The sequence below is a fragment of the Photobacterium alginatilyticum genome (assembly GCF_009910675.1).
In the GTDB taxonomy this organism is placed as follows: Bacteria; Pseudomonadota; Gammaproteobacteria; order Enterobacterales; family Vibrionaceae; genus Photobacterium; species Photobacterium alginatilyticum.
In genome coordinates this window covers 115344-205406 of record NZ_RSEJ01000008.1, presented here as the reverse complement: position 1 = coordinate 205406, position 90063 = coordinate 115344, and the positions used below count along the sequence as shown (strand labels likewise).

The window sequence follows — 90063 nt, the reverse complement described above, 5'->3', positions numbered from 1 at the left end:
GTGTATTATCGTTCGTCAGGCTCGGAAAAGAAGTCTTTCGACGGCTAGAATATCACATTACAGATTCAACATTACGTTGGGCACAACAAGAGTTAATTATGATGGCGAGGAGCAGTTATCATGCATAAATTTTGTGGGGATCCTCCAGTACTTGGATAAAGAGTAAGATTAAATGTTATGAGGCTATATTTTCAGTAAATAAGTTACTATGTTATTTTTCTTGACAAGGTGTAGTTATCTTATTGAGTGAATGAATGTCATTCGCTCAATAAGATAACTAATTCAGAACTATCCTGAGTTTTTGTCATTAAGGCATCTAATCTTTGCAAATTTCCTTGTTGCCATTTTGCTTTCCCTTCTTTATCACAAGTGATAACTTTAGATGTGAAAATGTTATTGGCATCCTCACATGATATTTGCATGTCAAACTTTATTTTCTTACTACAGTCATTAGCTTTGAAGATATAATCATTAGCATGTAACACTTCTGCACTACCTTGAATTGGCTCTCCATCAATATGAGTGTTAGATATAACTGAGTACTTATGACCAATGTACTCTGGGCAAACTCTTGCGTTTCCTTTTTTAACATTTCCAGGAACAGTTACAATTATAGATATGGAATCGCGTAACTCACTCCAAGGTCCAACTTTTTTTGATGGGAAATTATACATTTCTTTTGATTCATTTGTCTTATCATCAGCTTTTGATTCATCGAAAGCTGACGGTAAACTTTCAACTGTCTCTGCTATGTTGCTGATTTCAATCATTTTATCTTTCTGTTCTTCTAAAACAACAATCCTGTTGTATAAGTCAGTGTTTTCATTGAATAAATCACTTACTCTACCTTTTACTGTTAAGTAGTTATCGAATAAATCATTAGTGTCTTGTATTTCTTCATTATCAATTCCTTTAGCTTCGGCCAAAGCTGAGAATGTTAGGTTTGGATTTAATACTGGAAAAAGCAAGCCATAAAAAAACAAACAGCAGAGTATTAGTATTACAGCTCCTTCTATAGATATGACATTAAAAATATTTGCTTTATTATCAGAAGCTGATAGATCTCTTCTAAAATTCTCATTTAGTATTAGAGCGGTAATAAGTGCTGTTAAAAAAAGCGCACAAATTACAGATATTATAAAAGACCAATATACAGTGATAGTCATAGTTGATACCACAATTTAAGAGTGTAACAAGTAGGTTAGTAGGTATTACTTTACTATAGTGTATTATAATTTAGACTTCTCTTGGTTTGTTTTATTTTCTTTATATGTCAGGGTTCTATTTATGCCTTAAGTAGATAGCAGTACTTTAACTTTTATTCTGTAAGTAGCCGAGTTTATACCAATAAGGGTTGAGAGGTAGGTTTTTGTTATTACGTGTTTTTATTGTTTAGTCTTGTATCTTTTCATTGGCAGAGGAGGCTTGGGGCCAGTCCCAAGTGAAACACTCCTTTCCTAGGTCATTGAACTAGCTTATCAAACGTAACTAATTTTTCAAATCTGAAAACTTTTTCGGTTTATTAGCAACCTCTAATTTAAATGCTGGGGTGTTATATCTTAGATGGTGCTTAAATAACAAGGAGCTAGTTATGTCGACACCAACAGGTAATACCTTCAATAATAAATATCAAGCGGACTATGCCAAGCAATGCCATAAGTTTTGCTTAAGAGGGGTTATCGACCATGATTTGGCTGATTTCTTTGAAGTGAGCCGAGATACCATTCACAACTGGTCAAATAAATATCCTGAGTTTGTATTGGCTCGCGCTTAGTATAACAAAGCAATCAAGGTGACCCGTTACACCCGGCAGTTTGAGTATTAAGCTTGGTGATCCTTGCAGATTCACCGGGTGGTACCTTAATACTGGCATTTTTAATAATTAACTAATGTCTTCAGCCCCAATAGGGCAACAAATCTAATATGTTTCTGTCCCACTTCGTGCCAGCGTAATCATGTGATTACGAGGGAACCTACACGTTGGCTAATATCAGGCGTCAACTCTTTCACCACGCTCTCACTGTTTTTACTACTCTCTTTGTATACTCCGTATTCCAAAGAATGATGACTGCTACAACCAAGTTGAGACCGCTGGCACGGTATCGCTAATTCTCAAAACTCCTGTCATGCATCCCGAGCTTTACACTGGTAAAAATCACCCCCTCCACATTAATGACCGAAAAATAGTTTACAACTCCGCATTTTGCTTGTACTTTGATTTTGTTGCCGTTACAAAACACCAGAGTTTATTATGCTATTAAATACAGCCAAACTATTTGCTGCTTCCCTGAAAGTACCTGGTCAGGCTGTATTGCGTGCAACCAACATTATTATCGCCATTATTCTGGTTATTATTAACTAGGCTGGCGGCTACCTTCCGTCAGCCTGGCTGACGGAGGAACGATTACCTTTCTTTTTTTCAGCTTTCCTGACGGTCCTAATTACAAACAATACAGGACATGTCCCTTGAAAAAACACGACTTACTTGCCATAGGCTTTATGACCTTCGCCCTTTTTCTCGGTGCAGGAAATTTGATCTTCCCTCCATCACTCGGACTTGAAGCAGGTACCAACCTATTTCCTGCAATGGGTGGATTTCTGATTACTGCGGTAGGCCTGCCAGCCTTTACGCTTGTCGTCCTTGGGCGTATCAGCACGACCCAAAATTTAACCCAGCCGCTACCAAGCTGGCTGGCACGTACCTTCTGGGTAGCTCTGTTTACTGCCATCGGCCCGGCATTTGGTATGCCCCGTGCCGTCACCGTGGCTTACGAAATGGGACTCAAGCCATTTCTCGACAGTGATCAACTCTTGCTGTTTTCAGTCGTATTTTGTGGCCTGACTCTTGCGCTGGCTTTCCGTCCCGGCCGACTGGTGGACTACATTGGCAAGGTAATGACACCTTTGCTGATCCTTATGCTACTGTCGCTGGCGCTTGCTGCCATTATCTCGCCACTGGGATTACCACAAGCCCCGTCGGCAGATTATCAGCAAAATGCCGTCACCCATGGGTTGATCCAGGGCTACATGACAATGGATGCCATTGCTGCGGTAGGTTTCGGTTGGGTTATCATCCAGGCTATCAACGGCAAAGGTGTCACCGAGCCGAAAGCCGTGGCAAACACCGCTTTCAAAGTGGCGGTGATCTATGCGGTGCTGATGGCGGGTTGTTACCTGGCTATGGGTTATGTCGGTGCTACATCAACAACCGTGGCTGCCAATGCGACCAATGGCGGTGAAATCCTGACACGGTATGTTGCCGGAGAGTTTGGCATCTACGGCCAATGGTTGCTGGCGGCTATTATTGTCATGGCCTGCCTGACTACCACTGTCGGCCTGACTAATGCGTGCGCAGAATATTACAAACAAACTTTTAACGCACCGTTTTCGCTGACAGCCAGCATTGTCGTAGTACTTACTTGTATCATTGCCAACTTTGGTCTTGAACAAATCCTGGCGGTCAGCCTTCCCGCGATCCTAGTTATCTGCCCTGTCGCAATTGCATTGGTGTTAGCCGCTTTTGTCCTGCCATCTAAAAAAGTCAGTGCATGGGTATACAATACCAGCTTGCTGACAGCCTTAATTTTAGGCGGGCTTGATGCTTTGAATATCCTGGGGCAGATCCCGGAAAGCCTTGGCACAACACTAGTACGCATGCTGCCATTATATAGCGCCCATGCCAGCTGGCTGCTGCCTTGCCTTTTGATATTAACCTTGAACCGCCTGCAGGTTATAAGCAAAACAGTTATGACTAAGGCGACCGAATAAAAGTCACAGGGGGTAATGACCATTTTGGCTGTTATCCCCCAACTACGCTCACCAATAAACTTCACTGCTGTAACTATTATGCCGTATTTTCTGCGGTATCTTCGCTGACAGGACTAACACCAGTTTATAGGCTGGACATTAAGCATTTATTCTCACGCGAAAATGCCCAGATTTGAGTTTCGATGCTTATTCATACTGATGTGCATCCTTGATGCACCAGTGGTTAGTTGTTAAAAGGATCTTACATGCTATAGCTAGCGAGCGAGGTTGCGAATTGGGGATACATGATCATCGAACGGAACATGTCGCCGTAGAAATGTTTTACCTTCGACGAACTCGGGAGTGCTGATCCGGTCCATCCTAAAGTGACGAAAATCCTGACGTTTCGGATCCCAAGCGACCAAATACCAGAGTGGCGGCAAGATCAGCATTGCTTGTGGCTCAACATATCGGTTGGTGACTGTTCCTTTGGCGTCACAATATTGAAAGCGCAGATGAAGTTGCTGCAGAAAAGCTGTCTCGAAAACGGGCAGTAGCGCGGAGTCCATTTCTCCGATATTGGTTATGTCCACTTTTGGTGCGAGCTTCCCGACATACAAACAATCCAGCAGGCGGCGCAGATCGTGCAACTTGTCTGATGGCAGCGCTTTTTCGATTTTGGCAAGCCCATCGTCAGCGAGTCCTGAGAAGGGCATGCCTCCGGCTGCACGTATCGATGTAACGCTGATGACAAGTGCAAAGACCTCGGCGACTGAGAGTCTCACTGTGGTTTGAATGGAACGCGGATCAAGTTGCAGGCCACCCCCTCGTCCGGGCTCTGAATGAATCACAAAACCTTCATCACGCAATGCGTTGAGGTCGCGTAACACTGTACGCCTGGAGGCTCCCACCTCCTGCGCTAATTCAGCGACTGTCGAAGTCCCGTTGCGGCGCAGGCTTCGCACGATGGCATCTTGACGTAGGCGAATATTCATTTTGTAAAGCTACCATTCAATGGTGTCAGTATTTGTCACTATTAAGATATATAAATTATCTCTCGACGTCAGCAAAGTGATTTAGACGGTGTAATACGCATCGTCAATCCCTGAGCCTGTACAACCGCAATTTATATAGGAGAGATAAAATGTATGATCCCGCCGATTTTCCTGAATCCACTCTGGTTTCCGTCAACGGGGAGACACTCGAAGTCTTCGAAGCGGGGCGGTCAAATGTGGGTAACCCTATCGTGCTCTGCCATGGCTGGCCAGAACATGCCTTCTCTTGGCGTTATCAGATCCCCGCTCTCGTCGAGGCGGGCTACCATGTCATCGTCCCAAATCAGCGTGGTTATGGTAATTCGTCACGCCCGTTGCAGGTTACTCAATATGACATTACTCATTTAACGGGAGATCTTGTTGCTCTTCTCGATCACTATGGATACCACAACGCCACCTTTATCGGACATGATTGGGGAGCGATGGTCGTTTGGGGATTGGCTTTATTGCATCCAGACCGTGTCAACAACGTGATAAGCCTGAGCTTACCTTACCAGGAACGAGGAGAAACGCCCTGGGTCGAATTGATGGAACACATACTTGGCGGCGACAACTACTTTGTCCATTTTAACCGACAACCCGGTGTTGCCGATGCGGTGCTGGAACAGAATACGCCCCAATTCCTCCGTAATCTGTATAGGAAAAATATGCCCCACAAAGAGCCGGAACAAGGCATGGTGATGATCAACCTTGCACGATGTGAAGAGCCAACCGGTGAGCCCTTGATGAGTGACCAAGAGCTGGTTGTGTTTGTCTCTGCGTTCGAATCATCAGGGTTTACTGGCAGCATAAATTGGTATAGGAACCTTGATCGAAACTGGCACTTGTTAGCGGACGTGAATCCAATCATCCAGCAACCGACTCTTATGATCTATGGCGACCGAGATGTCATCCCTAAGTCTGAAAGGCTGACAGAATACGTGCCTAATGTGGAAGTGCGCAATCTGGATTGTGGCCATTGGATCCAGCAAGAAAAGCCGGAAGAAACCAACCAAGCCATTATTAAATGGTTGCAACAGCAAATCAAATGATAATAGTTATCATTTACATTGTTAGTGTGTAGGAGTAGAATCTTTTCCGAGTTCAGAAAACTATCGTCGACTGGAGAAAACACGGATGAGACTTAAGCTTGGCACTCTAGCCAAACCAGCAGTTGTATTTTTATCGTTAGTGTCACTGGGGTTCGGTACGGCAGCGACTGCTGCCGAGAAATTTAAAGTCGTGACTACATTTACCATTATTGCGGACATGGCTCAGAATGTAGCCGGTGATGCTGCTGTCGTGAAATCCATTACCAAACCTGATGCCGAAATCCACAATTATCAGGCAACGCCTGGAGATATTCGCCGGGCTCAGGGCGCAGACCTTATTCTTTACAATGGCTTGAACCTGGAATTATGGTTTAAGAAATTCTTCAAAAATCTTCATGATGTGCCAAGCGTGATCGTGACCGAAGGCGTAAAACCAATGAGTATCGCGCAAGGTCCTTATAGCGGTAAGCCAAATCCACATGCCTGGATGTCACCGAGTGATGCATTGGTCTATGTCGAGAATATTCGCGCGGCGCTTGTTAAGTACGACAGTGCGAATGCCGAAACGTATAACAAGAACGCTAAGGCATATAAACAACAGATCAGGGATATGGTTCAGCCTATTCGCGATAAAGTTGCTCAGATCCCAGAGGACAAACGCTGGCTTGTAACGAGTGAAGGCGCATTCAGCTACTTGGCACGTGATTTTGGCCTTAAAGAGCTATACCTATGGCCAATCAATGCGGACTCTCAAGGTACGCCACAGCAAGTGAAGCGGCTGATTGATAAGGTCCGGGCTAATCAGATCCCTGCGGTATTTAGTGAAAGTACGGTGTCAGCTAAACCTGCGCAACAGGTCGCTCGTGAGACTGGTGCGAAATATGCCGGTGTTCTCTATGTCGATTCACTCAGCAGCCAAGATGGGCCTGTGCCGACTTTCCTCGACTTGCTGAGAGTGACTTCAAACACAATTGCAGAGGGTCTGGAGCAGTAATGGCAGGAATCAAAGTATCAGACATTAGCGTAACGTATCGCAACGGTCATACCGCACTTTACAACGCAAGTTTTGTACTGCCAAAAGGGTCGATTACGGCCCTTGTCGGGGTTAACGGTAGCGGTAAGTCAACACTATTTAAATCCATCATGGGGTTTGTGCCCGTCAGTCAAGGATCGGTCGAAATTCTTGATATGCCAGCGAAAAAAGCCCTCAAGCAAAACGTTGTGGCCTATGTGCCTCAGAGTGAGGAGATTGACTGGAACTTTCCTGTCCTTGTTGAAGATGTCGTCATGATGGGGCGTTACGGCCATATGGGATTGCTCCGAATTCCGAAAAAAACGGATCATGACATGGTGACCGCGGCATTAGAGCGAGTGAACATGACGGCCTTTCGAAAGCGTCAGATTGGCGAGCTTTCTGGTGGCCAGAAAAAGCGAGTTTTTCTTGCCCGGGCATTGGCGCAGGAGAGCGAAGTGATTTTGCTTGATGAACCTTTTACTGGTGTCGATGTGCAAACGGAAGAGCAGATCATGGCGCTTCTTCGTGATTTACGTGATGAAGGCAAAGTGATGCTCGTATCCACCCATAATTTGGGAAGTGTTCCTGACTTTTGTGACCGTACGGTATTGATTAACAGAACGGTGCTGGCGCAAGGCATGACAAGTGAGGTCTTTACGCCGGAAAACCTTGAACTCGCGTTTGGCGGTGTGCTTCGTCACTTTATCCTTGGTGGTAAAGAACTGCACGAAGATAACGATGAACGTAAGTTAACTGTACTGTCGGACCACGAACGCCCGGTTGTGATGTATGGTGAGCAGCAAGCTGTGCCTGTATCACGCCCAGAGAAGTAAGGAGTTCATTCAGATGGAATATTTGCTTGAACCATTTCACTACGGATACATGGTTAATGCCATGTGGGTGAGCGCTCTCATTGGGGGAGTGTGCGGCTTTCTGTCTACATATTTAATGCTTAAAGGCTGGTCTTTAATTGGTGATGCGCTGTCACACTCAATCGTCCCCGGTGTCGCGGGTGCATACATGCTTGGTTTACCTTTTGCCTTTGGTGCGTTTCTCTCAGGTGGCTTGGCTGCAGCCGGTATGCTTTTTCTCAGCCAACGAAGCAAGTTACGAGAAGATGCGATCATCGGTCTGATCTTTACGTCATTTTTCGGGCTTGGCCTGTTTTTGGTGTCGTTGTTTCCAGCGGCGGTAAACATTCAGACGATTGTTCTCGGAAATGTGCTCGCTATTACACCAACCGACACTTTTCAGTTAGTGATTATCGGTGGTCTTTCACTGGCGGTATTGCTGGTGAAGTGGAAAGATCTGATGGTGGTTTTTTTTGATGAAAACCATGCCCAAAGTATTGGGTTAAACCCGACAAGGCTTAAAGTACTTTTCTTTACGCTTCTGAGTGCATGCACGGTCGCTGCACTGCAAACCGTAGGTGCATTTTTGGTTATCGCTATGGTCGTAATCCCTGGCGCAACCGCTTATTTAATGACGGACCGCTTCTCTCGGGTGATTATCTATGCGGTGATTATTGGTGCTGGCAGCTCATTTTTTGGTGCTTATATTAGTTACTACATTGATGGTGCAACTGGCGGGATCATTGTGCTATTGCAAACCGCTTGTTTCCTAGCTGCTTTTGTCTTTGCGCCTAAACATGGTCAAATTGCCATCAAACGTAAAAGTAATCAGCGGATGACAAGAAAGGAACCTGATTCGGCATCTTCTGTTTCTATGATGAACAAGGAGCACAACAATGCTTGATACACTCCTTATGCCGTTTACGTTCACTTTCATGCAGCAGGCGTTTCTTATCGTACTGCTGGTGGCAATTCCGACAGCACTGCTTTCTTGTTTTTTAGTGTTGAAAGGCTGGTCCTTGATGGGAGATGCAATTGCTCACTCCATTTTGCCCGGTGTCGTCATTGCGTATATTTTTGCTATCCCTTATACCCTTGGTGCGTTTGCCGCAGGTATGTTCTGTGCGCTATCTACAGGATACCTGAAAGAGAATAGTCGAATTAAAGAAGATACGATCATGGGCGTCGTGTTTTCGGCAATGTTTGCATTGGGCCTCGTTCTCATGACAAAAGTGGAAGTAGGTGTTCACTTAGACCATATTCTTTTTGGTGATGCACTAGGTGTAGATTGGGCTGATATTATTGAAGCTGCTATTGTCGCACTAATGGTAGTGCTTTTTGCTGTATTTAAAGGTAAAGATTTACTGGTATTTGTGTTTGATCACCAACATGCGCAAGCGATCGGGCTTCCGGTTAAATTCCTCCATTATGGGCTTTTATCGCTATTGTCACTTGCGATTGTTGCGGCACTAAAAGCGGTAGGGATGATCCTGGTAATTGCGATGTTGATTGCTCCGGGAGCGACAGCGTTTCTGTTGACACGTCGTTTCCATAACATGGTGATACTCGCACTGCTGATGTCACTGTCGAGTGCTTTTCTCGGTGTTTACGCTAGCTTTTTCATTGATAGTGCACCGGCACCCACAATCATTTTGATCATGACGCTGAAATTTATTCTGGTGTTTTGTTACACGAGCTATAAGAACCGAAAAGTTGAATTACAAGCTCGTGATACCGTGAAGCAGTTTTAGTCTTCAATGCTCTACGCTTCTTATACTTGTTGGCCCGCAAGCGCGGCGTCAATCACAGCATATACATCTTCCTTGCAGCGGCAGGCGCGGATCTTATCCAGATCAACGCCGGTGTCGCTGCTTTCATCTTCCAATACCCGGGTGACCTCCATCAGGCCTTCCATATGTTGATCGGAAGAGCTGCCGGCCAGGGTCACCAATACGTCTACTGGCTCTGCTTCGCCTTCAAAGTAGATAGGCTCTTTTAAAGTTACCAGGGCAAAGGCGGTACGGTTTACCCCGTCTTCTGGCCGGGCATGGGGCATGGCGAGGTGGGGGGCAATAACGATGTAGGCCCCCAAGTTTTCCACGCTTCGAATAATAGTGTCGTGATAGCGTGGTTCGATGGCGCCGGAGGCAACTAAAGTATCTGTGCCTAGCTTGATGGCCTGTTGCCAGTTTGCGGCATCGGCCTGAAGCCTGATTGAGTTATTCTCAATGAGGGATTGCTTAAAGTTAACTTTTTCGCTGCAATGGCTATCAAGCTGTGTATTGGTGAAGTGCTTGTCTATCAGCTCAAGCAGCTCGCCGCCAAAAGAGGTTGGATCCAGCATGTTCCTAACTCCCAGGATACATTTCCCGTCACCGACCTCCATCTCTCCGGCCAGATGATTTGAGGAAACGATAATGTCAGTGCCGGTAAGTTTCGATCTGTAGTCAGAGACGGCGCATGAATCCATGGTATGAGGGATGTTTTGGCTTTCCAGGAAACTGCCGATTTTCATCTTCATTATCATTGATGAACCCTGGCCGTTACCGCACACAGCAAGGATACGAACTGCGTGGCTTTCCGCAGGAGCGTTTGACTGAATGTTATTATTGGCGAGTTGTTCGTTACTGCCCGTGGCATAAGTGTTCATCATGCCTCCCTTCTCCGCATCTTCTTCGGCGCGAAGCTTCTTTGATGCGAAGAACATATAAACGCCTGCCAATGCCAGCAGGACAAAGAAGAATAGGGAAGAGGATGACAGCCCCTGCATAATTGGCGGGAACACCAGTGCCCAGTCGGCCATTCCCATCCAGCCGTTCAGTTCCGTGTTGTGCTGGCTGAAAAGGTGAATGGCCCAGGCAGAGCCGAGGACTTCGATAATCCCCATCACAAAGCAAATCTTCATGACCGCTTTCCAGCCGCCAAAGTGATTGGCAAACACGCCGATGGTAGCGTTCGAGAAGAACATCGGGATAAAGCCCGGAATGATCATGATAGGGGCATCGAAGGTTAGCATCGCAAGTACTGCCGTAAACTGGCCGATGGCTCCCCACATGAAACCAAAGACCATGGCGTTAGGTGAAAAGGCATAGATAGCAGCACAGTCAATGGCCAGGACGGCATTGGGGATCACACGTTCGGAGATCCCCTTGAAGGCCTCGGATAGCTCGGCGACAAACATACGCACACCCATGACGATTATCTGAATGGCCACGGCGAATTTCATGCCGGTTTCAAAAATATAAATGGTCCAGTGGGTACTCCCTGCCATCACTTGTAGCCTGTCGAAGCCGAAAGAGAGCAGGATAATGCTGAAGAACAGCGTCATCACAATTGCGGTGGCGGCAATACTGTCGTGGAAGATGTGAAGCCACTGGGGCAGCTTGATTTTGTCGACGCTGTCGTTCTTGTCTCCCAGTTTTGGGGCGACTTTGATGGCTATCCAGGAGGCGACTTGCTGCTGGTGGCCAATCGAGAAGCCTGCTCCGCCGGTTACCTCCTGGGTAGGTTTGAACATGATGTTGGTGGAGATCCCCCAGTACAGCGCGATCAGTACAGCTGAGTAGATAATCGTCTCCCACATTGAAGCGCCGAGCACGAAGTAAAATACCGCAACCAGACCGGTTTGTTGGAACATGATGTGGCCTGTCAGCATGATGGTACGAATGCCTGTGATACGGCGGAAGACGACGAGCAGGATATTAATTGCCAATGCCAGCAGGACGGCATAGCCAACCCAGGAGTAGTTTTCTCCCATGGTTTCCATGGTGGCCATCATGGTGGTGTAGGGGTCAATGACCGAGCCAGTCAGGTTATGGTACTCGGACATTTTCTCGATCACCGGTTTAAACCCGGCGACCAGCGTACCGGCACCCACTTGTACCAACATGAAGCCGACAATGGTTTTGATTGTGCCCTGGACAATGGTGGTTCTATCGCGCTTTAGCAGGAAGTATCCAAGGCATGTGACCAGCCCGAGCAGGAGCGGTGCCTTGGTCATAACTTGGCTATAAAAGATGTAGAAGATGTCGTACAGGGTGTCCATTATGATGCTCCGCAACTCGAGGCAAACGATAAACTGCGGCTTTTGGGCAACGATATCGTTTGGGTAGCACAATAGCAATCACATATAATCACAAGAAGGTAACATGTGATTTTTTGTGGAAACGATCTCGCTTGTGCTTTGATGTTGGTGATCGCGATCACTTAACTGATAATTTTGTGAATAATACCGTTAAATGCTGAATGATTGTTCATTACGAATATGACAGGAAAAAGGCTGGCCTGGCTCGAAGCAAGGAATGCCTAATAGGTAATAAGTTTATATTCCATTATGTGCGCTTGTGGTTTGTCATTTGCAATCATCCTGATATCGTTGTAGTCATTGTTAATCATGATGGTGATTGTTATAGTCTCGTTCTGTAATTAGTGGTCATTTGATAAGCAGAAAATGAAGAGGTATTCACGGTGATGGACTTGGCAAAATATCAGGGGTTAATTTTTGATCTCGATGGCACGCTGGTGGATACGATGCCAGCCAACTTGGAGGCCTGGCGGCGCACCAGCGAGCATTATTGCTTTCCGTTTGATGCGGGTTGGTTGTATCAGCTCAGTGGCCAGCCAAGTGTCAAAATGGCCAGTGCCATGATTGAGCGCTACGGGCTAAGCCATCGTCCTGAGGATATTGCCAGTACCAAGTTGGAAACCTATTTAGCTCTTGATGATCATGGTGAGGTTATACCGTGTACTTACGATCTTTTGGTTAAATATCGAGATACCAAGAAGACGGCCATTGGTACCGGCGGCCAGCGCACTAATGCAATTAGCATCCTTGAGAGCAAAGACCTGTTGCCGTTGATTGATGTGGTTGTTACATCCAGTGACGTAACAAACTATAAGCCAGCACCGGATACGTTCTTATTGGCAGCTGAAAAACTGGGGCTGGCTCCGGAGCAGTGCGTCGTATTTGAAGATACTTTGCTGGGAATAGAAGCTGCGCGTAACGCTGGCATGGATTGTATACTGGTCAAAGATGGTCAACTTTATGTTGTTGATGACCATGTTGTTGATAGCCATGTCGTTGATAACAATGACAGTGCCACTTAACCTGCCTATATAGACATCAGGTGCCAAAGCAATGTATGGCACAGCTCTTTGATGTGATTTTGTTGAAGAGACCACTTGTTATCACCCAATGTTATTGTCAGCTCGGAATAAGTACTGAGTGCATCAAATGCCGCTGCCTCGATATTTTGGCCATTTGCCACCGCATCATTGATAGCTATTTCGATTTCATGGCTGGTTAATAGCTGAATGCTGAGATCAAATCGCTGGGCTTGCCTGAGTCCATTATTTACCGCTGTTTGATCCCTGAGCTGTTCCAGCTGGTACTGAACGGAATCGCGGGCTCGGTAAAACCGGATCATTTCTGTTTCGAATTTCTCTCGTTCAATACGATAACGCGGTATCAACAGGTGTTGCTCGTGGTATGCCGTCGTTTGGTTATAGGTATTCTCGTTTAACGTCGTGATCCCAGCTAGCATGACAGCCTCTTGCTTACTAAAAAAGGCCTGTCGAAACAGGCCAAGAGATAGGAGTGTGTTTTACTCAGTGTTTCTCGGGGGGCTCTTTTGTATTACCAGTATTTGTTTATTTCGGCGCGTAGTGCTTCTGCGGTTTGTTTGCCGGTATCATTGGCCAATGCCCGGCCGGCAATAAAGGTCTTGGCTTTGATCCCTTCGAACAGGTGAATGTCTTGCGGTACGATGCCGCCAGTGATGGAGACTTCCAGCCCCAGTTCCGAAAGAACGCGCATGCGGTTAATATCCTCGTCCGTCCAGCTTACCCCGGCAAGTTCGGCATCGCGCGAACGGTGGTAAATGGCCTGCTTGATGCCGAGATCAACCCATGCCTGGGCATCATCCAGGGTCCAGTTACCGTATAGCTCGATTTGGATTTCACCGCCTAGTTCATCGGCAATCTTTTTACATGCTTCAATGGTGGCAATATGTGCAGCGGCAGAAACGGTAAGCCAGTCAGCCCCGGCTTCAAATGCCATGCGTGCCAGAATAGCGCCGCCATCGGTGGTTTTCATATCGCAGACAATAATATGCTCGGGGTGATTGGCGCGAAGAGTACGCACAGCCTTCATGCCTTCGGCAAAGGCTAGAATAGTACCGACTTCAATAACATCAACGAAACTTTCTACGTTATTAGCAACCGAAACAGCAGTATCAAGATCGGTAGAATCAAGTGCAATCTGGATTAATGGTTTAGTCATGATTATTTCTCTCAAGAATTTTACAATAATTAACGTTATTTAATTGGTAGCTGAGGCTTTATTTATAACAATTTAAAAGGATGAAAAGATTAACGGCTACTTTTGCCCATAATATGCATTCTTGCCGTGCTTACGGTTGTAATGCTTATCCGAAAGCTCTTGCTGTACTTTTATGCCGCAATTTAAAGAGCGTGTTGCAAGTGCCATTGCTGCTACTTCTTCCAGTACTACTGCGTTATGGACGGCATCGTGGGCATTTTTACCCCAGGAGAAAGGCGCGTGGCCTGAAATAATGGCGCTGGGAACGGCATTCGGATCAATATCCCGGCGACCAAACTCTTCAATAATCACCAGTCCGGTATTTTTTTCGTATTTTGTGTCTATCTCAGCCGGGGTGAGCTGGCGGGTGCAGGGAATATCGCCGTAGAAATAATCAGCATGCGTGGTACCCAGCGCAGGAATATCCAGTCCGGCCTGTGCCCATACTGTCGCATTTCTTGAGTGAGTATGAACAATACCGCCGATAGAGCCGAATGCTTTGTAAAGCTCAATATGGGTCGCGGTATCACTGGATGGATTTAATGTCCCTTCGATAACGTTGCCGTCTAAATCGACAATGACAATATCGTCCGCCTTCATGACATCGTATTCTACCCCTGAAGGTTTAATGGCAATGATGCCCTTATCGCGATCTATTTCAGATACGTTTCCCCAGGTGAAGGTGACTAAATCATATTTCGGCAGCAATAAATTTGCTTCCAGTACTTTTTCTTTCAGTGCTTGGTACATAGTAACTCTCTTATTGGGAGGGGAGCCCAATCAGGCCTCAACAAGTGCTGCATCAATGACCGCGTAGACATCTTCCTGGCTGCGGCAGGCGCGGAGTTTGTCTAGATCGACACCGGTTTCACTGTCGTCATCTTCCAGCACCTGGGTGACTTCCATCAGGCCTTCCATATGTTGGTCCGAGGAACTGCCCGCCAGAGTGACCATGACATCCACCGGCTCCTCTTCGCCGTCAAAAAATACCGGCTCTTTCAGGGTTACCAGTGCAAAGGCTGTGCGGTTAACACCGTCTTCAGGGCGGGCGTGGGGCATGGCAAAATTAGGGGCAATAACAATGTAGGCACCGAGTTTTTCTACGCTGCGGATAATCGCATCGTGATAGCTTTGCTCAACTGCGCCGGATGCTATCAGCATATCGGTGCCCAGCTTGATGGCTTCACGCCAGTTAGCGGCATCTGCCTGCAGGTTGATAGAGTTGTTTTCGATAAGTGATTGTTTAAAGTTCATTGCTCGACTCCCTTTCCTGCCAGCCTGTCGGCTGGCAGGATTATCTTTCTAGTGATCAGTTGTTGTTAGCTAGCGAAGTTTTTGTTGATAAGGCCCAGTAGCTCGTCACCGAAGGAGTTCGGGTTCAGCATGTTCTGCACCCCGAGGACAAACTTGCCTTCTCCTGCATCCATCTCGCCTGCCAGGTGTTTTGACGACACGATAATGTCGGTATTGGCCAGTTTCGACTTGTAGTCCGAGACTGCACATGAATCCATTACGTGCGGGATCCCTTTCTTCTCCAGGTACTTACCAATTTTCATTTTCATCATCATGGATGAGCCCTGACCGTTACCGCACACGGCAAGGATACGAATGGCGCGACCTTCAGAACTTGCGATAGCCTGGTCGGCAATTTCAGCGATTTGTTCATTGCTTGAGTCTGTTGCCACGGTTGTTGCTTCTGCCGCTTCGGCATCCTCTTCGGCACGTAGGGCTTTAGAGGCGAAGAACATGTAGACGCCAGCCAGTGCGAGCAGGACAAAGAAGAACATCGAAGATGAAGACAGACCTTGCATGATTGGTGGGAATACCAGTGCCCAGTCAGCCATACCCATCCAGCCGTTGAATTCAGTGCCGTACTGGCTAAAGAGGTGAATTGCCCAGGCAGAGCCAACAACCTCGATAATCCCCATCACGAAACAGATCTTCATGACCGCTTTCCAGCCGCCGAAATGGTTGGCGAATACACCGATAGTGGCGTTCGAGAAGAACATCGGGATAAAGCCCGGGATGATCATGATTGGCGCGTCGAAGGCCAGCATGGCAAGCACGGCTGCAAATTGGCCGATAGCACCCCACATGAAACCAAATACCATCGCGTTCGGAGAGAAGGCGTAGATGGCAGCACAGTCAATGGCTAACACCGCATTAGGAATAACACGCTCGGAGATCCCCTTGAATGCTTCAGACAGCTCGGCAACAAACATGCGTACACCGGCAACAATGACCTGAATGGCTACGGCGAATTTAAGACCGGTTTCAAGAATGTAGATGCTCCAGTGAGTCTTGCCCGCCATGGCTTGGAGATTATCCAGGCCAAACGACAATAGGATGATGCCGAAAAATAGCGTCATTACGATGGCGGTGGCGGCAATGCTGTCATGGAAGATATGAAGCCATTTCGGTAGCTCGATATGGTCAACGCTGTCTTCTTTATCGCCAAGCTTGGGCGCAACTTTGGTGGCTATCCAGGATGCGATCTGCTGCTGGTGGCCGATAGAGAAGCCGGCACCACCGGTGACTTCCTCTGTTGGCTTGAACATGATGTTGGACGAGATGCCCCAGTAGAGTGCCATCAGTATTGCAGAGTAGATGATGGTTTCCCACATGGATGCACCAAGTACAAAGTAGAACACCGCAACCAGACCAGCCTGCTGGAACATGATATGGCCGGTCAGCATGATGGTACGAATACCGGTAAAGCGGCGGAATACCACGAGCAGGATATTGATGCCCAACGCCATGAGTACGGCGTAACCGACCCAGGAGTAATTCTCTCCCATGGTTTCCATGGTCGCCATCATGGTGGTGTAGGGGTCAATGACCGAGCCGGTGAGATTGTGGTATTCGGAAAGTTTTTCGATAACCGGTTTAAAGCCTTTTACCAGGGTACCGGCGCCGACCTGTACCAGCATAAAGCCGACAATCGTTTTGATTGTGCCTTTAATAATGGTGGTGTTGTCACGTTTTAAAAGGAAGTAGCCGATGCATGTTACTAGCCCCAGGAGTAGCGGCGCTTTGGTCATGACCTGGCTGTAAAAGATATAGAAAATGTCGTATAGGGTTTCCATTATGATGCTCCATCGCTTCATGTAAATGGGGTGATTGGCTCAATGCCGTTTCTTATTCTCTGATCTATCTACCTGTTCTCTGTTCGCATAATCACCATAGCAATCATAAATAATCACAAAAAGACCATTTGTGATTTTATGTGAGAGTGATCTCGTGTCTGTTGCTTCGCTTTTGATCGAAATCAATTTTGGCTAATCTGTCTGTTTCCCTACGCCACATTGTTACTTAAACCCCTCTAAGCCCTTTAAAACTGAGGGTTGTGGCTAAGTGCTTGTTATGTATAGAGATGCTTTCGGAGGATAATATCGTCTGTCCATCACTCAATTTGAAATCAGATCCTAATCACAAAATGCTCATTATAATCATTGATAATCATTTTTGTGATTGTTATAGTCGTGGTGTGTCATGAGTTGTCACAGGGTGAGTTAAATATATGACTGAGTCACAGCGCCACAATGCGTTACTGGATCTTCTTAATCAGAAAGGTTCGATCACTGTTTCGAGCCTGATTACAAAGTTCGGTGTTTCTCCTGCGACAGCTAGAAGAGATATCAATAAGTTAGATGAGAAGGGAAAGCTAAAGAAAGTACGCAATGGTGCTCAGGTGGTGGATCACCAGCGTACCTATTGGTCGCCAATGAATATTCACCAAACACTCAATCATGATGAGAAAGTCCGTATATCACAATATGCGGCAAATATGTGCTCACCTGGTGACAGTATCGTGATTAATTGTGGTTCTACAGCCTTCTTGCTGGGCAAAGAAATTTGCGGTCGCGATATTCAGGTGATCACTAATTACTTCCCGCTGATGCGATACCTCATCGGACAGGACCATGATGGCGTGGTGATTGTCGGCGGGCAGTACCACAAAACACGCAGTTTAATTCTCGCGCCCCATCAGGAGATGACATCGTTTTACGCCGGGCACTATATGTTCACCAGCGGCAAGGGCCTGACGGCGGAAGGACTTTATAAGATGGATATGCTCTCGGCGATGGCCGAGCACAAAATGCTTAATCAGGTCAGCAGGCTGGTTGCCTTGGTCGATAGCTCGAAAGTGGGCCAGAGAGCGGGATTGCTGTTTGCGTCTTCCGAGCAGTTAGATGTAGTGATAACAGGTAAAGCGGCAGATCCCGATGTGGTGAAACAACTTCAACAGCAAGGCATCGACGTTGTCTTGGTGTAACAATTCCAGTCGAAAGGTGACTTCTGACGACAACACTTTTTGGTTGATAACATCCCCCAACGAAAGGTTACTGTAATGAGCAAAGTAAATGAAATTACCCGTGAATCGTGGATTTTAAATACATTCCCTGAGTGGGGAACTTGGTTAAACGAAGAAATTGAAAAAACCGAAGTTCAGCCTGGTACGTTTTCTATGTGGTGGCTGGGGTGTACCGGTGTCTGGCTGAAAACAGAAGGCAACACCAATATCTCAATGGATTTCTGGTGTGGTACCGGCAAAAAAACGCAGCAGAATGCATTGATGAAAAACCAGCACCAGATGATGCGTATGGGTGGTGTTCGTGAGCTGCAGCCAAACCTGCGTACGGCCATTTTCCCAATGGACCCGTTTGCGATTAAAGAAATCGATGCGGTGTTGGCATCTCATGACCATGCCGACCATATCGACGTCAACGTGGCAGCGGCGGTACTGCAAAACTGCGGTGACCACGTTAAATTTATCGGCCCGCAGGCGTGTGTTGATTTATGGACTGGCTGGGGCGTTCCTGAAGAGCGCTGTATCGTTGCGAAAGTGGGTGATGAAATCCAGGTGGGTGATGCACTGATCAAGGTGCTTGACTCATTCGACCGGACAGCGCTGGTTACACTGCCTGAAGGAACGTCGTCTTATGACAAGGGCATCCTGGATGGTATGGACGATCGCGCCGTCAACTACCTTATCGAAACAACGGGCGGTTCGCTCTATCACTCTGGTGACTCTCACTATTCCAACTACTATGCCAAGCACGGTAACGATCACAAGATTGATGTTGCGCTGCTTTCCTACGGTGAGAACCCACGCGGCGTTACGGACAAGATGACGGCTTCTGACATCCTTCGTGCCGGTGAATCACTGAACTGCGAAGTGGTTGTTCCTTTCCACCATGATATCTGGGCAAACTTCCAAAACGATCCGCGCGAAATTGAAGTGCTGTGGAATATGAAGAAAGAGCGCCTGCAATACGGTTTTGCTCCTTTCTTCTGGCAGGTCGGCGGTAAATACACTTACCCAACAGACAAGGGCCGTATGCACTACCAGCACTTCCGTGGTTTCCGCGATATCTACACTGACGAGCCTGAGCTGCCGTATAAAGCATTCCTATAAAAGCGCTTAGATAAAGCTCTCAGGTAAAAGTACTGGGCTATCTTCCTGTTTTCGGTTCGCGTCGTATGTTGGAAGGTAGCCCTTCTTTTAACCCCGGGCTTGAACCCGTCTTCAATGACAAGTGTGGAATTTTAAGTATTTAAACAAGGTGAACGCTGTGAAATATAAATTGTTGGCGCTTGATCTGGATGGTACGACGCTTACGTCAAATCATGAAATTTTACCGCAGGTGAAGCAGGAAATTCAGCGCGTAAAAGATGACGTTGTCGTTTTGCTGGTGACAGGAAGACACCATACAGCCGCCAGGCCATACCACCATGAGCTAGGCCTCGATACGCCGATTATCAGCTGTAACGGTACTTATATTTACGACTTCAGCAGTGACACGGTCGTTAAAGAAAATGCTTTGCCAAAAGAGAAAGCCAAGCAGTTTCTTCAGCTGGCCCATCAGCACCAGCTAAACATGGTGATGTATGTGACAGATGCCATGACCTTTTCCTCTCAAAAGCCGATTGAATATATGAAGGCGCTGGAGGCATGGGCCGAGGATTTTCCTGCTGCCATCAAGCCGGAGATCCGCCGCATTGCGTCTTTTGAGCAGGAACTGGCACTGAATGACTACATTTGGAAGTTTGTTGTAGAAGGGGATATCGAGCAGATCGAGTCATTTACCCGGCTGCCATTTATACAGGATGAATTTTCCGGAGAGAAGTCGTGGTCTAACCGTATCGACTTTGCCAACAAAGGCAATACCAAAGGGGCCCGGTTGGCTGAATATATTCAAACCTTGGGCATAACGCCGTCTGAAGTGATTGCCATCGGTGACAATCACAATGATATATCCATGATTGAGCTGGCAGGCCTTGGAGTGGCGATGGCCAATGCCGACGACGCCGTTAAACGTGCAGCTGATATATCTACCCCGGAGGGGAACGACGGGAAAGGTATTGCCGACATTATCTCAACGTACTTTCGCGCGTGAGCAATATAAATAGATAGGGGGAAACATGCATAACTTTGATAAAGAGCTCCGTCTCGGATTATATGAAAAGGCCATGCCCAATGACTTGTCATGGGAAGAGAAGCTAGTCAGTGCCAAAGAGTTGGGTTTTGACTTCGTTGAGATTTCGGTTGATGAATCAGAGGAGCGCCGTGCTCGTCTTGATTGGAGTGATGATGAGATCTATGCCTTGCGTCACTTATGCGAAAAGTACGGAATGCCATTGCATTCGATGTGTTTAAGTGCCCACCGTAAATTCCCGTTTGGTTCTGAAGACGAAACCACGCGCAAAGAAGCTTATGTGATTATGGAAAAGGCAATTAACCTTGCCTATAAGCTAGGGGTGAGGTGTATCCAGTTGGCGGGTTACGATGTCTACTATGAGCCGCAAAACGATATTACCCATCAGCGTTTTGTCGAGGGAATGAAGGCGTCGGCCAAGATGGCAGAGCGAGCCGGGGTGATGCTTGGGGTCGAAATCATGGATACGCCATACCTCAATGCCCTCAGTAAATTCGAGGTATTGAAACGAGAGATCCCGTCGACCTATTTTATGGCTTATCCCGATGTCGGCAATATTACCGGCTGGAATTATGATACCTGTACGGAGCTGAAGCTTAGTCGTGATCACATTGTTCAGATCCACCTCAAAGATACCCTCAAGGTGTCGGAAACCAGCAAGGGGCAGTTCAGGGATTTGGTGATTGGTGAAGGGGAAGTGGATTTTAGTGCCATATTCAAAACCCTGGCACAAATTGACTATACCGCCCCTTTGGTGATTGAGATGTGGGCGCAGGATGAAAACTGGATGGAGAATATCAAGCTTGCCAAGACACGGTTGGTCGGCCTGGCCAACCAGGCTGGTTTTAATCTTGTTTAATCACCTGTCTAACCCCCGCTCTTCTCAATAAATGCCTAAGTGGCCAGTCACAGCAGACAAATCCCTGATTGAGGGAGTTTGTCTGCCTTGTGAGTCTTAAAATCATCCAATAATTCTTGTTATCTCTTTTCATCTCAATTTTACGATTATAAAATCAGGGAATAATCATTTTTAATCATTAGAAGAAATTGAGGTGTGGTATGACTGAAGCCCAAAGACATAACGCCATCCTCGAATTGTTGCACCATAAGCGGCATGTGACGGTTGCCAACCTTATTGAAGAGTTTGATATCTCGCCGGCAACTGCACGTCGTGATATCAACAAGCTGAACGATTCTGGGAAATTGCGAAAAGTGCGTAACGGTGCAGAAGCTGTCGCGCAGGAGAGAACCTATTGGTCTCCGTTTAATATTCATCATGCGTCAAACCTTGATGAGAAGGTGAGAATTGCCCAGGCTGCGGCTGCTTTGTGCCAACCCGGCGAAAGTGTGGTCATCAACTGTGGTTCCACGGCGTTCCTGCTAGGGCAGGAGATCTGCGGCCAGGATATCCAGGTGATCACCAACTACTTCCCGCTTGCCAATTACCTGATAGAGGAAGAGCACGACGGGGTGGTGATCATTGGTGGTCAGTACAACAAAACCCAGTCAATTACTTTAGCCCCGCAAGATGAAGTATCGTCGCTGTATGCCGGACACTGGATGTTTACCAGCGGCAAGGGGATCACGGCAGACGGCTTGTATAAAATGGATATGCTGACAGCGATGGCAGAGCAGAAAATGCTAGATCATGTCGGTAAGCTGGCGGTCCTTGCCGACAGCAGCAAAGTTGGTCAGCGAGCAGGTATGTTGTTCTGTAATGCCGATCGCATTGATGTGTTGGTAACAGGCCAGGATGCCAATCCTGAGGTTGTGGCCAAGCTAAGAGAGAAAGGCATTGAGGTGATCCTCGTTTAGCCATTAATGCATGGAGATCTTAATCGATTTTATACCCAAACTACCTCAAGATGCAGAATTCAGAGTGAGTCCAGCGAGCTCAGTTCAAGGAAAATGACGGTAGGAATGGCTATTCCCTTTCAACGTTATTTGACACAGAAATGGGTTCGCTGGCTCACTCCCAAAGGGCGAGTTCCAGTTCTGTTAAGTAAATAGGGGCTTCTATGCGTTGTTACCGATTATTAATTTAGAGCCACTAGATTTTCTAATCGGTGCCTAGCCTACAAGCCAAGTAATTCTCGCTGAAACGAGCATCTTGAGGTAGTTTGGGTATATTCAGTGTCGGTTAGATCTCTTGCTTATTGTCTTAAAGTCTTGCCTCGCGCGATATCCAGTCGATAAAGAGCTCAATCTTTTGTGTGTGATTATTTGGAAGCGTGGCGATGTAATATCGCTGGGCACAGGGGATTTCTTTATTGGAAAATGGGGTAATTAATTCACCGGATTCAATTCTTTTCTTTACCAGACTATGCCTGCCCATGGCCACACCAGCATTATTAATCGCCGCAACCACGGCAAGATCGGAACGGTCAAAACCAATGCTCGGGATTTGATCTATGGATTCAATATTATACTTCCTTGCCCAAGACTCCCACTCGTCAACATTTGAATCATAGTCCCAGGCTTGATTGTCATGCAATAAAGTACACTGTCGCAGGTTATGTTCTTTTCCAATTAAATCGTGTTGTGTTGCATAATACGGTGTACAGACCGGAACGATGGTTTCTGACATTATTTCCTGATGCCAAAGTTTCTTTGGTGTTTTATCGTCATAATAAATGGCAATATCAATGCCGTAACCATAAAAGTTGATATTTTCATTGCCGGATAAGATTTTTAATTCAATTGCAGGATACAGCTGTTTAAATTTATAGATCCGAGGAACCAGCCAGCACTGGGCAAAAGAGGGGCGTGAATAGATGGTCAGCGTACCTGACACCTCGCCACTTTGTACTTCAAGTATTTCCTGGTTCAGGGCGTTTAGCGATTGTTTCAGGGTGAGGTAGATCCGCTCTCCTTCGGTGGTTAAGCTGATTTTTCGATGGGATCGCTTAAACAGCTGGATGCCAAGCTCTTCTTCGAGTCCGTTAATGCGGTGAGATATTGCGCTCGGCGTCATCGAAAGCTCTTGAGCCGCCATGGAAAATGAGCAGTGTCTGGCTGCGACCTCAAAAGTATGAAGCTTTGAAAGCTGAAAACTATTGAGTTTTTGGTTGCGTGAGTGAATATGCTCTTTGGTGTACATGCCGAATCCTCAAGCAAGAAAATATACCTGCTAATATTTCTCTCAATTATACCCTCGCTATTTTAATCAGTGTGATGTCAGTTAGGGTAAATATCTGAATATTGAATCTGATCACTGGTTTGTTTCAATCTGGCTCACAAGGGGATGAGGTTTGATCGTTTGTCAGCAATTTTCCCGTTTTGTTTAATAAAACGAGATTAAACAGCAGACACAAGGTCAAATTATGGAATCGCAACTTTGGGTTATAGCGACGCTTATAACCAGTATCGTAATGATCGTTTTCTCGATCGTTAAATTTAAACTCCACCCGTTTTTAGCACTGCTTTTTGCCAGCTTTTATGTTGGTACGTCAATGGGAATGGGGCCGATTGAAATGGTTACCGCCATTGAAAATGGTATTGGCGGAACGTTAGGTTTTCTGGCTACTGTTATTGGTCTTGGTACCATACTGGGAAAAATGATGGAGGTATCGGGAGCGGCTGAGCGAATAGGCTTAACGCTTCAAAAATGCCGCTGGTTATCACCTGAAGTCATTATGGTGCTTATTGGCCTGGTGTGCGGTATCACTCTTTTCGTCGAAGTGGGTGTCGTACTTCTGATCCCGCTGGCTTTCTCTATTGCCAAAAAAACCAATACCTCTTTGCTTAATCTTGCCATACCACTGTGTACTGCGTTGATGGCGGTGCATTGTATTGTTCCGCCTCATCCAGCCGCGCTATATGTTACCAATGAGCTGGGAGCGGACATCGGTTCGGTTATCTTTTATGGTTTGTTAATTGGTTTGACAGCATCACTTATCGGCGGGCCATTATTTTTAAAGCTGATGGGCTCAAGCTTGCCATTTAAGAAAGTCCCGGAAGAATTTTCCTCGCTGGAAGTCAGAAATGAAAGCGAGCTCCCATCACTCGGCGCTACCTTATTTACCGTGATGCTCCCTATTTTTCTCATGCTGATGAAGACAGCGGCGGAACTGAACATGGAGCACGGCACCACCCTTTACACCACGCTCGAGTTCCTGGGTAATCCGATAACCGCCATGTTTATTGCGGCTTTTGTTGCCTACTACATGCTGGGTATTAGGCAAAACATGGGCATGTCAGCACTGCTGGAGAAAACAGAAGGTGCCTTTTCCTCTATTGCCAATATTTTACTGATTATTGGTGCTGGTGGTGCATTTAACGGTGTACTGAAAGGGAGCGGATTGGCGGATGTACTGGCGCAGATCTTGTCAAATCTCGACATGCATCCGATTCTTCTCGCCTGGCTGGTGGCGATCATTCTTCATGCCGCTGTAGGCTCTGCGACGGTTGCCATGATGGGGGCGACAGCCATTGTTGCACCTATGCTTTCGATGTATCCGGATATTAGCCCTGAGATCATTACTCTGGCCATCGGCTCTGGTGCGATTGGCTGTACTATCGTAACAGATTCATTATTCTGGTTGGTTAAGCAGTACTGCGGGGCATCGATAACAGAAATCTTCAAATACTATACAACGGCGACATTCATCGCTTCTTTTGTCGCCCTGGGTGGCACTTTCCTACTGTCATACATCATTTAATTTAAGGTAGAAAAATGAACGCATTGAACATTGAAAAGCTGGTTAGTGAATTCCCTCTGGTGAAAAAGCTGATTGCGCTGGAAGAAGTCTGCTGGTTTAACCCAAACATCACCACCTTGGCAGAAGGGCTGCCGCATGTCGGGCTTGATACAACCAATATCAAAGATGCCAGTGAGCGTCTGGCAAGGTTTGCTCCTTACCTGATGAAAGCCTTCCCGGAAACGGCACCATCGAAGGGCATTATCGAATCGGAAGTGGTCGCGATCCCGGCGATGAAAAAAGTCCTCGAGCAGCAGTATGACACCCAAATCACCGGCCAGTTATTGTTAAAAAAAGACAGCCACCTGCCTATATCGGGATCGATTAAAGCGCGTGGCGGGATTTATGAAGTACTAACTCACGCTGAAAAGCTGGCTCTTGAGGCTGGCCTGCTGTCCGAATCTGATGATTACAGCAAGTTGTTCACCGATGAATTCAGAGACTTTTTCAAGCAGTACAGCATTGCCGTCGGCTCTACCGGTAATCTGGGTATGTCTATCGGCATTATGAGTGCAAAATTGGGCTTCTCGGTTTCGGTCCATATGTCAGCAGATGCGCGCGAGTGGAAAAAGAACAAGCTGCGCGCTCATGGTGTGACAGTGGTTGAGTACGAGGAAGATTATGGGGTTGCGGTAGAGCAGGGGCGTAAAGAGGCAGAAAATGATCCGTCTTGCTTCTTTATCGATGATGAAAACTCACAAACCCTGTTCCTGGGTTACTCTGTTGCCGGCGAGCGGGTAAAGAAGCAGTTTGATGATATGGGGATCACTGTTGATGAGCAGCACCCGCTGTTTGTCTATCTGCCGTGTGGTGTGGGTGGTGGCCCTGGCGGCGTGGCGTTCGGTCTGAAAATGGCCTTTGGTGATAATGTCCACTGTATCTTTGCCGAGCCAACCCATTCCCCTTGCATGCTGCTGGGTGTTCATACTGGTCTTCATGATCAAATTGCGGTGCAGGATATCGGTATCGATAACATTACGGCTGCTGATGGCCTAGCCGTTGGCCGTGCTTCTGGTTTTGTGGGTAGGGCGATGGAAAGGCTACTTGATGGCTACTACACCGTTACCGATGAAAGGATGTACCATCATTTGGGAGAGCTAAGCAAACATGAAGACATTCAGCTTGAGCCTTCTGCATTGGCTGGGTTGCTCGGTCCTGTCTGGGTCTCAGGTAATAAGGAATACCGCGAACGTGTTCAGCTTGATGATCACAAAATGAAAAATGCGACGCATCTGGTCTGGGCGACGGGAGGCGGTATGGTACCGGAAGAAGAGATGGCATCATATATTGCCAAATCAGGGAGTTAATTCTTTATTGCTAAGGCATAGTTTCGGCTATGCCTTTTTCTTGTCTGATCTGCCGCACAGCCAGTAAAAATGGAGTGTGTAGCCTGGTTGGCTCTCTCGAATCGGTGCTTTATTTTTGCACTTAATTGTCAAAATTTTGACCTCCGTCACTCTATTCGATCTAAATCTTGATAAAACGCATAGCCCTTAGCGACCAACGTGCATAATGTCTCGGGTGTCCCGTATTCGTTTAAGTAAAAGGTTACAAATATGTCTGATGTACCAGCGTCTGTTACAAAGGTTGCCGAAGTCGTTCAGCCGGTTGCCGAGTCTTCAGGTTCAATTTGGGGGTATGTAGCAGGTGGTGCTGTCTTACTCGTTTTGGCGGGCTTCTTTGGTTACAGAAAGCTTAATACGCCTGCATTCATCATTAAGCAGGTAAGAAAGAGAAACCTGAAAGAGATCCAGAAGCAGGGTATCGAGAGCTCAGAGTTTATTGTTGATTTGGACAAGCTACTTGATTCAGTACTTGAGTACGCTAACGAAAACAACAAGAAAGGCAGCGATGTTGTGAAGATCATTAGCCCGCTTAACGATGCTGATCGTATCAAGACGCCTCGCGACATGTATCAGGCAATGATTTATATCTGTAATTCAATCAATGACTCATCTCTGGCTCGTGAATTGAAGAATAAGTCCAAGCAGGTTAAGGGCAGTTCAGCTCTGATGACCGGCTTGTTGAAGCGCGCGGGAATCTAATACTCCAACTGTTTCAAAGAAGGCTGCGTTAACTGATAACGCAGCTTTTTTTTGCTTATGAATTCTAAACATATTGGCTGCATCAGTTAATTTTCCTGCTTCTTCCCCTGAGAAAACGTGACGGTAGCTGGTCCATGGGGATCACCTCGATAATTTGCTCCGTGCCGGACAGGCTTCCTGTTACCGGAGACCAATATTTTCCCTCGCTTGTTTGTATCGCCTGGTGGATGAACCCATCCCGCTTGGCATTATGCAGGCACATGGAAATGGGGCCGTCTCGTGTCATGGTATTGAATACGCAGCAGGCTACTCTTTCCTGATCAAGCTGGCTGGCATCCATAAAGTTATGGACGATAAATGAAAGGGTGGTGGCTTTTCCTCTGCTGGCAATTAATGTGTTTTTGAGTTGCCATAATCTTTTTGCCCCCCACGCTGTGAGCCTGAGGGCGATGGCTGGGTGTTTTAGCAACCAAAACCCGAAGCGATAGACTGACTGTATTGGTTGGTTGCGTTGCCAGTTGACCGTTTTGCTAGCGCGCAGCACTTGGCCAAAAAGCCGGTTGTCATCGTAAAAGTTATGGGCTTGATTATTAATGACCAAAGCCAGGGCATAGCGATTGCAGTTGGGGTGGCCTGCCTGCACGGCATCGAAGTTAAGAACTGTGCCGCCTCCTTGGTTGATACGCTCTACAGTGTTTTCCAGGGTGATATCATCTGAACGCGTTGTCAGTGTGCCTCTGCCGGTATCAGCCTGAAGCTGAAAAGAGACGGTGCGCAGCTGTGTGGCGTGGTCACAGAAGAAGCGGACAAGCTCAGGAAGCTCGTGATAATTGCTTTTGTGCAGCGTGGTATTGAACATCACACTTAGAGGCAGGCCTTTTACTTTGTCCAGATAGGCCTGGCGAATAACATTGAGTTCCAGCTCGGTGCTGTATCCCTTGCGTTGCTGGGTGGTATCGACATGGAAGGCGACATCAGTTAAACCAACCCGACATAGTTTTTCAAGCAGCGATCGGCTTGCCCGAATGCCGTTGGTCATCAAAGTCGCACGCATGCCCAGTTTGCGGATTATGGTAATGATGGCACATAACTCGTCGGGTTTTCTGAGTGTCGGCTCGCCTCCGGTTACCTGTATATCGGTATTCTTCCCGTAGTAGCGATACACTTGCTCAATTCGCCGCAGGACTTCATCGAGCGGCAGATCATGAATCGATTCTGAGTGCTCCGACAGATAACAGAGGGTGCAATCCAGATTACACCGCTGAGTGATTTCCACCGCTACACAGGCTATCGGCCAGCGACTTCCCATTTGCTGATTAATATGCCACAGGCCATACCTTTTCATTGTTTCTTGTGCGGCTTTCAATGGGTCGGCTAACCAGGAAATAGGCTTCTGCTGCTCAATCTGATCTTTGCTAAACAAGGGCATTTGGTATCCTTTAACTGGAAATAGGCTGCTTATTTTCCTTTTCCCATGAAACGCCTAGGGATATTTCTGTTATATGGACCTTGTTTTAATGTTTATCTTTCAGTTTAAGTTTTTTGCTTAACAATAGAGCTAATAATCTATTTTTTGTGGTCTCGCTCATTATATGAGCCTTGTTTTATTGCATATCGTCAGTTAATGAAATAATGTCTGCGCATTTGTTTTGGTGATGCTAGGTGTAATTATGAAAAGAAAAATATTAGCTATAACAATTGCTTCTGTACTAGGTCTTGTTGGCTGCGGTGGTGGAAGTGGTGGTGATGACAAGAAAGTAATCCCGCAACCGACGGGTACAGATTTTTCAGGAACCGTGAACAAAGGTATTATTAGCAACGGCAAGGTTGAAGTCTGCGATACTTTTGATGCCCAAGGCTGTAATGCTCAGGGTAATTACTATTATGAAACAACCACAAACTCGAGTGGTAAATACAGCATCTCAGATGCTCCGCTAGACAAACCAATACTGGTAGCGGTATCGAAAAAAAATACTTCAACAACGATGAAATGTGACGTAGCAACCTGTACCGATGCATCGGGTGCTCAAGTCAACTTTGGACAGACTTTTGTTGTTAAGGATGGATGGCAGCTCAAAACCATTCTTCCTGCGGCAAACTCGGCGACTTCTGTTGTCAATGTTACCTCTTTAACGGATATTGCGGCCAAGCAGGCACTGGAAGATGCAGGTTCTTCACCTGTAACGACACAAATTGCAAATCGTGCTAAAGACACTGTTGAAGACATTTTTGGTTTGGAAGGTTCTATTACTGAGCTTGGTTCGGTGGATCTGACGGATCCTGCTCAAACTCAAGGTGCTGCCCCGGAAGATATTAATGCCGCGTTGTATTCTGCTGCGGTAATGAGTAGTGCGATTGATACTGATAAGCTGCTTACTAACAAAGGGGATGTATACGAGGTTTCTACTTCTCTACTAGATGTAATTGCCGATGCTGAACAGTTAGTCGACAATGGTAGTGGTGAGCCATTAGTAAAAGTGTCTGAAGTTAGCAAGAAAGAGTTAGCAGATCATAAAGCAGAGCAGACAACGGGCGATAGTGGGTTTAAGGATATTGATGGTGATGGCGAGCTGGATCCTATTGAAGTGACTCCTCAGCCACCTGCGCAGGGTGTGGTACAGGCAGCTAAGTCATTTATTAATGATGTTCGTACAACGTATTTATCTGTTCAGGATAATGGCGATCTGAAGAAAGGCTTGACAGATTTTGGCAACGAGCTGGATGTTATTGCGCCATTGATTGAAGAAAAAGATGTTGAGTTGGCGCTAACAAATGTTCAAACGGCTGTCGAAGCTATCACTGATGCTTATGAAGCACAAAAAGCTGCACCTGAAAATACAACTTATAATTATCGCGGCTTCACGGTTGCAGTTGATGGTACGACCTATTCGGCGCAGCGCGATAATACAGCTGAAAATGTTGAATCAACCAAAGTAGTTGCCGTTATCAGCAAGGTGTCAATTTCAGAAGGTGACCAAACAACTGCTGAGATTGATCTGGGTATAACATCAATTGATTCTTCAGTTGATAATGTTCAATTAATAGCTACCAATAGCAGCGCTAAGGTTGTTGGTTTCTCTGGTGAAGCAACAGTTCTGTCGGTAGAGTCAGTAGCACTCAACTTACCAAATACGCAGTTGGCATTTGTAGATGCGAAAACCAAGAAGTCAGCAAACTTTACTGGTCATATCCATTTTGATGTAAAAGGTTTAGCTGCTGCAGAAGTTCAAAATAACTTAGAGGCTGATCAGCAGACTGAAGCAAAGTCAGGTTCGTTTATGCTGGCAAACATTCGGTTTGGTGGTGATTTAGCGACTGGCGGTGACTCTGTTGGAGTTTATGTAAATCTAGTCGCTGATAATAGCCTAGGATATATCTATGCGGAAGAGTCTAAAATTTTCAATGTCTGTTCTTCAGGTTCAGTTTTAGGCTGGAACTGCAATAATGTTGATACAACGAGAACCCCTGAAACTCAAGATAAGTTTGTTAAGACTTATTTGACTGCCCAGGTTAGCACTAATGTACAGAATGCACTAAATAATGCCATCGCAGCTTCTGTTAAGCTGGAAGTTAATCGCTCGCAGTATAATGTTGCGCAGGCAAAAGCGACCGTTGAATACAATGGTGTTGATACTATCATCGAAGCGCCTGTAGGTTTGTATGATAATGTCGTTAACTCCGCAATTATTGTACGTAATACAACAGGTGCGGTAGCAACGGTGAGCGAATACGAAGAAAATGTTGCTGGTGAAATAAGTATCAATGGTAAGAAGGTTGCGTCAATTGAAGAGATAAAAAATGGCCTAGTACTGGTTCGTTATCTCGATGGCTCCTTTGAGTCGTTGTTTTAATTAAGTTGCTCTAATTCTAGGGAGGCATCTAGCCTCCCTTTCTTATATTTAAAGTTTGATTTGTACTTATCATGTTAATGTCTGCGGCGGCTGCGTCACTAAGCCTAATTCCATTTTATTCTGCAAGTTCTCAAGGGCTAGATGTCTATACATCGATTAACGCGATAGCCTATGCTGAAAATAACTCTGCTTATCATCTGATTAAAGGAACAGAAACGACCTACAACCGGAGTGAGAGTGCCTTTACCTTTAATGAGTTCGTGATAGGGACAAGATATAAGAATATCTCTTTCTCGTTGATTTCCCGCTATGAGTGGTTTTTGGGGTTCACCAAAGACACGATGGAGCTTTACGGCACAACGGTAAATGGCACACTGATAGAGCCCGATAAGCGATATGACTTGGATCTTAAAACCAATCACATCAAAACCGATGGCTTCAGGATTGCTTATCACTATGATGGCTTTGAAGGTATCAATCTGTATGGCGCTGCATCATATCTAAAAGCCAGGGAGTTAATGGTCGGGGAGACAAGTGGCTGGGCTTCATTGACCGGAGATTGTGGTGACGGATTTGAGTGTTATTCTGGCAACTTAGATCTCTCATACACGTATACAGAAGATAAACTGTTTGATCGGCAAACCAATGCGCCCGAAAGCCTCTATGGTTATAGTTTTGACTTAGGATTGGATTGGCAGCTCACTGACAGTGTGTTTACTTCGCTTTATGTGCAGGATGTTTATAGTGAAGTACTGTGGGATCAATCACCATTTACTGATGCCCAAGCAACGACGGCAACGAGTGTCATCGAAGATGGGAAGATAAAAATCGAACCTGTGATCACAGGCTATGAGGGTAATAGGGATTTTAAGCAAAAGTTACCTGTGAAATACAATGCCTTGTTGGGTTATAGTCGCCAAGCGCACACCGGCTATATTCAGGGCTTCCAGTCGTACGATACCTTGTTAGTCAACTTGGGGTACCAGTACCGAGCAGGACAATCTCAGTACCTATTTAAATACTACCCCTTAGATCAGGCTTTTGGGGTTGCATATAAGAGTTCTATTTTTGACCTTGCCCTAACGAGTGACTCGTTCGATTATCAAAAGACATCAATTCTTGAAATCAGGTTGGGCTTCTCTATTCCATTGTATCGATAATAGTTTGGTAATCTGATTCGGAACATCAATGAGGACACGCTCTTAGAAACTCAGTCTTTGAAATAACAGGAGTGATGTTCTCATTTTCGACCTTGCGTAGATTTGCGTAATTATCGGGGGTGGCCTAGTTTTGGTTGCATAATACGATGATGTGAGTTGTATCATGTATGCCAATAAAATCAGATGGCTGCTGCTTGTTATTGCTTTTCTCCTTGGTTATACGACCTCTGCTTATGCCGTGAACTGGCGCATGACGCTTGGCGGGCATGATTTTATTGTTGAGCAGGCTGACTCACACACTTTCGGAGTCGGAATCGGTGTATTGGCCTCCCATGCAACGAGCTCCAACATCCTGCTGAGCGGGCGTATTAATACCTACTTTGATATCGATAATGACGAACTGGACCCTGATCATATCCCTATTTGGTTCCAGTCGGACTTCCTTGTCAGCGGGAAGCTGGCCAACTTATCGGAGCAGCTTGCTATGGATTGGTTTGTCGGCCTTTATGACAGGCGGAATACGGTCAGCTCTATCGAGAAGCAGCATAAGCTGATGCCAGGTATTGATGTGGGCTTGAATGCTAAAGCCTACGAGATTGGTGTCAAAGCCTCGGCAGGATATTATTTCCTCGAGATTGATGATGATGTACCGAGGACTCGTGGTTATGAGCGGGGTGGATTACGCAATGAAACATCCGCTGGTTCATTGCAGCTGTATGCCGGTGTGGGTCTAGGCTCAAGTGTGGACTTGCACGTTTTTGCCCAACAATGGCATGACGGTGATGACTGGCTGGAAAATAAACTTGTCGTGACCTTTGCCTATGATGCTAATCATTGGCTGAAAGGGGGCTGGTTTGGAGATGGTCAGCTGGTGCTTGATATTGAGCATACTGAATACAACCTGGCCCCCTATGATAACAGGCTGGCAGATGACCCTGACTATTTGCCTATTTTACCCTGGGATAACGATACTTTTGTCCGCGTGTTCATTGATTTTCCATTGAGCTGGTGAAGGTGGGTTCATTGTTCTGACGCATAAGCTACACCTTCAAATCTTTCATTAAGCTTTCTAGTACATCGGCCTGTTGGTAGAGGCGGTGTATCTCTTCGGTAGACTGAGTCACCATGTCAGCAACCTGTCGAGATTGTTTTCTAACTTGCTCTACATCCGAGGCAATGCTGTCAGCAACAGCCCCTTGTTCTTCAGCGGCTGCAGCGATTTCTATACTTCGACCAGAAATAGACTGATTTTTGGCTGAGATCTGGTCAATATCCTGATTAACCGAGCTCATCATTTTTTCACTGGATTCAGCATTGCTTACCGTATGCTGCATTACCTTCATCAAACGTTGGCTGTTGCTTTGCAGTGCTTCAATCATTTGCTGAATTTCGACTGTAGCATTCTGGGTGCGGCTGGCCAGAGTGCGAACTTCATCTGCAACCACTGCAAAACCTCGGCCTTGTTCACCGGCTCGGGCTGCTTCAATGGCGGCGTTAAGAGCCAGTAAGTTAGTTTGTTCTGAGATAGCACTAATCGTGGTCACTACATCATCGATTTGGGCTGCGTTACTGTCTAACTCCATAACGGCCTTTGAAGCTGAATTGATCTCGGTGCCTAGCTGATTAATGGCAGTGAGAGTGGTTATGACTTGTGTTTGGCCTTGGGTTGTTAGCTGAGCTGCTTCGCTAGTTTGACTGGATGTGTCATGGGCGTGACTGGCTACTTCGCGAACTGAGCTAGCCATTTGTTCTGTGGCGCTGGCTAGAGAATCGATGCGCTCTTGCTGTTGTAAGGTTAAGGCTTCGTTGTCATTACTGCGCTGGCGAAGCTCTGAGCTGATTTGTTGGATCAACGCAATGGCTTCCTGAGTTGCAATAACCAGTTTGTGTTCACGCTCAGACACGCGGTCGACTGTTCTGGCAATAAGGTTAAAGTCATTTCGTGCCGGAGCATGGTTAATTCGGTAAGAAAGATCACCGTCAGCCAGACGTGTTACCGCATCATAGATATTGTAAAGGGCACCGCCCATAAAGGTCATGATGTAATAGAGGCACATAACGATAAAAAGGCATGCAGCAACAATAATAGCTGAGTGGCCAATTGTGAGGGCAGAAAGTAGATTGGGTTGTTCGGTGATCGTTAGCTGATAGCCAGAATTTGCCACTTGAGCGGTATGCTTGCCGCTAGAGCCAACCTGAATGTTGCTGTCTGCCAGGACACGAATTACGTCACTTTGCTCTAAATTGGTCTGAGAGATAAGGGTCGCGACGGTTTCCAATTCTTGTCTTAATATCTGGTTTTGTTGCTTTTCTGCCGCATCAATCAGAGTTGTGCTGACAATAATAATAGCAATTAGCGGGGCAAAAAAGAGGATTAAAAAATTCTCTCTGATTGTCACATTGATTAGGTGTTTATCTATCCAGCGGAATGCAATTTCTTTCATCATTATGTCCTGGTGGCAGCGAGGAACGCAGCTTGTAAAACTGGTCGCTATTATGAGTGAAACAGAATTCCAATAATGTTGAAGGAGATGATCTGGGTCACGTTGGGGGAGAATGAATGACTAGAATCATCGTTGCTGAAGATTGTTCTTTTGCTGTAAGCGGGGGTTAGGGTTAGGTGACTCCATCCAGAAGGCCTACAGTGCAGATAGGCAGTTCACTAGATATGCCGACAAAGCATGTTCAATGGTAATATTGTGATCGCGATCTATATTCCTTGAAAATATTGTTAGGCTCGTCAATAAATTACCTGTTGTATATCACAACAAATTTCTTCAACTGTTACCATAACGTTTTAGGCTTATTACATGGTATCACGATGAGAGAAGTTGAATTCAGGACCGTTGATCGTCTGTTTATCAAAATGTCTATCAATGACAAGTTTTGGGTATTGTTTTTGGCAATAGCCGCAGTTGTTGTTGGTGTATCAGGCAGTCAGTATTATTCTGCATTATCTCGTATCGAAGCAGCCTCTGTTCAGCGCGTTGAGGCGCAGGTCGAAGCGTCGGTCAATACGTTGCAGGTAGCAGGGCTTACTCGTCAAGAACAAGAACAGGCGCTATTGAAGCAAAATATTAAGCTGGTTTCTTCTTCAGCCGGAACCTCACGTGACAACGATGTGATTACTGCATCTGCACCTGTGCAGGGCGGCGGTTACGCCGTATTGACCCAACCTGCCGGCGCTGCTGAAACCGAAGCCAAAGGGCAGGCGTTCTCCCACTTTCTTTATTCTCTATTGACGCTGGCACCGATTGCACTGATTTGTTATTGGCTGGCCACTTTCCTCGGCGGCGCATTGTGGGTTATGCACCAGGCAACACGCCGGATTGCTGAAGGTGATTTGACTTCTCGTTTGGGCTTCCATGTTGGCCGGGATGAGTTCGGTATCATTGGTTTCGAGCTTGACCGTACGATGGATACCCTCAGTGAGCTGGTTGAAACCGTAAAAGGTAGCTCGGCTACTTTGCACAATACGGCCGCGACATTTGGCCAGGAAGCGCAGAACTCTGAGCAACAGATCAACCAGCAGTATGCATCGGTCGACTCTGTCGCAACCGCGATGGAAGAGATGACAGCATCCGCTAAAGATATCGCTAATATCGCCGTGCAAACAACGGATCAATTTGATGCTGATACCGCGAAGCTGCAGCAGAGCAATGAAAAAGTGCAGAATGCTATTGTGGTTGTGACCAAGCTCTCTGAGCAGACCGATGCAGCATCGGCGACTGTCAGCAGCCTGAATGAAAAGGCGACGGAGATCAACGAGGTGATCACGACGATCAATGCTATTTCTGAGCAGACAAATTTGCTGGCACTGAATGCGGCGATTGAAGCGGCAAGGGCCGGTGAGCAAGGCCGCGGGTTTGCTGTTGTAGCTGACGAAGTACGTACGCTGGCAGGACGCACCCAGCAGGCAACGGTCGAGATCCAGTCGATGATCGACAAGCTTCAGGCTGAAACCAACGGTATTTCGCAGATTACCTCAGAGACTCTGGAGCAAGCCTACCAGAGCCGCGAGATGATCACTGAAATTGGTGCGGATGTGAATTACATTGCCGAGTCATCCAAGACGGTCATGGACATGAGTGCCCAGATTGCAACAGCTGCCGAGCAGCAGACGGCGGTAGCCAATGATATCGCCTCTGAGCTGCATGACATTCGTAACCAATCGAGTGTGATCCGCTCTGCGACCGAACAGTCTGTTGCCAGCGTGCAGGAGCTGTCTGATGCGTCTCAGTCGTTGGGCCGAATTCTGGAAAAATATCGCACAGCCAATTAAGCCTACTGTTTCAGAAATTGCATAATAAAAATGCCAGCCGATTTAAACCGGCTGGCATTTTTGTTTGTATCGATAAATACCCCCTAGAATGAATAGCTTTTTTAAATCAGTGATATACCAAATTGTTACATAAATTGTAGGTGAATATGCATGGTTAGTATGAACTGAGTCACTGCAGGAGTGCGGGTTGCTTGCTAGTCTGAATAGGTGACCTGCAATTTTTCGTCTGGTTACAACGCGTTAATACATGATGTATTTACAGAGGGGACGGCTTATGAATATTCAGTTGACAATAACCATTGCGGGTCAGGATCACCCTCAATTAATTAATCAACTTGCGGCTAAAACCCATGAGCTGGGAGGAAAGTGGTTGGTGAGTAAAATCAACCGCTTGGATAACCAGATAGTTGGTCTTATCAAGGTCGACATTCCTGCAGAAACGGCAGCAATGCTTAAAGAGGCATTTAATCGCCTGACTGATCTGAATGTACGTATTATTGAAGCGCCTCAGGCTGCGCCAAAGGGTAGTGTTGAGTCGTTGAAACTAAAAGTAGAGTCTAGTGATCGGCCGGGGATCGTCAATGACATTACCAATATCCTGGATGATATAGGGATCGAGATCGTCAAAATTGAAAACTATCGGATCGGTGTCGCGGATCTTGGTCAGGCCCTGTTCATTGCCGAGTTGATGGTAGAGGTACCAAGCGAGGTCAATGTCGACCAGTTGCTTGAGGCCGTTCAGCAAGTTGAAGAAGATATGCGGGTAAGTGTGGTTGAGTGAGGAGCCCTATAGCGCCTGTTCCATATCCAAACCTAAACTATGCTTAGTTCTATACACTGTCTAGCTCTAAAATAGCTTGATAAAAAAGGCTCACCGACGGTGAGCCTTTTGTTGGTGTTTGCTTTTTTGCCGTGGGAATGTAAATAGACTACTTATTTACACAAACTAGTAGCGCTGGCTGCCGTCCGGCAGGTGGCGCATAATGCTCATTACCCACATGTACTGTTCTGGCTGTTTTCTGATCATCTCTTCCAGTACTTTGTTCATGTAGCAGGCATCCTCGTATTCATTTCCGGACGGGAAATCAGTGAGTGGGGCCTGGATATTGATCTCATAGCGGCCGGTTTCCATGTTAAAGGACGGAAATACAGGCAGAACCGCGGCATTGGCCAGTTTAGCCAGCTTGCCGACACCCTTGACTGTGGCCTTTTCGTTACCAAAGAACGGGGCAAAGACACTTTGCTGCGCACCGTGATCTTCATCCGGCAGGTAATAAGCCAGATATCCTTCCTTGATAGATTTCAGGTAGGGTTTGATGCCCTGGCTGCGGGTGTAGATGCGGCCGCCGAACTGCATACGCTGCAGGTTCATCAGCCAGTCGGCGATTGGGTTTTTCTGCGGACGGATCATCGCGACCATCGGCATTTCTTTGGCAGCAAAATAGAGCGCGGTGAAATCAATGGCCCAGTTGTGCGGTACCAGCATAATAATATTTTTATTCTGCTGTCGAAGCTCGTGAAGGTAGTGCTCACCGTTCACATCATGGCTGTTGATAACGAATTTACGGCCTTTGATAAATGGTTGGGCAAATCCCAGCAAGACTGTCCCGGCAGTCGCGTATGAGCGCTCAAGCAGCGCCAGTTGCTGTTGCTCGGTCATTTCAGGGAAACACAGCTGGATATTGATAAGTGCCCGTCGCTTGGCGCTGTTGTTCTTAGAGACAAAGTACTTGGCAAGACGGGTTGCCATAGTGGCTCGTAAACGGTGCGGAAGCAGAGACAGCAAAAGAGCAAAAGGTAGCCCCAGCCAGGTTAGCCAGTGCCTGGGATGGAGAAATGAAGAATTAAAAACAGGGTTGTACTCGCTGTACATTTTGTTGCTCATGCTGATAAATCCAAAGGTGCCTTGTTGATTTTTGGGTCTTGAACGGGGAGCAATTTGTCAAGATTGAGTTCGGAATTGTAAGTCTTATCGTGCCGGAATCAAGTATTACGCTTGGCAATCGCTGTTTCTTTGCGAAATGGAGCCGCTCGAGCGGCATAGTGCTTTTAAATATATAGCCTGAGATAAGGTAGCTTGGGTATACATTCGCCCCTGTCACAATGTTGCAGCTTTGATGTCAGTCAGCTAGTGTCTCGGGATATTGATGACGGTATAGTCTTTATGTAAATCTTATCTATAACCTATACGGACTCGTAAATGAAAACTCTCTTTGCGCATCGTGGTATGTCTTCTCTGGCCCCTGAAAACACCCTTGCTGCTTTTGCGTTGTGCCGACAGCATGGAATTCAATGGATTGAATGCGATGTTGATATCCTGGCTGACGGGACTGTTGTTGTCTCCCACGACGATACGCTGGATCGCTGTACCGACCAAAGCGGTAACCTGGCTGAACTTACCAAGGCGGATTTGGGCGATATTGATGCCGGAAGCTGGTTTCATGATGATTTCATTGGCGAGCCGCTCCCGACCTTTGAACAGCTGATAACCCTGGTTAACCAGCATGAGTTGAATATCAATGTTGAGATCAAGTCATGTTCGGCTGGCTGGGCGATGACCGATAAGCTGATTGCTAATGTGATCACAGCGTTGGTGCAGTTGGATACCGGACGTGAGTTGATAGTTTCCAGCTTTAATCATCTTGCTTTGGCAGAGTTTAAGCGCCGTCGACCGCAGACTTCGGTTGCCTGTTTGTTTGAAGCCGCAAGTCTTGGTGATGACTGGGAGTCTGTGATGCAGGCGTGCGGGGCGGATTATATTCATCCGGAAGATCAGAGCCTGACTCAGGCGATGGTAGCCCGGTTTAAGTCTTCAGGTTACAAGATTAATGTGTATACCGTGAACGATTTGGCCCGTGCCAACCAGCTATTTAACTGGGGCGTCGATGGGGTATTTACTGATATCGCCCACCGTTTTCCGTCAAAGTATAAGCTGCGCGGGAAATGAGACTTTCCGCGCAGGTTAGGACTTAAAACTCCTGGTTTATCTTGATCAGATATTTCAATAGGTTGCTTCGCTCATCTTCATCAAGACCAGCCGTGATATCTTGTGTTAACGCGAGGTGCAGGTCGTCATGTTCGTGATACATGGCCGCTCCTTTCTCCGTTAGCTCCACAAGAATAGAGCGCCGATCCGATTCATGCGGTCGGCGTTGGAGCAGTTCACTTTTGACCATTTTATCGACTTGAACAGTTAGGGTGCCGGTGGTGACACCGATCTTGTCCGCCAGCTCTTTCATGCGCATGGCGCCATGGACCCCGAGAATTTCCACGATGTGAACCTGAGGCAGGGTAAAGCCCTTGTCGCGAACGACAGACTGCTCCCAGGACGAGAGTTTTTCGTAGAATTCAATAATTGTATGGTTTAACTGTTCAATCTCTTTCATTAAATATCCGTGGTCAGTGCAAGTCCTGACACCTGTTTACTTCAATGGTCAGGTGGTTGAGTTTATCGAAATTTGCCAGCAATTGCTTGTAATCCTGTGCCGGTTTCGGTGTGTGGGTAACCAATGAGATCATCGCGGCATAATGATTGGCGCTGACTTTCCAGATATGAATATCACTGACTTTGTTATCAGCATCAGCTTCCAGAGTGTCGATAATTTGCTGCTGGTATGTCTCATCGATATTACTGTCGAGCAAGATAGGACTGGTCTGCTTCATTAGACCCCATGCCCAGCGGGTAATGATCACAGCACCAACAACTCCCATGATGGCATCAAGCCAGTGCAGGCCGTAATACTTGCCAAATAGCAGAGCGACAATGGCCAGTACCGAGGTGAGTGCATCGGCAAGTACGTGGAAGTAGGCGGCTTTGAGGTTGTGATCGTGATGATGGTGGTCATGACTGTGGTTATGGTCGTGACTATGACCGTGATCATGATGATGGTGATCATCTTTGAGCAGAAACGCACTGGCGATATTGACACTAAGGCCAATAACGGCCACCAATATAGCCTCGTTGAACTGAATGGTTTCAGGTGAGAACAACCGCTGGACAGATTCAACCATCATCAGCAATGCAACCAACCCCAGGGCAATAGCACTGGTAAAACCGCCCAGTACACTGACTTTCCCGGTTCCGAACGAAAAGTCCCGGTTATCTGAATGTTTGCGTGCATAGCGGTAGGCAAAGATGGTGATCATAAAAGCGGCAGCATGTGTACCCATATGCCAGCCGTCGGCGAGTAGTGCCATTGAACCATACAAGCTGCCAGCTGTAATTTCAGCCACCATAGTAAAAATGGTCAGCCACAAAACCCATACGGTGCGTTTCTCTCCTTTGGGGTTAATAGATACAAAGTTATGCGAATGTTGCCATTGGCTCAGAGTTTGGGAATGCACAATGCTGCCTCGTGTGAGATTGTTTGATGTTGTTATAGTTTGGTTTTCAAACTATATTTTCATCATATAGTTTGAAGATCAAGATAAATTTCGCAATGTATCTTTAATGGCGGGTACACCGAGAGATTATTCGGAGCTTAAATAAGCAAGCATTCGGCTATGATGTGAACAAGGGAGCAATGGTTGCTGCTCCCTTTTTTCAGTTTTTCTTTTTAGATAGCAGGACTTGTATATCCGGCTTTTAGCGTAGGATCGTATTCATTTTCATACCAGCTTCGGCATGGCCAGGAATATTGCAGGAAAACTCAACAAAGTTCTGCCCCATGAAATGCCAGCCAAGCTCAGCGGTTTCACCGGCCTGCAAGGTGACTGTCGTGCCGTCCGAATGCTGCATATCAGGCATGGAGCGCATCATTGCCCGGTGTTTGTCTTGCTCGTCAATGCTACCAATTGAGAACTCATGAGGAATTTGGCCGGTATTAGTGACCACGAAGCGCACGATATCGCCTTGTTTAATATTGAGTGCTGGCGAGAACTGCATTTTCATATCATCGCTAAGGCTTACCTTGACTGTTTGTGTTGCTTGCTCGGTTGGTGCGGGCATACCAACAGCGGAGGCCATCTTACCATGGTGCTCCATGTTGCCGTGGTTCATGTTGCTGTGGTCCATAGTGTTATGGTCCATCTGACTGTGATCCATTCCTTCATGCTGGCCGGCGGCAAAGGTTGTCGCAGCGGCAAACAGTAACCCTATTGGTAGTAGTTGATAGTTCTTCATTTATCATTCCTTTCAATTATTCTTCTTCACAAAAGTACGTTTATTGTTTTAGCTGGTGGCTGGCTTCTTTCCAGAGCTTGAACACCGCGGGCAGAACAACCAAGGTCAGCAGCAGGGCAGACGCCATACCGCCAATCATCGGGGCGGCAATGCGCTGCATGACTTCAGAACCGGTACCCGAGCCGTACATAATCGGGATCAGACCGATGATCACTGTTGCTACCGTCATCATGACTGGGCGAACACGCAGCCCGGCGCCTTCCTTGATCGCTTCAGTGAGATCGGCTTTGGTCAGGGGGGTCTGCTGATGCTTGCGCTCAAGCTGTCTGAATGTCCACGCCTGGTTGAGGTACACCAGCATGATCACTCCGATCTCTACCGCAACCCCGGCCAAGGCAATGAAACCGACACCGACGGCAATCGAGAAGTTATAGCCGAGTATTTCCATTAGCCAGAGGCCGCCAACCATAGCAAGGGGCAGGGTGCCCATGATCATCAGTACTTCTCCGGCGCGTCGGAAGCTCATGTAGAGCAGCATCATGATGATGGCGATAGTGGCAGGCACAACGACGCTCAATCTGGCCTTTGCGCGCTCCATATATTCATACTGACCGGACCAAGTGAGCGAATAGCCTGCTGGCAAGCTCAACTCCCGGGCGACCTTTTGCTGGGCATCCTGGACATAGGAGCCGAGATCCCGGCCGTCAATATCGATGAATACCCAGCCGTTAGGACGGGCATTTTCGGTTTTGATCATCGGCGGGCCGTCCTCAAAACGGACATCAGCAACATCGGCCAGCGCAATACGTGCCCCGTTCGGTGTGACCAGCGGCAGGTTTTGCAGTTTGACCAGCGAGTCGCGGTAGCTTTGCGGGTAGCGAACATTAATCGGATAGCGCTCCAGGCTTTCAACCGACTCACCGACGTTCATTCCCCCGATGGCGGTGCTGATCACCTGCTGGATATCCTTGATACTCAAGCCGTAGCGAGCTGCTTCACGGCGTTTAATATCCATGGTGATATAACGTCCGCCGGCAACTCGTTCGGCGTAGACAGAGGCTGTACCTTCCACACCTTCCAATATCGTTTCGAGCTGGGTACCGATGGCTTCTATCTGCTTGAGCTCAGGGCCGGCAATCTTGACGCCGATAGGTGTTTTTATCCCTGTTGCCAGCATATCGATGCGGGTTTTGATCGGCATTACCCAGGCGTTGGTCAGGCCCGGGAACTGGATGAGCTGGTCCAGCTCCCGGCGAAGGCTGTCGTTTGTCACTCCTACTCGCCACTCATCCTTCGGTTTAAACTGAATGATGGTTTCGATCATGGTCAGCGGGGCGGGATCGGTAGCAGTATTGGCCCGGCCAATTTTTCCCCAGACCGTTTTGACCTCCGGAATGGTTTTGATCAGCTTGTCGGTTTGTTGCAACAGCTCACGGGCTTTACCGATGGAAATGCCCGGATAGGTTGTCGGCATATACATCAGATCACCTTCGTCCAGCGGCGGAATGAACTCACTGCCCATTTTTTGTATCGGGTAATAGGCAGAGGCCATTAATGCGATAGCCATGACGATAATGGTTTTCGGGAATCGCATACTGAGGTTAAGTAACGGACGATACAGGCCGATAACAGCCCGGTTTACCGGGTTTTTATGTTCAGGTAGTACCTTGCCGCGGATAAAGTAGCCCATCAGCACAGGAACCAGGGTGATGGCCAGTCCCGCCGACGCTGCCATGGCATACGTTTTGGTGAAGGCCAACGGCGAGAACATTTTGCCTTCCTGGCCTTCGAGGGCAAAGACAGGCACAAAACTCAAGGTGATAATGATCAGCGAGAAAAACAACGGGGTGCCGACTTCTTCTGCTGCTTTTCCGATCACTTGCCAGCGGTTTTTATCCGTCAGTGGGGTACGTTCGAGATGCTTGTGGACGTTTTCGATCATCACAATAGCACCGTCGACCATGGCACCGATGGCGATGGCAATGCCTCCGAGCGACATGATATTGGCGTTGATGCCCTGCCAGTGCATCACGATAAAGGCACTAAGAATACCTATCGGCAGGCTGATCATGACCACCAGTGACGAGCGGAAGTGGAATAGGAAGAGGGCACAGACCAGTGCAACCACGATAAATTCTTCCAGCAGCTTCTCGTACAGGTTATCTACGGCACGGTCAATCAGGCTCGAGCGATCATAGGTCGGCACTATTTCTACGCCTTCTGGCAGGCTACGCTGGAGCTCCGCCAGTTTGGCTTTGACGTTCTCAATGACTTCCCTGGCGTTTTCGCCAAATCGCATCACGATCACGCCGCCAACCGCTTCTCCCTTGCCGTTAAGCTCTGAGATCCCGCGGCGCATTTGCGGACCAAGGTTAATATCGGCGATATCACCCAGTAGCAGCGGTGTCCCTTTGGCGGTGACTTTGAGCGGCAGATTTTTCAGGTCTTTGATATCGGAGACATAGCCTGTTGCCCGAACCATATGCTCGGCCTCGGCCACTTCGACAACTGATGCGCCGGCTTCCTGGTTTCCAGCCTGAATCGCCATGTTAATTTGCTGCAAGGTCAGGTCATAGGCGCGCAGTTTGGCAGGGTCAATTTGTACCTGATACTGCTTGACCATACCGCCGACGGTGGCGATCTCCGAGACCCCATCAACGGTTTGTAGTTCGTACTTCAGGAACCAGTCCTGCAGGCTGGTTAGCTCACTGAGATCGTGCTGTCCTGTTGTGTCGGTGAGAACATAGCTGAAGATCCAGCCCACCCCGGTTGCATCCGGCCCCAGGGTTGGCTTGGCGCTCGGTGGCAGATTTGGTGCCACCTGACTGAGATATTCCAGTACCCGCGAGCGCGCCCAGTACATGTCTGTCTCATCATTGAAAATGATGTAGACATAGGAGTCTCCGAAGAAAGAATAGCCCCGGACCGTTTCAGCGCCCGGTACCGCCAGCATGGCCGTTGTCAGGGGATAGGTCACCTGATCTTCGACGACCTGGGGAGCCTGTCCCGGATAGCTGGTCTTGATAATAACCTGGACATCAGACAAGTCCGGAATGGCGTCAATTGGGGTTTTTTTGACGCTATACAGACCAGCGGCAACCAGAAAGACTGTGGCTATGAGGACCAGAAAGCGGTTTGCAATCGACCAGCGGATTATCGCTCCAATCATTGTGCACCTGCCTTAGTGCCTAGTTCCAGTTTGCTATGATCCATTTCGCCGTGGTTCATCTGGCTGTGGTCCATGGTGCTATGATCTGCGTTGTCTCCATTCATTGTGCCGTGATCCATTTGGCTGTGATCCATAGTGCTATGATCAACGTTATTGTTGGACTGGGCAGGAATAACCCGGCTGACGACAAATTGACCATCACTGCTTTTCTCAAGGATGAAGTCGACCGACTGGCCATTTTTTAATTGGCCCAGGTTGCTGCTATCGCCGACAGTGAAGTCCATTGTCATCGCAGGCCAGCTCCATTGCTCGATAGGAGCATGTTCGATGGTTAGCATCTTGTGGCTAGCCATGACGTTGCGGATCACACCAGTAGCGTTGACGGTTCTCTGGCTGGTTTCTGCTGGCTCTGTGCCTGCAATCCGGCTGAGATCGGCACTCTGGCTCGATTCGGAATCCAGCATAAAGTGCGCCGAGGTCACAACGCTGTCCTGAGCTGTCAGTCCTTCAAGCACTTCGACCATACCGCCAGCGACACGGCCGGTTTCTATCCGGGCAGAGCGGTATTTACCCTCTCCGAGAGCCAGTACTACACGGGTCATATTGCCTGTGCGGATCACGGCCTGATCCGGTACTGCAACAACAGTGTCGTTGCTACGAGGTACCATGGTCAGGCTCGCAAACATATTGGGCTTGAGCTCGCCAGCTGGGTTGGGGAACTTGAGTCGAACCCGCAGGGTACGGGTTTTTGGATCCAGGATGGGATAGACATAGTCTACCTCTCCCTGCCACTGTTTGCCCGGCAGGGCATCAATGCGCATGTCGGCATAGGTACCGGACTGGATCCAGTGAGCCTGGCGCTCGAAGATTTCCGCATCGACCCAGACATTATCGAGTGAGCCGCCGCTGATTACGGTCTGCTGGGGGGATAGATAGGCACCATTACGGACGTTTAATGTGGCTATTACTCCATCTGCCGGGGCTTTGATGGCAATGTTTCTTTTGGCTTTTCCACGGCGTAATACGTCATTGATCTGGCTGTTATCGACACCGAGCGAAGCGAGGCGCTCTTTGGCTCCTTTTACCAGAATGGCTTTGCCAATCCGTTTGGCATTGAGCAGCTCTTCCTGGGCGCGGACCAGATCCGGGGAGTAGACCTCAAACAGGACATCGCCTTTTTTTACTTTCTCGCCAATCGCATCCACATTAAGCTTTTGGATCCAGCCGCTGATCCGGCTGTTGATCTGCCATAACTGGCTTTCGTCGAAGGAGACATAACCTACCGTATCAATTTCCGGTTCAAGGTTTTGTACGCTAACTTTTGTCGTTTTGACCCCAAGGCTGTTTTCTACGGCCGGAGAGATGGACACTGTGCCGGCCTGCTCCTTGCCTCCTGCTTGATCTTCTTCATACACAGGGATCAAATCCATCCCCATCGGTGATTTTCCGGGTTTGTCCCGCTTGTAGTTAGGATCCATAGGCGCCACCCAATACAAGGGCTCGTTGCTGCCGTTATTGGTACTAGCTTGCTCTCCAACCAACTGCGTTTCGGTGGCGATGTAATAGCCCAGGGCGCTGCCGACTGCGAGTGCCAGTACGGCAATTGTGAGTGATTTCTTCATTCTTGTTCCTAAAATTTATTTAGTATGTAGGCAAGGTTGCTATTGGCCAGTTGTAGGTCGGCATTGAGCCGCGCCTGTTCCAGTTCAATCGTCAGCTCATCACTGGCAGCCCGGATATACTCATCGAGCTGATTGGTGTTGTTCTGGTAGCCTCGTTCGATGGCACGGGTTTTCTCTTTGGCCTGACGCAACAGCGAGCCTTGGTAGCGGGCTAAACGCTGCTCGATATTGTTGCGGTCTATAAGTAATGCCGCGACTTTGGCGTTCATTTGCTGCAGCATTAAATCGCGCTGTGATTTGGCCGCACCAAGCTGGTGCTGGGCGGAAGACAGTTTTTTATCTTGTCGCTTGTCGGTAAAGAGCGGTAAGTCCAGGGTCAGAAAGGCACTGACCAGATCGGAAGCTGGCTGGCCGTTCATGCCATTTGCCTGTCGGTATCCGTACATGACTTCTACCCCGAACTGTGGCAGGTAAGCCTCGTTGGCAATATCGACGCCGGTTTTGGCGCTCTCGATTAATTGATCAACCATGCGTACTGATGGGTGGACAGCCAGTACCTGATAGTTATCTGATGGCGCCGTTGCGAGGTAGGTATTTAAGCTAGCCCATTGTGGATAGCTGTCGGCGGTTACTGTTGATGCCTGCTGACCTAGCCATTCAGAAAGCTGGGCGCGAAGGCGCTGCTGCATTTGTTCGTTGGCCTGGAGCTTTTCATCCATACGGCTGATTTGTAGTTGTGCCTGGATAATGTCCTGAGCCTGGTTGGCACCGACCCCATAGTTGGTCCCGAGAAAGTGCTCCAGCTCGGTAAACAGGGAGCGGTTCTGGCGCAGAAGCTGATGGGCCTGCTGAAGATAGGCCAGCTCTATCCATTGGGTTGTGATGGCATTTTTAATATCCAGCTCACGCACACCCATTTTCTCGCGCAGACCTTCAGCCTGCTGCGTACTTTGCTGTTGCTTTAGTGCCAGGGTGTCTCCGCGGCCAAACTGCTGCATGAGTCCGACAGATACATTGGTCATCGGGTCGTCGTCGAAGCCAAAGGTGTCAACGGGTAACCCGCCGACACCGACTTTGAGTTTGGGATCCATCCACTGGCCGGAGGCGATCCCCATATCAGTCATTGCATCGGCCTGATACTGGAGTTGCTGTTTGCCGGGATCGTGTGTGATAGCCCAGTCAATGAGGTTATTTAGCTCCGGGTTTGCAATTAAAGAGGGGGCCCATGACGCCAATAGCGCCACGCCCAATACTTGGGGCAGTATGCGTTTGTGCATAAATACATCCACTAATAAGAAGTCTTATTTGATTTTCGAGCTGATCGGCTGCCATTGGTGATATAACACCTAATATGGGGCTGAAAGCTGCGAGTTAGATTTGCGGTAGGTATTTATACGATGGGTGGACGGAGCAGGGTTTCTGTCCGCGAGACTGGGTAGGCGGATGTCAGTTGTGGAATAAGGTGACTGCTAGTTAAGCCGGAAAAAGTCTCACCGCCTATTGGCAGGTAACTGCTGTAAGGCTGGCAATGGCTCATATCGCAGTCAGAGCATGATGAAGCAGTGGAATCAGGGGTAGAACAACACTCGGGCTGCGATTCTGAAAGCGAGTGGAGTGTCTGATGACAGTCACTACCGACATTATGAGCACTGGTTTTAGTTGGCTGCAGGTGAGATATCAGAGATACTGAAGTTGATGCCTCCATGTTCATATGATGAGCAGACATACCCAATACCGGCTTGGTGATCAGGCTGATCATCAATACCAGAACTAAGGCTAGCAAATTGTATGTGCTAATACGGTATGTCATTAAAATCATAATAACTTTATTGAAGTCTCGTTGAAAACTTTAAACCCTTCCCTAGGGGGAAGGTCAAGGTTCATTGTTGTTTGGGTATTAATTATAGACATAAAGAAAAACGCCCCGTCGTGAGAAGGGGCGTTTTTAATTAGAAAGGCTAAGACGATGTAGGCTTAGCTTGCTTCATTGGTTGTGGTAGTGGTTTCCGTAGTGTCGGCTTCAGTGGTAACCGTTGCACTTTTCACTGGTGTTGCATTTTCAGCTGTTGCCTGCTTGGTTGCAAGAAGCTGGGCTGATAGCTTGGCTACTTCTTTTTCAAGCTGAGCGGTACGGGCTTTCTCATCGATTAGCTCGCTGCGGACTTTCTGCTGGGCAAGCATTGTTTTCTGCTCGTCACGCAGGTTATCTCTGATGTACTGGACAAGGTTTTTACCTTGTTTGCTGATCGCCTGGTCACGCATGTCTTCAGCACCAAGCGCAAGGGTGATTTCAAGCAAAATTTTCTCGTAGCTCAATACATGGCGCTCGTAGTCTTTCTCCGGCATTGCTTTTAGTTTCTTCACTACGGTGGCAATTTGCTGAGCATGGTTAAGTGAGAACATAGCTTCATCGGCTTTGTCGATGATTTTCGCTGTCGAGCGCGGCTCTGCGGCAATGAAAGCTTCGGCAGCTGTTACCGCGGCGGCGGCACGGGCCAGTGTTTCAGGTGCATGCATGCCTACTTTTGCGGTTTTCAGGCGTTTCAGCTCTTTTTGCGCATCAGACAAGTAGATGCGAGTGACTGTTTTGACTTCCAGCGCGCGCTGCTTTCGTACTAGCTCTGGCTGAGCATTGATGGCCTTGTCGGTATCTTCGTTGGCCATATAGTCAACAAGCTTTTTCAGATTCTGCTCAAGCTGTTTGGCTGTTTTGGGATAGTATTTCGCAGCATTGATGGTTGCCAGCTGCTCTCGGTAACCAAAGGCATCTTCTAATACAATCAACACTTCGCCACGAATGGATTCAGCCTTGTTGATGTGCGCGTTGAACTTGGCGATGCCCTCTTCAGTAGCCTGAAGGTTGGTTTTTGAGCTAAAGAAGCCGCTACTGCTGTTTGCTTCGGATGGGTCAAGCTCAAATTCGGCATAATATTCCTTGGCCTCGGCCAGCGCTATTTTCGCATCTCGGACTTGAATTGAAGCAAACCAATCCAGATCCGCCTGATAAGAAGACTCAAGTGTTTTTTCCGCCAAATCAATTGACTGCTTAACTGCATCAATTTGTATTGCCGTTTGAGACTGGTTGGTGTCCAAAGGGAGGCTAGCCGTTGAATCTGAGTCGGATGCACAGCCTGACAGTGCAATTGCTGCGGCAAGTGCTGCCACTTTAAATTCCCTCTTCATGAGATACTCCTTGGCGGTGAATTTAAAAACAAAAAGTAGGTAGAGTTTTAATAATAATATAAGCAGCCAGTATTCTAGATATATTTATGCGTAAATTAAATCGCATACCTCTAATATATGGTTATATTTTTATTAAAATCAAAATTGGTTATTTAATTGACGGATTTACAATTAAAGTGTCATTTTCATGACGGTCTGGTGTGGCGAGAGTAAGCAGCCTGAGGGCAGGCTGCAGCTGGAATCGCAGGCTATTTTGTCGTCAGACAAATAGTAAAGGTGTGAGTGTTAGAGGCTATTGGTCTTTATTTATCTTTGTTTTGAGATCTTGAGCCACAATTTCTAACGCCGATAATGCAACCTCAGGCGGTATTTCATTAGTTTCAAGTAAGTAAATAAGATCAACAGCCAGTTTAATATCTGCTGGAGCTTCTTCGAGTGATGACGGTGAATTATCGTTTGTCATTATTACTTTCTCTCTTAATTTAGAGCTTATACGATTATTTACTATTCGGTTATCGCTTTGGTGTGAATTGAGCAAAGCTAATTCAGCAATATTACCCTGAATGATAGACTTTTTCTTGCGGCATGAACTAATTGGGCGTGCAGTTCGACCAGTTGCTGATGATCTTGCCGGTATCCGCCACCGACGACTGCGGCAATAGGTATGTCGGCTTGCTGGCAACGGTTGAGTACCAGAAGATCACGGCGGTAGATGCCATCAAGGCAGACATCAAAATAGCCCAGTTCATCATGCTGGTGGATATCGACACCGGCATCATAAATGATGAAATCAGGTTGGTGCTGGGCCAGAGCCAGATTCAGGATAGATTCGAAAGTCTCCAGGTATTCGGTGGTTGCCGTGTGTTTGGGCAACGCCAGGTCGATATCGGAAGCAGGCTTACGCGCCGGGAAATTTTTGTCGCAGTGAACGGAAAACGTAATGATGTTGTCATCGTCGCGGAGCAGGGTGGCCGTACCGTCACCCTGATGAACATCACAGTCGATAATCATCACTTTGTCGATATTATCGAGGGTAAGGGCGTGTCTGGCCGCCAATGCCAGGTCGTTGACCAGACAAAAACCACTGCCAAAATCATGATGCGCATGGTGATAGCCACCACTGAGGTGGATACCGATCCCATATTGACTGGCCAGATCGACGGTTAATTTGGTGCCGGCGGTAGACGTTAATGTCCGATTGACCAGCTGCTGGCTCCATGGGAAACCAATACGGCGCATTTTAGCCGCGGGCAGGGCATTGCTAAACAATGCTTCAATATAAGCGGGGTGATGGAGCGCTTTCAGTTCATCGACACCAATCACTTCTGGCTGGCAGAACAGGATCTCGTTGTCTTGATCGAGTTTCATTTCGTCAATCAGATACTGATACAGGCGGCGGTACTTCGAGATGGGGTAACGGTGGCCGTCCGGCAGCTCAAGCTCTGAATAGATAGGGTGATAGACCAGGGGCAGCATCTGTTATCCTTTCCGTTCCCGATGGCTGATATCTTTTTCAATTTTGGCAAGGGCCGTCCGGCAGCGTGTCAGTCTTCCTTCGAGCGCTAACACTTCTTTTTGCAGTTTTTGCTGTTCCGTCATCGTTGTACACCGGCTTAGCAGCATTTCCTTGTCTCTTTGCATCGCTGCAAGCCGCCGCTCCCAATCTTGGTGCTGGGCTAAATCCTGATACATTTCATGAATAGGGCGTCGCCAACCCCGGTTGCGCTTGGGTTCGTTTTTACGCACTTGCACTGTGGCGAGTTCACGCTGGATAGCCTGAATTTGAGCGACGACTTTTTCACAGATGTGCTGGGTCCGTGATGCCAGTAATTTACCGGTTTTCCGCTCGTTTCTCAGTGCGGTAATTTCACTGCGCACTTCTGTTACACAAGGAGTCAGTAGTTTACTGCGACAGAAAAAAAGCTGTTCATCAAATAAAGGGCGTTGTGCCTCCCCCCGCTTACGATCAATTTGCGCAGCGTCTTGTGCCAGTTGTTCCAGTATATCTTCTAACCGTTTAAGATCAGGCATAATTCCTTCCTGTTCTAGAACCAGGCTTGCCAGGCAAGCTTGACAGCCAGCACAATAACAACGGTGACGAACACCGGACGGATAAATTTGGCTCCAAACCGGATAGCTGAATGTGCGCCGATATAGGCCCCTAGCATTAAGCATACGCCCATTGTCAGGCCGAGCGCGAAATTAATATGACCAAGAATGGCAAAGGTGACCAGCGAGGTTAGATTGCTGGTGAAGTTCATCGCCTTGGACAGTCCGGATGCCATTAGGATATCGAGCCGATAGAGCGCCATGTTGGAGACGGTCCAGAAGGCTCCGGTTCCCGGCCCGGCCACGCCATCATAAAAGCCAAGTGTGGTGCCCTGGATCCATTGTTTCCTGGTCAGCTTCTTACATGGCGTAGGAAGGTGATGAGAATTCCCCTTCGGGTGCGGGTGCCAGATGGTGTAGACCGCGACGGTCAGAATGATCAGCGGCAGAACTTTTTCCAGCCAGGCAGTGCTGATGAGATCCACAACCAGAGTACCGCTGATTGCGCCGATTAGGGTTGCGACAAACGACATCCGCCAAAAAGCCGGCGAGAATAACTGCTTTTTATAATACGTCCAGGCTGCGGTTGATGAAGCAAAGGTCGCAGCCAGTTTATTGGTTCCAAGTGCGATATGCGGGGGCAGGCCGATTGAGAGCAGAGCGGGAACAGTCAGCATTCCTCCTCCTCCGGCGACGGCATCAATAAACCCGGCAGCTAACGCTACAAGACCAAGTATGATGAGCATACTTGGTTCAATCATTTCTATCATTAATCGTTATTCTTGGTTTAAGTATTATTTAGGCGTATTCAATGACACGTTTAAAAGGCGGTAATGAATCAAGTAGTGCCTTACCGTAGCGACGGCTGATCACCCGGCGGTCGAGCAGCACGACTCTACCAGAATCCTCTTCTTTGCGCAGTAGGCGTCCTGCTGATTGGATCAGTTTTTTACTGGCTTCCGGTACCGAGATTTGCAGGAAGGGATTGCCACCCCGGCTTTCAATATACTCGGCATGAGCCTCTTCTACCGGTGAAGTCGGAACTGCAAAGGGGATTTTGGTAATAATCAAATTGGTAAGTAAACCTCCAGGTAAATCAAGCCCTTCAGAAAAACTGCCGGTACCGAAAAGAATGCTGGCTTTACCTTTTTGACAGTTTTCTTTATGTTTTTTTAGAGTGAGATTTCTTGATTCTTCACCTTGTATCAACAGCTCCCACTTGTTTTTCTTCATCAGTGGCCGTAATGCTTCCGCAACCTTGTTCATCTGCCAATATGAAGAAAACAGCACCAGGCTGGCCTTTTCGCCTTCGAGATATTCCGGCAGGGTTTTGATCAAGAGATCGGTGAACTTGTCGGCCTGCGGTTCAAGCGACATGGCCGGGATGACCAGACGGGCATTGTTCTGATAGTCAAACGGTGAAGCCAGTGCCAGAAAGCGTGTGCTCTCTTTCTCAAAGATACCTGCCTGGCGACAGAAGTAGTCAAATTGGTTCAATGCCCTGAGGGTGGCTGATACTAAAATGGAACCGGCTGCACGGCTCCAGAGCAGCTGATCCAGCCGGTAGCCGACCTCGAGCGGGGAAACTTCAATGATATAGTCTCCCTCGCGATCGGGGTTTTTCTCTATCCAGCGGGCTAACGGGGCACCCTTGTCCTTGTTGGGTTGGGCCATCAGGGACCAGACTTTCTCCAGGTTTTCCAGCCGCTGTAAGTAAAATCCGGACTCGGCAAGTGCCTGCTCTCCCAGCCTGGGAAGTATCTCGTTGTCCTTGGTTCGCTCGGCGATAAGGTCATGGATTTTTCCAAGTGACTGTAATGCCTTCTTGCTGGCTTCTTTGCAGCTTTTCGCCTCCTCGACTAGCCAACTGGGAAGTTCACCGTGTTCAAATCGATAAATACCGTCCTGGTTAAACTGGCTCGGGTCGATATTGGCTGCAATTTGTCTCAGTGTCGGTATCAGATAGCTGATGGTTTCATTGAGGTTGGTTTGGAAACGCCCTGATTTCTTATAATCCGCCAGCTCAGCCAGTTTGCCTACAGATTGATTGAGTTTCTCCAGCCAGGTGGCCGCACCTTTGAGGCTGGCTGCTGCCGAGGAGAAGTCTCTGGCCACCTGGGGCAGGTGATGGGCTTCATCAATGACATAAATGGTTTGCTCGGGCTCTGGCAGGATAATACCGCCGCCAAGCTCGATATCGGCCATCAGCAAGGCATGGTTGGCCACAATGACATCGGCTTTTTCAAGGTGTTCGCGAGCCTTGGCAAATGGGCAACTACGGTGCTTGGGGAGCCCAGCATGGCAACTATGCTTGTCAGCGACGATTTGTTGCCAGACGCGATCAGGAACAGCTGTTGGCCAGCTGTCACGGTCACCGTCCCATTTCCGCGTTTCAACAGCTTTCAGCATCCGCTTCAAAAGTTCTAAATCTGACTTTTTAGGTTTTTCTTCCCATAGCGCAACCTGTTGATCAGTATCGGTAATACAGCACGCTTCTAGCTTATGGGTGCAGCAGTAACGTTGCCTGCCCTTGGCCAGGATAAAACTGAACTCTTTAGGAAAAATTTGATTAAACAGTGGCAGATCTTTGTTGATGAGCTGTTCCTGAAGCGCCACCGTTGCGGTTGAGATCAGTATTTTCTTGTTATTGAACAGAGCAAAAGGGATACCGCCCAACAGATATGACAGAGATTTACCGATCCCTGTACCGGCTTCTGCTACCAGCATACGGTGTTTGGGGTGGTATTCGCCTGCCAGTGTTTTGGCTATTTCAGCAACCAGATAATTCTGTGCGCGTCTGGGGATAAAGTTATCTAACTGGGCACCCAGGTTCTCATAGCATTGTTTGATATCACTTTTTATCTGGCTGTGTAACATAACTGAAACTTAATAAGGACAGGGGTTGGCATTATAGCACGAACCTCTAAATGTGAGCGGTAACGTGTTCTGAACAATTTTATAAAAAAAGTGGGATCTTAGTCACGAAATAAGATTGAACCTAAACTGAACGGCTTAGCTAGTTGTTTATAAACAAGGGATTAACCACTGAACCGGACTCTGCTTGGTGTTTTATCCTGTGTTGTGTGATTTTTTTGCTGTTTTTAGGTTTTTTGTGTTGTTTTTTGTTTGGAGTGAAAAAATGGCAAGACCGTGTTGCGGTGCATATTGGTGATGAATAAACAGCCAGTGGTGGTTGTAACTACCTGATTTTTAATTGTTTTGAGTTTTTTTGATGTTCTTTTTAGATGATTTGACACAGGGATAAATGTTCTGTCAGGATGAGCCCACAAGTTACTTACCTTCGGTTTTTATCTTTCTTTATGTTATGAGGGGATTAGAAGCCGGAGGATTATAAAGAAAAGGAATTCTGGAAACAGGAATTCCAGTCTAAATAAGAAAAGGCAGTGGATATCATGAAAAAGACACTTCTAGCACTAGCAGTACTAGCAGCTGGTTCTGCGCAAGCAGGCGTAAACCTATATGACTCTGAAGGCGTACTTGTTGACGTTGCTGGCGCAGCTGAAGTTCAGTACTTCCAGGGTTATTCAGCGAACAGTGATGCGGCATTCCGTCTAGATGATGGCGATCTAGCGTTCAGCACTACCGTTCCTGTATCAAATAACTTGAATGCAGTTGCAGCTATGGCGTTCAAATTTGAAGATGCTGGCCAATCAGAAGCTGGCGTTAAAAATGACGAGCTTTGGGTTGGTTTCCAAGGTGACTTTGGTACATTTACTTTTGGTCGTCAGTACCTAATTGCGGATGATTCTGGCATTGGTAAAGACATCGAACTAGGCGGTGACGGTATCGATTTTGTTCAGGCTCAGGGTGACCAGACCATCAAGTATGTGTTTGATAACGGTCAGTTCTATGCAGGCGTTTCTGCTCTACTAAAAGAAACTAACCCTAAAGGCAACGCTGACGAAACAAAAATCATCGATGGTCGTCTAGGTGCACGCTTCGGTGACTTGGACGCACGTGTATATCTATACTCTGGTGATGACGTAAGTTCTGACAAGTTTGACATCTTTAAAAATGCTAAAGGTGAAAAACAACCAGTTGACATCGATGGTGCTCAGCTAGAAGCTGAATACATCATGGGTGCATATGCGTTTGCTGCATCTTTCGGCCAGGTTGATTACGAGCTAGCTGCAGATACAAGCAAAAAAGTTGAAGCTGATACAGCGGCACTAGCTGGTTCTTACACTATGGACAAGACTACATTTGCTCTTGGCTACACATACTGGAGCCCTGAAAGTTCAGCTATGACTGTTGAAGACGCTAACGTTTTCTACGGCAACGTAACTCAGCAACTACACAGCAACGTAAAAGTATACGGCGAAATCGGTTACTCAGACGTAGACGATGCTGAGTTCGGTTACGTAGCTGGTATGGAAGTTTCTTTCTAAGATTGATTATTTCTTAGAGTTCTTCTTGAAAAAGCCGCCTTTAATGGGCGGCTTTTTGCTATCTTATCGCTATCGAGAAACTTGGTATAAATTCAAGGGTTGAAATGAAGAAATTAGTTGGATTAACGCTAGTGTTGCTTTCTGGTGGGTTGCAGGCTGCAACAGTGTCGAGCAGTAAAAATGTCGAATTACTTGTTGTCGATGGCAAAAAAGTGCAGTCATCTATTTGGTCATCTACGGAATCGGTCGAACTTCAGCCAGGCAGGCACCAGATTGTGGTTCGTTTTGATGGTGAGCTGAAAAACGGCTCCAAAAAGACAATGTATACAACTCGTCCATACTTGTTTGAGATGGATGTGCCAGATGATGATGTGACGATCACCTTACCTCGTTTGACGACGCTTTCGCAGGCGAAAGCGCATTTTAACCGTGGCGTACAGTGGCAGCTTGAGTCAAGTGACGGCTCAACATCTTTATTGCCATATGTTGAGTTAGAGGGGAAAGGCTTCGGGGCATTTAAGGACATGGAAGCACTGGTGGCAGACTATAACCGTCAGCATGGGATCACTTTTGAGCAAGGCTACGCCGTCAATCTTGAACAAGCCGCTGTTGAAGTGAGTGAACAGGGCGAAGTGACGATCTCTGGCGATGCTTTGGCACAGTTGAAACTCTGGTATGTCAAGGCAAATGCAGAAGAAAAAGCTGCCTTTTACCAGTGGGCAAAAGCACAAGATGCGCAGTGATCGATAATTGTTTATCGCAAGCTAATGTAACGTATAGCTAGCTAAGCTGATTGCGGGATGCTGGGCCAGCCGCCAATGGTGGCTGTTATGTTTTATCCCGCCAATTTACGTTACTTATCATGGTGATAGCGGCTATGGGCGCGACATGAATGACATCGCGGCTGAGCCGGGTCGGCCTGAAGCTCTTCAAGTTCAATTTCTTCCTCACAGTCCACGCACAGCCCATACATGCCAAGTTTGATTGAGCAGATGGCAGCATCGACTTTTTCCATTTTCATCGCCAAATCAAACAGGTTTGGAATGAATGAGGATTTTGCCATCACGATGAGCTCATTGAGATCGGCCTGCTCAATGGCTGTCGCCGAAGGGACAAGAGTATTTAGCAGCATTTCATGCTTAAGCTCTTTGGCTAACTGAGTATGTTCCTGCTCCAAATGCTCTTTTAGCTGTTGGTAAGTACGCTCTGACGTTGTCATATCTCGGTATTATGTTTATAAGTGATAAATTTAGTCTAAGACGGTTTGATAGTTTGATTGTGATTTGAATCAAACCTTTATAGAGTAATGGGCAGAATAACCATAAATTCCATCGGTTTTTGTCGCTTTCATGATCCGCTATAGTGATTTTCGCTCAAGATCGGCAGCCAAAGAAGCTGCTGACAATAAGCAAGTCAGCTATATATACTCAATAAAGGAAGCGTACCATGGAACACGGTTTTAAAGACCCGTATAGTTTTAAATATTTTGTTGGTTTTCTCGTTGCACTGGCACTGCCAACACTACCGGCAAGTTTAACCTGGTTGGGAATACTGAGCCTATAGTATCAGCGACTGATGCCTGGGTTGGTATTCTATCCCGACCGGTAAGGAAGGGGGAGATGAAAAACATCATTAAACGAGCCATCTTGTTAAGTATTGGCTGGTTGTGTGTTGTTCTCGGTGTCTTGGGCATTTTCCTGCCTTTGCTGCCGACGACCCCTTTTTTGCTACTGGCCAGCGCCTGTTTCATGCGTGGCTCGCCCCGCCTCAGCCGCTGGCTTCATCAACATCCGCACTTCGGCCCGGTTCTGCAAAACTGGCATGATAACAGAGCGGTCTCAAGAACGGTCAAGCGTCGGGCAAATATCACCATAGTGCTCAGCTTCTCTCTGTCTATTTATCTGGTGCCCTTACTATGGCATAAAGTGATGCTGATGGGGATGGCTACCCTGTTGCTGGTTTGGTTCAACCGGTTGCCGGTGGTAGATAACTCACGCTTTTCAAACGCACCTGTAGGTAATAAGTAAGTCGTTGCTTACGAGTCCGGCAAGATGTAAACGATATCTATTGATTCATGACAAAGAACCCTTGGTATTAGTTGCTCCCGCCTGTGAAAATCAATACTATTTGCTCCGGAATTTATTTGCCTGCTGCCGAGGTTTGTCCCTGCGCCAGGCTTTTTAACAAGCGCTACAGCACTTGCGTAAGATGGTGCACGGAAAACGATTATGACTCAAGAAAAACTAGCTTTGATCAAGCGTAGCATTAAATCTATCCCGGACTACCCGAAGCCAGGTATTTTGTTCCGAGATATTACCAGCCTGATGGAAGACCCTGCAGCTTATAGCGCAACGATGCAAGTGCTGATCGAGCAATACAAAAACAAAGGTATTACGAAAGTAATCGGTACCGAGGCGCGCGGCTTTTTGTTTGGTGCCCCGCTGGCACTCGAGCTGGGTGTTGGTTTTGTGCCGGTTCGCAAACCTGGCAAACTGCCTCGTGAGGTGATCGGTGAAAGCTATGAGCTTGAATACGGTCAGGATACGCTAGAGATCCATGTCGATGCGATTAGCGAAGGCGACAAGGTACTGCTGGTTGATGATTTGCTGGCTACCGGCGGCACCATTGAAGCGACAACCAAACTGGTTCGCCGTTTGGGCGGTGTGGTTGAAGATGCCGCGTTTGTGATCAACCTGCCAGAGCTGGGTGGTGCAGAGCGTCTGGAAGGCATTGGCCTTAACGTATACAGCATCTGTGACTTCGACGGTCACTAATCCCTGTAGCCAGTATCAATCTGGCTAATCATTGGGCGCTCGCCGTGGCGCCCTCTCGCTCAAAAATCCTCCCTGTGCTAGCATTGAGTTCTTGATTCTGTAAGGTTAGTAAACATGAGTTATCAGGTTCTGGCACGGAAATGGCGACCACATCAATTTGAGGATGTTGTCGGCCAGTCCCATGTCCTGACGGCGTTGGCCAATGCACTTGCCCACAACCGTCTTCACCATGCCTATTTGTTCAGCGGCACCCGCGGAGTGGGTAAAACTACCATTGCCCGTATTTTTGCCAAAGGGCTGAACTGTGAGCAGGGGGTGACATCCACACCATGCGGTCAGTGCGAGACCTGCCGTGAGATCGACGAAGGCCGCTTTGTCGACTTGCTGGAAATCGATGCGGCATCACGGACCAAAGTCGAAGACACCCGTGAACTGCTTGATAACGTTCAGTACAAACCTGCCCGTGGCCGTTTCAAGGTTTATCTGATTGACGAAGTGCATATGCTCTCTCGTCACAGCTTTAATGCACTATTGAAAACCCTTGAAGAACCGCCGGAATACGTCAAGTTTATCCTGGCTACGACCGATCCCCAGAAGCTGCCGGTGACGATTTTGTCACGTTGCTTACAGTTTCACCTGAAACATCTGGATAATGCCCAAATTCAGTCCCAGCTGGAAAAGGTGCTAAAAGAAGAGCAGGTGGAACATGATTCTAGAGCCTTGAGCTTGCTGGCCAGAGCGGCGGAAGGCAGTATGCGTGATGCCCTCAGCCTCACCGATCAGGCAATAGCCCTGGGTAATGGCCAAGTTCAGGCCGAGTCTGTTTCGGCCATGCTGGGAACCTTGAATACCGAGCAGGCGCTGTACCTGCTTGAAGCCATGGCACAGGGTGAGGCGCAATCTGCAATGGCATGCCTGGAAGAGCTGGCGGGTGTCGGTGTCGAGTGGGATAGCCTACTGAGCGAGCTTGCCGCTCAGCTACACCGTGTCGCTATGTATCAGGCGCTGCCAGCGTCGTTGGATGAAAGCGCTCCCGATGCCGAGCGTGTTATTGCGCTGAGCAAGCACGTATCGCCCCAGGAAGTGCAGCTGTGCTATCAGATTGCCTTGCAGGGTCGCCAGGATCTGGCCTATGCCCCGGACGGTCGTACGGGACTGGAGATGGTGCTGCTGAGAATGCTGGCTTTCCGACCGCTTTCGGGTCAGGGAAGCAGTGCTCAGCCGATTCATGTGCCGACTGCAGAGCCTGTTACACAGCCCCAGAGCCAAGCGCCACAAGGCCAGCAGGGTATGCAACGGGTGCAGGCTCTGAAAGCGCAGATGAGCGCTGGGCAATCTCATGCGCCGGTACAGCCGCAACCAGTAGCTCCGGTCCAGCAGTCGCCACTGCGTACTGTTGTTGAGCCAGTGCCGCAAGAGCAGGTTCCATCATATCCGCAGGGCGGGAATCCACAAGGCAGTCCTGCGCAAATCGGCCATCCGCAGAATAGTAATCCACATCAGGGAAGCTCTCAGCCATCTATGGCGGTACCTCAACATGCTCCGCAAGGTTATGATGCTGCTATGCAAGAGCCTCGGCGGCAGGAGTTGCGTCAGGAAAGGCCTTCTGCGCAACAGCCTGAGGTTGCTCAGCCACAGGCCCAACCGTCATCGGCAGCAACAGGGTTGTTGGCGGCAAGGAACAAGCTGAGAAGCAAGAGCAAACGCGGCCATGAGGATCATCCTGCTGCAAAAAAGACTGAATCGGCGCCAGCTAAAAAAGTCGCAACCAATGTGCTAGACCGCATTGCTACCAAGCACAATGGTCAGTCAGCTCCGTCTGTCGGAGTATCCGCGATGCCAGCGCCGGGAGCTGCCGAGAAACCAGTGAGCAAGTCGGATGAAGAATACCGATGGAAACCAATGGCTCAGCCTGAGCCAGAGGCGGTAAAGCAGGAAGTGGCACCTGCGATGCTGAAGCGCGCGCTAGAGCATGAAAAAACGCCAGAGATGGCGAAATTGCTTGTCAAAGAAGCGGCAAATCAGGATAGTTGGTCAGATTTAGTGACTAAGCTAAATGTAGGGCGAATGGTCCAGCAATTGGCATTAAATTCAGCGTTTGAGCAACACGATCAACAAGTGACTTTGTTCTTACGCCAGTCTCAACGACATTTAGATAGCCCTAAGGCCAGAGAGCAGTTGGCGCAGGCTATCGGTGAATTGCTTGGTATGGAAATCGAATTATCGATTGAGCTCGGTGAGAAAGGGTGTTCGCCGCTAGAGTGGCGAGAGGGGCTCTATCACCAGAAGCTTGATCAGGCAAAGCAAAGTTTAATGAGTGATCCTAATGTGAACTTTATCTGCCAGCGCTTTGCTGCTGTACTTGATGAAGAGAGTATTAGGCCGCTGTAATACAGTCGGTTTGTATTACGATATAGCAAAATGAATTTCAACCAGACCAATAGAGAGAGAGTATATGTTTGGTAAAGGTGGTATGGGCAACATGATGAAGCAGGCGCAGCAAATGCAAGAGCGCATGCAAAAGATGCAAGAAGAAATTGCAAACATGGAAGTCACTGGCGAGTCCGGTGCTGGCCTGGTAAAAGTGACTCTGACTGGTAGCCACAGTGTACGTCGCGTTGAGCTGGATGATAGCTTGATGGAAGACGATAAAGATATGTTGGAAGATTTGATCGCAGCAGCATTTAACGATGCAGCGCGCCGCATCGAAGAAGCGCAGAAAGAGAAAATGGCAAGCGTAACAGGCGGTATGAACCTACCTGCCGGCTTCAAGATGCCATTCTAATCAATGCGCACCAGTCAATTACTGGAACAACTGATGGAGGCCTTGCGTTGTCTGCCTGGGGTTGGCCCCAAGTCGGCTCAGCGCATGGCCTTCAGTTTGTTGCAGCGTAATCGTCAAGGCGGTCTGCAACTGGCTGATGCCCTGAGTAAGGCGATGACCGAAATAGGTCACTGCCAGAGCTGTCGTACCTTTACGGAAGAGGATGTGTGCGCGATTTGTGCCAACCCTCGTCGTCAGGAGAACGGGCAGATCTGCGTGGTTGAAAGCCCGGCGGACATTGTTGCCGTTGAATCAACGGGGCAGTTTTCGGGGCGTTATTTCGTGCTGATGGGGCACTTATCCCCGCTTGACGGTATTGGTCCGTCAGATATTGGCCTCGATACCCTGGAATTTCGCTTGCAGAACGAGCAGATATCAGAGCTTATTCTGGCGACGAATCCGACAGTCGAGGGCGAGGCAACGGCGCACTATATTGCAGAGCTGTGCAGTGAGTACTCGATCCCAGCTACCCGTATTGCACACGGTGTTCCGGTCGGCGGTGAGCTAGAGCTTGTTGACGGGACGACATTGTCACACTCCATTGCCGGACGACATAAGCTCTATTAGTCGGTTTGGCTGATTTGATAATCGTCTGAACTTGATAAATACCAACTTACAGGTTAAATCTGGAGTTGGTATTTTTTTATCTGTCTTCAGCAGTACCAGTCCCTTTTATTCGCCCGGCGAATGCCTTTTGTTTTATTATCATTGCGTTTATTTGTTTTTTGCATATAGCGGGTTAAATTAACGTCTAAATGTTTTATTTTTAGCTGGTTCAGTAATTTATAGTCGCTTTTAGTTTTTACCTAAACTTATTTTCTAACAACATCTAGATAAATAATTTTTAAGGCTGTTTTTCTTCATAACACTCTGATTTTCGGTATTTAATATTGTCATCTCGGACAGAGCAGAAATGCCATGGAAGTTACCCGAATGCACCTGTTTATTACGGTTAAGCGTAATGAGAAAGCTCTCGGCTAGCAAAGGCAAGGGATCAAAATATAAATACCATCACCTGACATATAGCAAACGGGCGTATGCAGGTTATTAGGAGTTGGACATGAAAAAGACAGTTGTAGCAACAGTCATTGGTTCTGTTGTTGCTAGTGCATCAGCAATGGCAGCAGAAGTATATAAAACAGATGAGCTTTCAGTTAATGCCTACGGTAACCTGCGTGCACGCTATGAAACAACCGATAACGGCCATATGGGGGCGGACAGTACGTTTACCGGTGAGGGGACGGAGCTTGGCCTGGGGGTTACTTACTTCCTGGACAATAACATGTACGTCAACGGCGATGTCATGTATGAAATGAATATTATCCCGGAAGATGGCGACGGTAACGATGATGATAATTTCCTGAAATTCGGCTCGGTGGCGATTGGCGGTGACTTCGGCGAGTTCCGTATCGGTCGTATGTCGGCAGTTCAGGATACTTTGGCCGGTCAGTATGATATCACCTGGGAGTATGGCGGTACCGCAAACATCAAGGAGGATGCGTTTGCGACCGATCGTCTTACCAATGGTATTCAGTACAAGGTTGATGTTAACAGCCTGAGCATCATGGCGCAGTACCATACCGGTGATGAAGGAGTTGATGCAAACGGTGTGGCAGATCCGGATCTGGGTGAGCTAGGCATCGACCAGGCGTATGCCTTGGGTGTGGCTTGGGCCTCTGACTTCGGCCTTGGCTTATCGGCTACCTATACCTACTCTGAGCGTACAGAGAAAGATATGACCTATGGTGGTGATGACGATACCTCCTGGACGCTGAACGCCACGTATGCCTACCAGGCGTTGTCGGTGGCAGCAATGTACTCTGACTATGACTTCGCCGGCGAGGAGAGAACCGGTATCGGTGCGATGGCTCGCTACGATCTGCCTGTCGGTGTCGGTTTGTACGGTGTCTACGATTATGTCGACTACGATACCCAGGACGATAAGCTAAACCAGTTCACTATTGGTGCTGACTACTGGTTAAATGACAGCGTTGTCTCGTACGCAGAATATGCCGATCAGAGCTTTGACGAAGAAGTTGCCGGCAGCGATGACAGTGCATTCACGATTGGTATGAGAGTGTACTTCTAAGCTGTAATTTGAAAGGAATGTTCATTGTGGTTGGGGGAAGCGAGCGCTTCCCCCCTTTTTGATCTAACCGTAATATAGCTTTACAGCGAGTAAAGAATACTCGAACCGTAAGTCAGGCTGGTCAGCAATAGCGACTTCTTATTGATGATATCAATACGGCGGCTTTGCTGGGCATCCATTCGGAATACCTGTTTGACAATCGTCAGATGGTGGCTCTGGAAGTCTTTGTTCTGGCCTGAGGTAATGTCCTTGAATTCAAGCGGTTCGGTAAGCAGGTAGCCCCCGCTGATGTCCCATCTCCCCGATTCGGAAATGTGCAAGGTAAGTGGCTGCTCGCTTTCGCTAAAGAGTTTGAGCAAGGTTATGCGCGAGTAGGTTTTATTGGGCAGGTAGACAACATGGCTGCTTTGCTCGACACGGCGTAGCATTCCTAGTTGTTCCAGTTGCATGGCTTCAATCCGGCTGACAGACATTGACTGCCACTCACGGGACATGAGCAACTGTTCCTGCTTGTAGTCGCTGGAGAAATAGAGCCAGGCGCTGAAAGAAGTCGATAATGCCAAAACGATGAACGCCCAGTACTGTCGGCAGAAACCCGGAAAGTGGCTGTATTTAGTTTTTACTGACATAGCTTGGTATTATCCTCGTGGCTAGTAAGCAATCGCAGGGTAACGTTTTCACCCGGTACCGAGGTGCCGTGAATGTAGTTCAGCCATAACTGGTTGCTTTGCCCCCCCGTGGCAATGACTTCTAACGGTCGCTCATCCCCCTGATGGTACTCAAGATAGGTCTCTACACAGCTCGAAATCAGTGTTTTCCACTGCATCAGATCTGGGTGATTTTTGGGCGTCAGCACCTGAACGCCGTTAACAGTCAGCAACGGCTTGAAGGCCTCTGACTTTGGCGGAAAGCTTAAATTCACCAGCAATGGCAAGAAACAGGCAATCATCACTGCCACAACTTTCAAGATGGCAATTTTCGATGGCTTGTTGTTTTCTACCGTATCATTGTTCTTGTTCGATGGAGTCGCGTTCGGTTCGGCAATCGCACTTTGCTGCGCGAGCGTATCCATGCCAGTCACGGAGGTGACGGCTTCAGCATCAGCGTGAACGAGTGGCGCTTCGGCAACTGCTGGGCTGTCAGCCATCTCGTTGACATTGGCGATCATCTGATAGCCGCGTTTAGGCACGGTCTTGATAAACTCCGGCGATTTCGTTGAGTCTTTCAGCGCCTTGCGAAGTGTCGAGATGGCCTGGGTCAGGCTGGAGTCATCAACTTCGAAGCCTTGCTCACGCCAGACATAGTCATGCAGGCGGGTACGGGTGATGATCGCACCGGGATCTTCAATCAGCAGGCTTAATGCTCGGCTTTCATTGCTGCCGAGTCGGGTGAGCTCATCGTTTTCAGATTGGTCGATTAAGCTATTGTCATAAGGGTCAAAGAGGAATCTCTGACCAATCAAATACTTATTTGATATTTTATTCATTTTTAGCACCAATGGTACAGTTGAGCTGATTATATAGCATGAATTCCCTGAATCATTTCTGAATGTAAATTTTTAAAAGGGCGGCTGAAAAAATATAAATATTATAAAAAGCGCATTTTAGGTTGAAAAACCGAACTTTGGCCATATCTATGAAATGAATTGATATAGATTACGTAATACGACTAGTTACGGAGTTGAAATGAGCGAGCAAAATATCCATAAAAATAAGGAAACACGTGGCTTTCAATCGGAAGTAAAGCAGCTTTTACATCTGATGATCCACTCATTGTATTCGAACAAAGAGATCTTTTTACGTGAGTTGATTTCTAATGCCTCTGATGCGGCGGACAAGCTACGCTTTCGCGCCCTGTCGCAGCCTGATTTATATGAGAAGGATGCTGAGCTAGGCGTAAAACTGTCGTTCAATGCTGATGCCGGCACCCTGACTATCCATGACAACGGTATCGGTATGACCCGCGATGATGTGATTGAGCATCTGGGGACGATTGCCAAATCAGGCACCAAAGATTTCTTTGCCAAGCTTAGCGAAGACCAGTCAAAAGATTCCCAGTTGATTGGCCAGTTCGGTGTCGGTTTCTATTCATCTTTCATTGTGGCCGACTCGGTGACAGTGAATACCCGTGCGGCAGGTGTCCCTGCCGATCAGGCTGTATGCTGGCACTCTAGCGGTGAAGGCGATTATTCGGTCGAAGATATCGAAAAAGCGAGCCGTGGTACCGAGATCATTCTTCACCTACGAGAGGATGAGAAAGAGTTCCTGAGCGAGTATCGTCTGCGTGACATCATTGGCAAATACTCTGACCATATTGGTATTCCAGTCTTTATCCAGACCGCAGAGCGTGACGAGGAAGGCAAGGAAACGGGAACCAACAAATGGGAGCAGGTCAACAAGGCCCAGGCGCTTTGGACCCGCAACAAGTCAGAGATCAGCGAAGAAGAGTATAAAGAATTCTACAACCATGTCTCACATGACTTTGCCGAGCCGCTGGCGTGGAGTCACAACCGCGTCGAGGGTCATCAGGACTACACCAGCCTGCTGTATATTCCATCGAAAGCACCGTGGGATATGAATAACCGTGACAGCAAGCACGGCCTGAAGCTGTATGTTCAGCGCGTCTTCATTATGGATGATGCCCAGCAGTTTATGCCTTCCTACCTGCGTTTCATGCGTGGTCTGATCGACTCGAATGATTTGCCGCTGAACGTATCGCGTGAAATCCTGCAGGACAACAAGGTGACTCAGGCATTGCGCAAGGCATGTACCAAGCGTGCTCTGACGATGATGGAGCGGATGGCGAAAAATGATGCCGAGAAGTACCAGACATTGTGGAACGAGTTTGGCCAGGTGCTAAAAGAAGGGCCTGCCGAAGATTTTGCCAACCGTGAGAAAGTCGCTAACCTGCTGCGCTTTAGCTCAACGCACAACGAAGTGGCCGAGCAGACTGTTTCGCTGGCCGATTATGTTGAACGAATGAAAGAAGGTCAGGATAAGATTTACTTCCTGACGGCAGACAGTTTCAGCGCAGCCAAGAATAGTCCGCACCTGGAGCAATTCCGTGCCAAGGGCATTGAAGTTGTTCTGATGCACGATCGTATCGATGAGTGGTTGATGGGTCACCTGCCTGAGTTTGACGGCAAGCAGTTCCAGGCAATCACCAAAGCCGATCTGGATCTGTCCAAGTTCGAAGACGAGGAAGAGAAAGAGAAGCACAAGCAAACTGAAGAAGAGTTTAAGTCTGTGGTTGAGCGGACGAAGAGCTACCTTGGTGATCGTGTGAAGGATGTTCGTACCACGTTCAAGCTGCAGGATACACCGGCTGTTGTGGTGACCGATGAAAACGAAATGGGTACGCAAATGGCTAAGCTGCTGGCAGCGGCGGGGCACGATGCGCCTGAGGTGAAATATATCCTTGAGCTGAACCCTGAGCACGCCCTGGTCAACAAGATGGCCGATGAACCTGATGAAGAGGCATTTGGCCGCTGGGTTGAAATGCTGCTAGGTCAGGCAATGCTGGCAGAACGTGGTTCGATGGACGATCCGTCTCAGTTCCTGGCCGCTGTTAACAAGTTGCTGGCATAAATTTGCTAACAGGTATCGATGTGACTAAGGTCTTATCGATTCTATTGTCAGCTTCAAATAGTATTCTGATAAAGCATGTAATCCAGGCTCGGCAATAGTGCCGGGCTTGCGACTGCGGGCTAATCAGTGTATTTTTCTGTTTTTTGAAAAACTCCATCTTATTTAAAGGGGATCAAGATGCGCATCATTCTTCTGGGCGCTCCAGGTGCAGGTAAAGGTACTCAGGCACAATTCATCATGGAGAAATTTGGTATTCCTCAAATCTCTACTGGTGACATGCTACGTGCGGCGATCAAAGCTGGTACTGAGCTAGGTAAGCAAGCGAAATCAGTAATTGACGCTGGACAGTTGGTGTCTGACGATATCATTCTTGGTCTGGTTAAAGAGCGTATTGCTGAAGACGATTGTGCAAAAGGCTTCCTGCTAGACGGCTTCCCACGCACAATTCCTCAGGCTGACGGCCTGAAAGAAATTGGTGTAGCTGTTGACTATGTTATCGAGTTTGACGTTTCTGACGATGTTATCGTAGAGCGTATGGCTGGCCGTCGTGCCCACCTGGCTTCAGGTCGTACTTACCACACGGTATACAACCCGCCGAAGGTTGAAGGCAAAGATGACGTAACGGGTGAAGATCTTGTTATCCGTGAAGATGACAAGGAAGAGACAGTACGTGCTCGCCTGGGTGTATACCACGACCAGACTTCGCCTCTTATTGCTTACTACGGCAAAGAAGCAGAAGCAGGTAACACTAAGTACCTGAAGTTTGATGGTACTCAGCCTGTTGCTGCAGTAAGTGCTGAACTGGAAAAAGCACTGGCTTAATCGACGTTTCGCCTCGAATCAAATAAACGGGTTAGCTTTAGGGCTAACCCGTTTTTTATATGCATGATTTTATTAAAGCTGATAAAGTTAAGCCGTCAGCGCATTATTAAAACGCGAAGGAAAGTATGAGCGAAAAAAATAATAATTACGGAGTATTGCTGGTTAACCTGGGGACGCCGGACGAAGCTTCGCCTGCCGCCGTTAAACGCTTTTTATCTGAATTTTTGCATGATCAGCGAGTTGTCGATATGTCTCGCTGGTTATGGTGCCCAATCCTTCATGGCGTTATCCTGCCGATACGCTCACCGAAAGTCGCTAAACTATACCAGTCTGTCTGGATGGACGAGGGGTCACCCCTGATGGTGTATTCCCGCCGCCAGCAGCGACAGCTGGCTGAAGTCCTGCAGGTGCCTGTCGAGTTGGGAATGACTTACGGTAACCCCTCGCTTGCAAGCGGTTTGGAGAGCCTGAAACAGCAAGGCTGTCATAAGGTACTGGTTCTGCCGTTGTATCCGCAGTACTCACAAACCACAACCGCTGCGGTTTTCGATAAAGTGGCAAAGGTGCTCAAGTCCCACCCGGAAATACCTGAACTACGTCTTGTGCACAACTATTTTGATCATCCCGAGTACATTGGTGCGCTGGCAGAGTCAGTGACAGAGTTTTGGGATAGTCACGGCAAGCCGGATTACCTGTTATGTTCCTACCATGGCATTCCCAAGCGCTACGCCGATAACGGTGATCCGTACCCGCAGCACTGTAATGGTACGACTGCGTTGCTAGCGGAAAAACTTGGTTTGCCTCGCGAGCAGATGAGTATGAGCTACCAGTCCATTTTCGGCCGGGAAGAATGGTTAAAGCCTTACACCGAACAAACTATCTCGGAGCTGGCCCAAAAGGGGATAAAGCGGCTGGATGTGATGTGTCCGGCTTTCTCTGTCGATTGCCTTGAGACGCTGGAGGAGATAGCCGAGCAGTGCAGGGAAACCTTTATCGAGGCGGGCGGAAAGGAGTTTAACCTGATCCCGTGCCTGAACGATAACCCCGCGCATATTGCAATGATGGCGCAGCTGGTCAGGCAAAATACCCAGGGCTGGTAAAGCCGTGTACAAACTGTACCTAAAACTTTCCTCTTAAAAAGTTGAAGCTCTCAAAAACTGTGAGAGCTTTTTCTTTTCTGTTCTATATTCTGTGATAGAATTCGCAAAATTTTCCCAACAGACAGCTCATTGACATGAAATTTCCAGGCCAACGAAAATCTAAGCATTACTTTCCCGTACATGCCCGTGATCCTCTTCTGAGTCAAGCCAAACAAGAAAAGCGCCTAACACGCACTCACGTAGTGGGTATCGACCAGACTCTGGTAGATATCGAAGCGTGTGTTGACGATGCATTCCTGGAACGTTATGAGCTAAGCAAAGGCCACTCTTTGGTAATTACCGATGAAAAGGCCGAAGCACTGTATCAAGAGCTGAAAGAAAATGACCTGATCAGTCACGAATTTGCTGGTGGTACGATCGGTAATACCCTGCACAACTATTCTGTACTGGCGGATGATAAATCCGTATTGCTCGGTGTAATGAGCAAAGATATCGAAATCGGCAGCTATGCCTACCGTTATCTTTGCAATACCTCGAGCCGTATGGATATGAACCACCTTCAGCCTGTACATGGCCCAATCGGTCGCTGTTTTGCGCTGATCTCTAAAGAGGGTGAGCGGACATTTGCGATCAACGAAGGTCGAATGAACCAGCTCGATCCGAACAGCATTCCAGAGACGGTATTCGAAAATGCTTCTGCTTTGGTACTGACCGCTTATCTGGTGCGTTGTAAAGAAGGCGATCCGATGCCGGAAGCGACTATGCGTGCGATTGAGTATGCGAAAAAGCATGATGTACCTGTGGTACTGACGCTGGGTACTAAGTTTGTTATTGAAGACGATCCGCAGTGGTGGCGTGATTTCCTCCGCGACCATGTGACGGTTGTTGCGATGAACGAAGATGAAGCTGAAGCACTGACTGGCGAAGCAGACCCGCTTGTGGCTTCTGAGAAAACCCTGGAGTGGGTGGATCTGGTACTGTGCACCGCAGGCCCTGTCGGTTTGTATACTGCAGGTTACACCGAAGATGATGCGAAGCGCGAAACCAGCTTGCCGCTGTTGCCGGGTGATATCCCTGAGTTCAACCGTTATGAGTTCAGCCGCCCGATGCTGAAGAAAGAATGTGAGCAGCCATTGAAGGTCTTTTCTCACATAGCACCGTACATGGGTGGCCCAGAGCGCATCAAAAATACCAATGGTGCCGGTGACGGTGCACTGTCAGCCCTGCTGCACGATATGTCAGCTAACCGTTACCACAAAGAGAATGTGCCTAAATCAAGCAAGCACCAGCATAACTTCCTGACCTACTCGTCGTTCTCGCAGGTTTGTCTGTACTCGAATCGTGTAAGCTACGAAGTGCTTGCACAGCACTCTCCACGTCTGTCCCGTGGTTTGCCAGAGCGTGAAGACAGCCTGGAAGAGGCATACTGGGAGCGTTAATCCCCAGTCTCGAGATGCTAGTATCGAGTTTTGAGAAAAACCGCCGGAAGGCGGTTTTTTTATGCCTGCATTTTGTGAGTTAACCCCTCCCAGCCTCCCCTTGAAAAGGGGAGGAGAAAGGCAATGAGAGCAAAAACAAAAACGAGAGCTCATGGCTCTCGTTTCAGTATTTAGATTATGACTAAACCGTTAGGCTTTTTGTTCGTAGGCTTCGTTGTGAACGGCAGCTACAGCACGACCTGATGGATCGGCACTGTTCTTGAAGCTCTCGTCCCACTCAATGGCCTTGGCACTTGAACAGGCGATTGACGGGCCGCCAGGTACACATTTCGCGGCATCTTCAAGCGGGAACAGCTCTTCAAAGATTTCACGGTACATATAGCCTTCTTTGGTTGTCGGCGTGTTGTACGGGAAACGGAACTTGGCTGTTTCAAGCTGCTGCTCGGTAACCTTGGCTTCGGCAACCTCTCTTAGTGAGTCAATCCAGCTATAACCAACACCATCAGAGAACTGCTCTTTCTGACGCCATGCAACGGATTCTGGTAGGTAGTGACCGAAGCATTCACGGATGATGTGTTTCTCCATCTTACCGTTACCGCACATTTTATCTTCTGGGTTCAGGCGCATTGCCACTTCAAGGAATTCCTTGTCCAGGAACGGTACACGTGCTTCGATGCCCCAGGCAGCCATTGACTTGTTGGCACGGGCACAGTCGAACATGTTTAGAGCCAGCAGTTTACGTACTGTTTCTTCGTGGAACTCTTTTGCGTTCGGTGCTTTGTGGAAGTAAAGGTAGCCACCGAAGACTTCATCTGCCCCTTCGCCGGAAAGCACCATCTTGATCCCCATAGCACGGATCTTACGTGACATCAGGTACATTGGCGTTGAAGCACGGATTGTCGTGACATCGTAAGTTTCAATGTGGTAAATCACATCACGAATGGCATCCAAGCCTTCCTGAACCGTATAGGTCAGTTCATGGTGAACGGTACCAATGCTGTCTGCTACCACTTTTGCCGCCTTTAAATCAGGCGCACCTTCAAGACCGATAGCAAAGGAGTGCAATGTCGGCCACCATGCTTGAGATTGCTCGTCATCTTCGATACGACGGGCTGCGAACTTTTTGGTGATAGCGGAGATGACAGATGAATCCAAACCACCTGACAACAGCACACCGTATGGAACATCTGTCATTAGCTGACGCTTAACCGCACTCTCTAGGGCATTAGTCAGTGCAACTTTATCAGTCTCTGCGTCGGCAACAGTGTCAAATTCCATCCAGTCACGCTTGTAGTAACGCACCGGCTCGCCTTTCTTGCTCCATAGAAAGTGGCCAGGAGGAAACTCGCTGATGGTTTTACAAACCGGTACCAGTGATTTCATTTCAGAAGCAACATAGTAGTTACCGTGTTCGTCATAGCCGTGGTACAGCGGGATAATACCGATATGGTCACGACCGATCAGATAAGCATCTTCCGTCTCATCATAAAGGATGAAGCCAAAAATACCGTTGAGGTAGTCAAGCAGTTCCGGGCCTTTCTCCTTGTAGAGCGCCAGAATAATTTCACAGTCAGACTCAGTCTGGAAAGGGTAGTCGGGTGCAAACTCAGCCTGAAGTTCTTTGTGGTTGTAAATTTCACCGTTTACCGCAAGAGCATGTGTTTTATCTTCGTTGTACAGAGGTTGCTCACCGCTGTTTAGGTCAACGATAGCCAGGCGCTCGTGCACCAGAATGGCTTTATCTGACGAGTAGATACCTGACCAGTCAGGACCGCGATGACGCATTTTCTTGGACATTTCTAACGCGGTTTCGCGCAACGCTGCTGCATCACTCTTGATGTCTAAGATACCGAATACTGAACACATACTTCTGACTCCAACTTTTAAATCGCTTGTCGCTATCCATAATTGTTTGGGAGGGAGTAAGAATTGAGTATCTAGTTCCTAGTCTAGAGACTTAATTCTTACTCCTTGCTGCTAACGTCTCCCGTTCTTAATTGTTAAAATTGCGTATTCGGTAAAATAAAGCAACCATTAATCTCAATTCAATTGAAGAAAAGCCTTGTCGGTGAATATTATCTAATAAAAAAGACTTTATCTGAATTTTATCTATTGCTGGCTGGTTTTTTGAACGAAAAAACAAACGGCAGCCGAGGCTGCCGTTATAAAAAGTGAAGAATGGTTGGGGGGCTAGAGTGGTTTTATATCGGGCGACAGGTGCTCACAGACATGGCGGGCAAACCCACTACCTGCCTCGTTGTAAATGTTGAATGCCGCATCGACCCCCAGTTCGCTGAGCAGGGCTTCATCATCACTGTATTTGGCTATCGCCGCGATCTTACCTTGGTAATGACCCTCACGAATCTGTTCCAGGGCAAAGCTGTTGGCCTGACTATGAGGCATAGCCAGCAAAATCAGTTCAGTGTTGTGGCGTGAGATAACACGAGCCCAGAAATCGGGGTCGGTGGCATCGCCGTGGATCACATTGCGCCCGGCTGCTCGGTGGAGTTGGACGGAGTCTTCACGGGTCTCGATACCGATGACTTGCTCGCCATAGCGTGCGACTAGCTCATCGTAGGCACCAGAACCAATACGGCCCATGCCTAGAATCATGATTTTCTTGTTACCGAGGTCAATCAGTTTATCGCTCGAATTAAGTTGGTCGGGCTCAAACTCTTTTAGCCACTTCGAGGCATCTTTGTATAACCGGTGGCCGATGCTGTTGAGTGGAGCCGCGATCAGGAATGACAATGAGACGGCAATGGCGATGGCTACCAGAAAGTTGCCCGGCAGCATTCCCAGACTGTACGCCAGCCCGCCGACAATGAGGCCGAACTCGCTGTAGTTGAACAAGGTGAGCGTACCAAGCAGTGACGTCCGGACCCGGTAGCGGAACAGGTTAAAGATGACGTAGTAGAGGATGCCTTTTATCGGCAGCAGCAGTAGCAGCAAAATGGCCATCAGGAAGCCGTCGAGAGTCGGCTCTTCTGACAGGCCTATGTTGAGGAAGAAGCAGACAAGCAACAGCTCTTTCAGGTTGAACAATGATTTTGACAGCTCCGAGGCCTTGGGGTGAGCGGCTAGCATCATACCCAGGATCAGAGCGCCCAAATCGGCCTTCATGCCGACAGCCTCGAACAGACCGGCACCGGCGACCAGGGCAAGGAAAATCCCATATAGTACCAGCATTTCCCCGTGGCCGGCCTTGTCGAGAATTTTAAACAGTGACGGACGCAATAGGGGCAGGGCAAACAAGGCCAACGCCGTGATTTCTGGCACCTTGCCGGTCGAAACGGTCAGGAATATAACGGCAAAAATATCCTGCATGACCAGCACCCCAATGGCAAGGGTGCCGTAGGTAGAGTTGAGCTCGCCTTTTTCCTGCAGTGCCTTGATCGCAAAAACGGTACTTGAAAATGAGAGTGCGAAGGCAAGCAGGCCAAGCTGCACCATATCCAGCTCGCTGAGCATTCCAAGACCGAGTTGTTTCAAAGCCAGTAGGGCAAGGGTAAAGAGGCCGGTTGTCAGCAGGTTATGCAGTGTCGCCCCTCCCCAGATCTCTTTGGCAAGCAGGGTTTTGACATCGAGTTTGAGGCCAATCGAGAACAGTAGCAGGGTAACGCCGAGATCGGCCAGGACACTGAGGACTTCGGTTGACTGGTAGCCTGCGCTATTGAGGGCAAATCCCGCGACAAGGAAGCCTACCAGAGGAGGAAGCTTGCACCTCAGGGCTATAAAGCCAGCCAGGAAGGCGGCTATGATAAAAATAAGTTCCATGTTGAGACTAGTTATCCTTTCTTATTGTATTCCCGATAGCGTTATCGCATAAGCAATAGTGTAGTTTGGGTGCAGGGGCTTAATTTTTTGCGCAATATACCACAAGGGGCATGTACCTGTCCGGTACATGCCCCTTTTTAGTGTGGCGAAAAAACTGCTGTGCTATGAGATTGGCATGCAGTCAGGCGCTGTGTTGTCGGCCCTAATCTTCAAGCAGTCGCTGAAGCAGCACGCCGTTTAGCATAGCCCGCTTGATCATTGAAAAAGCCCCGATGGTAGGCTGGCTATAGAGCTCAGATTCTACAATCGGCAGATCTTTATGGAACGTTGATAGTGACTGGGTTTCGACACAGCGTCGGATGGCCGGAAAAACGACATCTTTGGCCTGGATGATATTGCCGGCAACCACGATTTTTTGCGGGTTGAATAAATTAATCGTCATAGCCAGTGCCTTGCCGAGTTGATTACCGACCTTGATCAGTGCCTGGCTGGCCAGTTCGTCACCCTTATTGGCTGCTTCGCAGATGGCTGGCATAGTCACCTCCTCCAGATCCTGCAGGCTGCTACGGTAACCTTGGGCCAGCAGGTTCTGAACCTGCTTGATGATGGCCGGATCTGCCGCCACTGTTTCCAGGCAGCCGAAGTTGCCGCACTGGCACTTGTCGCCGAGCGGATCAATCTGGATATGGCCAATCTCACCGACATTACGGTTAAAGCCAAGGAATACCTGCCCGTTCACGATGATCCCGGCACCGGTACCGTGGTGGACACTGATCAGGATTGAATCTTTGCAGTCCTGACTTGCGCCGAAATAGTGTTCGGCTAACGCCAGGCCCCGGATGTCGTTACCGACAAAGCAGGAAACGCCGAATTTCTCGCTGATAATTTCCGAGAGCGGAAAGTTGTCCACTTCAATATGCGGCATATATTCGACTACCCCGGTTTCCGGATCAATCAGTCCCGGCAGGGTAATACCGAAAGCGACCAGCTCACGCATGATATTTTGGTTGTCTGCGATGAACTGGCGGATATGGCCAAGCAGGCCGTCAGTCAGTTCTTGCTGGTTGGCGTAGTTAAACTGATGAGCGGCGCTGGCTATGTGCTTGCCGCTCAAATCGTAAATGGTCAATTCGATATAGTTGCGTCCAAGCCGGATCGCAATCGAATGGAAAGGTGCTGACTCTGTCGTCAGCGAAATGGCACGTCGTCCACCGGTGGAAGCTTGCTGCGCGACCTCTTTGATCAGGCCGCGCTCAAGCAATTGGCGGGTGATTTTAGTAACGCTTGCAGGAGCCAGCTGACTTACGTCTGCTACCTGGATACGTGAAATAGGGCCTTGCAAGTCAATGAGTCTGTAAACAGCTGCACTGTTAAGCTGCTTTACCAGATCTACATTACCAATTTGTCCGCCTGTCATAGTTAGTTCTGCTCGTATTCACCGTTAACAACAGTCGCCCGAACATGGAAGTCACGATCAAAAATAGCCAGGTTAGCAACCATGCCTTTTTTGATGGCTCCCAGTGTCTTGTCCGCACCTATGGCACGAGCAGGATACAGGGTTGCCATACGAATCGCTTCGTCCAGGGCGATACCTGCATGCTCGACACTGTTTTGAACTGCTTCAATCATGGTTAGTGCCGAACCGCCAAGTGTGCCATTTTCATCCACACACTTGCCATCACGGTAATATACTTTCTTACCGACAAAAATAAAGTGATCAATGTCTGCTCCTGCTGGTGCAGTTGCATCGGTGACCAAAACAAGTTTTTCGCCTTTCATCCTGTGAGCCATACGAATATTGGCATAATCTACATGAAAACCGTCCGCTATCACCCCGGTGTAGACATCCGGTGTATCGTAGATGGCTCCGACCATGCCTGGCTCGCGGCCGGCAATCGGTGTCATGGCATTAAACAGGTGGGTCGCAAAGCTGATACCGGCCTCAAAGCCTTTGCGCGCCTCGACATAGGTGGCATTGGTATGGCCTGCAGAAACAACAATACCGGCCTCGGCCAGCTGTCGGATATGCTCGTGGGAGTTCTGTTCCGGTGCCAGTGTTACCTTGGCCACGATATCGGCATTGTCACAGATGGTCTGGATCATGGCGTCATCGGAACGACGGATGTGATCGACACTGTGGATACCTTTTTTCATCACGTTTAGGTAAGGACCTTCCAGGTGCAAACCGAGCGAGTGGTTTTGATACTGGGCATGATATTCGCGGGCTGCGGCAATGACCGCTTTCATATCTTCGTCAGACGAGGTGATCAGCGTCGGCAAGAAGCTGGTGCAGCCTGATTTCAGGTTGGCGCGGTGCATGGTGTGGATGGTATCGGCATTGATCTCATCGTTTAGCATGACGCCGCCGCAGCCGTTGAGCTGCAGATCGATGAAGCCTGGTGTCAGGTTGGCCCCGTCCAGATCCAGTGTTTCAATATCTTGAGGTAGCTCGTCAGCAGGGCAAATAGCGTGAATGTTCACGCCGTCAATAATGACGGCGTGGTTATTCAGCACATCGCTACCGGTAAAAATACGGCAGTTGGTAAGCGCGTACATGAACAACTCCTATTACAGGTTCTTGATGTTTTCAGCTTCCAGTTCCTGGAAGTATTTCACAGTTTTGACTTTCAGCTCCTGTGTTGACGGTTCGTCACAGACAATCAGTGATTTAGGGTGTAGCTGAAGGGCAGATACCGTCCACAGGTGGTTAACCGAACCTTCAACGGCGGCTTCAAGAGCCTGAGCCTTGTTGTGGCCGGTAACCAGAATCATGATTTCCCGTGCATCCAGCAACGTACCAACGCCGATGGTTAGTGCGTACTTAGGTACCTGATCCATATCACCGTCAAAGAAGCGCGAGTTTGCAATACGGGTGTCTTCGGTCAGTGTTTTGATACGGGTGCGTGATGCCAGCGAAGAAGCCGGCTCGTTGAACGCAATATGTCCGTCGTTGCCTACGCCGCCCATGAACAGATTAATTTTACCGTAAGATTTGATCTTGTCCTCGTAACGCTGACACTCGGCTTCGTGATCGTCAGTATTACCATTCAGGAGATTGATATTTTCTTCTTGAATATCAATGTGCTGGAAGAAATTGTTGTACATGAAGCTGCGGTATGACTCAGGGTGGTCGGCCGAGATACCGATATACTCATCCATGTTGAAGGTAACAACGTGCTTAAAACTTACTTCTCCAGCTTCATAAAGCTCGATTAAACGCTTGTATGTTGCCAGTGGAGTACCACCAGTTGGTAAACCTAATACAAAAGGACGGTCGGCTGTTGGCTGAAATTTGTTAATAGAATCAGCGATATAGCGAGCGGACCACAAACCTACATCTTTAGCTTTATTCAGCGGGATTAGTCTCACGGTGATACCTCATTCCTAGTAGAAAATACGATTAAATCTTAGCGGCATATTACCTTTGTTTTGGATAATAAAATAAGTTTTATGATCGGGCTAGCAAAATCGCTCTATTGTTAGTTAATCAGGTGATAAAGATCACAATTGATGAGGTTTTAATTTGCGGGGCGAAATTATTCTCTTACACTGCAAATAACTTAATCGGATAACTAAAAAAAGTTATCTGGATCGCATCTAAGAAAACCATAGGGGGAACTAAGGGTGAATATTCTTGGATATTTTCAGAAAGTAGGTAAGGCGTTGATGGTACCTGTTGCCACACTCCCTGCCGCCGCAATATTAATGGGTATTGGTTACTGGATTGATCCGAACGGCTGGGGTGCAAACAGTGCACTGGCTGCCTTTTTGATCAAGGCTGGTGCCGCTATTATTGATAACATGTCTGTATTGTTCGCAATTGGTGTTGCGTACGGTATGTCTAAAGATAAAGATGGTGCAGCAGCACTTTCTGGTTTTGTTGGCTTTTTAGTCGTAACAACGCTGCTGTCTCCGGGCGCAGTTGCACAAATTCAAGGCATTGACCCTAGCGCAGTGCCTGCAGCATTCGCGAAGATCAATAACCAATTTGTCGGTATCTTAGTCGGTATCGTATCTGCTGAAATCTATAACCGCTTCTCTGCTGTAGAACTTCACAAAGCCCTGGCATTCTTCTCGGGCAAGCGTCTGGTTCCTATCCTGACGTCATTCGCCGGTATCTTTATTGCTTTCATCCTGATGTACATCTGGCCAGCCGTTTATGGTGGTCTTGTGAACTTCGGTGAAGGTATCCAGGGTATGGGTGAGATAGGTGCTGGTATCTATGCATTCTTTAACCGTCTATTGATTCCTGTCGGCCTTCACCACGCACTGAACTCTGTATTCTGGTTTGACGTTGCCGGTATCAACGATATCCCTAACTTCCTTGGTGGCGCGAAATCTATTGCTGAAGGTGTGGCGACGCCGGGTGTGACTGGTATGTATCAGGCTGGCTTCTTCCCAATTATGATGTTCGGTCTGCCAGGTGCGGCGCTTGCGATGTACCATACGTCGAAAGCGAAGAATAAAGAAAAAGTTGCTTCAATCATGATTGCAGCCGGTTTCGCATCATTCTTCACTGGTGTAACTGAGCCGCTAGAATTTGCCTTCATGTTCCTGGCTCCTGCGCTATACGTTGTTCACGCAGCACTGGCTGGCTTGTCTGTATACATTGCGGCATCAATGCAGTGGATTGCTGGCTTCGGCTTCTCGGCTGGTCTGGTCGATATGGTGCTGTCTACGCGTAACCCGCTAGCGGTTAACTGGTACATGCTAATTGTTCAAGGCTTGGTATTCTTCGGTCTGTACTACGCAATCTTCCGTACTGTCATTGTTAAGTTCAACCTGAAAACACCGGGTCGTGAAGACGATGATGCCGAAGAAGGCTCTGTTGCGGGTTCAGAAGAAACGGGTGAGCTGGCAAAACAGTACCTGAAAGCGCTGGGTGGCCACGGTAACCTTGAGAACATCGATGCATGTATCACGCGTCTGCGCCTGACACTGAAAGACAGCAGCCTGGCTGATGAGAAAACTCTGAAGGCTCTGGGTGCCATGGGTGTGGTTAAACTTGGTACCAACAATATTCAGGTTATCCTTGGCCCGCTGGCGGAAATCGTTGCTGGCGAAATGAAAAAAATCCCGGTATCTGAAGATCTCTCTTCGGTAAAACTGCCTTAATGACCTAAAGCCGGGCTCCTGGTTAGGGAGACTGGACAACGGCGTGAAGAGCGGCCTCTTGTTGGAGGCCGTTTTTTTTCCAAAACAAGCTTACACTGAGGCTTGGCCATCGCTACTGCAAGGCTCCGCTCTGGTTCGGCGGGTTGTGCCTTGCTAGTTTCCGAATACGCTTTCCCCGAAGTGTATTCCGAAGCTGCCCTGGTAGTTTTAGGCTTGGGTTGCCCTGCATCTTGAGGTTGCTTGGGTATATTGATGCTCGAATTGGGTGTCATCTGTTTATATTGCCCTGCGATAGCGGGGTTTTTTTATACATATCGACAAACAATGCACACTATTTGTTGAGTCGTGCACCATATTTATGGATCATAGAGGGTTCTAAAATCCTGTAAGCACACGAGGTGTAATAGATGAGTGAATCTGAAGCTCGTCCAACTAACTTTATCCGCCAGATCATTGATGCGGATTTAGCAAGTGGCAAACATACAAGCGTACATACCCGATTCCCGCCGGAGCCGAACGGCTACCTGCACATCGGTCATGCTAAATCAATTTGTTTGAACTTCGGTATTGCTCAGGACTATCAGGGTCAATGTAATTTACGTTTCGACGATACTAACCCTGAGAAAGAAGACATCGAATACGTTGAGTCTATTAAGAACGATGTTAACTGGTTGGGCTTCGAGTGGAGCGGTGAGATTTGCTATTCATCAAACTACTTCGACAAGCTATACGGGTTTGCTATTGAATTGATTAATAAAGGCTTAGCGTATATTGATGAGCTAAGTCCAGAGCAAATGCGTGAATACCGCGGCACATTGACTGAGCCGGGTAAACACAGCCCATACCGTGATCGCAGCGTTGAAGAAAACCTGGCGCTGTTCGATAAAATGAAAAATGGCGAAGTGGAAGAGGGCAAGATGTGCCTTCGCGCCAAGATAGACATGGCGTCACCGTTTATGGTGATGCGTGATCCGGTTATCTACCGTGTGCGTTTCGCCACTCACCACCAGACTGGCGACAAGTGGTGCATCTATCCGATGTACGATTTCACGCACTGTATCTCTGATGCGCTGGAAGGTATTACGCACTCTATCTGTACCCTGGAGTTTATGGATAACCGCCGTCTGTACGACTGGGTACTGGATAACATTACGATTGACTGCCAGCCGCGTCAGTATGAGTTCAGCCGCCTGAACCTTGAGTACACGGTTATGTCCAAGCGTAAGCTAAACCAGCTGGTAACCGATAATCTGGTTTCTGGTTGGGATGATCCGCGTATGCCGACTATCTCTGGCCTGCGTCGTCGTGGCTTTACTTCTGCCTCTATCCGCGAGTTTTGTAAGCGCATTGGTGTAACTAAGCAAGACAACACCATCGAGATGGGCTCACTGGAATCTTGTATCCGTGATGATCTAAACGAAAATGCACCTCGTGCAATGGCCGTTCTGGATCCAGTTAAAGTTGTTATCGAAAACTTTGACGGTGAAGCGGAAATCTTGAATGTAGCGAACCATCCGAATAAGCCTGAGATGGGAACCCGCGAAGTACCTTTCACTCGTGAGCTGTATATCGAGCGTGAAGACTTCCGTGAAGAAGCAAACAAGAAGTACAAGCGTCTGGTGCTGGGTAAAGAAGTGCGTCTGCGCGGTGCCTATGTGATCAAGGCTGAACGTATCGAGAAAGACGAAGAAGGTAATATCACTACCATCTTCTGTACTTACGATAACGAAACGCTGGGTCAGAACCCAACAGATGGCCGCAAGGTGAAGGGTGTGATCCACTGGGTATCAGCGGAAGCGGGTATCCCTGCTGAAATTCGTCTGTACGATCGTTTGTTCACGGTACCGAACCCTGGCGCTGCTGATGACTTTGTCTCTGTGATCAACCCGGAATCACTGACCATTAAGCAAGGTGTCGTAGAGCCGTCGTTGGCTGATGCTGAAGCGGAGAAAGCGTTCCAGTTTGAGCGTATGGGTTATTTCTGTGCCGATAGCAAAGAGTCATCTAAAGAGAAACTGGTGTTTAACCGCACGGTTGGCCTGCGTGATACTTGGGCCAAGATTGGCGATTAACAGCAAAGCCAGCTAAGGCTGGCTTTTTGATCCCATAAAAAAACCAGCCGCTTGGCTGGTTTTTTGATTTAGTGTCGAGCGTCTAAGCCGCCATCTGTCATAGTTTATATATCGCAGTGAAGGCTTAGGGCATTAATTATTTTTGATCGTGCAGCTCTGGGTTTTCGTTACAGTCACCTTCCATGCAGTGACCATAGAGGTACAGGCTGTGGTTAGTCAGGCGAACGTTGAAGCTGGAAGCAATCTCTTTCTGACGCTGTTCGATAACTTGGTCAGAAAACTCAATAACCTTTCCACAATCAAGACAAACCAGGTGGTCATGATGGTGCTGAGTGGCCAGTTCAAATACTGATTTACCACCTTCGAAGTGGTGGCGAGTCACAATACCAGCATCATCAAATTGGTTCAGTACGCGGTAAACCGTTGCCAGGCCAATCTCTTCACCAATATCGATTAGTTTCTTGTATAAGTCTTCAGCACTAATGTGTTGGCAATCAGGCTGCTGCAATACTTCCAGAATTTTAAGACGCGGAAGCGTAACTTTTAAGCCTGCTTGTTTAAGTGCGTGATTATTATCTGACATCCGAGTTTCCTATTGGCTAGCCGCAACAACATGAAGCGGTAGTCTTTCTCATATCTATTTATTATAAGTGACGACAAGGTAACAATAAACCTTAAAAAGCGATGAATCTACCTGATATGTAACTTTTCTTTACTTTGCAGGCTTGTTACAAAAATGTAGGTGTACTCTTCGTGCTAGTAGTTGGGGTTGGCCGAGGATGATAATGATTTTCCGGCTGGCTAGTATAGCATCGCCCCTAAAGAAGTGGCGGCTACTCTGGGGAATGAGGTTCGGAATATCATATATTTCCCAATACTGCTGTTATTTCAGAACTTGTCTGAAGTTAACGTAGTGGAATAAAAATGCTAATCGTACTCAATACCGCCGTGAAATCTTCTCATGAATTAAGCTCTTATATGCGCCGTTGTTTATATGCGGTTAGGGTATGTAAGCTATGTTGAGGTATGCAGATCTGATTGCGATTACAGAAATAAAAAACGCGCCAGAGGGCGCGTTTATTGGGCGTAACTGTGACGATTAGTCGGCCAGTTCAGCCAGACACATTTCGTCGTAGATTTGGTTTACCCACTTCTCTACACGCTCGTCAGTCAGTTCCGGCTGGCGATCTTCATCGATGCAAAGGCCAACGAAGTGGTTGTCGTCAACAAGTGCTTTTGACGCTTCAAACTCAAAGCCTTCTGTCGGGAAGTGGCCAACGATAGTTGCGCCGCGGCCTTCTACGATTTCGCGAACCGTGCCCATAGCGTCACAGAAGTACTCTGCGTAATCTTCTTGGTCACCACAACCGAAAATAGCAACAAGCTTAGTCGAGAAGTCGATACCTTCTAGCTCAGGGAAGAAGTCATCCCAGTCACACTGCGCTTCGCCGTAGTACCAGGTAGGGATACCTAACAGTAGCAGATCAAAGTTGTCGATATCTTCTTTGCTGCTTTTAGCGATATCTTTTACTTCAACCAGTTTTTTGCCCAGTTGCTTCTGGATCATTTTAGCGACAGCTTCTGTATTACCTGTGTCGCTACCAAAGAAGAGTCCTACACTCGCCATAGTAGAGATTACCCGTATATTAGTTGTTGACCGTTATCCTTGATGATAACGATATACATAAATCTTATCAGGGCGCTGGCCCTGAATGTTAATGATCATCTGTCCGAACGATGAAGTTCATCACTTGAATGTTCGATATTGCGGTTGATCATCACTAGCTCTGTTGCCTGAGCATGTTCTATTTCATGGTTCGGCTTTGTTGCGCGCTCGACAGTTGCTGAATTTAGCTATAAATGTTAACCAATGCCTGCGCCTTCCCAGCTAATCTGGATCAGGCCCTTGGTGATAAACCCGGCGCAGCCCAGAAACAGGACAAGCCAGACAATTTTTCGGCCAAATGGTGGCACATTACCCTGCTTCAGTACATCCTTTATGGCCATGCCGATAAAGAAAAATATTGCGGCGAACAACAAGTCCAGCCCAATTGATTCAAGCAGTTCCATGTGCTCATATAACATTTCTGTCTCCTTACAGCAGTTGAAGCCGAGCTAGGCGCGCACTATAACACAGACAATAGGTGCCTGTTAACGGTATAGGGGCGCTTGATTCGCCCTAAGCCGACTGTAAGAAGTTCAGAATAATACGGTTTACCGTCTCAGGTTTCTCGGCATGCAGCCAGTGTCCGGTATTTGCCACCATGTGGGCCTTGGCCGAAGGAAACTGGCGCGCAATAGATTCTCTGTGCTCCGGCAGGATATATTCCGAATTCTGGCCCTTGACGAACAAGGTCTTACCTCGAAATTCAGACACTTCCTGCCACCCCATAATGGTATCGTAATTGGCGATCAGGCCCTCGACATTGAAGCGCCAGTGATAGCCGCTGTCTGTTTTGGCAAACGACTTGAGCAAAAACTGCCGTACGCCCGGTTCGAGCACATGTTTAGCCAGGTGCGTCTCTGCTTCGCTGCGTTTACCAACGGTGTGCCTGGCGACTTCCCGCAGGCCGGCAAAGACATTTTGGTGGCGGTGTACGCGGTAATGGACCGGCGCCATATCCAGGACGATTAAATGGTTGAAACGGGGGGCAGCCAGCTCGGTCATTGCCATGGCAACTTTTCCGCCCATGGAATGGCCAATGAGCGAGAACCGCTCTATATCACATAGGTCGATGACCTTCAGGACGTCGGCAGCCATTTCGCGGTAGGTAAATGTATCTGAATGGGGGGAGCGGCCATGGTTCCGAAGATCGATGCTGATCACTTTATATTTATCTTTCAAAGATCTGGCAAGCAATCCCAGATTGTCGGCACTGCCGAAAAGGCCGTGGATCAAAATGATCGCCTCACCTTGTCCGTCCACTTGGTAATGAAGATTCACTGACTATTTTCTCTTGTTGATAACGCTTTACCGTAGAGTATAACCTCGGATCACGTTATAATCTCACGGTGATTTTCAAACGGAACGATAATGAACACTACGATGAAGAGTATTGAGGTAGACGAAGAGCTATATCGTTATATTGCCAGCCAAACCCAGCATATTGGCGAGAGTGCATCTGACATTTTGCGCCGCCTGCTAATGGTGCCTGAGCAGAGTGAACAGCAGCCTGAAGTGGTTATGCCTGTTCGACCGAAAGGTATCGTGGTAAGTAAAGACGCGGGTAACGTAACGAAAATGGATCGCGTGAAAGAGATGCGATCGTTGTTGATTTCAGATGAATTCGCCGTCCAGGAAAAAGCCATCGGTCGCTTCATGATGATCTTGTCGTCGCTTTATCGTATCGATCCGAAAGGCTTTACAGAAGCTGCGGCAATCAAAGGTCGTACCCGCATTTACTTTGCCGAGAGCAAAGACACACTGCTGGCGAGTGGTAAAACGACTAAGCCGAAAGCAATCCCAGAGACTCCGTTCTGGGTAATAACGAATACGAATACTGATCGCAAACGTCAGATGGTTGAGCAGTTGATGGGCAAAATGAACTTCGGTGCAGATATTATCGACAAAGTTTGCGGTGAAATTTAACTGGCGTTTCGCCTTTTTATTACAAGGATAAGTTAATGGCAATCCATCCTCGTGCCGGGCAGCGTGCTCAGCAAGAAGATATGCATAACATTCCCGCGTTAGTGGCAAATTATTTTCTTATTGAGCCGAGCGTTACTGAACCACAGCAGAAAGTTGCCTTTGGTACTTCTGGTCACCGTGGTACGGCTGATAAAGGTACATTCAACCAGCATCATATCTGGGCTATCGCTCAGGCTGTTGCAGAAGTACGTGCTGCTAAAGGTGTGACAGGTCCGCTGTTTTTGGGTAAGGATACTCATGCGCTGTCTGAGCCTGCGTTCACTTCTACGCTAGAAGTGCTGGTTGCGAACAATGTGAAGGTAGTGATCCAGCAAGGGCGTGGCTATACCCCGACTCCGGGTGTCTCTCACGCTATTTTGTGTCATAACAAAGCCAATGCTGACAAAGCTGATGGCATTGTGATCACCCCGTCTCACAACCCGCCTCAGGACGGTGGTATCAAGTACAACCCTGTCCATGGTGGTCCTGCCGAAGGTGAACTGACTACCGCGATCGAAAAGCGTGCCAACGAGATCATTGCCAATGGCATGGTCGATGTGAAGCGTGTGTCGATTGAGCAGGCATTTGCCAGTGAGCTGGTGGTCGAGCAAGAGCTGGTTGCACCGTATGTTGATGACTTGGTCAACGTTATCGATATGGCTGCAATCCAGAAAGCTAACCTTAAAATCGGTGTTGATCCACTCGGTGGTTCTGGCATTGAATACTGGCGCCAGATTGCCAGTCACTACGGGTTGGATCTGACGCTGGTCGACGAGTCTATCGACCCGTCTTTCCGCTTTATGTCGCTGGATAAAGATGGTGTGGTCCGTATGGACTGCTCGTCGCCTTATGCGATGGCTGGCCTGCTGGCACACAAAGACAACTACGATCTGGCTTTCGGTAACGACCCTGACTATGACCGCCATGGTATCGTTACGCCTGCCGGCCTGATGAACCCTAACCACTTCCTTGCAGTGTGTATTGACTACCTTTACCGTCACCGTCCGGACTGGAGCCAGGAAGTGGCCGTTGGTAAAACACTGGTATCCAGTGCGCTGATTGACCGTGTTGTGGCTGATCTGGGCCGTGAGCTGTGTGAAGTACCGGTTGGTTTCAAATGGTTCGTTGATGGCCTGTATTCAGGTGAGCTAGGTTTCGGTGGTGAGGAAAGTGCTGGGGCATCTTTCTTGCGCATGGACGGTACGCCTTGGTCTACCGACAAAGATGGTATTCTGCTATGTCTGCTGGCGGCTGAAATCACGGCTGTTACCGGTAAGAACCCGCAGCAGTACTACGAAGAACTGGCTGACAAGCACGGCGCTTCGCAATACAACCGTCTTCAGGCTGTCGCCAACGGTGAGCAGAAAGCAGTACTGAGCAAGTTGTCTCCTGAAATGGTGGCTGCAGAGACTCTGGCTGGTGATGCAATCACAGCCCGTCTGACGCATGCGCCAGGTAATGGTGCGGCAATTGGCGGCCTGAAAGTGACCACCGAGAATGGTTGGTTTGCTGCGCGTCCATCAGGCACCGAAGATATCTACAAGATTTACTGCGAAAGCTTCAAAGGTAAGGAGCACTTAGCCCTTATTGAGCAAGAAGCGCAGGAAATTGTCAGTAAGGTATTTGCCGACGCTGGTCTGTAAGATTATCTAGCGGATAAAAACGCCCTTTCGAGGGCGTTTTTTTATGCCTGTAAACAGCCATTAACGGTCTCTGTTATGCGTCGGCCAGTGATCGGGCACTACGAACCAGACTTGATCATCAGGGCCGACAGCTTGTGTCGGGATCGATAGCTCATTGGTATCAAGATACATATTGAGCTCCTGGTAACAGGGAGGGCTGATCCACTGCGTCTTGCTCAGTTGTTTCAGTTGTAAGCCTGGTGCCTGTGACTGATAACACCAGGTGCCCACCAGGGCATGCGGGTTGATGGCAATACTTGAGCCTGTTGTATTTTTGTCGTGAGGATAAAACAGCCGACCTTGCATAATCAGGCGCTTGATAGCGGGTTGACCGAACTGGGGAGCAAGCTGCTGTCTAAAGGCGGGATGATCACAGAGTGCTAACTGGTGCTCCAGCATGCGAGCCGTTTTTTTATCGAGGTTGTCATTGGCATTCGGACCAGGCCAGCTGTCTTGATAGGCAAGGTAGAACTTGATGGCAACTTCCCAGTGTTCGAGCTGGTTTGTGACGGTGTTCATGACCAGAAAATCGACGGCACCGAGAGTTTGCTTGTTCCACGTGAGCTGAACTTCTTCTGCCACTAATCGGTAGTGAGGATGAGCTTCAATCAGCTGCTGCCATAGCCATTGGTAATAGAAGCCGAGTCGCCGGTTTCCCTGATACTCGGCGTGCTCAGGAATTTCTGCCTCAGCCCGAAAGGCAGAGAGCCAGCTCTTACTAGCAACTGATGCTGGGCCACAGGTGAGCGACGGGCAGGTAAGCACCGCATTGATGTCGTTTCTAAATTGTTCTCCGCTTGTTAATTTACTGTAAGCATTTGACATATTGGGACTTAGTTTACTCGTCAATTGAAAAATTTGGTCGAAAAATGTGCGTTGTGATGCAGTGCGACAATAATATTTAGATTATTGTTTATACAGGTTAGACCAGTTGTTGAGGCCCTTATGTACAAGTCATTTTCTAAGATCCGCATCTTTTTTCGCCGGGTGTTTGTCGTGCTTGTCGGCGTCATTAGCTTCCCTGTTATGATCTTCTTGTCGATCGATAAACGCTCTCGTTTCTATAGCTACCTGCATCGGTATTGGGTTAAAACCAGTACCAAGCCTGTGTGGCTCGAGGAGTCGGAATACGGCTCGCAAGATCTATATTAGCTAGCCGCTAGTTAGAATATTGAAAAAGCTGCAGTGATGCAGCTTTTTTGATCGCCTCTGATAGAATAATGCTAACTGATAAAAGGAAGCGATAATGAACAACCTCAAATTGGAAGCAGTGTTAAACAAGCTGCTGAGTCCGCATCTTATCAAAGACTATTGCCCGAACGGCCTTCAGGTTGAGGGTAAGTCGGAAGTAAAAAAAGTGATCACCGGGGTGACAGCTTGCCAGGCCCTGATTGATCGCGCTATTGAAGAAAAGGCTGATGCTATCCTTGTTCACCACGGCTACTTCTGGAAAGGCGAGCCGGCTGAAATTCGCGGCATGAAGTTTCGTCGGATCAAGGCCTTGATTGAAAACGGGATTAATCTTTATGCCTACCACCTGCCGTTAGATGTTCACCCCGAGCTTGGTAACAATGCCAAGCTGGCCGAATTGCTTGAAATCGAAGTATTGGGTGGAATGGAGGAGGGCAATCCGCAATCTGTCTCTGTTTACGGCCAATTTGAGCAGCCGCTGACAGGGGAAGAGCTGGCCTCGCGCCTGTCGATTGCACTTCATCGCGAACCGTTACATATTGGCGACAATGCCCCGGCTGAAATTAAAACTATCGGCTGGTGCACCGGCGGCGGACAGGACTTTATTGATCTGGCTGCCCATAGAGGGCTGGATGCCTTCATTTCAGGTGAAATCTCTGAACGGACAGTGCACACGGCGAGAGAATTGGGGATCCACTACTTTAGCGCCGGTCACCATGCCACTGAGCGTTACGGGATCCTGTCATTGGGCGAGTGGCTGGCTGACGAACATAAATTGGATGTTAAGTTCATTGATATCGACAATCCGGTTTAGTGGTTGTGTCATAAAACATTCAATAAAATAAAAGGTTGAGCATTTCTGCTCAACCTTTTGTTTTTGGCTACAACCTGTATCTATAACAAGTACGACTATTCACGTTCGTGGATCGGGCTGAACTCACGCTGCGTGTAACCTGTGTACAGCTGGCGAGGACGGCCGATACGGTTGCCCGGATCGTTGTGCATTTCGTTCCAGTGCGCGATCCAGCCGATAGTACGGGACATGGCGAAGATCACGGTGAACATAGAAACTGGAATACCGATCGCTTTCAGGATAATACCTGAGTAGAAATCAACATTCGGGTACAGTTTCTTGTCGATGAAGTATTCATCAGAAAGGGCAATGCGTTCCAGCTCCATAGCTACGTCTAGCAGCGGATCCTGGATGTTCAGCTCTTCCAGTACCTCATGGCAGGCTTCACGCATTACCGTTGCCCGTGGGTCGTAGTTTTTGTAGACACGGTGACCAAAGCCCATCAGGCGGAATGGGTCGTCCTTGTCTTTCGCACGATCGACGTACTCAGGAATTTTGTCAACACTGCCAATTTCTTCCAGCATCTTCAGACAGGCTTCGTTGGCTCCGCCGTGCGCTGGTCCCCAAAGTGAAGCAATACCTGCAGCAATACAGGCGAACGGGTTAGCACCTGACGAACCAGCCAGGCGAACGGTTGAGGTCGAGGCGTTTTGTTCGTGATCAGCGTGCAGGGTAAAGATTTTGTCCATTGCACGTGCCACGACAGGGCTAACTTCATATTCTTCACATGGTGTCGCAAACATCATATGCAGGAAGTTTTCGGCATAATCAAGATCATTGCGTGGGAAGATAAACGGCTGTCCAATTGAGTACTTGTAACACATTGCAGCCAGTGTCGGCATTTTCGACAGCAGGCGGAAAGCCGTAATTTCACGGTGAGTATCGTTATTGATATCCAACGAGTCATGGTAGAACGCGGCAAGCGCACCAACTACACCACACATAACTGCCATTGGGTGAGCGTCACGGCGGAAGCCGTGGAAGAAGCTGGCAATTTGTTCGTGGACCATGGTATGGCGAGTAACAGTGGTACGGAATGTTTCGTACTGTTCACGCGTAG

At 48.0% G+C, this 90063-nt stretch carries 79 protein-coding genes and 2 pseudogenes (1 of these 81 cut by a window edge); 41 read left to right on the top strand and 40 right to left on the bottom strand.

Features of this window, described 5'->3' with window-relative positions:
* A pseudogene (locus EIZ48_RS10125) lies at positions 1–128 on the top strand (IS4 family transposase); the annotation flags it as partial.
* 129 nt (positions 129–257) lie between these two features.
* Here the strand turns inward: EIZ48_RS10125 and EIZ48_RS10120 are convergent.
* On the bottom strand, positions 258–1166 hold the full coding sequence (locus tag EIZ48_RS10120) for a hypothetical protein (RefSeq protein ID WP_160650613.1): 909 nt from the start codon (positions 1164–1166) through the stop codon (positions 258–260).
* 425 nt (positions 1167–1591) lie between these two features.
* Between EIZ48_RS10120 and EIZ48_RS10115 the strand changes: the two genes are divergently transcribed.
* Positions 1592–1774 (top strand): hypothetical protein, encoded by a 183-nt coding sequence (locus tag EIZ48_RS10115; protein WP_160650612.1) that lies wholly within the window; start codon positions 1592–1594, stop codon positions 1772–1774.
* Positions 1775–2015: 241 nt separating this feature from the next.
* Here EIZ48_RS10115 and EIZ48_RS30675 read toward each other — a convergent pair.
* Positions 2016–2132 (bottom strand): annotated as a pseudogene (locus EIZ48_RS30675) (Tn3 family transposase); the annotation flags it as partial.
* A gap of 334 nt (positions 2133–2466) precedes the next feature.
* On the opposite strand from EIZ48_RS30675, the gene brnQ reads away from it, so the two are divergent.
* A complete protein-coding gene (gene brnQ, locus EIZ48_RS10110; protein WP_160650611.1) occupies positions 2467–3768 on the top strand; it encodes a branched-chain amino acid transport system II carrier protein in 1302 nt (433 codons plus the stop codon).
* Between the two features lie 254 nt (positions 3769–4022).
* Here brnQ and EIZ48_RS10105 read toward each other — a convergent pair whose 3' ends face one another.
* Entirely contained in the window at positions 4023–4742 is a 720-nt protein-coding gene (locus EIZ48_RS10105) for a helix-turn-helix transcriptional regulator (RefSeq protein ID WP_160650610.1), read from the bottom strand.
* Positions 4743–4891: 149 nt separating this feature from the next.
* On the opposite strand from EIZ48_RS10105, the gene EIZ48_RS10100 reads away from it, so the two are divergent.
* From EIZ48_RS10100 to EIZ48_RS10080, 5 genes are all read left to right on the top strand, one after another.
* Positions 4892–5833 carry an alpha/beta fold hydrolase gene (locus EIZ48_RS10100; RefSeq protein ID WP_160650609.1) on the top strand — a complete coding sequence of 314 codons (942 nt, stop codon included), beginning with the start codon at positions 4892–4894 and terminating at the stop codon, positions 5831–5833.
* An 85-nt stretch (positions 5834–5918) separates the two neighbouring features.
* Positions 5919–6827 carry a metal ABC transporter substrate-binding protein gene (locus EIZ48_RS10095; protein WP_160650608.1) on the top strand — a complete coding sequence of 303 codons (909 nt, stop codon included), beginning with the start codon at positions 5919–5921 and terminating at the stop codon, positions 6825–6827.
* Entirely contained in the window at positions 6827–7681 is an 855-nt protein-coding gene (locus tag EIZ48_RS10090) for a manganese/iron ABC transporter ATP-binding protein (protein WP_160650607.1), read from the top strand. Before EIZ48_RS10095 ends, EIZ48_RS10090 begins: the two co-directional genes overlap by 1 nt.
* Positions 7682–7694: 13 nt before the next feature.
* Complete coding sequence (locus EIZ48_RS10085) at positions 7695–8603, top strand: metal ABC transporter permease (RefSeq protein ID WP_160650606.1); 909 nt, start codon at positions 7695–7697, stop codon at positions 8601–8603.
* Positions 8596–9450: a metal ABC transporter permease gene (locus EIZ48_RS10080; protein WP_160650604.1), complete on the top strand. Its 855-nt coding sequence runs from the start codon at positions 8596–8598 to the stop codon at positions 9448–9450. The genes EIZ48_RS10085 and EIZ48_RS10080 overlap by 8 nt, the downstream gene beginning before the upstream one ends.
* A gap of 20 nt (positions 9451–9470) precedes the next feature.
* On the opposite strand, the gene EIZ48_RS10075 is transcribed toward EIZ48_RS10080, so the two are convergent.
* On the bottom strand, positions 9471–11744 hold the full coding sequence (locus tag EIZ48_RS10075; protein ID WP_160650603.1) for a PTS ascorbate-specific subunit IIBC: 2274 nt from the start codon (positions 11742–11744) through the stop codon (positions 9471–9473).
* A gap of 425 nt (positions 11745–12169) precedes the next feature.
* Between EIZ48_RS10075 and EIZ48_RS10070 the strand changes: the two genes are divergently transcribed.
* Positions 12170–12805 (top strand): HAD family hydrolase, encoded by a 636-nt coding sequence (locus EIZ48_RS10070; RefSeq protein ID WP_160650602.1) that lies wholly within the window; start codon positions 12170–12172, stop codon positions 12803–12805.
* 5 nt (positions 12806–12810) lie between these two features.
* On the opposite strand, the gene EIZ48_RS10065 is transcribed toward EIZ48_RS10070, so the two are convergent.
* The 5 genes from EIZ48_RS10065 to EIZ48_RS10045 form a co-directional block, all read right to left on the bottom strand.
* On the bottom strand, positions 12811–13242 hold the full coding sequence (locus EIZ48_RS10065) for a phosphoenolpyruvate-utilizing N-terminal domain-containing protein (RefSeq protein ID WP_160650600.1): 432 nt from the start codon (positions 13240–13242) through the stop codon (positions 12811–12813).
* A 92-nt stretch (positions 13243–13334) separates the two neighbouring features.
* The gene (locus EIZ48_RS10060) at positions 13335–13979 is read right to left on the bottom strand and encodes a 3-keto-L-gulonate-6-phosphate decarboxylase UlaD (protein WP_160650599.1); all 645 of its coding nucleotides are present in this window, start codon (positions 13977–13979) and stop codon (positions 13335–13337) included.
* Positions 13980–14075: 96 nt separating this feature from the next.
* Entirely contained in the window at positions 14076–14768 is a 693-nt protein-coding gene (locus tag EIZ48_RS10055; RefSeq protein WP_160650598.1) for an L-ribulose-5-phosphate 4-epimerase, read from the bottom strand.
* Positions 14769–14798: 30 nt separating this feature from the next.
* Positions 14799–15272, bottom strand: coding sequence for a PTS sugar transporter subunit IIA (locus EIZ48_RS10050; RefSeq protein WP_160650597.1), 474 nt, complete (start codon positions 15270–15272; stop codon positions 14799–14801).
* Between the two features lie 65 nt (positions 15273–15337).
* Complete coding sequence (locus tag EIZ48_RS10045; RefSeq protein WP_160650595.1) at positions 15338–17104, bottom strand: PTS ascorbate-specific subunit IIBC; 1767 nt, start codon at positions 17102–17104, stop codon at positions 15338–15340.
* 434 nt (positions 17105–17538) lie between these two features.
* Between EIZ48_RS10045 and ulaR (EIZ48_RS10040) the strand changes: the two genes are divergently transcribed.
* The 5 genes from ulaR (EIZ48_RS10040) to ulaR (EIZ48_RS10020) all read left to right on the top strand — a co-directional run bounded on the left by ulaR (EIZ48_RS10040) (position 17539) and on the right by ulaR (EIZ48_RS10020) (position 22273).
* A complete protein-coding gene (gene ulaR / locus EIZ48_RS10040) occupies positions 17539–18294 on the top strand; it encodes an HTH-type transcriptional regulator UlaR (RefSeq protein ID WP_160650594.1) in 756 nt (251 codons plus the stop codon).
* A 75-nt stretch (positions 18295–18369) separates the two neighbouring features.
* Positions 18370–19437 carry an L-ascorbate 6-phosphate lactonase gene (gene ulaG, locus EIZ48_RS10035; protein WP_160650593.1) on the top strand — a complete coding sequence of 356 codons (1068 nt, stop codon included), beginning with the start codon at positions 18370–18372 and terminating at the stop codon, positions 19435–19437.
* Between the two features lie 157 nt (positions 19438–19594).
* Entirely contained in the window at positions 19595–20419 is an 825-nt protein-coding gene (locus EIZ48_RS10030) for a Cof-type HAD-IIB family hydrolase (RefSeq protein ID WP_160650591.1), read from the top strand.
* Positions 20420–20444: 25 nt separating this feature from the next.
* Positions 20445–21317, top strand: coding sequence for an L-ribulose-5-phosphate 3-epimerase (locus EIZ48_RS10025; protein ID WP_160650590.1), 873 nt, complete (start codon positions 20445–20447; stop codon positions 21315–21317).
* A 200-nt stretch (positions 21318–21517) separates the two neighbouring features.
* A complete protein-coding gene (ulaR, locus tag EIZ48_RS10020) occupies positions 21518–22273 on the top strand; it encodes an HTH-type transcriptional regulator UlaR (RefSeq protein WP_160650589.1) in 756 nt (251 codons plus the stop codon).
* Between the two features lie 346 nt (positions 22274–22619).
* Here ulaR (EIZ48_RS10020) and dsdC read toward each other — a convergent pair whose 3' ends face one another.
* Positions 22620–23558 (bottom strand): DNA-binding transcriptional regulator DsdC, encoded by a 939-nt coding sequence (dsdC, locus tag EIZ48_RS10015; RefSeq protein ID WP_160650587.1) that lies wholly within the window; start codon positions 23556–23558, stop codon positions 22620–22622.
* Positions 23559–23781: 223 nt separating this feature from the next.
* On the opposite strand from dsdC, the gene dsdX reads away from it, so the two are divergent.
* The 3 genes from dsdX to EIZ48_RS10000 all read left to right on the top strand — a co-directional run bounded on the left by dsdX (position 23782) and on the right by EIZ48_RS10000 (position 27203).
* Positions 23782–25119: a D-serine transporter DsdX gene (gene dsdX / locus EIZ48_RS10010; protein WP_160650585.1), complete on the top strand. Its 1338-nt coding sequence runs from the start codon at positions 23782–23784 to the stop codon at positions 25117–25119.
* A gap of 14 nt (positions 25120–25133) precedes the next feature.
* A complete protein-coding gene (gene dsdA / locus EIZ48_RS10005) occupies positions 25134–26465 on the top strand; it encodes a D-serine ammonia-lyase (RefSeq protein WP_160650582.1) in 1332 nt (443 codons plus the stop codon).
* Positions 26466–26714: 249 nt separating this feature from the next.
* Positions 26715–27203, top strand: coding sequence for a hypothetical protein (locus tag EIZ48_RS10000; protein ID WP_075768240.1), 489 nt, complete (start codon positions 26715–26717; stop codon positions 27201–27203).
* A gap of 82 nt (positions 27204–27285) precedes the next feature.
* Here EIZ48_RS10000 and EIZ48_RS09995 read toward each other — a convergent pair whose 3' ends face one another.
* A complete protein-coding gene (locus EIZ48_RS09995; RefSeq protein WP_160650580.1) occupies positions 27286–28632 on the bottom strand; it encodes a radical SAM protein in 1347 nt (448 codons plus the stop codon).
* A gap of 241 nt (positions 28633–28873) precedes the next feature.
* On the opposite strand from EIZ48_RS09995, the gene EIZ48_RS09990 reads away from it, so the two are divergent.
* The 3 genes from EIZ48_RS09990 to EIZ48_RS09980 all read left to right on the top strand — a co-directional run bounded on the left by EIZ48_RS09990 (position 28874) and on the right by EIZ48_RS09980 (position 33226).
* Positions 28874–31054: a hypothetical protein gene (locus EIZ48_RS09990; protein WP_160650578.1), complete on the top strand. Its 2181-nt coding sequence runs from the start codon at positions 28874–28876 to the stop codon at positions 31052–31054.
* A 71-nt stretch (positions 31055–31125) separates the two neighbouring features.
* Complete coding sequence (locus tag EIZ48_RS09985; RefSeq protein ID WP_160650576.1) at positions 31126–32214, top strand: hypothetical protein; 1089 nt, start codon at positions 31126–31128, stop codon at positions 32212–32214.
* Positions 32215–32377: 163 nt separating this feature from the next.
* Positions 32378–33226 carry a hypothetical protein gene (locus tag EIZ48_RS09980; protein ID WP_192928520.1) on the top strand — a complete coding sequence of 283 codons (849 nt, stop codon included), beginning with the start codon at positions 32378–32380 and terminating at the stop codon, positions 33224–33226.
* A 28-nt stretch (positions 33227–33254) separates the two neighbouring features.
* On the opposite strand, the gene EIZ48_RS09975 is transcribed toward EIZ48_RS09980, so the two are convergent.
* The gene (locus EIZ48_RS09975) at positions 33255–34658 is read right to left on the bottom strand and encodes a methyl-accepting chemotaxis protein (protein WP_160650575.1); all 1404 of its coding nucleotides are present in this window, start codon (positions 34656–34658) and stop codon (positions 33255–33257) included.
* Positions 34659–35035: 377 nt separating this feature from the next.
* Here EIZ48_RS09975 and EIZ48_RS09970 point away from each other — a divergent pair, with 377 nt between their 5' ends.
* The gene (locus EIZ48_RS09970; RefSeq protein ID WP_160650574.1) at positions 35036–36496 is read left to right on the top strand and encodes a methyl-accepting chemotaxis protein; all 1461 of its coding nucleotides are present in this window, start codon (positions 35036–35038) and stop codon (positions 36494–36496) included.
* A 274-nt stretch (positions 36497–36770) separates the two neighbouring features.
* Positions 36771–37277, top strand: coding sequence for a glycine cleavage system transcriptional repressor (locus EIZ48_RS09965; protein WP_075768245.1), 507 nt, complete (start codon positions 36771–36773; stop codon positions 37275–37277).
* A gap of 165 nt (positions 37278–37442) precedes the next feature.
* Here EIZ48_RS09965 and lpxM read toward each other — a convergent pair whose 3' ends face one another.
* On the bottom strand, positions 37443–38381 hold the full coding sequence (gene lpxM / locus EIZ48_RS09960; protein WP_160650572.1) for a lauroyl-Kdo(2)-lipid IV(A) myristoyltransferase: 939 nt from the start codon (positions 38379–38381) through the stop codon (positions 37443–37445).
* A 315-nt stretch (positions 38382–38696) separates the two neighbouring features.
* Between lpxM and EIZ48_RS09955 the strand changes: the two genes are divergently transcribed.
* Positions 38697–39443: a glycerophosphoryl diester phosphodiesterase gene (locus EIZ48_RS09955; protein WP_160650570.1), complete on the top strand. Its 747-nt coding sequence runs from the start codon at positions 38697–38699 to the stop codon at positions 39441–39443.
* A 22-nt stretch (positions 39444–39465) separates the two neighbouring features.
* On the opposite strand, the gene EIZ48_RS09950 is transcribed toward EIZ48_RS09955, so the two are convergent.
* From EIZ48_RS09950 to dinG, 13 genes are all read right to left on the bottom strand, one after another.
* Positions 39466–39882, bottom strand: coding sequence for a MarR family winged helix-turn-helix transcriptional regulator (locus EIZ48_RS09950; RefSeq protein ID WP_160650568.1), 417 nt, complete (start codon positions 39880–39882; stop codon positions 39466–39468).
* A gap of 13 nt (positions 39883–39895) precedes the next feature.
* Positions 39896–40840 carry a CDF family Co(II)/Ni(II) efflux transporter DmeF gene (dmeF, locus tag EIZ48_RS09945; RefSeq protein WP_160650566.1) on the bottom strand — a complete coding sequence of 315 codons (945 nt, stop codon included), beginning with the start codon at positions 40838–40840 and terminating at the stop codon, positions 39896–39898.
* A gap of 241 nt (positions 40841–41081) precedes the next feature.
* A complete protein-coding gene (locus EIZ48_RS09940) occupies positions 41082–41618 on the bottom strand; it encodes a cupredoxin family protein (protein ID WP_160650565.1) in 537 nt (178 codons plus the stop codon).
* Positions 41619–41658: 40 nt separating this feature from the next.
* On the bottom strand, positions 41659–44787 hold the full coding sequence (locus EIZ48_RS09935; RefSeq protein ID WP_160650563.1) for an efflux RND transporter permease subunit: 3129 nt from the start codon (positions 44785–44787) through the stop codon (positions 41659–41661).
* Entirely contained in the window at positions 44784–46409 is a 1626-nt protein-coding gene (locus tag EIZ48_RS09930; RefSeq protein WP_160650561.1) for an efflux RND transporter periplasmic adaptor subunit, read from the bottom strand. Before EIZ48_RS09930 ends, EIZ48_RS09935 begins: the two co-directional genes overlap by 4 nt.
* A gap of 8 nt (positions 46410–46417) precedes the next feature.
* Positions 46418–47686: a TolC family protein gene (locus EIZ48_RS09925; RefSeq protein ID WP_160650559.1), complete on the bottom strand. Its 1269-nt coding sequence runs from the start codon at positions 47684–47686 to the stop codon at positions 46418–46420.
* A 113-nt stretch (positions 47687–47799) separates the two neighbouring features.
* A complete protein-coding gene (locus EIZ48_RS09920) occupies positions 47800–48219 on the bottom strand; it encodes a hypothetical protein (RefSeq protein ID WP_160650557.1) in 420 nt (139 codons plus the stop codon).
* A gap of 164 nt (positions 48220–48383) precedes the next feature.
* Entirely contained in the window at positions 48384–49592 is a 1209-nt protein-coding gene (locus EIZ48_RS09915) for a hypothetical protein (protein WP_160650556.1), read from the bottom strand.
* Positions 49593–49884: 292 nt separating this feature from the next.
* Positions 49885–50055: a pleiotropic regulatory protein RsmS gene (gene rsmS, locus EIZ48_RS09910; protein WP_160650555.1), complete on the bottom strand. Its 171-nt coding sequence runs from the start codon at positions 50053–50055 to the stop codon at positions 49885–49887.
* Between the two features lie 77 nt (positions 50056–50132).
* On the bottom strand, positions 50133–51068 hold the full coding sequence (locus EIZ48_RS09905) for a histone deacetylase family protein (RefSeq protein WP_160650554.1): 936 nt from the start codon (positions 51066–51068) through the stop codon (positions 50133–50135).
* 3 nt (positions 51069–51071) lie between these two features.
* On the bottom strand, positions 51072–51623 hold the full coding sequence (locus EIZ48_RS09900; protein WP_160650552.1) for a primosomal replication protein: 552 nt from the start codon (positions 51621–51623) through the stop codon (positions 51072–51074).
* Between the two features lie 14 nt (positions 51624–51637).
* Positions 51638–52411 carry a sulfite exporter TauE/SafE family protein gene (locus EIZ48_RS09895; RefSeq protein WP_160650550.1) on the bottom strand — a complete coding sequence of 258 codons (774 nt, stop codon included), beginning with the start codon at positions 52409–52411 and terminating at the stop codon, positions 51638–51640.
* 28 nt (positions 52412–52439) lie between these two features.
* Entirely contained in the window at positions 52440–54518 is a 2079-nt protein-coding gene (gene dinG, locus EIZ48_RS09890; protein ID WP_160650548.1) for an ATP-dependent DNA helicase DinG, read from the bottom strand.
* 536 nt (positions 54519–55054) lie between these two features.
* On the opposite strand from dinG, the gene EIZ48_RS09885 reads away from it, so the two are divergent.
* A complete protein-coding gene (locus EIZ48_RS09885) occupies positions 55055–56050 on the top strand; it encodes a porin (protein WP_160650546.1) in 996 nt (331 codons plus the stop codon).
* A 104-nt stretch (positions 56051–56154) separates the two neighbouring features.
* On the top strand, positions 56155–56793 hold the full coding sequence (locus EIZ48_RS09880) for a YccT family protein (protein ID WP_160650544.1): 639 nt from the start codon (positions 56155–56157) through the stop codon (positions 56791–56793).
* Positions 56794–56903: 110 nt separating this feature from the next.
* On the opposite strand, the gene EIZ48_RS09875 is transcribed toward EIZ48_RS09880, so the two are convergent.
* Positions 56904–57269 (bottom strand): conjugal transfer protein TraR, encoded by a 366-nt coding sequence (locus EIZ48_RS09875; protein ID WP_160650543.1) that lies wholly within the window; start codon positions 57267–57269, stop codon positions 56904–56906.
* 400 nt (positions 57270–57669) lie between these two features.
* Between EIZ48_RS09875 and EIZ48_RS09870 the strand changes: the two genes are divergently transcribed.
* The 6 genes from EIZ48_RS09870 (at position 57670) to EIZ48_RS09845 (ending at position 63737) form a co-directional block, all read left to right on the top strand.
* The gene (locus tag EIZ48_RS09870; protein WP_160650541.1) at positions 57670–58077 is read left to right on the top strand and encodes a YbaN family protein; all 408 of its coding nucleotides are present in this window, start codon (positions 57670–57672) and stop codon (positions 58075–58077) included.
* Positions 58078–58278: 201 nt separating this feature from the next.
* Positions 58279–58824 (top strand): adenine phosphoribosyltransferase, encoded by a 546-nt coding sequence (gene apt, locus EIZ48_RS09865; RefSeq protein ID WP_075768269.1) that lies wholly within the window; start codon positions 58279–58281, stop codon positions 58822–58824.
* Positions 58825–58938: 114 nt separating this feature from the next.
* Entirely contained in the window at positions 58939–61215 is a 2277-nt protein-coding gene (gene dnaX / locus EIZ48_RS09860; protein WP_160650539.1) for a DNA polymerase III subunit gamma/tau, read from the top strand.
* Between the two features lie 64 nt (positions 61216–61279).
* Positions 61280–61609, top strand: coding sequence for a YbaB/EbfC family nucleoid-associated protein (locus EIZ48_RS09855; RefSeq protein WP_160650537.1), 330 nt, complete (start codon positions 61280–61282; stop codon positions 61607–61609).
* Positions 61610–61612: 3 nt separating this feature from the next.
* On the top strand, positions 61613–62215 hold the full coding sequence (recR, locus tag EIZ48_RS09850; RefSeq protein ID WP_075768272.1) for a recombination mediator RecR: 603 nt from the start codon (positions 61613–61615) through the stop codon (positions 62213–62215).
* A 493-nt stretch (positions 62216–62708) separates the two neighbouring features.
* On the top strand, positions 62709–63737 hold the full coding sequence (locus EIZ48_RS09845) for a porin (RefSeq protein WP_160650535.1): 1029 nt from the start codon (positions 62709–62711) through the stop codon (positions 63735–63737).
* 80 nt (positions 63738–63817) lie between these two features.
* On the opposite strand, the gene EIZ48_RS09840 is transcribed toward EIZ48_RS09845, so the two are convergent.
* Both EIZ48_RS09840 and EIZ48_RS09835 read right to left on the bottom strand, forming a co-directional pair.
* Positions 63818–64366, bottom strand: coding sequence for a regulatory protein ToxS (locus EIZ48_RS09840; RefSeq protein ID WP_160650533.1), 549 nt, complete (start codon positions 64364–64366; stop codon positions 63818–63820).
* Positions 64357–65223 carry a winged helix-turn-helix domain-containing protein gene (locus tag EIZ48_RS09835; RefSeq protein ID WP_160650531.1) on the bottom strand — a complete coding sequence of 289 codons (867 nt, stop codon included), beginning with the start codon at positions 65221–65223 and terminating at the stop codon, positions 64357–64359. Before EIZ48_RS09835 ends, EIZ48_RS09840 begins: the two co-directional genes overlap by 10 nt.
* A 199-nt stretch (positions 65224–65422) precedes the next feature.
* On the opposite strand from EIZ48_RS09835, the gene htpG reads away from it, so the two are divergent.
* The 4 genes from htpG (at position 65423) to EIZ48_RS09815 (ending at position 70685) form a co-directional block, all read left to right on the top strand.
* Entirely contained in the window at positions 65423–67324 is a 1902-nt protein-coding gene (gene htpG / locus EIZ48_RS09830) for a molecular chaperone HtpG (protein ID WP_160650529.1), read from the top strand.
* Between the two features lie 177 nt (positions 67325–67501).
* Complete coding sequence (gene adk / locus EIZ48_RS09825; RefSeq protein ID WP_075768277.1) at positions 67502–68146, top strand: adenylate kinase; 645 nt, start codon at positions 67502–67504, stop codon at positions 68144–68146.
* 125 nt (positions 68147–68271) lie between these two features.
* On the top strand, positions 68272–69246 hold the full coding sequence (gene hemH, locus EIZ48_RS09820; RefSeq protein WP_160650527.1) for a ferrochelatase: 975 nt from the start codon (positions 68272–68274) through the stop codon (positions 69244–69246).
* Between the two features lie 134 nt (positions 69247–69380).
* Entirely contained in the window at positions 69381–70685 is a 1305-nt protein-coding gene (locus EIZ48_RS09815; protein ID WP_160650525.1) for an inosine/guanosine kinase, read from the top strand.
* Positions 70686–70874: 189 nt separating this feature from the next.
* Here the strand turns inward: EIZ48_RS09815 and asnB are convergent, their stop codons facing one another.
* The 5 genes from asnB to nagB form a co-directional block, all read right to left on the bottom strand.
* Complete coding sequence (gene asnB / locus EIZ48_RS09810; protein ID WP_160650524.1) at positions 70875–72551, bottom strand: asparagine synthase B; 1677 nt, start codon at positions 72549–72551, stop codon at positions 70875–70877.
* A 324-nt stretch (positions 72552–72875) separates the two neighbouring features.
* Positions 72876–74462 carry a cation:proton antiporter domain-containing protein gene (locus EIZ48_RS09805; RefSeq protein WP_160650522.1) on the bottom strand — a complete coding sequence of 529 codons (1587 nt, stop codon included), beginning with the start codon at positions 74460–74462 and terminating at the stop codon, positions 72876–72878.
* 202 nt (positions 74463–74664) lie between these two features.
* Positions 74665–75879: a DNA-binding transcriptional regulator NagC gene (gene nagC / locus EIZ48_RS09800; RefSeq protein WP_160650520.1), complete on the bottom strand. Its 1215-nt coding sequence runs from the start codon at positions 75877–75879 to the stop codon at positions 74665–74667.
* A 2-nt stretch (positions 75880–75881) separates the two neighbouring features.
* Positions 75882–77018, bottom strand: coding sequence for an N-acetylglucosamine-6-phosphate deacetylase (nagA, locus tag EIZ48_RS09795; RefSeq protein ID WP_160650519.1), 1137 nt, complete (start codon positions 77016–77018; stop codon positions 75882–75884).
* A 12-nt stretch (positions 77019–77030) separates the two neighbouring features.
* The gene (gene nagB, locus EIZ48_RS09790; RefSeq protein ID WP_160650517.1) at positions 77031–77831 is read right to left on the bottom strand and encodes a glucosamine-6-phosphate deaminase; all 801 of its coding nucleotides are present in this window, start codon (positions 77829–77831) and stop codon (positions 77031–77033) included.
* Positions 77832–78086: 255 nt separating this feature from the next.
* Here nagB and nagE point away from each other — a divergent pair, with 255 nt between their 5' ends.
* The gene (gene nagE, locus EIZ48_RS09785) at positions 78087–79577 is read left to right on the top strand and encodes an N-acetylglucosamine-specific PTS transporter subunit IIBC (protein WP_160650515.1); all 1491 of its coding nucleotides are present in this window, start codon (positions 78087–78089) and stop codon (positions 79575–79577) included.
* A gap of 407 nt (positions 79578–79984) precedes the next feature.
* Complete coding sequence (gene glnS / locus EIZ48_RS09780) at positions 79985–81649, top strand: glutamine--tRNA ligase (protein WP_160650513.1); 1665 nt, start codon at positions 79985–79987, stop codon at positions 81647–81649.
* A 136-nt stretch (positions 81650–81785) separates the two neighbouring features.
* Here glnS and fur read toward each other — a convergent pair whose 3' ends face one another.
* From fur to EIZ48_RS09760, 4 genes are all read right to left on the bottom strand, one after another.
* The gene (gene fur, locus EIZ48_RS09775) at positions 81786–82232 is read right to left on the bottom strand and encodes a ferric iron uptake transcriptional regulator (RefSeq protein ID WP_075768287.1); all 447 of its coding nucleotides are present in this window, start codon (positions 82230–82232) and stop codon (positions 81786–81788) included.
* Positions 82233–82748: 516 nt separating this feature from the next.
* Positions 82749–83276 carry a flavodoxin FldA gene (fldA, locus tag EIZ48_RS09770; protein WP_075768288.1) on the bottom strand — a complete coding sequence of 176 codons (528 nt, stop codon included), beginning with the start codon at positions 83274–83276 and terminating at the stop codon, positions 82749–82751.
* A 236-nt stretch (positions 83277–83512) separates the two neighbouring features.
* A complete protein-coding gene (locus tag EIZ48_RS09765) occupies positions 83513–83734 on the bottom strand; it encodes a DUF2788 domain-containing protein (protein ID WP_075768289.1) in 222 nt (73 codons plus the stop codon).
* A 94-nt stretch (positions 83735–83828) separates the two neighbouring features.
* Positions 83829–84593 (bottom strand): alpha/beta fold hydrolase, encoded by a 765-nt coding sequence (locus EIZ48_RS09760; protein WP_160650511.1) that lies wholly within the window; start codon positions 84591–84593, stop codon positions 83829–83831.
* Positions 84594–84695: 102 nt separating this feature from the next.
* On the opposite strand from EIZ48_RS09760, the gene seqA reads away from it, so the two are divergent.
* Together seqA and pgm are read left to right on the top strand one after the other, a co-directional pair.
* Positions 84696–85238 (top strand): replication initiation negative regulator SeqA, encoded by a 543-nt coding sequence (gene seqA, locus EIZ48_RS09755; RefSeq protein ID WP_075768438.1) that lies wholly within the window; start codon positions 84696–84698, stop codon positions 85236–85238.
* Positions 85239–85273: 35 nt separating this feature from the next.
* Positions 85274–86920: a phosphoglucomutase (alpha-D-glucose-1,6-bisphosphate-dependent) gene (pgm, locus tag EIZ48_RS09750; RefSeq protein ID WP_160650509.1), complete on the top strand. Its 1647-nt coding sequence runs from the start codon at positions 85274–85276 to the stop codon at positions 86918–86920.
* A gap of 60 nt (positions 86921–86980) precedes the next feature.
* Here pgm and EIZ48_RS09745 read toward each other — a convergent pair whose 3' ends face one another.
* The gene (locus EIZ48_RS09745) at positions 86981–87784 is read right to left on the bottom strand and encodes a DUF1853 family protein (protein ID WP_160650507.1); all 804 of its coding nucleotides are present in this window, start codon (positions 87782–87784) and stop codon (positions 86981–86983) included.
* A gap of 120 nt (positions 87785–87904) precedes the next feature.
* Here EIZ48_RS09745 and EIZ48_RS09740 point away from each other — a divergent pair, with 120 nt between their 5' ends.
* Both EIZ48_RS09740 and EIZ48_RS09735 read left to right on the top strand, forming a co-directional pair.
* Positions 87905–88111 (top strand): DUF2517 family protein, encoded by a 207-nt coding sequence (locus EIZ48_RS09740; RefSeq protein ID WP_160650505.1) that lies wholly within the window; start codon positions 87905–87907, stop codon positions 88109–88111.
* A 94-nt stretch (positions 88112–88205) separates the two neighbouring features.
* On the top strand, positions 88206–88964 hold the full coding sequence (locus EIZ48_RS09735; protein WP_160650503.1) for a Nif3-like dinuclear metal center hexameric protein: 759 nt from the start codon (positions 88206–88208) through the stop codon (positions 88962–88964).
* A 95-nt stretch (positions 88965–89059) separates the two neighbouring features.
* Here the strand turns inward: EIZ48_RS09735 and EIZ48_RS09730 are convergent, their stop codons facing one another.
* On the bottom strand, positions 89060–90063 hold the 3' portion of the coding sequence (locus EIZ48_RS09730; protein WP_160650501.1) for a citrate synthase. 286 nt of this gene lie beyond the right edge of the window; 1004 of the gene's 1290 nt are visible here — the last part of the coding sequence; the start codon falls outside the window, past its right edge; the stop codon is at positions 89060–89062.

Coding starts and splice junctions, on each gene's coding strand:
- EIZ48_RS10120 (WP_160650613.1), bottom strand. CDS start 1,166: ATGACTATCACTGTATATTGGTCTTTTATAATATCTGTAATTTGTGCG.
- EIZ48_RS10115 (WP_160650612.1), top strand. CDS start 1,592: ATGTCGACACCAACAGGTAATACCTTCAATAATAAATATCAAGCGGAC.
- EIZ48_RS10105 (WP_160650610.1), bottom strand. CDS start 4,742: ATGAATATTCGCCTACGTCAAGATGCCATCGTGCGAAGCCTGCGCCGC.
- EIZ48_RS10100 (WP_160650609.1), top strand. CDS start 4,892: ATGTATGATCCCGCCGATTTTCCTGAATCCACTCTGGTTTCCGTCAAC.
- EIZ48_RS10095 (WP_160650608.1), top strand. CDS start 5,919: ATGAGACTTAAGCTTGGCACTCTAGCCAAACCAGCAGTTGTATTTTTA.
- EIZ48_RS10090 (WP_160650607.1), top strand. CDS start 6,827: ATGGCAGGAATCAAAGTATCAGACATTAGCGTAACGTATCGCAACGGT.
- EIZ48_RS10085 (WP_160650606.1), top strand. CDS start 7,695: ATGGAATATTTGCTTGAACCATTTCACTACGGATACATGGTTAATGCC.
- EIZ48_RS10080 (WP_160650604.1), top strand. CDS start 8,596: ATGCTTGATACACTCCTTATGCCGTTTACGTTCACTTTCATGCAGCAG.
- EIZ48_RS10075 (WP_160650603.1), bottom strand. CDS start 11,744: ATGGACACCCTGTACGACATCTTCTACATCTTTTATAGCCAAGTTATG.
- EIZ48_RS10070 (WP_160650602.1), top strand. CDS start 12,170: ATGGACTTGGCAAAATATCAGGGGTTAATTTTTGATCTCGATGGCACG.
- EIZ48_RS10065 (WP_160650600.1), bottom strand. CDS start 13,242: ATGCTAGCTGGGATCACGACGTTAAACGAGAATACCTATAACCAAACG.
- EIZ48_RS10060 (WP_160650599.1), bottom strand. CDS start 13,979: ATGACTAAACCATTAATCCAGATTGCACTTGATTCTACCGATCTTGAT.
- EIZ48_RS10055 (WP_160650598.1), bottom strand. CDS start 14,768: ATGTACCAAGCACTGAAAGAAAAAGTACTGGAAGCAAATTTATTGCTG.
- EIZ48_RS10050 (WP_160650597.1), bottom strand. CDS start 15,272: ATGAACTTTAAACAATCACTTATCGAAAACAACTCTATCAACCTGCAG.
- EIZ48_RS10045 (WP_160650595.1), bottom strand. CDS start 17,104: ATGGAAACCCTATACGACATTTTCTATATCTTTTACAGCCAGGTCATG.
- ulaR (WP_160650594.1), top strand. CDS start 17,539: ATGACTGAGTCACAGCGCCACAATGCGTTACTGGATCTTCTTAATCAG.
- ulaG (WP_160650593.1), top strand. CDS start 18,370: ATGAGCAAAGTAAATGAAATTACCCGTGAATCGTGGATTTTAAATACA.
- EIZ48_RS10025 (WP_160650590.1), top strand. CDS start 20,445: ATGCATAACTTTGATAAAGAGCTCCGTCTCGGATTATATGAAAAGGCC.
- ulaR (WP_160650589.1), top strand. CDS start 21,518: ATGACTGAAGCCCAAAGACATAACGCCATCCTCGAATTGTTGCACCAT.
- dsdC (WP_160650587.1), bottom strand. CDS start 23,558: ATGTACACCAAAGAGCATATTCACTCACGCAACCAAAAACTCAATAGT.
- dsdX (WP_160650585.1), top strand. CDS start 23,782: ATGGAATCGCAACTTTGGGTTATAGCGACGCTTATAACCAGTATCGTA.
- dsdA (WP_160650582.1), top strand. CDS start 25,134: ATGAACGCATTGAACATTGAAAAGCTGGTTAGTGAATTCCCTCTGGTG.
- EIZ48_RS10000 (WP_075768240.1), top strand. CDS start 26,715: ATGTCTGATGTACCAGCGTCTGTTACAAAGGTTGCCGAAGTCGTTCAG.
- EIZ48_RS09995 (WP_160650580.1), bottom strand. CDS start 28,632: ATGCCCTTGTTTAGCAAAGATCAGATTGAGCAGCAGAAGCCTATTTCC.
- EIZ48_RS09990 (WP_160650578.1), top strand. CDS start 28,874: ATGAAAAGAAAAATATTAGCTATAACAATTGCTTCTGTACTAGGTCTT.
- EIZ48_RS09985 (WP_160650576.1), top strand. CDS start 31,126: ATGTTAATGTCTGCGGCGGCTGCGTCACTAAGCCTAATTCCATTTTAT.
- EIZ48_RS09980 (WP_192928520.1), top strand. CDS start 32,378: ATGTATGCCAATAAAATCAGATGGCTGCTGCTTGTTATTGCTTTTCTC.
- EIZ48_RS09975 (WP_160650575.1), bottom strand. CDS start 34,658: ATGAAAGAAATTGCATTCCGCTGGATAGATAAACACCTAATCAATGTG.
- EIZ48_RS09970 (WP_160650574.1), top strand. CDS start 35,036: ATGAGAGAAGTTGAATTCAGGACCGTTGATCGTCTGTTTATCAAAATG.
- EIZ48_RS09965 (WP_075768245.1), top strand. CDS start 36,771: ATGAATATTCAGTTGACAATAACCATTGCGGGTCAGGATCACCCTCAA.
- lpxM (WP_160650572.1), bottom strand. CDS start 38,381: ATGAGCAACAAAATGTACAGCGAGTACAACCCTGTTTTTAATTCTTCA.
- EIZ48_RS09955 (WP_160650570.1), top strand. CDS start 38,697: ATGAAAACTCTCTTTGCGCATCGTGGTATGTCTTCTCTGGCCCCTGAA.
- EIZ48_RS09950 (WP_160650568.1), bottom strand. CDS start 39,882: ATGAAAGAGATTGAACAGTTAAACCATACAATTATTGAATTCTACGAA.
- EIZ48_RS09940 (WP_160650565.1), bottom strand. CDS start 41,618: ATGAAGAACTATCAACTACTACCAATAGGGTTACTGTTTGCCGCTGCG.
- EIZ48_RS09935 (WP_160650563.1), bottom strand. CDS start 44,787: ATGATTGGAGCGATAATCCGCTGGTCGATTGCAAACCGCTTTCTGGTC.
- EIZ48_RS09930 (WP_160650561.1), bottom strand. CDS start 46,409: ATGAAGAAATCACTCACAATTGCCGTACTGGCACTCGCAGTCGGCAGC.
- EIZ48_RS09925 (WP_160650559.1), bottom strand. CDS start 47,686: ATGCACAAACGCATACTGCCCCAAGTATTGGGCGTGGCGCTATTGGCG.
- EIZ48_RS09920 (WP_160650557.1), bottom strand. CDS start 48,219: ATGACATACCGTATTAGCACATACAATTTGCTAGCCTTAGTTCTGGTA.
- EIZ48_RS09915 (WP_160650556.1), bottom strand. CDS start 49,592: ATGAAGAGGGAATTTAAAGTGGCAGCACTTGCCGCAGCAATTGCACTG.
- rsmS (WP_160650555.1), bottom strand. CDS start 50,055: ATGACAAACGATAATTCACCGTCATCACTCGAAGAAGCTCCAGCAGAT.
- EIZ48_RS09905 (WP_160650554.1), bottom strand. CDS start 51,068: ATGCTGCCCCTGGTCTATCACCCTATCTATTCAGAGCTTGAGCTGCCG.
- EIZ48_RS09900 (WP_160650552.1), bottom strand. CDS start 51,623: ATGCCTGATCTTAAACGGTTAGAAGATATACTGGAACAACTGGCACAA.
- EIZ48_RS09895 (WP_160650550.1), bottom strand. CDS start 52,411: ATGATAGAAATGATTGAACCAAGTATGCTCATCATACTTGGTCTTGTA.
- dinG (WP_160650548.1), bottom strand. CDS start 54,518: ATGTTACACAGCCAGATAAAAAGTGATATCAAACAATGCTATGAGAAC.
- EIZ48_RS09885 (WP_160650546.1), top strand. CDS start 55,055: ATGAAAAAGACACTTCTAGCACTAGCAGTACTAGCAGCTGGTTCTGCG.
- EIZ48_RS09880 (WP_160650544.1), top strand. CDS start 56,155: ATGAAGAAATTAGTTGGATTAACGCTAGTGTTGCTTTCTGGTGGGTTG.
- EIZ48_RS09875 (WP_160650543.1), bottom strand. CDS start 57,269: ATGACAACGTCAGAGCGTACTTACCAACAGCTAAAAGAGCATTTGGAG.
- EIZ48_RS09870 (WP_160650541.1), top strand. CDS start 57,670: ATGAAAAACATCATTAAACGAGCCATCTTGTTAAGTATTGGCTGGTTG.
- apt (WP_075768269.1), top strand. CDS start 58,279: ATGACTCAAGAAAAACTAGCTTTGATCAAGCGTAGCATTAAATCTATC.
- dnaX (WP_160650539.1), top strand. CDS start 58,939: ATGAGTTATCAGGTTCTGGCACGGAAATGGCGACCACATCAATTTGAG.
- EIZ48_RS09855 (WP_160650537.1), top strand. CDS start 61,280: ATGTTTGGTAAAGGTGGTATGGGCAACATGATGAAGCAGGCGCAGCAA.
- recR (WP_075768272.1), top strand. CDS start 61,613: ATGCGCACCAGTCAATTACTGGAACAACTGATGGAGGCCTTGCGTTGT.
- EIZ48_RS09845 (WP_160650535.1), top strand. CDS start 62,709: ATGAAAAAGACAGTTGTAGCAACAGTCATTGGTTCTGTTGTTGCTAGT.
- EIZ48_RS09840 (WP_160650533.1), bottom strand. CDS start 64,366: ATGTCAGTAAAAACTAAATACAGCCACTTTCCGGGTTTCTGCCGACAG.
- EIZ48_RS09835 (WP_160650531.1), bottom strand. CDS start 65,223: ATGAATAAAATATCAAATAAGTATTTGATTGGTCAGAGATTCCTCTTT.
- htpG (WP_160650529.1), top strand. CDS start 65,423: ATGAGCGAGCAAAATATCCATAAAAATAAGGAAACACGTGGCTTTCAA.
- adk (WP_075768277.1), top strand. CDS start 67,502: ATGCGCATCATTCTTCTGGGCGCTCCAGGTGCAGGTAAAGGTACTCAG.
- hemH (WP_160650527.1), top strand. CDS start 68,272: ATGAGCGAAAAAAATAATAATTACGGAGTATTGCTGGTTAACCTGGGG.
- EIZ48_RS09815 (WP_160650525.1), top strand. CDS start 69,381: ATGAAATTTCCAGGCCAACGAAAATCTAAGCATTACTTTCCCGTACAT.
- asnB (WP_160650524.1), bottom strand. CDS start 72,551: ATGTGTTCAGTATTCGGTATCTTAGACATCAAGAGTGATGCAGCAGCG.
- EIZ48_RS09805 (WP_160650522.1), bottom strand. CDS start 74,462: ATGGAACTTATTTTTATCATAGCCGCCTTCCTGGCTGGCTTTATAGCC.
- nagC (WP_160650520.1), bottom strand. CDS start 75,879: ATGACAGGCGGACAAATTGGTAATGTAGATCTGGTAAAGCAGCTTAAC.
- nagA (WP_160650519.1), bottom strand. CDS start 77,018: ATGTACGCGCTTACCAACTGCCGTATTTTTACCGGTAGCGATGTGCTG.
- glnS (WP_160650513.1), top strand. CDS start 79,985: ATGAGTGAATCTGAAGCTCGTCCAACTAACTTTATCCGCCAGATCATT.
- fur (WP_075768287.1), bottom strand. CDS start 82,232: ATGTCAGATAATAATCACGCACTTAAACAAGCAGGCTTAAAAGTTACG.
- fldA (WP_075768288.1), bottom strand. CDS start 83,276: ATGGCGAGTGTAGGACTCTTCTTTGGTAGCGACACAGGTAATACAGAA.
- EIZ48_RS09765 (WP_075768289.1), bottom strand. CDS start 83,734: ATGTTATATGAGCACATGGAACTGCTTGAATCAATTGGGCTGGACTTG.
- seqA (WP_075768438.1), top strand. CDS start 84,696: ATGAAGAGTATTGAGGTAGACGAAGAGCTATATCGTTATATTGCCAGC.
- pgm (WP_160650509.1), top strand. CDS start 85,274: ATGGCAATCCATCCTCGTGCCGGGCAGCGTGCTCAGCAAGAAGATATG.
- EIZ48_RS09745 (WP_160650507.1), bottom strand. CDS start 87,784: ATGTCAAATGCTTACAGTAAATTAACAAGCGGAGAACAATTTAGAAAC.
- EIZ48_RS09740 (WP_160650505.1), top strand. CDS start 87,905: ATGTACAAGTCATTTTCTAAGATCCGCATCTTTTTTCGCCGGGTGTTT.
- EIZ48_RS09735 (WP_160650503.1), top strand. CDS start 88,206: ATGAACAACCTCAAATTGGAAGCAGTGTTAAACAAGCTGCTGAGTCCG.